Source organism: Gracilibacillus ureilyticus (genome assembly GCF_900111195.1).
GTDB lineage: Bacteria > Bacillota > Bacilli > Bacillales > Amphibacillaceae > Gracilibacillus > Gracilibacillus ureilyticus.
Genome location: NZ_FOGL01000017.1, coordinates 1 through 114,194 on the forward strand (window position 1 = coordinate 1; position 114,194 = coordinate 114,194).

Genomic DNA, 114,194 nt, shown 5'->3' on the forward strand with positions numbered 1-114,194 from the left:
GTTCTAGCATATGAAAAGCACCTCCTTAAATTGATACATTCATCATACCAGGAGGTGCTGCGTGTTTATATGCGTTATTTGATTGGGGGCTTACGGTTTACTAAAGAAAGGCATAAATACAAGGGAAAGAACAGGAAATAATTTTTAAAAAGGGTTAAAAAGAGGCGATGTGAAAGATAGAATAATAGTGTAAGAACATTTTTTATTTACTTTTTATCAAGCAAACAAATTAATAGAAGACCTATTGGGTCCGCATAAATTGATAAAAATCATCGGTGAGATGTGTGGCGATAAAACAATCGTTAACATTTTCTTATCGATGTTTTTTTATATAAAAAATCAGGGAAGGGAAGTGAAACAAAATGAATCAAATAGAAAAATTTCATGTGATAAAAAGAACAGCGGGGAAAGACGAACAATTTACAGTAATTGATGCAATGTCACTAGATGAAGCAGATGCAATTTTTCTTGTCCGACATGAAAGAGAAAAGGATACTGCTGTGAATAAAGGAGAGGAATTCCTTATCTTTGAGTCGTATGGAGAGCTGGAATATGATGAGAACAATCGAGTGGTATTACCGGAAAGTGGAGAAATGATGATTCATCGAAATTCTTTGTGAAAGAAGACCTTTCAGGTTCGACGAGTAAGGTTAATTAAAAAATCAGTATGGAGGGAAGCTGAATGAATCAAATGGAGCAGTACTTCGTTGTAAGAAGAACCGAGGAGAAGGATGAACAATTTGCAGTGATTGATGCAATGTCATTAGCTGAGGCTAAGGCGATTTTCAAAGTCCGATATGATGAATTCGATATCACTAATGAAGAAATTAAGGAAGAAACTTTTTTCATATTTAAATTAGATGGAGACCTGAAATATGACGAAAATAATCGAGTGCTACTTTCAGAAGTTGTAGGGGATATGGCAATTACTTCAAGGTGGCAGCAATAAGGATGTATGACAAAGAGATGGCTCCTATTGGTTTCTAATTGGAGTCATCTTTTTTGTCTCTGTTATTAGTTACTGATAATGTTTAGCTATAGAAATCTTACAATCAATCTATTAAACGTTGGCTGTACTAAACGTCATGTATTAAAGCAATATGTGATTCGTGAAGGTTGATGTCTAGGAAGAAATGTCCTAGACATTCAGCAGATCTGTTATTATTTTAAATCTTCAGCACCGTGTTTTAATATATGGTAACGATTAAAAGTAACTAATACTAGCAATGTAAAAGTGATTTATAAATTATTTTAGAGGTGTTTTTCCCCTCTAAAAGTTGTTCGTAGAATTATGATCCTATGATTAATGAATAAATTAAGACGGGTTACTGTTCGTAGAATTATTTTATTTTTGGATGGGAGAGTATGGAAAAAATATATCGATCAATTTATTCGTTATCTGTATGAAGAAGCTAAAGACGAAAAGACAATTATTGCTTATCGTACATCAGTTGCTCATTTCCTAAAATGGAAAGAAGAAAGGGATGGGGAGTATATTATAGAAGAAACACGTCCTATTGACATCAAAGAATATACAAGTTTTTTAAAACATCAATGTAAACGGAAACCTGCAACCATAAGTAAATATATTGCTGCATTAAAGGTTTTCTTTGGATTTTTATTTGATCAAGGTCTGGTTAAGGACAATCCAATGACTCGTATCAAGATTGAAACATTGGAATATGTCATTAGTGCTAATGAAACAAAATGGTTAACTAAAGAGTAACAAGACCGCATCATCAGTTATGTTCAATTAGAGCCGAATGAATTTAAACTATTTCGGAATCTGGCTAATATTGATCTAATGTTGTATTCAGGACTCAGGGTAAATGAAGTTTCCTCATTAGAGATAGAAGATATTATAACAAAGGAAAGAGATTTCCAAGTGATTATTCGGGAAGGGAAGAGGGATAAGTTTGCAATTGTTATGCTTGTTCAGAAACACGCTAAAAATTTACGAAAATGGTTAAAGTATCGAAAAGGTCTTGAAAAGAAAATACATAAGGAATCCACCCAATTATTTGTATCATAACGTTCCCCGTTTTTATCAGAAAGAGGAATTCAAAAGATGTTGAACAAATATGCAAAGCTGGCAAATAAGGAAAACATCACCCCGCACCGATTCCGCCACAGTTTTTGTAAAAACCTTGCTAATGCTGGAACACCAATTGAGATTATAAGAAAGTTGGCCCGTCACGAGAGCATTCAAACAACCGCTGTTTATGTTGATTCATCACAGGAGGAACAGATTGAAGCGTTGAGGAAGAGGTGAATATATTAATTTGAGCATAGCAAAGCACTATTTTCCCTTAATGATATATTCTATCCAATTTTATGTATTAAAAAAACAGTACACGCCAATAATAGTAAAAATAAAATTATTGGCGGTGGAAATCTTGGCATTAGTAACACATTATGGGGTATTGAATTGGACTAAATCTAATAAAGTATACTACGAGTCACTCGGCTACAAATATACAAATTTAGGTGATTGTTTTGAGGTGGCAGCACAACATCTTTCGGTTGATCAACCAAGATATCCTAAACACTACACTACAAAATGGATTGGTAAAAAACAATATAATGATCATTACAAAGAAAGAGGTTATATATTTACAAAACCCAATGAAAAATTTTTAGTAAGTCCATGTGATTTACTTCCAAATTCAAAAGTTGAGATCCTATGTATCTGTGATTCGTGCAATATAGTATTCGAATGTGGTTATTATTTGCATTATCAACGAAGAACTAGCAATAAATCTGATACTTGTGACAATTGCACACAGAATAAAGAAGTTAATTTCATTAATTATCTAAATAAGTTAAAGAAGGCATATCTAGAAGGAATGTTTGTAATAAAAGATAATACAGTCAGTGTGAAGACAGAATCTGGTTACGTTGTGATGCATTCTAATAGAAAAAATCAAATATATTTACCGCTTTTCAATAAAAGTCGAATTTCAAAGGGTATTTTGTTATTTATTCCTAATCCGGAAAATAATATAGTTTCTGAAGAAAATCTGGCAATCTATTGGTATGAAAATAAATTGCCTAATGTTAAATTGAACGGTTTTTGGACCATAAGTCAGTGTAAAGCCTGTTTACTTTTAGTTAAAAGTAAAGGGGAGTCTTTATCGACATTAAATCTTAGGAAAAAATATAATAATCTCTACACGGCAATAACAAAGCAAATGCCTTATTATGATTTCTTGCTCTACTGTGGAGAGGATCCTATAGAGAGTTATTTTGATGAATTTGAAACGATTGAGGATAGAAGATTATTGGGGATTTATGTTGAGCATAACATAAGGAACTTAATAACGAAGCATAGCAATTATTTTGATTTCCAACAAAAAGACCAGAATAATCGTCTAGACATTATAAATAAAATTGATAAAAGTGTAACAGAGTTTAAATTAAGTATCGATATGAGATTAAATAAGGAGAAAAGGAAATATGTAGAATATAACTTATCTATTGTATTCTTATTAGGAGAAGAATATTTTTTTGACATAACTAAAGAAGGCTTTAAGGTTATGAGCATTTTCCAATGGATTGACCTCAATAAGAAATACTTAAAAAATACGGATTTATTGATCGATAAAATTCGAAGGTTTAAAAATCTACTTCTTGATCCGGTAACTGCTTCTAAAGAAAGTCAAAATTATTATACTAACCTTTGTAAAAAAATCTTTGAATTAAGTAGAAAAGGTGAATCACATGAATCGATTGCTGAAAAGTTAGGACCTAGTAGAAGACAAATAGGAAGAATTTTGAATGGGCAAACCTTAAAGCCTTATATCGACAAGGATTTAAGCTTGGATTATAAAATTATGAAAAGGGAAGAAAAGGATATAAGGTCTGAGCGAAATAGATTAATTGTAGAATTAAGTAATTCAGGAAGAAAAACAGTTGAAATACAGATGCACATATCTAAAATATACGGTTCTATTTCAATAAATAGGATAGAACAAATCATTCATAAAAGTAATATAAAGAAGGTTACAAAAAAGGGTGAAATTGTAGCAACTGATATGGATGGAAATGTATTAGGTGTTTTTTCCACTTCTACTGAGGCAGCTAAAGAACTGGATTTACCGAATTACCGGAATATATGTACGGTTCTTAGAAATGAGAGACCGCATTACAAAAAGATTAAGTTCAGCTATGCCTAGTTTTTAGAATTAATTAGTGTAAAGGTAGTTAAAACTTATTACACATGAGTTAATAAACTACTCGGACAAATGATGCAATCTTATTAAGTACGGAGGACAGGTAGTGTCGTACGATCTACTTAAAGAAAAATGGGACTTGGTTATAAAATTTGCAAATCAATATGGTATTCAAAATATACGTGTCATTGATGTATCAAAGATTCAGGTTCAAGCTACAAGTGACTTAGATTTACTTGTAGATGTCAAAAAAGAACGAAGCTTATTGTTTTAGACATGGAATCGAAGTCTAGCCGCAGATTAGAGCGAAAGATTTAACAGAAAATTTGTTTTATTGAAGTAATAAAGCTATGAAAGACTTTTTAAGGTAACTAGTACGATGTGATTATATTAAAGTAGTGATAGAATCATCTTAATAAGTACTTTTAAAAAGGGGAGGATAGCAATGCAAGATAATACATTTATTACATTAAAGTCAATTTCAGGGGATGTGGTTTTATCACAAGGAGGTTATGGTTTCCAATCTGTTATTGATGATTTTGAAAAGGCAAGTTATATAAATATTGTTACTTACAGCATTAGGCCTTTCGAAGATTCGGAGCTACTAAGTATAATTAAGAAAATTCCATATAGTGTACCAGTAAATATAGTACTAAATATCCCTAAGAAATCTTATAATAGTCCAGATGCCTATAAACAAGTATATTGGTATCTAAGGACCTTAGAGAGACAAAAGTTTAATGACTTAAATGTTTATTTTAATTTTTCTAATCACGCCAAACTTATTATGACAAGTAACAAAGCATATATAGGTTCACAAAACTTTTCAGATGCTAGTTCCGACAAGGTTGAGCTTGGAATAATAGTTAAAGGTGCTAGTGATGTAGAAAGAATTAATAAAGAAATATTTGAAACCATTAGGACTAATTCTATAAGATATGCGACATCCGATTATGTAATAAAAATGGAGGAAATACAAGGGATTATGGCTGGGGTTTTAGAAAACTTACGTTATGATATCTTTACAATTGCAGGTGATCCTCCATATACACCTGAGATAGAAATTTTTGATATAAATCATGCACACTTCCCAAAAGAGGAGTGGTCAAAATTCAAGGATTTAGATGAAAGTTTATTTGATATTATCGATATTATAAGTGTGGAATATGAAGGGGTTTTTAATAATAATAGAGCAGAATTTCTAAAAGTAGAACTACAAACACATTTAAAAACATTTATATCTAAAGTTGATAAATTTGCCGAGTATTTATATTCTTGGGAGAGTAGAGTGTTTGATCGCTTTTATGAAGTCGACGATGGAGATACGGATTCTACTATGAACTATGTACTTGGAAATTTAGAGGAAGAAAAGGCTGGGAAATTTGAACATCTAAATGGGGAGGAACTCCTTAACAATTTTGATCAAATTAAACCAATAATAGAGAGTATACTTGATTTAGTTGAAGAAATTAAATATGAGATGTTAAAGCGAACTGTTTATGAAAATCAAGGCCAAATTGAGGATTAATCAAATCTAATTTTTACCTACGATAATTTCCTATCATTTATAAGAGTTTATAGACAAGTTATGGATTAAGCTTGTCTATAAATTCTTATTTTTTTGTAGTTTACTAAACACGTATCGTCAGTTGTTAGGTGAAAACTATACAAAACATATATATAATAATGTAGCAGATGTTATTTTTAGGAATCTAACCTATTTCACACAAATTTTTCACAAGCATTTAAAAAATCCTTCTATATCAAGGGTAAAGGGAGCATATTGTATCCCGACCATCGGTATCCTATATATGTTAGTATAGTAATTTGGTTGATATAAGGTTTAATTAGTAATTAGCATTGGGGAATATTCCAATGCTGCTTTTGCCATTCTATTGAATTCATATCCTTTATTTAAATAATGATTACGGCCACTGAAATGTACCAACTTTGACATACTTTTTACTACGTAATGACGAGAAGTGTACCAATGAATGACAGACGGATTACCGTTTCATACTTTCTGGATAATTAAAGTTAACAATCCATAGTTTTTGGAAGCGCAAATATTATACCAATTGTACAAATCTATGATTTTCAATTACAGGAGTCCTCCACAAATGGGCCAGTTTGTTAAATAAGAGAATTTAGATAAACTCTAATAAGGAGTATAAAATTTTCTGTATTTACAATAGCTGTCGATAAACAAGCAGTACAAATATATGCCCTCTAACGGTAAATAATAGTAAAATATACATTAAGGGGGAAGGAAAATGAATATTCAAGAGGTTTATGACATATATATCAAAAGTGATTTTATTAGAAATAAATCATCTCTAGGAGTTTATAAAGAGAAAATTAACAAGTATATTAGTGTTATGCATAATACTGATATTCGTGTTGCTTTTGAAGAAGAAAATTTACGAACATTTATATTTGATAATAAACAGTCACCTCAAGGAAAGTATGAAGCATTTAATAATTTTTATATGTTTTACCATGAACGAATTTTACATATTCCAAAACGAGATGTACCTGTATTTCCAATTGATAAACGAAAAGAAATACAGTCGCTAAAAAAAGACAAAGTACGGGAACCCATTTATTTTCCAAAAGAGTTTGATTTAAATATATTATTTGATGATCATTTCTATGAACATCTTGCCCTAATGCAACCTTACTGGTAAAAGCAGCCATTGCTCTTGCCTTATCTGCTGGCTATGATAGTGGCGAAATGTTTCCAACGAATGTTCAAAACAAACCTAATACCATGAAAGTGGACGATTTATTTATTGAAGATAATTATATAAAAGTACGAAACAATTATAGTCAATCCTTTGTTCCATGGATTCTTGTTCGAGGAGAAAACGCGGAACATATTAAAGCATATATGAAAATTAGAAAAAATGCAGAAGTTCATTCCGGACAGGAAGAAAACTTTTTTGCAAATGTATGGAATGCAAAAGAATTGTTATATAAACAGGATTTAGTCAGTTCAAAACCATACACTCCCCATGCTTAGGTTTCTTATATGCTCAAATATATTTTCAATCAATTACAGTTTCCAATTCTAGTTATAAACGATCTACGTTCTAATATGGTTCTTCATGCTTTATATCGTTCAAAAGGAGCAGCATTAAAAGACATTATTGAATTATTTGGTTATCTTCCCTTTGTGCAATATGCTTTTGAAAAGTATTGCGAAGAGCTAAATACTGATGTAGATAGTTACTTTTCTCCGTTGTCTTTGGATGAAGTAGTAACAACAAATGAGGAATTAGAAGATGATGATAAGGAAAAAAACGCTAAAATCAATGGAGAGCATTATTGAACGATTAGTTCGTGATTCTAAAAAGGTAACAATATTAAAAAAGATGTATGAAAATTGCTGTCAGATTTGTGGTGATTCAATAACCTTACTCAAAGAAATACGTTATTCAGAAGTCCACCACATTCAACCTTTTAATAGAACGCACAAAGGTATTGATGATATTCCGAATATGCTTGTGTTATGTCCAAATCATCATCAATTATTTGATTTGGGAATTTTAGCACTAAATCCAGAGGATCACAAAACTCTATTACATCTCGATCCCAAGAATCCTTTGCATAATAAAGAATTAAATCTATCTTTTCATAAATTATCATCTACTTGTGTTCGGTATCATTATGAAAAAGTCTTTTTAAAGCTAAAAAAAGAACTAACAACAACCACCAAAAAGGTTTCAAAATAAAAGTCTAAATACATCATAACAATCGGTAAAAAATCCAATATCAATCTTCCACAGACTGGGTGATTTGTGGAACATCAAAAGCCTAATTTCTAATTAAAAGTTCGTAGAAATTAGGCTATTTTATCTTACAAAACCCATAAAAGTGTACTATCGCACTTCCTTGATGCTATCTCATTGGTAAATTTGATGGCATTAAGTGAGCCATCTTCTTATGGCGGACGCTGGTAAAAGACATGACAGACGTGGTATTCTGATGGCCGTAATCAAATAAAAGGTTAGTATGTTTTATTAATTTCTTTCCATTCCTTCACCCATGCTATTATTTTTTGGCCCCAGTTTGGGCCCAGTTGGCCCCAAATTAGTGCATTATCCTGCTTTATTTTGCAAAATGAATTAAAACGAAAAAACCCCTGAAACGTTGATATAACAACATTTCAAGGGTTTTTATTGCATTAAAATGCATAATGCTAATATTAACGAGAGTAGAACTCAACGATTAACGCTTCATTAATCTCAGCTGGTAACTCAGAACGCTCTGGGAAGCGAGTGTAAGTTCCTTCTAGTTTGTCAGCATCGAATGTAACATATTCTGGTGTGAATGTGTTAGCTTCAACTGCTTCAGTAATGATGTCAAGCTTTTGTGATTTTTCACGAACACCAATCACTTGACCTGGTTTTACTTCGTATGAAGGAATGTCTACACGACTTCCATCAACAGTAATGTGACCATGGTTTACTAATTGACGTGCCTGACGACGAGTTCTTGCAAGACCGAGGCGGTATACAAGGTTATCAAGACGAGATTCAAGAAGAATCATGAAGTTCTCACCATGGATACCTTTTTGTTTACCAGCACGATCAAATAAGTTACGGAATTGACGTTCGTTTACTCCGTACATAAAACGTAGCTTTTGTTTTTCTTGTAATTGTAAACCATATTCAGATAGTTTACGACGTTGATTAGGTCCGTGTTGACCTGGTGCGTAAGGACGTTTGTCTAACTCCTTACCAGTACCTGTTAATGAGATACCAAGACGACGAGACTTTTTCCATACAGATCCTGTATAGCGAGCCATTGTGCATCTTCTCCTTTATATATGAATTTTGCATAAAATAAGACAGTGTGTTCCCAATTCGTCAGCCATTTTGTTTTTCATGCATCCTCGCCCTAGTAGCAGAGAGTTACTCGATGCACCTTAATTTCACAGAATGTGGCGGTAATCAGTTAGTGATCCGCTTTAAGGAACAAAATGGTCAGCCGGTGGTCCACATAGGCTACCTTTTTTACACAAACTCCATTATATGATTATTTAAGAATGAAGTCAATAGATTTATATATATAGTTCCAGTGTCTTAACAAATTGCTCGAGATGGTCTTGGTCTATTTCATCAAAACGGTTAGTAATCGGGCTGTCAATATCCAACACACCAAAAAGTTCGCCATCTCTCATTACAGGCATCACAATTTCTGACTGACTTGCCGCGTCACATGCAATATGGCCAGGAAACTGATGAACATCCGCAACGAGTTGTGTTTTCTGTTCTGCTGCAGCAGTACCGCAGACTCCTTTACCGCTTTTGATCCGGACACATGCTGGCAAGCCCTGAAATGGACCGAGTACTAATTCATTATCTTTCCACAAATAAAAGCCAACCCAATTTACTTTTTCCAAAAACTGATTTAATAATGCCGAAGCATTTGCAAGATTAGCGATTGTATCTGATTCACCATGAAGTAATGCATCCAGCTGTTTAATGACAGTCTGGTAATTTTGCACTCTGTTTTCACTATATGTTAGATTTTTAAACATTTTTAATTTTCCTCCTATCTCCATAAGACAGTAGCAATTGGTGCAACTATCATATACTAAAACAACAGAATTTGACAAATATCATGAATATCTGAAGGATTTTGCATGTATTATTCAATAAATATACAAAATTCATAGCAAAAAAGGCGTGAAACATGATATTATAACTTTACATACAAAAGTCGCATATATTTTCACAAAATGACAGATTTGAATATATATAGTTGTTTTAGTAGGAGGATATGAAATGGAATTTGTGATCGGTGGAATATTAATCATTATCACACTAATGATAGTTGGGCTGATTCTAAGACGAAAAGTCTATGACCAGGTTGATCGTCTGGAAGAATGGAAAATGAACATCATGAGTCGAAATGTGACAGCAGAATTAGGGAAAATAAAGCAGCTGAACTTATTAGGTGAAACGCAGGAGAAATTTGAAAAATGGAAAGAAGAATGGGATAACATTGTTACCAAAACACTTCCCGATATGGAAGAGGATTTGTTAGATGTTGAGGAATTGGCAAATCGATTCAATATTCCTGCGGCTAAAAAAAGACTAATATTAATCGAACAATCATTACAAAGTATTGATGAAAGCATCGATCAAATATTTAAAGATTTGGAACATTTATTAGACTCTGAAAAATATACAAAGGAACAGATTGACATAATTGGTCCGCAATTAAAGGATTTGAAGAAATATCTTTTACATAATCGAACACAATTCGGAAAAGCGGAGTTATTCTTTGAACAGAAATTAACAAAGCTGGAAAAGAAACTGGAATCTCATCATGAACTGGAAGAAGGCGGGAATTACCTTGCGGCACAGCAAATGATTGATGAATTAAAAGAAGAGATGCGTGGGTTAGATGAAGAGCTTAGTGTATTTCCTGAACTTTATCGTAAATGTAAAAAAACACTCCCGGAACAAATGAAAGAACTGCTGCGTGAAATGTCAGAAATGGCGGAAGAAGGACTCCGTGTGGAACAGTTTGGGTTTGAGAAAGAATTAAAACAATATGAAAACATGCTGAAAGAAACGATATTTAACCTGGAGAACGGTGAGATGTCAGATGCTGATGAAACATTGGAGCAAATGGAGATTCGATTAAATGAAATGGTGGTATTGTTAGAAAAAGAAGAAACTTCTAAATCAATTGTAGAAAATGAACTTCCAAAGCTGAAAAATAAAACAGATGAACTAAATAATGCATATTTGCTATTAAAACAGGAGATTAATGAATTACAAAAAACTTATTATATTGAGTCAGCAGATTTAGAAATGTTTTTAAGTATTGAAAAGTGGCTGGATAAACTTGACAGCCAGTTTGATCAGATGGAAAGAGATTATGAAATGAGAACAAGCCATCATTTGGATATAAAGGAAAGATTAGATAACTTCCTGGAGGATGTTAAGAAACTGGAGCAGGCACAGACAGAATTCTACGAAAAAGTCCGTGATTTAAGAAAAGATGAAGTGGAAGCAGTAGAAATGATCACTGATTTAAAACGTGATCTAAGCAATACGAATAAACAGCTAATGAAAAGTAATATTCCAGGTGTACCTTCTTCTTTGTTAAACTTATTGGATGAATCAACCGATAAATGTGAGGTAGTATTAAGCAGCCTGCAAAAACATCCACTGGATATGGCAAAAGTACAGCACAGTTTAGATGAAGCAAGAAAATCTGTCTCCAACTTCGTGAATCAGACAACTATGTTATTAGATCAGGCAAGACTTGTAGAGGTAGCGATTCAGTATGGTAATCGGTACAGAAGAAACCATCCTGTTCTTGCAGCCCAATTAAGAGAAGCAGAGGCCTTATTCCGTAATTATAAATATGAAGCAGCACTTGAAATGGCTGTCAGAGCAATAGAAGAAATTGATGACCAGGCAATGAAAAAAATTGAACAGCTTGATGAACACTATCAAGAGATGTTAAGTTAAAGGAAGGTATTAGACATCATGAAATGGTTGGCAGGAGTATTATGTATAATTACTTTAACTGTGTGGGGCGGAGTTATATGGACAATTGCCGGAATGACAGCAACAGCTTCTGATCCGGCAGCTAATCATGTCTCCATTGATATGGAAATGACGCGAAAAGTAACGGTGAGCAATTACTTTCGACTTCCTCCGGTGCATGAGGAAGAAAGTCAGTTCGCGTCCGATAATAATGAAAATACTAAGCAGGAGCGAACTGCAGGCAATACATTGGAACAGTATATCGGACAAGTAAATCCGGACGAATCTGTTTCGATTGACACACTATTAGAAGAATTAGGGATTGAAACTGTTGCTGTAAAATAATTTGATATGAAAATAACTATAACACCCTGTTTTAATTTTTTTTAAACAGGGTGTTATCTTTTGAAATAATAAAACTGGTTTGCAGTATGATAAAAATATGATACGATATTTCGGATGGTAAAGGAAAAAGAGGGATAGTATGATTTATTTAGACAATAGCGCAACTACGAAACCAGACCCAGATGTCTTGCACAGTTTCCAGCAAGTTGCTACACATTATTTTGGTAATCCGTCATCACTTCATAGTTTAGGGATGGATGCTGAACGATTGTTAAGAAAGGCTCGGGAACAAGCTGGTGGAATATTACATGTAAATCCGACTGAAATTGTTTTTACTTCAGGAGGAACAGAGGGGAATAATTTAGCGATTAAGGGTATTGCACTTGCCCATCAAAATAGAGGGAAACATATTATTACAACATCTGTAGAACATCCATCAGTGATTGAAGCATGTGAAGGATTAAAGCAATTAGGCTTTGAGATCACTTATTTACCTGTTGACAGTGATGGAAGAGTTCATGTGAAAGATGTAAAAAATGCCATCACAGAGAAAACTATTCTGGTCTCTGTTATGCATGTTAATAATGAGATTGGGACAATTCAACCAATTCAGGAAATTGGTCAATTGTTAAGCGATTATCCTAAAATTTTCTTTCACGTTGACCATGTGCAAGGTTTTGCAAAAGTACCATTAAATATGAATGAGGCCAAAATTGATCTATGCACGATTTCGGGCCATAAAATACATGGACTTAAAGGAACAGGATTACTGTATGTGAAGCATGGAATCAAATTGTTCTCTTTAGCACATGGCGGTGGTCAGGAAGCGGATATTCGTTCTGGAACAGAAAATGTTCCGGGAATTGTTGGCTTAGTAAAAGCAATGCGTCTTGCTAATGATAGATATTACAAGGAAATTGATAAATTATTTGATCTGAAACATTATTTAATGAAAGCACTTAGTAAGAACAGGAGAATAGAGATTAATACACCTGAAAGGGAAAGTGCACCACATATTGTGCATTTTTCAGTTCCTGGATTCAAACCGGAAGTTGTCATACATGCATTAGAAGAAAAAGATATCTATATATCGACAAAATCAGCATGCTCTTCTAAAAGTGCTGACGAAAGCCAAGTTCTGGCAGCGTGTGGAAAAAGTTACGATAATGCTGCATCAGGTTTAAGGGTTAGCATGTCTTTTGATACAACAGCCTATGAAATTGACAAATTTATAACAGAACTTACGACAGTATTAGATAAATTAAGTAAAGTAATGGGGTAGATAAATTATGCAGTACGATCATATAGTTATACGCTACGGGGAATTATCCTTAAAAGGAAGAAATCGCAAGCTTTTCACCACACAGCTCCAGCAAAATGTAATTTCAGCAATTAGAGAATTTCCGAATACACGGGTACAAAAGAAGCGAGATCGAATGTATATCGTGCTAAATGGTGAAAATCCTGAGCCAATTATGGAAAGATGCCGGTATATCTTTGGTATACAGAGTTTAAGTCTTGCCATAAAAGTAGAGAATGATGAAGAGAAGATTAAAGAAAATGCATTAGCACTTTTGAAGCAAGCCAATCCAACTACATTTAAGGTGACAACAAGAAGATCTTTTAAAGATTTTCCGATAGGGTCCCAGCAGTTTAATCAAGTACTTGGTGGTTATCTGTTAGTCAACACGGAAAATATTACGGTAGATGTCCACAATCCTGATCTGGAAATTGTCGTCGATATACGTGAGGATGCGACTTATCTAACTTCTGCTAAAATACTTGGAGCAGGAGGGCTGCCTGTTGGTTCATCAGGTAAGTCTCTATTATTATTGTCAGGCGGGATTGACAGTCCCGTAGCTGGATATCAGGCAATGAAGCGCGGTGTGGAATTAGAAGCAATTCATTTCCACTCACCTCCATATACAAGTGAAAGAGCGAAGGAAAAGGTACTGGACCTTGCAGAGAAGCTTACCTATTACGGGAAAAGTATTAAAGTCCATATCATTCCTTTTACTGCATTACAGCAAAAAATTCATCGTGAAGTTCCACATGGTTACTCGATGACAGTGATGAGAAGAATGATGATGAGAATTAGTGAAGCAGTAGCTCAGAAAGAAAATATCTTATCGTTAATTACAGGAGAGAGTCTTGGGCAAGTGGCGAGTCAGACAATGGAGAGTATGCATGCAATTAATGCTGTAACGAACTATCCTGTTATTCGTCCGCTTGTTGCAATGAATAAAGATGAAATTATTGCCATTTCTCAACAAATTAACATGTATTCTATTTCAATTCGGCCATATGAGGATTGCTGTACGGTTTTTGTTCCGCGATCACCTAAAACTAAGCCTAGATTAGAGAAAGTGGAACAATTTGAAAATGCAATAGATTTCAGCCAGGACATTGAAGATATATTAAATAATATAGAAACTGTTACAATATCAGCTGATAATCAATCATCTGATCAGTTAGATGATTTACTGTAAGTAGTTAAACACTTATAACACGATTTTGGTTTTATTAACAAGAACTACCATTGTTTTATATGCATGTTATCACTGACTTTCGAGCAAGATACTATTGTACGAAGAGGAGGTGAATATCATGGCAAATAACAACAGCTCAAACTCAAATCAACTATTAGTTCCTGGAGCAAATCAAGCATTAGATCAAATGAAAGTTGAGATCGCACAAGAATTTGGCGTAAACTTAGGTGCTGATACTACTTCTCGTGCAAATGGTTCAGTTGGTGGAGAGATTACTAAACGTCTAGTACAAGTAGCTCAACAACAACTAAGCGGTACACAAGTAAACCAATAATAATGAAATAAACCAAAAGGGTAGTGTGTAAAAGCACTATCCTTTTCTTTGTGATCTGTTTCTGCTATCTTATTAACAACTTCAATATTATAGTACTAGAAGGGTGAAAACAGATGGGGACATTGTGGTTCGGTGGAAAAATATATACAATGAAACATGCTTCAGATACAGTAGAAGCTGTTTATACTGAAAAAGGAATGATCATTGCTGCAGGGAGCATGTCAGAATTAAAAAGTATTTATCATGATAAGATAGACGAAACTTGTGATTTAAAAGGAAATGTAATGTACCCTGGCTTTGTAGACAGTCATTTACATATCATTGGTCACGGGGAAAAACTTTTACATGTAGATTTATCCGCGATGAAGTCAGCAGATGAAGTACTGGGAGCTATATCATATAAAGTAAATGAACTTGAGAATGGTGAATGGCTGGTTGCAGAGGGATGGAATGAAAATAACTGGACAGATAAACGGATTATAGATAAAAGAGAATTAGATGAATTGTCAAAAGACATTCCAATTATCCTGACGAGAATATGCCGTCATGCTGTGATTGTTAATTCGAAGGCATTGGAAATAGCCAACATTAGCAATTCTTCCAAAGACCCTCAGGGAGGAAGAATTATTCGTGATAAAGAGGGAGCCCCTACTGGATACTTGCTTGACCAGGCACAGGAACTTGTTAAGGACGTGATGCCAACAATATCCCAGAGAATGCTGGAGAAAACAACGGAAACGGCAATAAAGGATCTTCTCAGCAAAGGATTAGTCGGCGGCCATACAGAAGACTTGGCATATTACAATGGATTTGAGCCGACTTTAAAAGCTTATCAAGCAATTTTACCTGACAAATATAAATTCCGTGCCCATTTATTAGTCCATCATTCAGTTTTTGATTGCATGAAGGAAGCAGGCTTAAGTTACGGTGATGGAGGAGAATATACGACATTAGGTGCAATGAAAATATTTTCTGATGGAGCGTTGGGTGGGAGAACTGCATGGTTAAGTGAGCCTTATGAGGACGACCCGGATAATTTCGGAATTCCGATCCATTCCGAAGCTGGATTAGAGGCATTAATCAACCAGGCCAGGGAGTTAAATCATCCAGTAGCTGTTCATGCAATTGGTGATAAAGCAGTCTGGCAAGTTGCTGAATTACTGAAGAAATATCCACTTAACAATAATCTGCGCGACCGGATTATCCATGCACAGATTGTGAATGATAAGGTATTAGATCTATTAAAGGAAATTGATGCTGTCCTTGATATACAACCAACATTTGTTTCTTCAGATTTCCCTTGGGTAATTGATCGGATTGGAGAAAAACGTGCCATCAGATCCTATCCGTGGAAAACTTTTTTACGTGAAAATATTAAGTGTGCAGCCGGATCGGACGCACCGATTGAAGAAGTCAGCCCGTTAAAAGGCATCCACTCCTTTGTTACCAGACAATCATATATAGATGGGGACGTTTACGGTCAGGATGAGCAGCTGACGATGTATGAGGCAATTTCCCTTTACACAAAAGGCAGTGCCTATGTCATAAACCATGAACATGACCGGGGAGTTATTGATAAGGGATATGTGGCAGACTTCACTATACTGGAAGAAGATCTTTTTACAACAGAACATGACAAAATAGATCAGATCAAGGTCACAGGAACCATTGTGGCAGGTGAATGGATGTATGATAACAGATAGAGCCAAAAGACAGCAATTACGATACGAAGTTTCAAATAACAAAAACATAATAAAATTCTCATGAACGGGATGTTCATGAGAATTTTATTTTACTAATTATCAGTTTTTATCTTTCCGGGCTGTAAGGAGGTTCTGGTTACAGTTTATAAGAATGTTCGTTTCACTCTGTCCCAGAACGAGTTATTTTTAAGCTTCACTGTTTTAATCCGTTTATCACTAAGTTGTATAGTAATGGTCTTAATGTTCCTGATGGAATACGCTTCATTATCTAAGCCAATAATCGGGTAATCATTTCCATCCTGAATTACTTCAATTCGAAGTGTCCGATCCTGATTCAGTATAAAAGAAGACCCTAATGTCCGGTAACGGTTATTATTAATGGAAGCAAGCTCAGATACTTGGAAACATGGTATTTTCGGATCAATAACAGCACCGGTAGTTGACTTGTTATAACCTGTACTGCCAGTAGGTGTAGCGACAATTAAGCCATCTCCACGGAACCTTTCAAAATGGTCTCCATCTATGTATACATCCATCACGATCGTTTTAATAATTGCAGAACGGATAGCTGCTTCATTTAAACAATGAAAAGTAGATTCACCGTTAATGGTAACATCAACCATAGGAAAGCGGCGAACTTCAAGTGAGTTGTCTTCCATAGCATTAATCATGTCTACATAGCGGTCCAGTTGGAAGTCACAGTATAATCCTGCTTCATCTTCTTTCGTAATACCTACATACAGACAATCCTGTCTAAACTCTGTATGACGTACCGCTTGTAAGAATTCCCCATCACCACCAACACTTACAATGATGTTAGCATCTTTAAAGTCATCAACAATTCGGAATCCACTTTTCTCAATATCTTCAAATACTGTCGAAAGCTTATCTTCTAGTTCATCACTTTTTGCATAGTAAAAAAACACATTTTTTCGATTACTCATAGACAGTCCCTCCTACATTTTATATTCTCCATCTTATCATGATTGACTGGATTGTCCTATTGGTATGATTCCAATTAAATACTTCCATTGATTAATATACCCAAAATTAGTAAAGAATAAAGATGGTGGTGATCATTATGCTAATCATTGGTTTTATTATTATCATTTTCCTTCTTATCACTTTCGTTCTTTTAGGGGTATTGAGAATATATACATCGATTCAGTGGACATACACTGAGGAGAAACAGCAAGTAATCATAATAATGAGAATTTTAGGATTTACTATTTTTAAAAAAGATCTGTCACAAGTAGGAAATGGGGCACCTTCATTAACTAAGGATATAAAATTGAGTGATCTTAAACATTTAAGGCATTTTGTTATTGACAATGTGCGGCTGGAGTTACTTCGGACAAAAACGGTAGTTGGGACAGGAGAACCAGATATGACGGCGATTTTGTATGGGTTGCTGCAGTCTGCCGTTTCAGTAATAAGTGCACGGTTGCAGGATAAAGGGGTAATAGACTGTCAGTTGTCTGCGAACTTTGAGGAAGCAGTTATTCAAAGTCGCGGTCAATGTATGATTTCATGGAAACTGCGAAAAACTATGCGTGTATGGAAAAATTGGAAAACGAAAGGAGAATAATCATGGAAGAGAATGTGCATCCATTAGAAGGATTTATGTCCTTAACAATGGAGAATTTAAAGCAAATGATTGAAGTAGATACAGCGATAGGAAAACCCATTGATGCACCTGACGGGAGTTTGATTATCCCATTGTCGAAGGTGAAATTCGGCTTTGCTTCAGGAGGCAGTGAATTTCTGGGGAAAGATCAGAAATCACAGGATCAGAATTCAGACATGATCATACCATTTGGCGGGGGAAGCGGCGGAGGTGTTTCTATCACACCAGCAGCATTTCTTGTTGCCAATAAATCCGGGGTTGAATTAATTACATTAAATGAGTCCACACACGTTTATGAAAAAATGTTAGAGAAAGGTCCGCAATTTATAGACCAGATCATGGGGATGATAAAGCAGGATAGTGACAGAAATTCAGATAATGAGAAAGACAGCGATAAGGGTAGAAGTTCCCGATAAAAAACGTGTAAGTAGACTTTGAAATCCACTGCCTTCATAATATAATAGGCAGTGGATTTCATTTACTGATGAAAAAGGCAAGAAAAGGTGGAGGAGAAATTATGGAATTTTCAGTAGAAAAAGCTTTTGAACAATTAGATTCATTAACAATAGATGTCCAGAACTCACATGATCTAACATACTTAGAAGGTTTAGCAATAGTAATGCATCAAATGAACGGCGGGCAAAATGAGGGTATAACAGATAAGCAGAAAAATAAAATAAATGATCTGGCAGAGATGATGGATAAGGAAAAGGGTACAAGTGAACAGATCCGTAAAACGATTCAATTAGCACTTATTAAGGGGATGAAAGGCTCTACACAACCGCAGCACACTATTACACCAGATTCTGTAGCGATGTTTATTGGCTACTTTATCCAGAAATTAATGGAAAATAAAAAACAATTTCGACTGTTTGATCCTGCGAGTGGTTCAGCGAATTTACTTACAGCTGTTATGAATCAGGTGGAAGCAGATGTAGAAGGGTACGGAAGTGAAATTGATTCAACGTTAATTCGGTTAGCGGTAGAAAGTGCTAACCTGCAAGAGCAATCAATTGAATTTTTCCACCAGGATAGTTTAACACCACTTTTATTGGAACCGGTAGATGTAACAATCGGAGATTTACCTGTTGGCTATTATCCGGACGATGTTCAGGCGATGAAATATGAACTGAAAGCGGAAGAAGGTCACTCTTATTCACACCATCTGTTTATTGAGCAAAGTTTAACTTACACAAAGGATGGTGGGTATTTACTGTTTCTGATCCCAAATTTTTTATTTACCAGTGATCAGAGTGAACAACTGCATAATTTTTTACACAAGCATACACATATTGTTAGTTTATTGCAGCTGCCATTATCCATGTTTGCATCAGAAAAACATGCAAAAAGTATTTTTATTCTTCAGAAGAAAGGTCCGGATACAAAAGCGCCGAAGCAGGCATTAATGGCACAATTGCCATCATTTAAAGATGCGGATAAAACTTATCATATGTTAAGAAAGATTGATGCGTGGTTTAAGTCTGAAAGTAAAGAATAATCTGAAAATATAAATTTTTAGGAAGGAAACGGTATCATCATAGATCTCTGTTGCAAACTTGATCTGACGATGTTTAAATGGAATTGGGAATGTTTATTTTCATTAATCATATAAAGGAAAAAGAGGAACGAAAGGATGGAATATATTGCGTAAAATATTAGCAATAAACGCTGGTAGTTCATCATTAAAATTTCAATTGATGGAGATGCCGGAGGAAAAAGTACTGGCGATAGGATTAATAGAGAGAATAGGGATCAACGATTCTATCTTTACAATTGAATTCAATGAAACGAAGGACCAGGTAACAGAGGATATACCAAATCATGAACAGGCAGTAAAACTGCTGTTGGACAAACTTACACAGACTGGAGTAATCAAAAGTCTTGATGAAATTGATGGCGTGGGTCACCGTGTGGTTCATGGTGGAGAAAAATTCAATGACTCTGTAAAAATAGATGAAAAAGTTATTGAAGAAATTGAGGAAGTATCAGAACTAGCACCGTTACACAATCCTGCTAACTTAACAGGGATTCGTGCATTCCTTGATGTATTTCCAGAAGTACCAGCGGTAGCAGTTTTTGATACGGCATTCCACCAGACAATGCCGGAAGAGTCATATCTTTACAGCCTGCCATATGAATATTATGAAAAGTATGGAATCCGGAAATATGGATTTCATGGGACATCACATAAATATGTATCAGAGCGTGCAGCTGAATTAATGGGTGTACCACTTAATCAGTTACGCTTATTATCATGTCACCTTGGTAATGGAGCGAGTATTGCAGCAATTGAAGGTGGAAAGTCGATTGATACATCCATGGGATTCACACCATTAGCTGGTGTAACGATGGGTACCCGATCAGGGAATATCGACCCTGCATTAATTCCATATATTATGGAGAAGACAGGCCAGTCAGCTGGTGAAGTAATGAATGTATTGAATAAGAAGAGCGGGATGCTTGCGCTGTCTGGTTTCTCCAGTGACCTTCGCGATATTCAGGAAAAAGCAGATGCAGGAGATCACCGTGCGGAATTAGCATTAGAAGTATTTGCGGAACGTATTCATAAATATATCGGTTCTTATGCGGCAAGGATGCATGGTGTAGATGCCATTATTTTTACAGCCGGAGTAGGAGAAAACAGTATCACGATAAGAGAACGTGTATTAAAAGGATTAGAATTTATGGGTGTGTATTGGGATCCAAAACTCAATAACATTCGCGGTAAAGAAACTTTTATTAATTACCCGCATTCACCAGTAAAAGTAATTATTATTCCTACAAATGAAGAAGTAATGATTGCAAGAGACGTTATCAGGTTAACATAATAGCTGGAAAAAAAGGCTTTCTCCTAATAAATGGAGAAAGCCTTTTTTTAACTGCGTACTACAAGTACATCACATTTAGCGTAACGGGTAATGCTCTCTGAAACACTTCCTATCAAAAATCGTTCTACTGCATTCATCCCGGTAGCACCGCATATAATTAAATCAGCATCAAATTTTTTTGCTAAATCCTTTGGTATTTTTATTTTAGGGGAACCTATTTCAACATGTGTCTCAATATTCGCTACACCATTTTTACTCGCTTTTGTTTTATATTCCTGCAACAGTGTCTGTGCATAATTTTCTGAACGTGCTGCCAGAGTCTGGTCATACACTTCCGGTGCTACAGTTGTAATCGTTCGTGTATCAATTACATGAACGAGAAACAGTTTAGCGTTGTTCCTTAAGACAATATCCACAGCTTTTTTAAAAGCTAATTCTGATGCATCTGAACCATCGACAGCAACAAGAATACGATGATATTCGAATGCCATGATGATCACTCCTCTCTTATAATTCCATTATAACATGTATCCGTTTACATTACCTTTGTTTTCACAAAAATCTCCCTTGATTTTTATATTCCACAACTTTGATTTTTAAAAACAACATGGAGATGGAAGGATGTTTACAATAATTTTTCATTTTCCCTACTGCTAATTATAGAAAAAAAAGTAACCTTATTGTACGATAGATAGGTAGTTATTTCTTTTAGTCAGGAGGTATAAAGATGGGTCATGCATTTATCACAGCCGGAACAAAAGGACTTGGCAAAAAGGTTACTGAAGCAATGCTGGAAAAAGGTCATTCTGTTACGGTCACATACTTTCGCGATGAACAAAGAGCGAAACAGCTGAAAGATAATTACGAAAGTTACCCGCTGCATATCGTGCAGGCAGATGTCTGTAATAAACATTCACTGGAAAATGCTCTCGACGAGGCTGTTGCTGCATATGGAACGATTGATTATCTTATCAACAATGCGGGGCCATTTATTTTTGACAGGAAAAAATTATTGGACCATACAGAAGAAGAATGGGAAGAAATGGTGCATGGCAACTTGAGCAGTGTCTTTTATTTACTAAAACGTACAATCCCGATGATGCGCAAAAAAAAGTTTGGCAGGATTATTACATATGGATTTCAAGGTGCAGCGAATGCCAGCGGATGGATAAAGCGGTCTGCATTTGCAGCGGCAAAAGTAGGGCTGGTTTCTTTAACCAAATCAATAGCATATGAAGAAGCAGAAAACGGGATAACAGCAAATATGATTTCACCTGGTGATATTACGGGAAAAATGAAAGAAGCAACGATTGATGAAAGCCGTAAAGCAGATGATTCCCAGACACCTATTGGTCGTTCTGGCACAGGGGAGGATATCGCAAGGACTGTAGTATTCTTATGTGAGGATAACTCAGACATGATTACAGGTACTGTGATTGATGTAAATGGCGGGCTGGATGTGATCCATCAAAATCGTTAATATAATTTTTTTAAAAGATTTTGAAACCTTTGTTGAATCATGATCGTACATAATAGTAACAACTCGTTTATATGGAGATTACTTCGATAATTGGAATCAAATGAAAGAAAAGAGGTGCACCAATTGGGGTTTTTTTCAAGACTTTTCTCTAAAAAGAAAGAGAAGCCAACTGTGGCAAAACGTGACCCGCTGTCCATCAAGGTAGGTGATATAATCGAATATGATCTCTCCGATTACGAGGTAGTTGGGAAAATTGTCTATAGACAAGGTAATTATGAATGGATTAGCTACCAATTACTAGGTGAGAGTGATACGCTATGGTTAGCAGTAGAAATGGATGATGAACTTGAGTTAGGTATTTACAAACGAATTCAGTTGCCTGAAGCCAGTTCTTATCCAAAGCGTTTTGAATATGAGGGCATCACCTATTACTTAGATGAGAGCGGGCAGGCGAACATTCGCGGAGAAGGCCGAAGCAGCAACCTGACAGGCCAGGTAATGAAGTATACTGAGTACTGTGATGACAGTGAAGAACATTTTATCAGTTTGGAAGATTGGGGAAGTGAAGTCGAAGCAAGTTACGGCTATCCGATCCAATCATTTGAAATAAAAATTATTGCAGGTACAAATTAAGGAGGAATATAAAAATGTTTCAATTTTTTAAAAGAGTAAAAACAGTTGTGAGTTCAGAGCTTAATTCAATGTTGGACAAAGCGGAAGATCCAGTAAAAATGCTAGATCAGTTTATGCGTGAGATGGAGTCAGATATCCGTGAAGCGGAAACAGCAGTAGCAAAACAAATTGCCAATGAAAAAATGTTAAAGCGTAAAGCAGATGATGCGAAAGCTCTTGTTGATAAACGTCAGGCACAAGCTGAAAAAGCGATCGAAGCAGGAAATGATGAATTGGCAAGACGTGCATTAGAAGATAAGAAAAGCCAGGAACAACAGGCAAATATGTTACTGGAATCATGGGAACGTGCAAAAAATGATGCAGATCAGCTGCGTGAAAAGTTAGATGAGATGAAGAAAGAATACCAGGAAATGCAGTTGAAGAAAGATGCATTAAAAGCACGTGCGGAGTCTGCTAAAACGAGAACCAAAATGAATCGTGCTATGTCCAATATTGGAAATGATGATTCCAAGCGTGGATTTGAGCGTATGGAGGAAAAAGTTCTTCGATTTGAGGCAGAAGCAGAAACGAGTGAAGACTTATCATCTGCAAGCAAAAGTCTTGATGATGAATTTGAAGAATTGGATAAAAGCAGCGGTGTAGATGATGAACTGGCTGCACTGAAAAAGAAAATGGGCAAAGAATAACACACAATGAGTAAAACACTTAGGAAAGAGCCTTCCATTTTATGAGGTTCTTTCTTTTGTTTACATAGCATATGAAATAGAGGAGGTGAGTTAGTGAGACAACATCTACTGATTTTTAGCAGCTTATTTCTTTGCATTTTGTTAGCTGGGTGTGGCCAGGATCAGTTTGACAATTTATCTGCATTTGACGGATCTTCTTCGGTTAGCATAGAAGATGTGCAAACAGAAGAATCGAAAGAAGAAATAATTTCTCAGTTGAAAACTGGTAATACAACAGAAGTTGATAAATTAATTGCAAACAATTTTCCTTTTGTAGACACTGCAAATGGTGAAAATACTACAGCTAATATTTATGCAACGGATAAATTTGAAGTTAAGGAGCTTGCAGGCCTGCTAGAAGAAATAGACAGACCGGATGAGATAAGTGATTATATAGATAATCAGCAAATAATGATTTATCCTGATTACTTTGTGATCTTAAAAGAAAGTGAAGAATTAAATGATGTCGTATTTATTGAGGTTGCGACAGATGAATTTGTCCGCAATAACTATTCTCCTAATTTTCTTTCAACATATTTTGCAATCAGGATATTAGACGATGTGCTGGATGTGGATGATTGGGGGAAAAAGAGACGATCAGCCTGTCAATCAGGCGGTTGTTACGGGGGGTATACTTCAAGTCAGTCTTATAATAAAGGCAAAACAACGAATTCAACAAGCAGGGGTATGTCTTCATTCCGTGGGGGCGGAACAAGTAGTGGTAAGTAATTAAAGGAGGGATTTATTAATAATGGACGCTTTTATATCAACATTTATTTATTTTATTGCAGCAATTATTATTGTTCTGATAGGCTTAGTGATTTTTGAATGGTTAACTACAAAGTATAAAGACTGGGATGAGATTAAGAAAGGGAATCAGGCAATTGCTCTGTCTATTGCAGGTAAGATCATTGGTATCTGTATTATCCTGGCTTTTGCGATCTATAACAGTATAACAGTTTGGGAGACGTTGATCTGGGGGGCATATGGTGTCATTCTGCAAATGATTGCATACCTGATCTTTGAATTAGTCACAAGAAAGTTTTCAGTGGAAGAGCAGCTGAAGGAGAAAAATATCGCTGTGGGGATTATCTCATTCGGTGTTTCCGTAGGGCTTGCTTTTGTGATCGGTGCTTCGATCACATGATACCTCTTGAACCTGGTCAGGCTTATTGACCAGGTTCTTCTTATATTGAAGCCTGATTAATAAAAAATTTGCGAAAGAAACTTGGAGTGGCAAAAATGGACAAACTGAAAGAAAGGCAGAGTTATTTTATCTATTGGGCATCCGGAATTGTTTCCATTTGCGGAATAGTTTTCGAAGTATTATTCGGTGCATTAGGTTCCTACATCTTAGGTGATGGGGTAAAACAGTACACATTAACCATTTCTTTGTTTTTAACAGGGATGGGGATTGGCGCCAGCCTTAGTGAAAAAGTTACGAAAAAATTGATTTTATCATTTATTTACATTGAGTTTTTTGTTGCCTTGATTGGCGGCTTTTCAAGCTTTCTAATGTTTGGGATGACCGCTTTTGGATCACCGGGTGCAGATGCGGTATTTCTTTACTTTATCACACTGGTGGTTGGTGCTCTGACAGGGGTAGAACTTCCTATATTAATCCGTAAAGCGAATGAAATTGGTGTAACTCTCGAGAAGAGTACAGCAAGGGTTTTGTTCTCTGACTATGCAGGCGGGTTGATTGGTGGTCTGTTATTTGTTTTTTTTCTAAGACCTCAGCTTGGCATTGTTAAAAGTGCATTCTTCGTCGGATTGATTAACTTAACTGTCGCATTAATTGTACTCTATTTGTTTAGAAAAGAATTGAAGAATGTGATGCTTCACGGTTTAGCCGGTATTGCTATTGCCTTACTGCTAGTATTTGGATTATTTTTTGGTGAAAGAATGGCAAACGGGTTTGAACAGAAAATATATACAGATCCAATTATCTATTATGAACAAACCCAGTATCAGAAAATGGTTGTAACAAAGCAGGAGGATGATGTGCGCCTTTACCTTGATGGAGGTTTACAATTCAGCTCAGTTGATGAGCACAGGTACCACGAGTTGCTCGTACACATTCCGATGGCACAAGCGGCTGATCCGGAATCTGTATTAGTGTTGGGTGGAGGTGACGGTTTAGGGGCTAGAGAATTACTAAAATATGAGGAAGTCGAGCAGGTCACGCTCGTTGATTTAGACCCTGCTGTCATTGAGTTCGCGAACACAAACCCGCACATACTGGCATTAAATGAAGGCGCATTGAAGGATGAACGGGTACAAGTTATTAACAGAGATGCCTTTGAATATTTGGAAAATAATGATACATGGTATGATGTTATTATTGTTGACCTTCCTGACCCGAATAATGAAAGTTTAAACAAGCTGTATACCAAAGAATTTTATTCTCTAGTCCGCAATCATCTGGAACCTGATGGTGCAGCAATGATTCAAGCAACGAGTCCTGTTTTTGCCCGGGAAGTATATTGGACAATTTCCAATACAGTAGAAGCAACAGGAATGAATGTTGAGAATTTCCATGTGGACATCCCGAGTTTTGGAAATTGGGGATTTGTGTTAGCAAGTCGGGAGGAAATTAATGTGGACGGACTGGAGATCAAAAACGTGGATACAGAATATTTGGAAACAGATATGTTGGGCAGTTTAACATATTTCGGCAAAGATGAGGGTGACAGTGGATTAAACGCTGAGGTTAATACATTGATCGACCCTATTCTCATTCCAATCTATGAGAATTCCTGGAAATATTATTAAACAGATGACGTTTTAACTCCCGTGGATAATGGGTATAAATGAGATAGATCATATTAAAATGTAGGAGTGTTTTTTTATGAAAATTTCTTATCATGGTCAATCTGTCGTTAAAATTGTTACAGAAGAATATACGATTCTAATCGATCCTTTTATTACGGACAACAGTTTGTGTGATTTAAAAGCAGAAGATGAAAATCCTGATGTAATCCTGCTTACTCATGGTCATAATGATCATGTCGGAGATACAATCAGTATTGCAGAACGAAGCAATTGTTTAATAGTTGCACCGAATGAGTTAGCGGTATATATGGAATCAAGGGGACTTAATGCCCATCCGATGCATATCGGCGGAGCACACGAGTTTGATTTCGGCAAAGTAAAGTACACACCGGCGTTTCATGGCTCCGTGTTTACTGATGAAAATGGTGAAAAAATATACGGAGGTATGCCTGGCGGGATATTATTCTATGCCGAGGAGAAAACTGTTTACCATGCAGGAGATACAGCGCTTTTCTCGGATTTAAAGCTGATTGGCGATATGAATGATATTGACCTTGCTTTTCTGCCAATTGGTGATAATTTCACAATGGGCCCTGATGATGCATTATTGGCAGCTGAATGGGTAAAAGCTAAGAAGGTTGTACCGATCCACTATAATACTTTTCCGCTCATTGAACAGGACGGAGATGCTTTCGCACGGAATGTAAAACCAGGAGAAGGAATAGCTCTCCAACCAGGTGAATCCATAACTTTATAGTAATTAATGAGGGTGGGACATATCAATGTGTTCCACCCTAAAATAGAACCAATAAAATACATAATCGATATTATTTTTAATACTGACTTTTATTAGAGGTTGGAGATACATAGTAATTGGCACATAAACATTCGAAGTCAGCAATTCTGTCCCTGTGTCCATAAATTCATATTGATACAGTGCTTTCATTTAATATAAAACAGTATGATTATTAAATGCAATATTCCATATTATTGTAACAATAAATTGAATATTACTGCCTGTAACTGTATAATAACAATATATATATATTTATTAGTACAGATGAAAGAATGGTGAGCTACTATTGGCTACAAAACATGAACAAATATTGTCTTTTATCGAATCTTTAAAAGTAGGCAACAAAATATCTGTTAGACAAATTGCTAAAGAACTGCATGTTAGTGAAGGTACCGCATACAGAGCAATTAAAGAAGCAGAGAATAAAGGTTTGGTTAGTACAATAGAGCGTGTGGGGACAATCAGAATTGAACGAAAACAAAAAGAGAACTTTGAAAATTTAACATTTGCAGAAATTGTCAGTATTGTTGATGGGCAAGTTTTAGGCGGAAGAGAGGGACTCTACAAGACCTTAAATAAGTTCGTAATAGGAGCAATGAAGCTTGATGCCATGATGCGTTATACCGAGAAAGATTCCTTATTAATTGTCGGTAACAGAACAGAAGCCCATGAGTTAGCTTTAAAAGAAGGGGCTGCTGTGTTAATCACAGGTGGTTTCGATACAGATGAGAACGCCAAGAGGTTAGCAGATGAAAAGAAACTGCCGATAATTTCAACCAGTTATGATACTTTTACCGTTGCTGCTATGATTAACAGGGCAATCTATGACCAGTTAATTAAAAAGGAAATCGTCCTTGTTGGGGATATTTATACAAAAGATGAGGAAACTTACTATTTATCAACAAAAGATACCGTATCTAAATGGCACGAATGGGAAGAAAAAACAACACATAGCAGATACCCTGTTGTGGATGATAAGAAAAAAGTGGTAGGTATTGTAACATCGAAAGACGTGATTGGTAAAAAAGAAGAAATGCGGATAGAGAAGGTAATGACAAAAAATCCGCTGACTGTTATGAAGGAAACTTCGCTTGCATATGCCGCACATATGATGGTATGGGAAGGGATCGAAATTATGCCGGTTGTTGACCAGCATCATCATTTAGAAGGATTAATTTCAAGACAGGATGTTTTGAAAGCACTGCAGCATATCCAAAAGCAGCCACAGGTTGGTGAAACGATTGATGATATTGTTTCCAATTACTTCGAACATACAACCAATGATCCTCATAAAACAACATTTGAGGCAGAAATTACACCCCAAATGACGAATCAGTTAGGAACATTGTCAAATGGTGTCTTCGTATCATTTGTAATTGAAGCAGCAAGCAGTTTGCTGCGCCAACAGAAAAAAGGCGACTTAGTCGTAGAAAATATTACTGTCTATTTTATTAAACCAATTCAACTGGAAACAAAAGTTGTTTTTCAGCCAAAGATAATTGATATTGGCAGAAAATCTGCGAAGATAGATGTGGAAGTTTACCATGAACGGAAAATGGTTGGTAAAGCAATGTTGATGGCGCAGTTAATCGACCGTTAAAATAATTTTTGCTGAAAACGAAAAACTGCCAGTAATTATACACTGGCAGTTTCTCTCTTATTAAATTCTGACTTATAATGGTGATATCGTTTCCAGCCGGCATATCCTTGAAGTCCGCCAATAATAAAGAAAAGAATCGCAATAAATAAAGCTAACTGTGTCTCATAAAATAAGTATTGATTCACACCAAAGAAACTAATACAAAAACCAAGTGATAGACGTGCCTTCGCATTGGTAATCTCCTGAATTAACGGATCTGCACTTCGAATAATCATTACTTTATAATACACATATAATATAAAGGAAACGACGATAACTATTGGAAAAATAACCAATCGTTGACCTCCTAACCGTGCTATAATAAGATTGGATAATCTGAAACTCATTGTACCTTTTTGTAAGATGAAATGCTAGTAAAATATTTAGTAAATGATGTTGAAAATGAATACAATTGGAGGATTATGATGAACACGAGAGCAATTATGGAAAAAATTAAAACATATGATAAGATTATCATCCACCGCCATGTTCGCCCGGATCCGGATGCTTACGGTTCACAAAACGGCCTGGCAGAAATCATTAAAGCTTCTTTTCCATCTAAGAAAGTTTATGTGGTAGGGGAAGAAGAAGAATGGTTAACATATTTCGCCGTTATGGATCAGGTTGCTGATTCTGTGTTTGAAGATGCATTAGTAATAGTCTGCGATACAGCCAATCAGGAGCGTGTATCAGATCAACGCTTTCAAAATGGAAAAGAAATCGTTAAAATTGATCATCATCCGAACAACGACGCTTATGGAGATGTTTTATGGGTAGATACTTCTGCAAGCTCAACAAGTGAAATGATCTATACGTTATATCAGGAAGAAAAAGATCAAGGACTGGTATTAACTGACAGGGGTGCATTTTTATTATATGCAGGGATAGTCGGTGATACTGGAAGATTTTTATATCCAAGTGCATCCAACCGCACTTTTCAAATCGCCTCAGAATTAGTTGAATACAATTTTGACCGGACCGCAATGTATCGGCATATGTATAAAACAAACCTGAAGATGGCCAGATTAAAAGGCTATGTGCTGCAAAATGTGGAAGTGACAGAAGCTGGAGTTAGCCATGTAAAGTTATCAAAAGATATCTTGCAGAGATTTGATGTCACTGCGAATGAAACAAGTGCCATTGTTGGTGTGTTAGGAGATATTGAAGGGATGAAGGCATGGGCAATTTTTGTGGAGGAAGATGATGTAATCCGTGTCAGACTTCGTTCTAATGGGCCTGTCATTAATGAAATTGCTGCAAAATATGAGGGCGGAGGACATCCGCTCGCATCAGGAGCCAAAATACATAGCTGGGATACTGTAGAGGATTTACTAAATGATCTTGAGCATGTTTGTGCACAAAAATAATAAAAGAAGCACACCTGAAAAGAGATGGTGTGCTTCCTTCTAATCGCCCTTACTCAGTTCAATTGATAACTGCAATGTTTCCGTAACAATCATTTTTCTTACTTTTGCTCGAAACTTAAAATCATCTATAATAATTGTTTTATTTTCTATTGCGCGTATAAGTAAATCTGTACTGTTGGATATTTGGTCTAAATTTAACCCAATCATCTGATTTGCCTCTTGTTTTACAGCTTCATTCAGCTGCTGGATCATAATCCGGTCATGCTCTATTTTAAATGTTTCTAAATTTGTAAACTGGATAGTGATTTCTTTTATTTCTATTCCTTCTTTCGCCTGTTCATCAAGGAGGCGGTGATTCTCTACCAGTGCATTATGAGTTTCCTTCAATTCGAGAAGCTCTCCACGTAATGCAAGGTTTTCTTCAATCCATTTTTCCTGCATTTCACCATACATAAAAACAAAGATAAAATAGGCAATAAAAGCACCTATTACTGAACCTGCTAAAAACCGCTGCCATCCAGGTCGTTTATATAATGGAGGAATGTGCATTATTCAATTTCCTCCTGGATTAACCATTCTATAATTAAAAGCGCGGTTTGTGCACCACCCATTGCTATGACTATCAATATAATTTGTTTAACCATATCAATTGTCGAGCCGTCCAAGAGCCCTCTTTCCAGATTGGAGATCGCATCAAACGTTCCGCCGATTGCAGCTACGATTGCCCAAATATGCAATCCTCTAGCGATTCTGTTCATTTGTGTGAAAGGCGGTTCTCCTGTTGCAAATGAGCCGACACTGCCTATTAATGAACCGCCAATCATCACTCCAAATGCTATAAAATAACATTGAATCATTGTTGCAAAGAACCGTTCCTCCATGAAAATCCTCCTTATCTCGGCGTGCTTGTACATTGTTATGGAAAAACATTGAGTTTTGGAAACTTATTATTCTATTAAAATATATGGCTGTGTCTTGCTGTATATGTTTCTTAATTTCATAAGAGCACATATTCGGGTATAATATAAAAGAGAAGAAAGATCGGTAGGTGAAGAAACATGCCTTTCACGCAATTGCACATTAAAAGTGGCTACAGTTTGCTTAAAAGTATGGTTCAAATTGATGAATTAGTCCAGCAAGCGAAAAAATTAGGGTACACGCACTTAGCCTTAACAGATGAAGGTGTGTTACATGGTGCTATTTCTTTTTATAATGCATGTAAAAAAGCTGGAATTGTACCAATAATCGGACTGGAAATTCCCATAAGAACAAATAGCGAAGAGCCCCCTGTTATGATGATTATTCTTGCACGTAATGAAGAAGGATATCACCATCTGTTAAGAATAAGTACAGCGGTCCAGCAGGGAGAAGCTCAAACATTTTCAGAACTGGCAATGACAGAGGGGCTTTTTTTTATTGTAAAAACAGAGTCACTTATTAGTGGAAATGAATTTCATATAAATCGATTGACCCCTTTTAAGAGGGTAATGGAGCAACTGCCCATTTTCTTTGGGGTCACTGCAAAACAGCAACATTTATGGCCGGTAGTGAGAGAAAGCTTGCAGCAATTCCCGGCGCGGCCAGTGGCCATTTCAGATGTCAGGTATATCTATCATCAGGATTCACTGGCTTTCAGCTACTTCCAGGCAATGGCTCATGGGGAAAAGCGGAATGACCAACATTCCGATAAGTTTGATGGTTTACATTTGGAAACAGGGGCGGAACATCAGTACGCCTTTAGGGAATGGCCGGAATTGATTGATCAGGCGAATCAAATAGCAATCAAATGCAAACTGAATTTACCGGAGAATCAGCGCTTATTACCTAAATTCCCTCTCCCTGGTAATAAAAATGCAGATGATTATTTAGAAAATCTATGTCAAGAATTACTGAAGGATAAATATGAGAGTATTACAGATAAAGTTTATGACCGGTTAAATTACGAATTAGATGTGATACATTCGATGGGATTCAGCGATTACTTCTTAATTGTTGCAGATTTTATCCAATATGCTAAGAAAGAAAAGATTATGGTTGGACCAGGCCGTGGTTCGGCTGCAGGCTCACTCGTTGCATATATTCTCGGAATTACCAATGTGGACCCACTGGAATATGATTTGTTATTTGAAAGATTTCTTAATCCTGAGCGTGTAACAATGCCCGATATTGATATAGATTTTTCTGATGAAAAACGGGATCAAGTCATTCAATATGTTGCAAATAAATATGGAAGGGAACATGTTGCCCAAATTGTTACATTTGGAACATTTGCAGCAAGGTCTGTTTTAAGAGAACTGGCAAAGTCAATGGATATACCAGATAGTGACTTACAATATATTTTGAAAATTTTACCAAAAGATTCAAATGTTAAACTGGCGACACTAGTCAATCAATCCGGAGAATTGATTGATTATGTCAAGCAGTCCGAAAAACTGAAACAATATTTTAAAATTGCCAACAGGCTGGAAGGTTTGCCGAGACATATCTCTACACACGCTGCTGGTGTAATTATCAGTGATCAGGAACTTGTACAGCACGTACCAATTATGCCTTCACAGAATGAGATTAACTTAACGCAATATGCAATGAAAGAATTGGAACAAGTCGGATTATTGAAAATGGATTTTCTTGGACTTCGGAATTTGACATTAATTGAACGGATTGTTGAACAATTAAGGAAACAGAAAATATCCATTGATATGGGAAAAATCCCGTTAAATGATGAGAATACTTTTACATTACTGAGAAATGGAAGAACAAATGGGGTGTTCCAACTAGAATCACAAGGGATGAAACAAGTGTTAAGGGAAATGCAGCCGAGTCATTTTGAGGATATCGTTGCAGTTAATGCTCTGTACCGCCCGGGACCAATGCAATTTATCTCCACATATAATAATAGGAAAAATGGTTATGAAGAAGTGGAATACATTCATTCTGACCTTAAGCCGATCCTGGAGAAAACATATGGGGTGTTAATCTATCAGGAACAAATTATGCAAATAGCGAATAAGTTAGCTGGATTCTCATATGGAGAAGCAGATTTATTAAGACGAGCTGTAAGCAAGAAAGAAAAGGATGCGATTCTCGCCCAAAAAGAAAAGTTTATAAAAGGGTGTATGGAAAATGGATATGAAGCAACTCTTGCAGATAAAGTTTTTGATTGGATTATCCGGTTTTCCAACTATGGTTTTAACCGCAGCCATGCAGTTGCGTACAGTATGATCGCCTACCAGCTTGCTTATTTAAAAGCAAATCATCCTTTGGTTTTCTTTGCTGAAGTACTCAGCATGCATACAGGAAATGTCGAGAAGTTGCAAATGTATATGAGAGAAGCAAAGAATCAGGGGATTCCCATATTACCCCCATCTATTAACAATAGTATTGGTAAATTCAGAGTAGAAGGTAATGCGATTCGAATCGGTTTTAGTGTGATTAAAGGAATTGGATATACGGTAGCCCGTGACATACTTACTACAAGGAAAAATGCTCCGTTTAAAAATATATTCGATTTTTGCCTGCGTATCCCTGGTCAACTGAAACGAAATGTTATTGAATCCCTTATTCTTGCAGGGGCATTTGACGAAACATACTCCAATCGTGCCACCCTGCTTGCAAGTCTGGATGATGCGATTGAACAGGGAGAATTATTTGGAGATTTCAGTGACCAGTTCTCCTTGTTTGATGATGATTTATCATTGGATGTTTCCTATGTTGAGAAAGAGCCATTTCCTCCAATAAAGCAACTGATGATGGAACAGGAAGTGATTGGTTTCTTTGTCTCCAATCACCCGCTGCAAACCATTCGCCAAAATGTTAGAGAACTTGGATACCTTACGATAGATGAGGCATTCTCAGCAAAATTGAGAAAGATTAAACTCGCTGCAGTTGTTCAGGCAATTCGAGTTATTCGGACAAAAAAAGGAGAATCGATGGCATTCGTGACGATTGCTGATGAAACGAATGAGTTGGATGCCGTTATTTTTCCGAACATTTTCAGGCAAGTTAACCATTGGCTTCAGGAAGAAACTTTTATTTTTGTTGAAGGCCGTCTGGAAGAACGGAACGGGAAACAGCAAATAATCGTAGAAAAGGCTGAACAACTAGACATGGATAAGCAAAAAACAAATAGCAGGAAAATATTTATTAACTGGAAAGATAATCATGATACGAAAATGATGGAGCAGATAAGCATTATCGCGAAGAAATATCCTGGATCAATCCCGATCTATTTATATAAAAAAGAAGAAAAAAAATTGTTTAAACTGGATCATTCTTATCATCTGGATGGAAGCTGGAATGTGATCAAAGAACTGAAAGAACTGTTGGGAGTAGAGAATGTCGTCCTCCGGAAAGAATAATGGCAGGATAACACTCTTCTCACTCTACTTTACATAAAGAAGCCTTCTGATATAATATAGTAGTTAATGTTCAATTGTGTTTTTTTGAAAGATTATTCATATACATAAGTATGACTTTCGATGTTTACATGACTGTCTTAATCGTACAAGCTATGTACTCAAAAAGGAGGAATATTCCTTGCAATTGAAAGATTTGTTTGCGAAAAAGAGAAAATATGCAACAATCCCCAGTGAAAACTCAAAAAAAGATGTACCTGAGGGATTAATGCAAAAATGTAATCATTGCCAGAAAATATATTATCAGAAAGAATGGCAAAAACACTTGTATGTCTGCCCTGATTGCGGGCATCATCATCAAATCACTGCCCATGAAAGAATTAACCACTTATTCGATGAAAATTCTTTTACGGAGTGGGATAAGGAATTAATCTCTGGTAATCCACTGGATTTTCCCCAATATGATGAAAAGTTAGAAAAAGACCGCGTGAAAACAGGTTTAAATGAAGCAGTTGTAACAGGAGAAGGAACAGTGAAAGGGAACAGAGCAGCAATAGCTGTAATGGATTCCCGATTCCGGATGGGAAGTATGGGTTCGGTTGTAGGTGAGAAGATTACTAGAGCAATTGAAAATGCCCGGGAGAAACAGATACCGATTATTGTATTCACTGCTTCAGGTGGTGCCAGAATGCAGGAAGGGATATTAAGCCTTATGCAAATGGCGAAAACATCCATTGCTATTCAGCGTCTGCATCAGGAAAATGGTTTATTTATCTCTGTAATGACCAATCCTACAACTGGAGGTGTGTCGGCAAGCTTTGCATCCATCGGTGACTATAATTTTGCTGAACCTGGTGCACTGATTGGATTTGCTGGTCGAAGAATTATCGAACAAACGATAAGGGAAAAGCTGCCGGATGATTTTCAAACAGCAGAATTTCAATTAGCACATGGACAAATTGATAAAGTTATACCGCGTTCTGAAATGCGTGACACCCTTGCAACGATTTTGGATATCCATCAGTTGGGAGGTGCAATAGATGAAGCAAGTACTGGAATTTGAGAAGCCGGTAGTTGAGTTACGGGAAAAGATAGAAGAATTAAAACGGATTACAAAAGACAGTGAAATTGATTTATCTGAGGAAATTGAGAAGATGGAAGCAAGACTCGCCAAGCTTGAAAATGATATTTACGGAAAATTAAAACCGTGGGACCGTGTGCAGATTGCCCGTCATACCGATAGACCTACATGCCTTGATTATGTTTCGCAATTATTTACTGATTTTATTGAATTCCATGGTGATCGTTATTTCGGCGATGATGAAGCAGTAGTTGCAGGTATTGCGAAGTTCGAAGGCCAACCTGTAACTGTTATTGGTCAACAGCGCGGGAAAAACACGAAAGAAAACATTGACCGTAATTTCGGAATGCCGCACCCTGAAGGATACCGGAAAGCATTGCGTCATATGAAACAAGCCGAGAAGTTTAATAGACCTGTTATTACGTTTATTGATACAAAAGGCGCATATCCAGGTAAAGCGGCAGAAGAGCGGGGTCAAAGTGAAGCGATCGCCCGTAATTTAATGGAGATGGCCGGTCTACAAGTACCGGTTGTCTGTATTGTAATTGGTGAAGGAGGAAGCGGAGGAGCGCTTGGTATAGGTGTAGGTGACCATATTCATATGCTGGAAAATTCTACATACTCTGTTATTTCTCCTGAAGGTGCTGCTGCCTTATTATGGAAGGATGCAAAGCAGGCAGAGCGTGCAGCAAGGTCGCTTAAAATTACCGCACCGGACTTAAAGGACTTAGGAGTAATTGATGAAGTAATTGAAGAACCTTTAGGTGGTGCTCACCGTAACATTGAATTGCAGGCAGAGAACATCCGTAAAGTACTGAGCAATTCTTTAGAGGAATTGGCTGCACTTGATTCAGCCGGTTTACTTGAACAGCGCTGGATAAAATATAAAAAAATCGGCGAAGTTAATGAATCAGTAAAAGCATAAAAGAAAAAGCATCTTCTAATATGCTGGAAGGTGCTTTTTTCTGTGACTAAAAGAATTTGGCGGGTTAAATTGTCCGCATTCAGCGAAATATACAAATTAATAAGGAAAAACGTGAGATTAACTTGCATTTCATGTATAATCATTATTGGATACACTTGTTTAAAATACAAGTAAAATGGGGAGAAATGAATAGGGACATTTTATTTTGAAAAAGAGGTGACATAATGAAAAAAATCGGCGTTTTAACAAGTGGTGGAGATGCACCGGGAATGAATGCAGCAGTTCGTGCAGTTGTTCGTAAGGCTATATATCACAATTTGGAAGTCTTTGGTGTGTACAACGGATATGAAGGTCTTATGGAAGGCAACATTAAAAAAATGGAGCTTGGATCTGTTGGCGATATTATCCAGCGTGGTGGAACAATCCTTTATTCTGCAAGATCTGAAAAGTTCAAAACAGATGAAGGTCAACAGCAGGCGATCGAACAAATGAAGAAGTTTGGAATTGAAGGGCTTATTGTCATTGGTGGCGATGGATCCTTTCGCGGTGCAGCCAAATTGACTGAAAAAGGATTCCCTTGTGTTGGTGTGCCGGGAACCATCGATAATGATATATCAGGAACTGATTATACAATTGGTTTCGATACAGCATTAAACACGATTGTAGATGCTGTAGATAAAATTAGAGATACGGCTACCTCACATGAGCGTACATATGTGATTGAAGTAATGGGAAGAGATGCTGGGGACTTAGCACTGTGGGCAGGTTTAGCAAATGGTGCAGAAAGTGTCATAATTCCAGAAGAGAAAGAAAGCTTCGAAAGTGTTGTAGCGAAATTGAAACGCGGCCAGGAACGTGGCAAGAAGCACAGTATTATCATCTTAGCTGAAGGTGTCGGCAGCGGTTTGGAGTATGGGAAAAGAATTGAAGAGGAAACAAGTATGGAAACGCGTGTTACGGTTCTTGGACATATTCAGCGAGGCGGGTCCCCGTCAGGCTATGACCGTGTATTAGCAAGCCGTCTTGGTGCAAAAGCGGTAGATTTACTTATGGACGGTATTGGCGGCCGTATGGTTGGTATTCAAAATAACCTTGTAGTAAGCCATGACATTGCTGATATTTTGAAGCAGAAACATGCAGTAAATATGAATATGTATAACTTATCTAATCAATTATCAATCTAGCTCTTATGCTAGATTGGTATGCAATACATACATGCAAGAAAACCGAAGGAGGAAGTAGTAATGAGAAGAACAAAAATAGTATGTACAATTGGACCTGCATCTGAAGCAATTGATAAACTGGAACAATTAATAGAAGCAGGTATGAATGTAGCGAGACTAAATTTTTCCCATGGTGATTTTGAAGAACATGGTGCCAGAATTGAAAATATTCGTAAAGCAGCAAAGAAACTAGGTAAGACAGTAGCAATTTTACTAGATACAAAAGGTCCTGAAATTAGAACAGGGGTATTGAAAGACGGAAAAGCAGAAATTATTAAAGGAAACACTGTTTATGTTTCGATGGATGAAACAATTGAAGGAAGTGCGGAAAGAATCAGTGTTACTTATCCTGAATTGATTCATGATGTAGAACCAGGCTCCAAATTGTTATTGGACGATGGCCTGATTGCTCTGGAAGTAGTTGAAGTACTGAAAGATCAAAATGAGTTAAAAACAGTTGCATTAAATTCTGGTCTGTTAAAAAACAAAAAAGGTGTTAATGTACCGAATGTTAGTGTGAAATTACCGGGAATCACTGACAAAGATGCTGCTGATATAAAATTTGGTATCGAGCAAGGGGTAGACTTTATCGCTGCTTCTTTCGTGCGCCGTGCATCAGATGTATTGGAAATACGCGGATTATTAGAAGAAAACAATGCAACACATATTCAGATTATCCCTAAAATTGAAAACCAGGAAGGTGTCGATAATCTTGATGCTATCCTGCAGGTAAGTGATGGATTAATGGTAGCACGTGGTGACTTAGGTGTGGAAATTCCTCCTGAAGATGTGCCATTAGTACAAAAAGAAATGATCCAAAAATGTAACAATGCAGGTAAGCCTGTTATTACAGCGACTCAGATGCTTGATTCTATGCAGCGCAATCCTCGTCCAACAAGAGCGGAAGCATCAGATGTTGCGAATGCCATATTTGATGGAACAGATGCTATCATGCTTTCAGGAGAAACAGCAGCAGGAGACTATCCAATTGAAGCAGTATTGACGATGAGTAATATTGCGAAAAAAGCAGAGACAGCAATTAATCATAAAGCAGTATTGGATGCACGTTCCAAAGCTACCGATATGACAATTACGGATGCGATTAGTCAATCTGTCAATCACTCTGCAATGAACCTGAACGTTGATGCAATTCTGACACCAACTGTCAGCGGATTTACTGCACGTATGATTTCTAAATACCGCCCGGAAGCTTCAATCATTGCAATGACATTTAATGAACAAGTAAGCAGAAGACTTGCTCTTGTATGGGGTGTAGAAACAATCGTCGGCAACTTACTTCATACAACAGATGATGTGTTAGAGGAAGCAATCGAAAGAGGCTTGGAGACTGGACATTTTAAACGTGGAAACCGTGTCATCATAACTGCTGGTGTACCTGTAGGCGAAAGCGGGACAACCAACCTAATGAAAATTCATGTTATTGGGGATGTGCTTGCTAAAGGTCAGGGTGTTGGAAAAGGCAGTGCATATGGACGAGCAGTGATCGTAAAAGATGCAGAAGAAGCGAAATTAAAAGTTCAGCAGGATGATATTATTGTCACATATGGCACTGATAAAGACATGATACCGGCAATCGAAAAAGCTGCCGGGATTATTACAGAAGAAGGCGGCTTAACATCGCATGCAGCGGTTGTTGGTCTAAGTCTTGGTATCCCTGTAATTGTAGGGGTAGAAAAGGCACTTGAACTTATAGAGGATGGTCAGGATATTACAATAGATGCACATAAAGGTGATATCTACTCAGGGCATGCCAGCGTACTTTAATGTTATAATTGAGAAGCAGGAAAATTCATCTCCTGCTTCTCTTTTGCTTATTAGGGATTAAGTTAACATGGTATACTGTTAATCCTCACATAAAGCAATCTTCTCTGTAGCATATACTGCCAGGGTGTAAGTTGGTTATAAAAGGAAGGGAGAGGTGTTACATGTTTCGATGGATCTTTTTAGCAATTTTGATTATGCCTGCATTAGAGATTGGTGTAATGATCTGGGCTGGCGGGCAAATTGGTCCATGGTGGGTTGTCCTGTTAATTATATTTACAGGAATTATAGGTGCGTGGTTAGCTAAGAGACAAGGGCTTGATACTTTTAGAAAAGCACAGCATGCTATGCAAGCCGGCAGGGCTCCTCAAGAGGAGATTTTTGATGGTATTTGCATCCTGATCGGAGGCATAGTTTTGTTGACACCAGGGTTTATAACAGATGCAATTGGCTTTGTTCTGTTAATCCCTAGTACGAGACGGCCGATAAAAGAGCTCATTAAAAAGACTCTTCACCAAATGATGAAAAATGGGCGGTTTATGATTTATCGACGTTAACCTTTCCTGTTTTTAAAAAATGTATTACCGTTAAAAATAGCTTTGCCTGATGGGTTGCATTACCCAGAAAAAGGATAAGTGGTCCAGCCCAGAGCCCATTCATACCAAAAAGCTGATAACCTAAATAGACGGCTAATATTGTTAATAGCGGATGAATTCCAAGTGCATCTGAGATCAGTTTTGGTTCCAGAATTTGCCGCTGAATTATTATAAGTAAATACAATCCAGCCAGGAAAAGTGCTAAGATGTCCTGCCCGCTTAAAAATAAGTAAAAAGCCCAGGGAATGAAAACAACTCCTGTACCAAGTATCGGTAAAAGGTCCAAAGCGGATATAATCACAGAAATCGTAAGGGCATGCTCCATCCTTAACAGCATCAGTCCGATTAATATCGTAATAAAAGAGATACTTACAAGAAGAAACTGAGCTTTAATATATTTTAATAAAGTAATTTTTAATTGATCGTATATTTTCAATGGAAGAAGATATACAGAGGAACCCATCCTGCTTTTGGCCCAAAGGGTAAACTTCGGCCAGTCTTTACAAATGAAAAAGGTGCATAGTAAAGAAAATATGATAATAGTCATTGTGCCAGGCAATGCAGTTAATTGCTCACCAATTGAACTAAGCAATTTTTCCAAAAAGGCAGCAAACTGATCTGCAAAACTAATACTGATCTCATCAAGCTGCTCCTTCATAAGTGCATTCTGTTCAGGGGTTAAACTGTCCATATAACTGTTCATTTTATTTAGTAAAGGCAGCAACCAATCATTTATCTTTCCTGACAGCTCTACCAGAAATGCTTGAAATGGACCAGGCAGCCACTTCGCTAAATAGATGATTCCGTCAATAATTTCAAAGACGATAAAGGCAAATAATAAAACAATCGAACAGATAGTAAATAGAAGAACAGTCACACATGCTGCTGTATGGTTAAAATGAAAAGTGGATTTTACTAATTGTATGAACGGATAAAGCAGAAGGGAAAAAAAGCATGCTAGCAGAAACGGAAATAAAAATTGAACAGAAGTGTAGATAAGTAGGAAAAAAGTAATAAATATAGCTAATAAAACTGTAAACCGAATGATTGTTTCCTTAGAAAAGTTCATCTTATATATCCTCTCATGAAAGTAACTTAGATATTTTTCAAATAGTAATAGATTATGTTAAGATGGTTATGGGGAAAAGCTTTCCTTATGGTGTATACATACTATATGTGTTCCTGTTGCCTTGTTAGTACAAGCTATGCAAATAGAAAGATTATATGCTTAAATTTAATCGTTTTCATTTACTATCTAATTTTCTTTGTTTATAATAAGCATGGGGATGTTCAAGAGCACCTAAGGTGAAAGCTTTTGAGGATAAGAAAATATTGAAAATGGATATGAAAAGGAGAGAGATGTTATGTCAACAACGAAAGGACTTGAAGGGGTAGTTGCAGCAGACACAAAGATAAGTTCGATTATTGATGATCAGCTTACATATGTAGGTTATACGATTGATGACCTTGCTGAGAATGCTAGTTTTGAAGAAGTTGTTTTTTTATTATGGAATAAACGTCTTCCAAATAAAGAAGAATTAGCACAGCTTGAACAAGACTTATATAATAATATGGCTATTCCATCTGGAATTATTGACCATTTTAAGTCATATGAAATACATAAAGTACACCCAATGGGTGCATTACGTACTGCCATTTCGTTACTTGGACTTTACGATGAAGAAGCAGATAACATGAGTGAAGAAGCAAACAAGCGAAAGGCCATCCGGCTGCAAGCGAAAGTTGCTTCAGTCGTTACAGCATTCTCAAGAGTACGTGATGGAAAAGATCCGATTCAACCAAAAGAAGGACTGAGTTATGCAGCAAATTTCCTTTATATGCTGAATGGTGAGGTGCCATCAGAATTGGAAGAAGAGGCAATTAATAAAGCATTGGTACTTCACGCTGACCATGAATTAAATGCATCTACATTTACTTCACGCGTATGTGTCGCAACATTATCTGATATGTACTCAGGAATTACAGCGGCAATCAGTGCATTGAAAGGCCCTCTTCATGGAGGTGCGAATGAGGCAGTTATGAAAATGCTGCTTGAAATTGGTGAAGTTGAAAACGCCATTCCATATGTAAAAGATAAAATGTCTAAAAAAGAAAAGGTTATGGGGATGGGACACCGTGTCTATAAAACAGGCGACCCGCGTGCAAAACACTTAAAGAAAATGTCGAAAGAATTAACCGAACTTCATGGTATGGAAAAATGGTATGAAATGTCGGTACAAATCGAGGAGTATATTAAGGCGGAAAAAGGGTTGCCGGCAAATGTTGATTTTTATTCTGCTTCTGTCTACCATTGTTTAGGAATTAAGCATGATCTATATACACCGATGTTTGCAATGAGCCGTTTCTCCGGCTGGATCGCACACATATTGGAACAATACGAGAACAATCGTTTAATTCGTCCGCGCGCTGAATATGTTGGCCCGCAAAAACAGGAATATGTAGACATTAACGAGCGTTAATCTGGAGTGAAAACGATGACGGATCACTTTGTCTACTTTCTGATTCGTCTAGTTTTGCTATACATGCTATAATGTTATTGAATTTGAAATTAGGAGGAATTGAAGAATGGGAGAAAAAATCACAGTAGAAAATGGTAAGGTGCAGACACCTAATAAACCAATTATTCCATTTATCGAAGGAGACGGAACAGGTCCGGATATTTGGGCAGCTGCAAGCCGCGTGTTAGAAGCAGCGGTTGAAAAAGCGTATAATGGTGAAAAAGGTATTGAATGGAAAGAAGTCCTTGCTGGTGAAAAAGCATATAACCAAACAGGAGAATGGCTTCCGGAAGAGACATTAGACGCTATTCGCGAATATAAAATTGCTATTAAAGGACCTCTTACAACTCCAATCGGTGGCGGTATCCGCTCTTTAAACGTAGCATTACGCCAAAAACTTGATTTATTTACATGTCTTCGTCCAGTGCGCTGGTTTGAAGGTGTTCCTTCTCCGGTTAAACGCCCTGAAGATACTGATATGGTTATCTTCCGTGAAAACACAGAGGATATCTATGCAGGTATCGAATGGCAAAAAGGTTCTGACGAAGTGAAAAAAGTAATTGACTTCTTACAAAACGAAATGGGTGTAACGAATATCCGTTTCCCTGAAACTTCCGGTATCGGTGTGAAACCAGTATCCGAAGAAGGAACAAGTAGACTTGTTCGTGCAGCAATCGATTATGCGATTAAAGAAGGCCGTAAGAGTGTTACTTTAGTACATAAAGGTAATATTATGAAATTTACTGAAGGTGCATTCAAAAACTGGGGTTATGAGCTAGCAGAAAAAGAATACGGTGATAAAGTATTTACTTGGGCTGAATATGACAAGATTGTTGAAGATAAAGGGCGCGAGGCAGCTGACAAGGCGCAATCTGAAGCAGAAGCAGCTGGCAAAATCATCGTGAAAGATGCAATTGCAGATATTTTCCTTCAACAGATTCTTACACGTCCAAAAGAATTTGACGTAGTAGCAACAATGAACTTAAACGGTGATTATGTTTCTGATGCATTAGCAGCACAGGTTGGTGGAATTGGTATTGCGCCAGGTGCGAACATTAACTACGAATCTGGACATGCGATTTTTGAAGCAACTCACGGAACTGCACCTAAATATGCTGGTCTTGATAAGGTAAATCCATCTTCAGTAATCCTTTCTGGTGTATTAATGCTTGAACACCTTGGCTGGAGAGAAGCAGCAGACTTAATCGTTCAATCAATGGACAAAACAATTGGTTCCAAAGTTGTAACATATGACTTTGCTCGTCTCATGGATGGAGCAACAGAAGTAAAAACTTCTCAGTTTGCAGATGAATTAATTAAAAATATGGGTTAATAATATGAAAAACCTCCCTGAGTTTAGGGAGGTTTTTTCATATCTTTCTATATATTTTGTTAAGGGAATATTAAGAAATGTAAATAAAAATTAACAGTAATTTTGCTTTTTTACTTGTATAAGCTATTCACATTCGTTTCTCCTCAATGTATGATAAGAGTAATATAGATAATAGATGGGGTGCTTGAATGGAAGAGAAAGTCTTAATCGTTGATGATGAACAATCAATTGTGACACTTTTACAATATAATATTGAGAAATCAGGATTTCAAACAGATGTAGCTTACGATGGGATGGAAGGCTTAGAGAAAGCATCGACTGGAGAATTCGATTTGATTGTGCTTGATCTGATGCTTCCCGGTATGGAAGGTACAGAGGTTTGCAAAGCATTAAGACAAAAACAAGTGGATACACCAATTCTGATGCTGACAGCAAAAGATGATGAATTTGATAAAGTTCTGGGATTGGAGTTAGGTGCAGATGATTATTTAACAAAACCATTCAGTCCCAAAGAAGTGGTGGCGAGGATAAAAGCAATCTTACGTCGGACAAGACAGAGAAATACACCATCTGATCAGAACTTCATTAAAATATCGGATTTAATTATTTATCCTCAACAATATGAAGCAACAATCAATGGGGATACATTGAGCTTTACAAGAAAAGAGTTTGAATTACTGCACTACCTGGCAAAACATAAAGGAAAAGTATTATCAAGAGATCAGTTGCTTAGTGCTGTATGGAATTATGATTTTGTTGGAGATACGAGAATTGTTGATGTTCATGTCAGTCATTTGCGGGAAAAAATAGAACCAGACACCAAGCATCCCGTATACATAAAAACAATCAGAGGATTAGGTTACAAAATGGAGGAACCGTCTTAATGGGGGATGAGAATAAAGGCAATCTGTTTTTACGATACATAGTAATGATGACTTCTGTCTTTATTTTGATCGGCATTGTCGTCGTACCTTTTACTACAGGCGATGACCGGTTTTTTGTTATTTTCGCACTAGCTATCGGTTATATTATTGTACTTGTTTTAATGTATCATTTGTTTGAAAATTATGTAAAGCCAATACGTGCTTCCATTAATGTAACAAACGAATTAGTTAAAGGAAACTATAATGTTCGTACATATGTAAAACCAGCTGGAGAAGCTCAGCAATTAAGTGAATTAATTAATCAGCTTGCACGTAACTTACAGGAAATGTACATACAGGAAAAAATGCAGGGCAGTCAATGGAAAACAGTAATCAATAACATGGAAAGCGGCTTGATGTTAATTGATGAACGCGGATATGTCCATCTCGTAAATCGTAAGTTCTTGCAAATGTTTGGGGAAAATTCCTTACATTATATCGGTTATCTATATTACGATGTTTTGGCTCAAAAAAGTATCCATAGAGTGGTTCAGGAAACTTTCCTTTACGAAGAAAAAATGACCGGTGCGATTACAAGGTTAATTGATGGGCAGAAACACCATATAGAAGTTGTCGGGGCACCGGTAATTAATGATGTAAAAGAACTAAAAGGCGCTGTGCTTGTATTTCATGATATCACTGATTTGAAAAGAGTCGAACAAATGCGTAAAGACTTTGTTGCAAATGTGTCCCATGAATTGAAGACACCAATTACTTCCATTAGAGGATTTTCGGAAACATTGCTTGATGGAGCGATGGAAGATGAACAACTATCCAGACAATTTATTGATATTATTTTAAAGGAAAGTACGAGATTACAAGCATTAGTGCAAGATTTATTAGAACTTTCCAAGTTAGAAAAAGAAGAGTTGCAACTATCGAAAAAATTAATTGAAGTAGATGAGTGGATCACAAATATTACCACATTAATTGAACAACAGGTAATAAATAAATCGATCATATTTTCAGTAGAGGTCGAAGAGGGAATTACTTTTTATGGTGATCCAGACAGACTCCAGCAGGTTGTCCTTAATCTTCTTTATAATGGGATTAATTATACACCGGAAAAAGGGAAGATCGCTTTATTGATGAGCAGTGAAGAGGAAGTGATAAAAGTGAAGGTTTCTGATACAGGCATCGGCATACCTGAAGATTCGATTCACCGTATTTTTGAACGGTTTTACCGTGTCGATCGTGCCAGAAGCAGAAATACAGGCGGAACAGGGTTAGGATTGGCAATTGTCAAGCACATTGTGGAGGCACATAAGGGAAAAATTGAAGTGGAGAGTGAAGTGAATAAAGGTACTACTTTCACTGTTACACTTCCAAAAGAGTGGTAGGATTATTCCTGCTGCTTTTTTTGTTGGCTTAGGCAAATAGTCGTGACAAGCTGTAACCAATTTTTTTAAATGATGAAACCTTTTTACTAATATATCCGTACATATATTAGAATCATTTTATATTATACAGGGGGAATATGAATGACGTTAAAGCAAATATACAGTTGGATTGGAATTGTGATTGCTGCTGTAGTACTCGCTATTGTTGGATTGACAAGCTGGTATACGGTGGATGAATCAGATCAGGCGGTTGTCATAACATTTGGTAAAGCAGATGAAGGGATAACAGAACCCGGACTTCATTTTAAGCTGCCATGGCCAATACAGACCGTAGAGAAATTATCAAAAGAGACATTTAGTTTGAATTTTGGTTATGATCAGGAGAATGCGGAAAATGCGGATATTGTCCGTATGATTACAGGGGATGAGAATATCTTACAGGCAGACTTAGTTGTTCAGTGGAAAATCATTGATCCTGCTAAATATTTATTTCATGCTGACGATCCCGAACAAGTTTTATACAATGCCACTTCAGCTTCATTACGGAGCATTATTGGATCCTCCACAGTTGATGAAGCATTAACAGATGGAAAAGCTGAAATAGAGAATCAGGTGTTAGACCTGTTAGTTTCCGTGATGGAAGATTATGAAGTTGGGATAGCTATTCAAGATGTGAAATTACAGGAAGTAGACTTGCCAAATGAGGAAGTAAGACAGGCATTTATGAAAGTAACCGATGCGAGAGAAACAATGAATACAAAGAAAAATGAAGCAGATAAATATCGTAATGAGATAATAGAAGAAGCACAAGGGGAGAAAGACGCTATAATTTCCCGTGCAGAAGGTGATAAGGTAGAACGGATTGAAACAGCAAGGGGTAATGTTGCAGGGTTTGATGCGTTATATAATGCATATCAGAGTAACCCTGATATTACGCGTCAGCGGTTAGTGTTGGAAACGTTAGATGAAGTATTACCAGATGCGAATATCTATATTATGAATGATGATGGCAATACGATTAAATATTTGCCACTTGGCCAGAATGGATCGGCAGCAACGATACCGCCGGCAGAGGATGCAGAAGGGAATACAGAGGAAGCTAGTAAGGAGGGGTCTGCTAATGACAACCAATAATGATAATGTTTATGAGATGAAGAAATTGTCTCCAAAAGAAATTAAACGATATGTAAAGATCGGTTTATCGCTCCTGTTACTGCTTATCATTGCTATTGTTGCAGTTAGCAGTATGTTTGTTGTTAAAGAGGGCGAGTATAAGGTTGTACGTCAATTTGGCGAAGTGGTTCGGATTGAGAGTGAACCAGGGCTTAATTTCAGAATTCCGTTGTTCCAGTCGATTACTACTCTGCCAAATAAGAAGCTTGTATATGATGTTAATGAGCGTGAAATTAATACATTGGATAAGAAAAGAATGATTATTGATAATTATGCGATATGGGAAATTACTGATCCTGCATTAATGATTGCGAATGCCCGTACTGAAATTGGAGCAGAAGCGAGGATGGGAGAGTTTATTTTTTCAGTGATCCGTTCAGAATTAGGGGCAATGAATTATGAGGAAATAATTAATGATGAAGGAAGTACGAGAGGTGACTTGAACCAGCGGATTACCGAAAGGGTGAATGAGTTACTTGTTCGTGATAATTATGGTATCCAGGTAGATGATGTAAGAATCAAGCGGACAGATTTACCTGAAGAAAACGAACAGTCTATTTATAACCGGATGATCTCTGAACGTGAATCACAGGCACAGCGTTATTTATCACAGGGAGAGGCAGAGAAAAAGAGAATTATTGCCCAGGCTGATCGTGAAGTGACAGAAATGCTTTCTAAAGCAAATGCAGAAGCGGAGCAGATACGTGCAGAAGGGGAATTGGAAGCAGCTGAAATGTATAACAGCTCCTTCTCCCGTGACCCGGATTTCTACCAATTATATAGAACACTCGAATCTTATAAACAAACAATTGATGGGGAAACAACGATCATTATTCCGCAAGGCTCACCATATGCCGATATATTATTAGGATATACAGAGTAGCTGAAAAGAAGGCTGAAGACGAGCTACATTAGAGAAATTACTCCTCAAGTGACCTTTACTTGAGGAGGTACAGCTTGTGCACTTGGGGGAATACGGCCGGAATACTTGCATAGCCTTCAATATAAAAAGGACCGTTAATTGCACATAATTCATATTATGTGTTTTTTTTATTCCGCTATTCTTCTTTTCTTTTACAGCTCCCTATAACATGATAATGGACAAGATTAATGGTAAAATAAACTCAAGATCAGATTAGGTAAAGGAGACTTTAAAATATGTCCAATAAATTAATCTTAATTGATGGAAATAGTATTGCCTATCGTGCGTTCTTTGCATTGCCGTTACTAAATAATGATAAAGGTGTATATACAAATGCGGTGTACGGTTTTACCACAATGCTTTTGAGAATTTTAGAAGAAGAAAAACCGACTCATTTACTTGTAGCATTTGATGCAGGGAAAACGACATTTCGCCATGAAACCTACAAGGAATATAAAGGAGGCAGGGAAAAGACCCCATCTGAACTGAGTGAACAGTTTTCTTTACTTCGTGAACTGCTGGATGCATTCCAGATTAAGCATTACCAGCTGGAAAACTATGAAGCGGATGATATTATTGGAACGATCTCAAATCAGGCGAAAGCGGAAGACTGGAAAGTAAAGGTGATATCTGGTGATAAAGACTTGCTTCAACTCGTTGCAGATCAGGTCGATGTCAGTCTGACGAAAAAAGGAATTAGTGATGTAATGACATATACACCTGACACGTTAAAAGAGGAAATGGAGATTTCATCAGACCAAATCATTGATTTAAAGGCATTGATGGGAGATAAATCAGACAATATTCCCGGTGTACCAGGTGTCGGACAAAAAACAGCTGTCAAACTGCTAAAGCAATATAAAACATTGGAGAATTTGTATGAACATTTAGATGAAGTTTCAGGTAAAAAGTTAAAAGAGAACTTAACAAATCACAGAGAAGATGCATTTATGAGCAAAGAGCTCGTTACAATCAATCAATCATCTCCCTTGGAGATAGGGTTATCGGATATAGCGTATGAAGGTTATGATCCTTCGCAAGTACGGGCATTATTCAGTGAACTGGGCTTTCAGTCATTAACAGGCAGAATCTCCGGAGATGACAACGAAGAAATAGAAACAAGCAAACCGATGAAAGAAATTACATTTAAAAAAATGGATGAGATCACGGAAGATCTTTTTACAGGGTATGATTCAATTGAGATTGAGATTCTTGATGAAAGTTATCATACTGAAAAAATGATTGGTGCAGCAATAGTGAATGAGAACGGTAATTTTTATATACCAATTGAATTAATAGAAAAATCAGCAGTTTTCAAGAAATGGGCGGAAGATGAATCGAAAATAAAATATGTGTTTGATGCGAAGAAAATAACAGTGCTGCTGAACAGGTTAAATATTGCAATAAGAGGCATTCAATTTGATTTCCTTTTAGCATCTTATTTAATCAATCCATCAGAAAATAATCATGACATTCCATCGATTAGCCACAGATTCGGGAAAACAGATATCAAACTTGATGAAGAAGTTTACGGTAAAGGTGCCAAAAAAGGACTGCCAGATGATGAGGAACAATATCAAGAACATATCGTAAGAAAAACATCTATGATTCACTTGCTGAAAGACGAGATGGAAGAGGCACTGTCTGACAATAAGCAGCTTGATTTATTAATGGAACTGGAACTGCCTTTAGCTTTAGTGTTAGGTGAAATGGAAGCGACTGGCGTGAAAGTAGACAGGCAGCGATTGAAGGATATGGGGAAAGAACTGTCAGAGCGGCTCAGTGTTTTAGAAAAGGACATTCAGGAATTAGCGGGTGAGCCGTTTAATGTGAATTCACCGAAACAGCTAGGGCCAATTTTGTTTGAGAAGCTCGGACTTCCTGTAGTGAAGAAAACGAAAACAGGGTATTCTACTTCTGCGGACGTATTAGAACAGTTAGAGGGCAGACACCCAATTATTGAGAAATTACTTTTATATCGTCAGTTGAAAAAGCTTGACTCCACTTATATTGCAGGATTGCTTCGGGTCATTCATGAGGAGTCAGAAAAAATCCATACACGTTTTAATCAGGCTTTAACACAAACAGGACGACTAAGCTCCATTGATCCTAATTTGCAAAACATTCCGATCAGGATTGAAGAAGGGCGCAAAATTCGCCAGGCATTTATCCCTTCCGAAAAAGGCTGGAAGATTTTCGCTGCTGACTATTCACAAATTGAATTACGGGTGCTTGCACATATTGCTAAGGATGAGAAGCTGCAGTCAGCATTTATTAATGATAAAGATATCCATACACAGACGGCAATGGACGTATTCCATGTGAAGGAAGATGAAGTGACAAGCAATATGCGCCGCCATGCGAAGGCAGTTAACTTCGGTATTGTTTACGGAATTAGTGATTATGGTTTATCTCAGAGCCTTGGTATTACAAGAAAAGAAGCAAAGCAGTTTATTGAACGTTATTTAGAGAGTTATCCTGCTGTCAGAGAGTATATGAAAGACATTGTTCAGGAAGCAAAACAGGATGGCTATGTCACAACCATTATGAACCGCAGACGTTACTTGCCGGATATTTCGAGCAGGAATTTCAATCTTAGAAGCTTTGCTGAACGTACAGCGATGAATACCCCGATTCAGGGTAGTGCTGCTGACATTATTAAATTGGCAATGATTGAACTAGATAAAAGGCTAAAGAAAGAGAGTCTGCAGGCAAGACTTTTATTACAGGTACACGATGAACTGATTCTGGAAGTTCCGGAAGATGAACTGGATACTGTAGAAAAGCTTGTTACAGAAGTCATGGAAAACGCCATCGAGTTAAGTGTTCCGTTAAAGGTGGACGCCTCTTATGGCGAAACATGGTATGATGCAAAATAACAGTTAGGAGAAAGAGAAATGCCAGAGTTACCGGAAGTGGAGACAATTAGACAAACATTAAGACAGCTAGTAATTGGAAAAACCGTGGAGAGTGTTACAGTCCATTGGCCAAAGATTATACAGAAACCTGATGATGTAGAGCACTTTAAGCAGCTGATGAAAAACCAGACGATAACAGAAATCCGCCGCAAAGGCAAATTTCTATTGTTTGATTTGACAGATTATGTAATGGTTTCTCATTTGCGTATGGAAGGGAAATATGGGGTGCATCCGAAAACAGAGGAACATCAGCCGCATACTCATGTCATTTTTTCTTTTACAGACGGTTCTGAAATGCGTTACAGGGATGTTCGCAAATTCGGAACAATGCACCTTTTTAAAAAAGGTGAGGAATTACTGGGTAAGCCGCTGGTCCAGCTTGCTAAAGATCCGCTTGAAACAGACTTTGCTCAGGAAGTGTTCAATGAAAAAGTGAAGAAAAGCAGCCGTGTTATTAAAAATATTTTATTAGATCAGACAGTGATAGCAGGGCTTGGCAATATATATGTTGATGAGACATTATTTCTTGCGGGTATTCACCCGTTAACAAAAGGAACAGAACTGTCTGAAAAAAAACTTGAAGAAATATTACAGGCAGCTATTGTTACATTACAAAAAGCTGTCGCACAGGGTGGGACAACGATCCGCTCCTATGTAAATTCGCAGGGGCAGATCGGGATGTTTCAGCAAGAGTTAAACGTCTATGGTCAGACAGATAAACCTTGTAAAAAATGTGGTACGCCTGTTGAGAAGATAAAGGTAAGCGGCAGGGGAACACATTATTGTCCGAACTGCCAAGTTTAATTGCACCGAAAATCGTTTGTGCCCATATACTACAGATATCTTTCTGTAGAGGAGCGTAAACGGTGATTATACTTATTCTTGTAGCATTTGCCATCAGTATGGACAGTTTCTTTATTGCTTTCACATATGGATTAAAGAAAATGGAGCTGTCCATTTGGCAAATGATGAAGATCGCTGTAATTGTTGGCAGTGTTTTTATTAGTTCGTTATCTGTTGGAAAGCTGATTGTTCAGTATTTATCGGAGAGTCAGGCAGAGATCATCGCTGGAGGTATTCTGATTTTAATCGGGATTGTCTTTCTGTTATCGAATGTGCAGATACCATTCCATCTCCTTCCTAATTGGAAGAAGCTCTTCTTTTTCTTTGATATACTGAAGAAACCGATGAAAGCAGACCTTGACCGTTCAGGGAAAATAAATGGACTGGAGGCACTTGTATTAGGGATCGCTTTATCATTAGATTCCTTTGGTGCTGGTGTGGCGATATCCATGCTGCATCTATCTATTCCTCTTGCAGCAATATTAGTAACGGTGATTACATTTTTATTTCTGAAAGCGGGTATCGAGACAGGGAAATATTTCGCTCAATTAAAGAAGATGGAACGTTTAAATTTTATCCCAGGGTGTATATTAATTGTAATTGGGGTGACGAAAATAATTCTCGCACCCCTGTAGATGGTGGTGATGTAGTGATTATCGGACTTACAGGCAATATTGCAAGTGGTAAAAGTACTGTAAGCAGAATACTGGCAGAAGATTATTATCTGCCTGTCATTGATGCTGATGTCGTCTCACGAAAAGTGGTAGAACCAGGTGAGGCGGCACTTGCCCGGATTTCCGAAGTGTTTGGTTCGGAAGTGTTACAGGAAGATGGGACGTTAGACAGGAAAAAACTTGGACAAATTGTCTTTTCGGATGCTGGGAAGCGGAAACAGCTGGACGCGATTGTTCACCCGGCTGTGAGGGAACAGATGCAATTAGAAAAAGAACGGCTAATTGCAGAAGGATATGAAGTGATTGTGATGGATATTCCTCTGCTGTTTGAAAATAATCTAACATATCTTGTCGACAAAACGATTGTTGTGTACACTAAAGAGTCCATTCAACTGAAACGTTTAATGGACAGGAATGGGCTTTCCGAAACGGAAGCAAGGCAACGGATGGACGCACAAATGGACGCCCGGAAGAAAAAGGAACTGGCTGACGAAGTGGTGGATAACAGCGGCACACTGGAAGCATCGAAACAGCAGATTGAACGGATTATATCTAAATGGGGATTAAAAGCAGAAACAGGGAAAAAATAAATCACGTCAGTTTTTGTGTGTGTGGGGAAAGAAAAAAGATTTATTACAAAATCTCGACAAAATAACTTGTAAAATTGGCCAAAACTAGATATAATTCTTTTGCATATCTTTTATGGGCACAGCATAGTAAATATGTTAAGCTTGTAAAAAGATCTTTTGAATAAATGCATAAAAATGAAGACTTAAAGGGTTAGGACCTCTCTGGACTAACTTTCCCCCGTGGTCGTTCATGCATTAATTTCGAAAGAAACTTATGAATTAAGGGGGAATAACAAAATGGATACAATGGGAAGACATGTTATTGCAGAATTATGGGAATGTAATCTTGACATATTAAACGATATGGAACGGTTAGAAAAAACGTTTGTTAATGCAGCCTTGAAAGCCGGAGCTGAAGTGCGGGAAGTTGCATTTCATAAATTTGCTCCATTCGGCGTGAGTGGCGTTGTTATAATATCAGAATCACATTTGACGATTCACAGTTTTCCAGAGCACGGGTATGCTAGCATTGATGTCTACACATGTGGTGATATTATTGATCCGCACGTTGCTGTACAATTTATCGAAGATGAGTTAGAAGCAAAAACATCAGAGAAAATTGAAGTACCACGAGGTATGGGAGCCGTTCAGATCCAGAATATAAAGGCACAGTAAAATAATGAAACAGATAAGCGCTAATCCATTGCGGATAGCGCTTCGTTTATTTTCAGCATACAACTGTATCTCTGTTTTATTATAGTTCTTCGTCGTTTTCTACATGAAAACGTGTTAAAATAGGAATAACTATAAATACATATTGGGGTGTGATCGAGAAATGTCATTTCGTAATACGTTAAATAAAAATTTTAATAATCACTCGGAAACAAGAGATAAACATTGGGATCCTGCATTGCAGACTCATTACTTTAAGACGACAAAAGATAAAGCGTTTGAAAAATTAGAACCACTTTTCCGTAATATGAAGGAATGTGAAATTGTTGGAGTTTCAAAAGATCATGGTGAGATGAGTTTTAATTATAAAGCTGGTCGTAAGGTATTCGTCATAATGACAATTATTATGGTAAAACCGTACCGTACGGCGATCGATATTTCTGCGACAACTGAGTCAGCCATTCCGTTTGATTTCGGTTACAGCCATAAATTAATTCCCAAGTTATATGATACAATAAAAAAAGAATTAGATTTTGTAGGAACGACAGAATAAAAGTTAGGATGATCTACTGTGCGATGTCCACATTGTCATTACAAAAACACGAAAGTTTTAGATTCGCGGCCGATTGAGGAAGGACGTTCTATTCGCCGCCGCAGAGAATGCGAATCTTGTCAATTTCGTTTTACCACATTTGAACGAATAGAAGAAGTTCCATTAATTGTTGTAAAAAAAGAAGGAACAAGAGAGGAATTCAGCCGTGATAAACTAATGCGCGGCTTAATTAGAGCGTGTGAGAAACGCCCTGTTGCATTAGAACAAATAGAGAATATAGCTATTGATATTGAGAAAGAATTACGAAATCGAGGTACATCAGAGATACAGAGTAATGATATTGGTGAGATGGTAATGGATCGGCTTGTACATATTGATGAAGTCGCCTATGTCCGATTCGCATCAGTATACCGCCAGTTTAAAGATATTAACGTATTTCTCGATGAATTGAAAGATTTGATTCGATCTGACAATGATAAGAAGTAAGGAGCGGACGAAATGAGCTTAGGTGACCTGGGAAAAATATTGCCATCAGATCGTTATATCGTTGAATTGTCACGTGATGTACCAAGTTCGTTTACTAAGGTGTTAACACACTTATACCAGCCGCTAATTGGCATCGATGCATTGTGCTTATATCAGACATTGCATACAGAATGCATGCTATTCTTTTCATCAGATAATTATCAGACACATCACATGTTGATGAACTATATTGGTTTACCGTTAGACAGGATATACCGTGCCAGAAGAAAGCTGGAAGCGATTGGTTTATTAAAGACATATGAATTCAGTCAGCCGGATGACAAGATTTTTCGTTACCTTCTGTACCCGCCATATTCTGCATCGTCCTTTTTTGACAATGATTTTCTCAGTCAGCTGCTGCTCCATGAAATAGGAAAAGAGAAGTTTGATAAGTTACAGGAAGCTTTTGTAAAGAAAAGTAATGTCGATGAATCACATATGGTTGAAACAACTGCTCATTTTAAAGATGTTTTTCAAGTGAAAAATGCAGCAGAGGTAAATCTTGCTGAAGAAGAGCATGAGGAAGAAGAAGAACGAATTTTCACAGGTGCAAAAATTGATTTTGACTGGATTGGTCAGTTACTGGAACAGCGCATGCTGCCGAAAAAAGCAATTTTAACGGCCAGTAATCAGAAGTTAATCGAGCAGATGGCCGGGTTATACAATTTAACCAATCAGGAAATTGAAAAAGCGTTAATATGGGCAATAGCTGAGGATAACCGTTTCAATCGCCAGGAATTTAAGGAAGCTTGTTTTGATTTCGCAAAATCATCTAACCAGAAAGTATCCCTGAAAGTAGTGGATGATCGTGAAAAAATTGCTTCTAAAGATAAGGACAGTGAAAATAAATCAAAAGAAGAGCAATTTATTGAGATGCTGGAACATATTTCTCCTAAGGAACTGTTGCAGGATTTAACTGACGGTGCGACTGCTTCGAATCAGGACTTAAAGGTGATAAGCGAGGTAATGACACAGCAAGGATTGAATCCTGGTGTAATGAATGTGCTGATTCATTATGTTATGCTGAAAACAGATATGAAGCTGACGAAAAGTTACTTAGAAAAAATTGCGAGCCACTGGGCAAGAAAAAATGTAAAAACAGTTAGGCAGGCAATGACATTAGCGAAATCAGAGAATAAAAAGTATCAACAGTGGACTTTTTCCACATCACAGAATCGGACAAGCTATTCATCCAATAAAAAGGATATCGTCCCGGATTGGTATAAGAAGCAAAAAGATGAACAGAAACAGACGAAACTAACAGAGACAGAGGAAGAAAAGGCGAAGAAAGCGAAGGAAGCAGATGCAATGCTTGCAGAATATTTACGCCAACATGCAAATGATGAGTAAGGATGATAGAGATGGAACCAATTCAATCCGCAATGAAACGATGGATGAATTCAAATAAAAAAATAGAACAAACTTATCAGGCAATCAGTGAAGAGGTCCTGAATGATCCCAAAATCCAGGCAATTTTAAGCGAGCATATTGAACTTGATGAGAAAGACATTAACCGTAATTTGATGAAATTATATGAATATCATCAAGCATCTAAAGACTGCGAAAATTGTCCTAATTTAGCGGGTTGTGTGAATATTTTAAAAGGGTATACCCCTCACGTGGAACTAGAAGGGAAGGAAATTTCTTTACGCTATGAAAGGTGTTCCAATAAAGTGCAGGATGACTTGAGAAAAGAGAAAGAGTCCCTCGTTCAAAGCTTGTATATGCCGAAACAAATCAGAATGGCAGAATTAACAGAGTTAAAGACGGACACTTATGAAAGAAAAGCGCTTGTAACAGAAGTGATTGATTTTGTGAAAAATTACAGCAGGGAAAATTTTCATAAAGGTCTATATATTCACGGGCCGTTTGGAACTGGTAAATCCTATATATTAGGTGTTATTGCAAATGAACTGAAAAAACGGAATGTCAGGGCTGCAATGATCTATATGCCTGAATTTGTCCGTGTAATGAAATCATCAATCCAGGATGATTCCTTACAGTCAAAAATGGATCATTTTAAAAATGTTGATGTGCTCATGTTTGATGATATAGGGGCAGAAACTATTTCTCCATGGTTCCGTGACGAAGTATTAGGTGCGATTCTTCAATACCGGATGACAGAGGAATTACCTGTATTTTTTACATCGAATTTTAATCTTGATCAGCTTGAAAAACATCTGGCCACATCGAACCGTGGTGATGTGGAGACAATTAAAGCGGGAAGAATTGTAGAGCGTATCAAACAATTGAGTAAGCCAATAGAGCTTGAAGAAAGATACCGGACGAATTAAGGCGAGACTGAGACAATTCAATATTCAATCAGTTGAAGTTACCAGATTGCAGTAATACAAATACATCTTATCCAATAGGGTGTATTTTTTTGCCTTTCCCTCTAATGTATTTTCTAGGCAGTCTCGTTTTAACATAAGGTTCCTGCTTTATACACAGTTAGCAGCAATCCTCTAATTATTCCTTGTTTTTTAATAACTGGTTAAAAATTTGTTAATCGATTTCTCTGGTTATTTTTTCACTTTTTCACCCATATAATATACCAGTTTGATGCTGATGAGGGTGATGAGAATTGTTAGAAGTGTATTTTGAGAGAGTGCATGAAGCGGAATCATTTTATCAAATACTAAGAGAAAGTTGCTCGGATTGGAAAGCTTTCCGAAGACGTGGTGATATTCATACGATCCATATTGTACCAGAGGATGAGTTGGATTGGGAGAATTGCAAACAGAAGTTATCGCAATTACTAAGTAATATTTATATAAAACATAGAGAAATCCCGGCGATTCAAACCATTCTGGAAAAAACATACCGGTTTACGAATGCGGAAGAGATTGAAAGAATAACGAGCTTGGCAATGTCATTAATTGAAAAAGATGAAGACATTTATGAGCACCGCATCCATCAGCATGAGTTACATGATATTTTACAGACAATCTTTATGCTTCACATGGAAAAAGGTTTAATTCGATTTGATTCGATTGTTCACTTCAGGTTCCATCATTATATAGAACAACTGTCAGAACTTGTAGGATTAGCAATTGATGAATTCAAAAGAGAGGAAGATTATCAGTCATTTATCCATTCTGTCAGAGAATTTATTGCCAGAAAGGAACCGGAAATTGATGTCATCTATGTGTTGGAAGGTGAGCAGTATTATTTTTTTCGGGAGGATGGCAGCCAATATACAGAAACAGATCTCGAAGAGTTGATGAGCAGGTTTCCGCTTTATATTTTTGCCTTACAGGAAGAAGAGTGGAATATTTCCCCGCTGATTATGCTTGCACCTAATCATGTATATTTGTTCGGAGATGATCCAACAGAACCAAGAATGACAACAGTGATTAATATCTTCCAGGAACACTGCACTTTTTTTCCAACGGCAGAATTCCCTTTTCCAGCTGAAGAAGAAAAAGGCTCTTGATTTTTTCGAAAAGTGTGGTTATAATATAGCGCATAGATCAATATTTATTGTTATGAAGAGGACAAGACATTTTGTACGGGTATCTATAAGAGAGGGGAGCCTTGGCTGAAAGCTTTCTGTTACACCGCCATTTTGTTACCACCTCTGAACTCTGCTTATGAAAACTTTTACGTTAATAGTGAGCAGCGATTCATCATCGTTACCGATTAGATTGAGCCATACAGTGTTATGGAAAATTGGGTGGAACCACGGGTATAACAACGCTCGTCCCTTTACTACTGGAGTAGAGGGATGGGCGTTTTTTAGTACAATCGAAAAAGAAGGAGCGTTTTCTACAATGAGTCAAATTCAAATAACTTTTCCGGATGGATCTGTTAAACCTTTTGATCAGGGAACTACTGGTGAACAGATTGCACAATCAATCTCGCCAGGGCTAAAAAAGCAAGCAGTAGCTATAAAGCTTAATGGTGTTTTTTATGATTTACGAACACCACTTGAACAGGATGGTTCAATAGAAATTGTTACATTAAAAAATGAAGAAGGATTGGATGTCCTTCGTCATTCAACTGCACACTTAATGGCACAGGCAATAAAACGTCTGTTTAAAGATGTGAAATTGGGAGTTGGCCCAACAATTGAAAATGGTTTTTATTATGATATTGATATGGAAGAAAGTTTAACACCGGAAGACCTTCCGCGTATTGAAAAAGAAATGAAACGAATCGTCGATGAAAACCTGGAAGTTGTCCGTAAAGAAGTTAGCCGTGAGGAAGCGAAAGCAATGTTTGAAGAAATCGGTGATGAACTGAAGCTTGAATTGCTGGAAGCTATTCCGGAAGATGAGACAGTAACAATATACGAGCAGGGTGAATTTTTTGACCTTTGTCGCGGTGTTCATGTGCCACAAACAAGTAAAATCAAAATTTTTAAACTATTAAGTATTTCAGGGGCATACTGGCGTGGGGACAGCAAAAATAAAATGCTGCAGCGAATTTATGGTACAGCTTTTGAAAAACAAGGTCAGCTTGATGAATATTTACGTCTGCGCGAGGAAGCGAAAGAACGTGACCACCGTAAACTTGGAAAAGAACTAGGTATTTTTACTATTTCCCAAAAAGTCGGTCAAGGTTTGCCGCTATGGCTGCCAAAAGGTGCTACGATAAGAAGAACGATTGAACGATATATTGTCGATTTAGAAGAACGGTTAGGCTACAACCATGTTTATACACCAGTTCTTGGCAGTGTGGAATTGTATAAAACTAGTGGACACTGGGATCACTATCAGGACGATATTTTCCCGCCAATGGAAATGGACAATGAGGATCTTATCTTACGTCCAATGAACTGCCCACACCATATGATGGTATATAAAAATGAACTGCACAGTTATCGTGAATTACCTATCCGTATTGCGGAATTAGGAACAATGCACCGTCATGAAATGTCCGGAGCACTTGCAGGACTGCAGCGTGTCCGCGGAATGACGTTAAATGATGCACATATTTTTGCCCGTCCTGATCAGTTAAAAGATGAATTCAGCCGAGTAGTAGAACTTGTGCAAAACGTATACAAAGATTTCGGTATTGAAGATTATTACTTCCGTTTATCTTATCGTGATCCTCAAGATACGGAGAAGTATATCGACAATGACGAAATGTGGGAAAAAGCCCAGGGAATGCTGAAAGAAACAATGGAAGACTTAAATCTGGAATATGTGGAAGCCGAAGGAGAAGCAGCATTCTATGGTCCGAAATTGGATGTTCAGGTAAAAACGGCACTAGGGAAAGATGAGACATTATCTACTGTTCAACTTGACTTTTTACTACCTGAGCGTTTTGACTTAACATACATTGGTGAAGATGGAAAAGAGCACAGACCTGTCGTTATCCACCGCGGGGTTGTATCAACGATGGAACGATTTGTCGCTTTCTTACTAGAAGAATATAAAGGTGCTTTTCCAACATGGTTAGCACCAGTACAGGCAAGAATTATTCCAGTTTCCAATGAAGTGCATTTAGACTATGCGAAAAAAGTAGAAGAGGCATTGCGTTTTGCTGGTGTTCGTGTGGAACTTGACGAACGTGATGAGAAAATTGGTTACAAAATCAGGGAAGCACAGACTGAAAAAATCCCGTTTGCACTAGTTGTCGGTGACAAGGAAGTCGAAGCGGAAGCTGTCAATGTCCGCCGCTATGGAGAAAAAGATTCAGAAACCATTAATTTCAGTGATTTCAAACAGCTAATTCAAACTGAAATTCAGGAAAGATCTCTTAGAAATTAATAAAAAGTAGTAATAACTCCCTATACTTTACATGGATAGGGAGTTATTATTTTGTTACTATAAAGTTATAGGGTAATTTTTTGAAGATTTTTATCATTTCTTGTTTACATTTGATTATTTTTTGTGTAAGTTTGATTAAGTGTTATTCGTAGAGAGAGGGAAAAACATGGCTGAAGGCAAAAGAGTAATAATCAAAAGAAAACGAAAAAAGAAGCGTAAGCGAAAGTTGTTTCTTTTTGTCATCCTGTTATTATTTGCGGTAGCAGTTGCATACTCGGTTTTTCAATACTGGGAGGGGAAAAAAGCCGCAGAGGACAAGATAAATAATCCTGAACGAGATCAGGAAATGGAAGAATATGCAAACGACTTTGAGGCTTCCGAACCAGTTGACGGTAAAGTAAACGTACTATTGCTTGGTGAAGATTCAGATGAATATGGAATATCACGTACCGATACTATTATGATCGCGCAATACGATGCCGACAACGACAGGGCGAAGTTAGTTTCTATTATGCGGGACACTTATGTCAATATCCCGGACTATGGGTATAATAAAATAAATGTTGCTTATGCAAACGGTGGACCAGAACTTTTAAGAAAAACCATCAAAGAGAACTTTGATATAGATATTCACAACTATGCGATTGTAAATTTTGAAGGATTTGCACATATTGTTGATACGATTGCGCCAGACGGAATAGAAATCGATGTGGAAAAACAGATGAATTATACTGACAATGCTGGCGGTTTACGGATTGACCTCGAGCCAGGTGTTCAAAACCTGACTGGAGAAGAATTACTCGGTTATGCACGCTTCCGCCATGACGGAGAAAGTGATTTTGGCCGGGTAAGGCGACAGCAGCAAGTAATGAGTGTGTTGAAGGATGAACTACTTTCATTCTCAAGTATTATTAAAATACCTAAAGTTGTCGGAACGTTAATTCCGTATGTAAACACAAATATGTCAGAAACTGATATTGGCAGATATGCGGTATCCTTCTTAACCGATACACCTAAAGAAATTGAAACATTGCGAATACCAGTTGAATTACCGAATTCCTACTGGCCTGTCACCCATAGCCATGCTGGTGAGGTATTGGAGATAGATGAAGCAATGAATAGACAGGCACTTGAAGATTTTCTTGAAAGAGGGATCAATCCATTAGAAGAACAAAGTGGTGAAACGGAATCCGGAGAACAGCAATGATTGAAATAAGGCTCCAGCCAAAATTGGTGAGGAGTCTTTTTCTATTAATCGGTCAAATTAAGTGAAAAACTTGTTGAAAGCGTTTATGATGAGTATAAGGTTAAGGAGGGAGAAATAATGGAATATCGATATCTTGGTAACAGTGGATTAAAAGTAAGTGAGATCGCACTTGGCAGCTGGTTAACATACGGGAAAGCAGTAGAGGACCAGACAGCAGAAGCATGTATACATAAAGCATATGAGCTTGGCATTAACTTTTTTGATACGGCAAACGCCTATGAAGGCGGGCAGGCGGAAAAAGTTCTCGGCAAAGCTTTAAAATCGTATGACAGAAGCAGCCTTGTAGTTGCTACGAAAGTGTTTTTCCCGATGGGAGCAGGTCCTAATGACAGCGGCCTTTCCAGAAAGCACATTATTGAACAATGTGATGCGAGTCTGAAACGGTTAGGAATGGATTACATTGATCTGTACCAATGTCACCGGTTTGATGAAAATGTCCCTGTGGAAGAAACTCTGTTAGCATTAGATGATTTAGTTAAACAAGGCAAAATTCTTTATGCTGGTGTCAGTGAGTGGACAGGGGCGCAAATCGAAAAAGCGGCAGGATTTGCGAAGGAATGGCGCCTTCATCCACTAATCTCCAATCAGCCAATTTACAATATGATTGAGCGTTATATTGAAGAAGAAGTAATTGCTGTATCCGAACAAAATGGGCTTGGCCAAATTGTTTTCTCACCACTTGCTCAAGGTGTATTAACAGGGAAATATAAACCGAATACAGACATCCCAGCTAACAGCAGAGCTGCCAATGACTGCACGAATATGGTGATTAACAGTTATTTTGATGAGCGGGTGTTAATGACTGTATCTCGCTTAAATGATTTTGCCCTTGACCATGGCATGAAGTTATCCCAATTAGCTCTCGCATGGATCCTAAGACAGCCAAATGTAAGTTCAGCAATAATTGGTGCGAGTCGTCCTGATCAAATTGAAGAGAATGTGAAAGCAGTTGAAATAGAACTGACAGAGAATATGCTTAATGAAATAGAATCAATATTGGAGCCGATCAAAGACTTTCATCCTGCTCGGTAGATATTAAGGTTGACAATATAACGGGTGCGTGTTAAGATACTAAGAGTGAATTAAATATGATCTCAAAGACAAGTAGAAGCACCCGCTTCTCACCTGATTGACACATCAGTAGTAGTTAACAGGTATTTATCCGATGTTATTTGTAATGAAATCAAGGATGTGTGGGTGCCGTATGCGTACCGACACTTTTTTTATGGAGCAAAAAATGTGAATAGACATTTTTTAGTTGATAGACTTGTCTCATATAATGATCATGTTTCATTACGCTTTTATTAAATTTCGGAGGTGGCTGATTATTAGCAAAGATATGAATGTCAATGAGAGTATTCGAGCACGTGAGGTTCGTCTCATTGATTCTAATGGGGATCAATTAGGAGTTAAATCTCGTCAAGAAGCTTTAGAAATTGCTCAAACCAGAAACCTTGATCTTGTATTGGTGGCACCAAATGCAAAACCGCCAGTATGCCGTATTATGGATTATGGTAAATTCCGTTTTGAGCAGCAGAAGAAAGATAAGGAAGCACGGAAGAAACAGAAAATAATTAACGTGAAAGAAGTAAGATTGAGTCCTGGGATTGAAGAACATGATTTCAATACAAAACTTCGGAATGCACGTAAATTCCTCGAAAAGGGAGACAAGGTGAAGGTCTCTATTCGCTTCCGCGGACGTGCGATTACCCATAAAGAATTAGGTCAGAAAGTATTAGAACGTATGGCAGAAGAATGCAAAGATCTTTCCACAGTTGAACAAAAGCCTAAAATGGAAGGACGCAGCATGTTCTTAATGCTTGCACCGGCTACAGAGAAGAAATAATGCTAACAATTTAGTTTTACAAGGAGGAACTATTATGCCAAAGATGAAAACACACAGCGGTACTGCAAAACGATTCAAAAAGACAGGTTCTGGGAAGGTAAAACGTTCCCATGCATATACAAGTCACTTGTTTGCTAACAAGTCTCAAAAGCAAAAACGTAAATTACGTAAAGCTGCAATCGTTTCTGCAGGGGATTACAAACGTATCAAACAAATGTTACCTAAATAAGTAAGAAAAGCGAAAGTGGCCACTTCGAGCTAGACAAGAAAAGCGAAAGTGGCCGCTATGAGCGGGATCAACTTAAAAATTACAATCTTAGAATCGTTGATATATATAGGAGGGAATTATTATGCCACGTGTTAAAGGTGGAACAGTTACGCGTAAACGTCGTAAACGTATATTAAAGCTAGCTAAAGGTTATTATGGTGCGAAGCACTCGCTATTTAAAACAGCAAAACAACAAGTTATTAAATCAGGTCAATATGCTTATCGTGACCGTCGTCAGAAAAAACGTGATTTCCGTAAATTGTGGATCGCACGTATTAATGCGGCAGCTCGTTTGAATGACCTATCTTACAGCCGTTTCATGCACGGTTTAAAATTAGCTGGTATTGAAGTAAACCGTAAAATGCTAGCTGACTTAGCTGTAAATGATGAAAAAGCATTTGCAAGCTTAGCTGACCAGGCGAAAGCAGCTTTAAAATAAGTGACTTTTGACCAGTGAAGATTTTTAACCTTCATTGATCAGCGGTTACATTTATCGGGATGCTTAGTTTCGGTACTAAATATAGAATTAGACAGTTAAAAGGATTGTGTCATCAGTATTGATGGGGCAATCCTTTTCTTTACATGAAGAGAGTATGGAATGGCACAGGAATGCCAGGAACAGGAGAGTATGGGTATGATGCTGTTAACTATTTATTTAATTATTATAAATATCATTGGGTTTTTGCTGATGGGCATTGATAAAAGAAAAGCGAGGAAACAAAAATGGCGGATAGCTGAAAGCAGAATCTGGCTTGTTGCAATCATTGGCGGTGCCTTTGGTGCTACAGCAGGAATGAACTATTTCCGGCATAAAACAAAACATACGAGTTTTCGTATATTACTGCCGCTTCTAACACTTGTTGATATTGGACTGCTAATCTGGTATTTCTACTTTCTGTCATAACAGCTCGTCTCTTGTCATAAGCTAACTGCAGAAGGAGTTGATCCATAATGCATCTAGACTGGCTAACAGAGATAAAAGTAATCGAAGGGTACCTCTACATTGCGCCATTTATATTTATTTTAATCCATTTATTGCGGCCTCTGATTTTCATACCAGTATTATTGTTGTGTATCAGTGGCGGCATATTGTTCGGCGTACTGGCAGGCACCATTTATTCTGTCATTGGTCTGATGTTATCAAGTGCCGTCTTTTATGTACTGATGCGCTCCGTACCTAAGCTGTATGATAAATGCCGTTCTCTTGAACAAAAATGGCTTGGCCAGACAACGGAATTGACGATCTGGCAAATTTGTTTATTAAGATTATTACCATTTATGCATTTTCATCTCTTGTCATTTTGTATTCTTGAGATATCGGAAAGTTTTTCCGCATATATGCGTACAACTTTTGTCACTATCACACCGTTAACGGTTGTCTATACGACATTCGGTCAGACATTGCAAAATCTCTCTGCAATATATATGATTCTGTTTTGTGTGGCAATACTTATCCTTACATATATATTCCGCCGGCGCCAGACCATTATTAAATGGCAGACATTTTTCTCGCCTACTTCTCATTAGCTAAGATGTAGGCGATTTACCGGATGTTTCCACTCTATTTCAGCATGAGGGTAACGCATAAGAATTTCCTCTTCTAAAAAATAAAGGTCTTTACGTTCAAAACCCTTTAATTTTTCAGGGTTATGTGTATGCATGACAATATGTGTTACCTCAAATGAATCTTCGGTTGTTCCTAAATATTTTTCCCCTTCAAACAGAAATCCATGGTATGTTACAAAGAAATTTTTCTTAATATTGTCATTTGTATCAAGGAAGAAAAACTCCTTTTTTTCCTGTGCCACTTCCAATTTCCGCTTAGGATTAACTAAATATTTAAAGGCGGTATAAATTAACACAATAATAGCGATAAGTACAAGCAATCGAAATAACAGCACGATCATATCCGGTTCACTCCTTTATTGTAAGCACGGCAAGTGTCTTTATATCATTTTTATACGAATGAGCAAAGGCAAAGGTTTCAAAAAAAATAAAAAAACATGCTATAATATGGTTAGTTCGTCAGAAAAGGGGTGCAAAATGAACTGGCAAACATTATTTCATATGCAACAGGACTTAGACCATTATATCCTAGAACAGCATCATTTGAAAAACGAAGAGCTTTTTGAACAGAAGATTCTCGCACTTTTAGTAGAGGTTGGGGAACTTGCAAATGAAACACGGTGCTTCAAATATTGGAGTCTTAAACCAGCAAGCCAAAAAGAAGTCATCCTGGAGGAATATGTTGATGGAATTCACTTTATTTTGTCGATTGGCCTGGTTTTAGGGATGGAGGATTATGACGGAGAAGCTGCAGTACCAACTGCTGATACCACAGACCTTTTCCTTTATGTGTATGAAGCTGTCACCGTTTTAAAAAATGAACGTACGAAGGCAGCATTTGATAAACTGTTTTATACATATCTGCAATTAGGTGATAATTTAGGATTTACAGCAGAAGATATAAAAGATGCCTATTTGGAGAAAAATAAGATTAACTTTGAAAGACAAAACTCTGGATACTAAAACAGGAGGTTTTCACATGGATGAAATGTTAACAATGCTAAAGGAGTTAACAGATGCAAGAGCGATTCCCGGAAATGAAAAAGAAGCACGGGAAGTTATGGAAAAATGGATTACTCCATATGCTGACAGAGTATATACTGACAATCTAGGGAGTTTGATCGCAGAAAAAACGGGAGAAGAAAATGGTCCGAAAATTATGATTGCAGGTCATTTAGATGAAGTCGGATTTATGGTAACAAGGATCGATGAGAAAGGCTTTGTATATTTTCAGACAGTCGGCGGCTGGTGGAGCCAGGTTATGCTGGCACAACGGGTAACCATTATGACAAGAAAAGGTGATATTACAGGAATCATCGGTTCGAAACCACCACATATTTTATCAGCTGAAGCTCGCAAGAAGCCTGTTGAAATTAAAGATATGTTTATTGACATTGGAGCGACAAGCAGAGAGGAAGCAGAAGAATTTGGTGTACTGCCAGGTGATTCAATCGTTCCTTATTTTGAATTTACTCAAATGAAGAATGAGAAGCTGCTCTTGGCAAAAGCCTGGGATAACCGGATTGGCTGTGCCATTGCCATAGAAGTTTTGAAAAGGCTAAAAGGGGAAAACCATCCCAATATTGTCTACGGTGTGGCGACCGCGCAGGAAGAAGTCGGACTTCGTGGTGCGAAAACAGCAACCCATACAATTCAACCGGATATCGGATTTGCTGTTGATGTCGGAATTGCAGGAGATACACCTGGAATTTCTGCAAAAGAAGCTGACAGCAAAATTGGGGAAGGACCGCAAATCATCCTGTATGACGCATCAATGGTATCACATAAAGGGCTGCGTGATTTTGTAGTGAAAACAGCTGATACACATAGCATTCCATATCAATATGCGACAATGGCTGGTGGTGGGACTGACTCTGGTTCTATTCATGTGACAGCAAATGGAGTTCCTGCATTATCGATTACAGTTGCAACAAGATATATTCATACACATGCAGCAATATTACACCGTGATGATTTTGAGAATGCGGTTCGCTTGCTTGTTGAGGTCATAAAAGATTTGGATAATGATACAGTAACAGACATTACATTTAATTAATATAAATGTTAAGCTTGCAACGAGGTTTACCGTTGCAGGCTTTCTTTATTTTATTACAGTATTAATCATTTTAAATGAAAAGCTTTAATAATTCCTATTAACTATAAGAAAATTAGTAAAAAAGTAACTTGTGATTACGAGTATTCTATTGTAAAGTATAGTTAACTTATACGTATATTTAGTTTTCATTTATAAAGTTATGATAACTATAATGTTAGTTATCGTTAGCTTTCGACAGCTTCACTTAACTGCCATGAACAACTTCTTTCGCTTTAGTTGTAATGAAAACGCTTAAATGTATACGTATAAGAATAGTAGTGTGGAGGTAGTTGTATGAAGAAGTTTTTAGTTTTTCTCGCTTTTCTAATGGTTTTTGCTGGAGGTGTAAATGTAAGCGCAGCAACTGAAGAGCAACCTGTGTTTTCCAATGTTTCCGTACATGATCCATCAGTGATTCGAGCGGAAGATACGTACTATATATTTGGATCGCATTTAGCTGCAGCGAAAACAGAGGACCTGCTTAATTGGACGCAAATCGAAGGAGATGGTGTTACACCGGAAAACTCTCTGTTTAATGATGTAACGGTGGAGCTGGAAGAGGCTTTAACATGGGCACAAACAGAGACGTTATGGGCGCCTGATGTGATCCAGCTTAAAGAGGATGGCAAGTATTATATGTATTATAATGCCTGTGAAGGAAGCTCGCCACGATCAGCAATGGGTATCGCGGTAAGTGATCATCCGGAGGGACCTTATGAAGATTTAGGCTTAATCTTACGTTCAGGTATGACATTGGAGGAATCAGCAGTAATTGACGGTACTCCATATGATGAGGCTCACTACCCGGATGTATATGACGCAACCGTTCATCCAAATGTGGTGGATCCGGATGTATTTTATGATGAGGATGGCAAGTTATGGATGGTTTACGGCTCTTATTCCGGGGGGATTTTCATTTTGGAATTAGATCCTGAAACAGGCTTTCCTGTAGAAGGTCAAGGTTATGGGACAAAACTGCTAGGTGGTAATCACAGCAGAATTGAAGCACCATATATGGTTTATAATGAAGAGACAGATTATTATTACTTATATTTATCTTACGGTGGATTGGATGCGGTTGGCGGATATAATGTACGTGTAGCACGTTCAAAAAATCCGGATGGTCCATATGTAGACATTCAAGGAAACCAGATGATCGATACAAAAGGTGCTGAAGGGACAGTTTTTGACGATGAATCTATTGCTCCTACAGGGACCAAATTAATAGGAAATCATTTATTTGACACTTTCTTTGGTGAAGAAGGGGAAGCAGCAGGGTATGTTTCACCTGGACATAATTCCGTATATTATGATGACGAAACTGGTGAACAGTTCCTTATTTTCCATACACGTTTTCCAGAGCGCGGTGAACAGCATGAAGTACGGGTTCATTCTATTTTTATGAATAAAGATGGCTGGCCTGTTGTTGCTCCTTTCCGTTATACAGGGGAAACATTGACAAGCATTAATGAAGAAGAGGTTGCAGGTAATTATAAATTTATCAATTTCCGATCAGAGATTACGGCGGAATTAGATCATTCAGTTCAAATAGAATTGCGCGAGGATGGAACGATTACAGGAGACGTGACTGGATCATGGCAGCTGAGTGATGATAATTATGTAACAGTGCAGATCGGTGACAATACTTATGAAGGCGTGGCAGTTCAGCAATGGGATCCAATGTCTTCTAGTTATACGATCACTTTTACAGCTGTTGGTGATAATGGACTGTCAATATGGGGAAGTCAGTTTGAAGACATCGATTATACAGATCAGGAAATAGTGGATATTGTCACAGAAAACTTAACCTTAGGTGATACTTCCAATATTACCAGAAATCTTTTCTTACCGGAAAATGGCGAAGAAGGGACAATCATAAGCTGGGAATCTTCTGATCAAGATGCAGTAACAAACAGTGGGATAATTAGCCGCCCAAAATATGGTGAGGAAGCAAAAGTTATTACCTTGACTGCAACCGTCACAAAAGGAGATGCTACAAATTCCAAGACATTTGAAGTAACCATACTTCCTGAAACATTCCGTGGACTAACTGCCCATTACCAATTTGAACAGGACTTAACAGATACAAGCAAACGTGCAGATGCAGGAGAAGTAACAGGTAATATTATCGGTGCAGAAGGCGGAACGATCACATATGAACAAGGGAAGTCCGGCTTTGCTGCTAAGTTTGACGGTGAATCAGGAATAAGGCTTGATGATGGTTTAATTACAAGTGACAGCTATACCGTTTCCTTCTGGCTGAAACCAGAAGTACTAACAGATTATACGACGACATTCTTTGGTGCGAAAAACAGTGAAAGCTGGATAAGTTTTGTTCCAAATGGTACAGACAGTGATGACAATGCTTTATTATGGTCTGGAACCAATTGGTTCGACGGAGTAACGAATACCCCACTTGCAGTGAATGAATGGAGTCATGTCGCTTTTTCAGCAGAAAAAGGAGATTTAGCGATTTATATTAATGGTGAATTGCAAAATAGTCTGACTGGTTTTCCAGATGTGTTTACTACATTGGATGGTGTCTTCAGTCTTGGTGTGAATTACTGGGATACTCCGTATAAAGGGTTGATCGATGAAGTGCTAGTCTATAATAATATGACATTGTCAGATGAAGAAATCCAGACATATTACGAAACATTGCGCTTACCTGTTGATCAGTCAACATTATTAGCAGTTTTGAAAGAAGCAAAAGATAAAGTAACGGACCACAGGTATGCTTATGGTCTCCGTAAAAAATTGGACAGAGTTGTTCAAAAGGTTGAACGGAATATCGATGAAATGTCACAGTCTGAAGTAGATCAGGCAGTGGAAACTGTTCAAAATGCAATCGACAATCTAAAGTTACTAGGAAAATATAAATAATTAGAAAAAGCGACAGAATCTATTCTGTCGCTTTTTATGCTAAGTAACTGCCTAATACTTTTTGTACATAGTTTTGTGTTTCCTTGAATGGTGGGATGCCATCATATTTATCGACATTTCCCGGTCCTGCATTATATGCGGCCAGAGCTAATGTTTTATTACCATTATACTTTTCCAGCATTTGCGCTAAATATTTTGTACCGCCAAAAATATTTTGTTTTGCATCAAAGGCATTGTCTACACCAAGGCCGGCAGCAGTTGCAGGCATCAGCTGCATTAATCCCTGTGCACCAGCATGACTGACAGCCTGCTGATTATAACCTGACTCTGTCTGGATAACCGCATCTATCAATTTTTCATCAACCTTAAACCGTTGTGCAGCCTCTTTAATAATTGAGGCTATATCACTGCCAGCAGTACTCTTTGCTGCGGAAGATATGCCGGATTTATTAGTAATGTTCATGACAGGTGCAGTACCTGGTGACTGTAAAAAGTATGAAGCTGGAATAGCCTGGTTAGATGCATAACTGGTGGATTGGCCCATAGACATCATCAGTTCCTGGAAAATGGACCCGAACCCGGTGGATGTGCTTATTGCCTGGCTATTTGTTAAGTTGGACATTGCCTGCATTTGCAGTGCTTGTTGGATATATTGTATATTCAAGGTGAAGTTCCTCCTGTTTATCGGTTCGATCAAATATAGGAAGTATTACCTACTATAAAAAATCATTATTCTTATAGTATTAATATACAATGTTCCCCTCAAACATGCAATGCTTTTATGACTTATTGAACAGCTTTTTCCAGCGCATCCAGGACTTCCTGCTTATCTTGCTCTGTTGCATTTTCCCAGTAGATTTCAAATAATACTCCCAGTCCTGGAAGCATCTTCTCTTCTCCGCTTTGAATGGCGTCAACGATCGTTGCTTCCAGGTCATTTGCTGAATTTCCGTTAATATTTGATTTGATTGCTTTACGTAAGTTTAAATCCATCCCTTTTCACCTCGTAACATATTTTTTTCATTATAGTTTGACCAGTTTATGCAAAAATATGTATGATAAAACTAACTAATGAATGAGGATGAAGAGTATGATTACATCAGTAAAGAATGAAAAAGTGAAAGAATGGCGAAAACTTAAGCAGAAAAAGGAACGCGATATAAAAGGTGAATTTCTAATTGAGGGGTATCATCTAATAGAAGAAGCACACAAAAGTGATTGGGAGATTGCAGAGATTATTTATGAAGATGAAAAGGTGGATGTTCGGGAACTGTCTTCATATGATCCTGTCGCAGTTTCAGACAATGTGATGGCAGCAATAACTGATACGAGAACACCTCAGGGGATTGCTGCTGTTGTGAAAAAGAAGCAATTTTCCAGGTTGCCTGTAAAGAAAGCACTGTTAATCGACAATGTTCAGGATCCTGGTAACGTTGGTACAATGATCCGTACAGCGGATGCAGCCGGTTTTGACACAGTAATGCTGGGTAAAGGAACTGTTGATTTATATAACGAAAAAGTAATCAGGGCAACTCAGGGATCATTATTTCATCTAAATATACTAGAAGCAGATCTTGAGACGGAGATGGACCGTTTAATGGCAGATGGTGTAACAGTATGGTCAACAGGATTAGAAAAAGCGAGTCCTTATCATGAAATGCAGGTCCCGGAGAAAGTTGCAATCATTGTCGGTAATGAAGGTTCAGGAGTTTCTGCGGAACTGATGGAAAAAGCAGAACAAAATGTATTAATTCCGATCTTTGGAAAAGCAGAGTCACTTAATGTAAGTATTGCTGCAGCTATTTTAATGTATTACGTCACAGGGAATGGAGTATAATAATTTTAATAGGACTTGCAACATTTTGTTCCTTTCATTATACTATATGAAGTAAACCATAATATAAAGCTGAGAAAGAGCTAGTAGATAGGGAAAAATCGTTTTCCAGGGAAGGAGCACCACTGACTGAAAGTGCTTCTGGCGATCACCTGTTGAATTTCACTCTGGAGCTGGCACTTGGACCTCTTTTTCCTAAAGAGTAAAGGTGTTCCGGATTTTTTCCGTTATCAAAAACCGAGTGGGTACAGCAAAAAGCTGTATCAACAAGGGTGGTACCGCGATACATACAAGTCTCGTCCCTTTTATTGGGATGAGGCTTTTTTAGTTATTTAAAAGGAGGGTAATAACTGATGAAAGAACAGTTACAAGCATTAGAATCAGAAGCATTAGCAAAAGTTGAAACAGCTTCCAGCTTACAGGAACTCCAGGGTGTGAGAGTTGCTTACTTAGGAAAAAAAGGTCCGATCACAGAAGTTTTACGTGGTATGGGAAAATTATCGGCAGAGGAACGTCCGGTAATAGGTGAACTTGCCAACAAGGTGAGAGGGAATATTGCTGCAGCGATTGATGAGAAGAAAGCAGGAATAGAAGCAGAACAGCTAGAGAAACAGCTTGAAGAAGAACAGATTGATGTAACATTGCCTGGCAGGCCTGTTGCAGTAGGAGGACCACACTTACTGACAAGTATTGTGGAGGAGATTGAAGATCTATTTATCGGGTTAGGATTTGAGATAAGGGAAGGTCCGGAAGTAGAAACAGATTATTTCAACTTCGAGGCATTAAATCTGCCAAAAGGCCACCCGGCACGTGATATGCAGGACTCTTTTTATATCACAGAAGACCTGTTACTGCGTACTCACACCTCACCTGTTCAGGCACGGACAATGAATGCAATGGAAAATAAACAGCCTGTTAAAATGATCTGCCCTGGAAAGGTATACCGTCGTGATACAGATGATGCAACACACTCGCATCAGTTTACTCAAATAGAAGGGCTTTACGTTGACAAAAATGTTCGCATGAGTGATTTAAAAGGAGTACTCGACCGATTTGCGAAGCATATGTTTGGTGAAGATCGGGAAATTCGTTTGCGTCCAAGCTTCTTCCCGTTTACAGAGCCATCTGTAGAGATGGATATCTCTTGTAAAATGTGTAACGGAAAAGGCTGCAGTGTATGTAAACGAACCGGCTGGATCGAAATTCTAGGTGCAGGAATGGTTCACCCGAGAGTGTTGGAAATGGCGGGTTACGATCCAAAAGTTTACAGTGGTTTTGCCTTCGGTATGGGCCCTGAGCGAATTGCAATGTTGAAATATGGTGTTGATGATATCCGTCATTTCTATACGAATGATTTAAGATTTTTAAAACAATACCATAAAGCATAAGGAGGAGTGTAAGAATGTTTGTTTCATTAAATTGGTTAAAAAATTATGTGGATATTGACCAGCTATCACCGGAAGAATTGGCTGAGCGTATTACGAAGTCCGGGATAGAGGTAGAAGGAATAGAACGTTTTGCCCAGGCGAGCACGAATGTGGTTGTTGGTTATGTGGAAAGCTGCGAAAAACACCCGAATGCGGACAAATTAAATTTATGCCAAGTTAACGTTGGGGAAGAAACGCTGCAAATTATATGTGGTGCACCAAATATTGCGCAGGGACAAAAAGTTGCTGTAGCAAAGCCGGGTGCAGTTTTACCGGGGAATTTTAAAATTAAACGTGCAAAACTGCGTGGTGTGGAATCGAACGGTATGATTTGTTCATTACAGGAATTGGGTGTAGAAGAAAAGTATGTTCCAAAAGAGTATGCGAGTGGAATTTTTGTTTTCCCTGAGGATACAGAAGCTGGTGCGGATGTAACAGAATTATTGAATCTGGATGATATTATCATTGAGCTTGGTTTAACACCAAACCGTTCTGATGCATTAAGTATGTTAGGTGTTGCTTATGAAGTTGCTGCAATATTAGATGTGCCGATCCGGTTGCCTCAAACCTCTTTAAGATCTGCAGATGACGTGGCAGAAGATCATGTCACTGTTCGTGTGGAGGCGCAGGACGTGAACCCATATTATGGGGCGTTTATTGTGAAAGATGTCAAGATCGGCCCATCCCCATTATGGATGCGAAATTATCTAATGGCTGCAGGGATTCGCCCGATTAACAATGTTGTCGATATTACCAACTATGTATTGCTGGAATATGGTCAGCCATTGCATGCATTTGATTATGACAAGTTCGGCTCGAATGAAGTGGTTGTCCGGATGGCGGATGAAGGAGAGAAAATCGTTACATTAGATGACGTTGAACGTACTTTAACTGCAGAGCATTTAGTCATTACGAATGGTAAAGAGCCTGTCGCACTTGCCGGTGTAATGGGTGGGGCAGACTCAGAAGTTTCTGATACAACGACAAATGTTCTTCTAGAAGCAGCTTATTTTGATGGACAGACAGTGCGAAAAGCATCGAAAGCTTTCGATTTGAGAAGTGAAGCATCCAACCGCTTTGAAAAAGGTGTCGACCCGAATCGTGTCCGTGAAGCAGGGGTTCGTGCTTGCCAATTATTAAGTGAATATGCGGGGGCCACTGTGTTATCAGGTGTTGTGGAACATGACCAGCTTGATTATTCAGAAAAAGAAGTAACGATTTGGACATCAACGATTAACGATCGTTTAGGTACATCGATTTCGGATGAAGAGATTGCCGATATTTTAAGAAAATTACATTTCAACTTCAAACAGGATGGAGAGACCTTTATTGTTTCAGCGCCAACCAGACGCCAGGATATCGTCATCTTTGAAGATATGGTGGAAGAAGTTGCCCGTATTCACGGTTATGACAATTTACCATTTACCCTTCCACAAGGGGGTTCACAGGCAGGCGGATTAACGAAAAATCAGGCGTTAAAGCGACATGTCAAGCGTTTCCTGGAAGGTGCAGGGCTGTCTGAGACTGTCACTTACTCTTTGACTAGCAAAGAGCGATCTGGCCAGCTGGTTAGTCCAGAAGTGAAAGATACCATTGTATCAACCGTCTCTTTAGCTATGCCAATGAGTGAAGAACACAGCACTTTACGTGTCAGCATTTTACCGGAAATGTTGAATTCTGCTGCTTACAATCTTGCGCGGAAACAAGCAGATGTGGCATATTATGAAATAGGCAGTATCTTCGTTTCTGGTGAAGAGGAGGTTTCAAAGCAGCCTGATGAAAAACTGCGCCTGGCTGGTGTATTAACTGGTCAGTGGCTGACACACCCTTGGCAGCAGGAGAAGAAACCGGTCGATTTCTTTGTAGCAAAAGGAATTTTAGAAGCATTATTTGCATCACTTAAAGTTGACGTAACTTATAAGCAGGCAAAAATTGACGGATTGCATCCAGGTCGTACAGCGCAGCTATTTGCCGGTGACCGTGCCATCGGTTTTGTCGGTCAGGTACACCCGGCAATGCAAAAAGCATATGATTTAAAAGAAACGTATGTTTTTGATGTTGATTTTGACTACCTATTGGAGATTCATCACAATGAACCTAGCTTTGCCGTGATTCCGCGTTTCCCTAGCGTTAGCCGTGATATCGCGCTCGTTGTTGATGAAACAGTGCCGGCAGGAGCGGTTCTGGCAGTGATTGCAGAAGCTGGCGGTTCTCTTGTAAAAGATATACAGGTATTCGATGTATACCAAGGAGAGCACTTAGAGGAAGGGAAAAAATCCATTGCTTTCAGCCTGTTCTATCAGGATCCGGAAAGAACACTGACAGATGAAGAAGTTGAAGCATCTTATCAAGCGATTTTAGCAGAAGTAGCGAAGCAATTCGGTGCAGAATTAAGAGGATAATGAAGAAGAAGAAGAGCTGTATCCAGAAAGGATGCAGTTCTTTTTTGTTTTGAGGTGTTTTGAAGAGCATGGAACTGAAAAAGGAAGAATAGATGCCATGTAAAAAAAGAACCCGCCACATGGAGAGCCCTTCTATTTCACGTATTTCATTGCTTTATCAGTATTGGCAAAATGCATTTTCGCCGCGTCTTGCAGTGCTTCTATACCGTTTTTCTTAATTAAATATGCAGCTGTTTCATCTACTTTCGCTGAAGCGCCTTTCGGTATGGTTATTCCAAATCGGGCGGACAGCACATCCATTTCCTTAACAAATTTTGCCCGCGCAATGATGGATGCTGCGGCAACTGATATGGAGTGACTTTCCGCTTTTGTCATGAAGTAAGTGTCAGAATGCAGTTTCTTTCTCTCTGTTCCAATGTACTTCATATAAACTGCAGGCTGACAAAACTGGTCAATCAAAACAGGCTGTTCCGCTCCGATTTTTGCCGTGATCTTCTCAATAGCATGGTGATGCATCATTGCTTTCATTTTACCCTGGTTCCAGCCTTTATTCTGTAATCGATTATACTTTGCATTATCCATCGTTAATAATGTGTATGGTATTTTTGCTTTAACTAACTCTTGAGCTAATGAACGGATCCGTTCGTCAGTTAGTGCTTTAGAGTCTGTAATGCCCATTTTTTTCAAAATATCAATTTTCTCCTCTGGAACAAAGACAGCACTTACAGTAATCGGACCAAAATAATCACCGGTTCCTGCTTCATCAGTACCGATGTGAGAACTTGTGAAAAGATTTCCGGGAGGTGAAAATTGGTGATCATTCACTGACGGTTTCTTCTTGGCAACAGGAGTCGCAGCTTGCTCCATCCATTTGTTTGCTTCCATTTGTGCATTTTGTCCCTGAAACATTACCTTACCTGATGCATATGCTGTAATAGTCGTACCATTTACTTTTGCCAGAAATACGGCATTCTTTGGTTTATTTACAATCGAAGCTGCATAGTGGTCTTTCACGGCAGATAAATCGTTTTTTTTCAATTGAATCACTACATTAGACAAAAAAATCTCTCCTTCAAAGTCTCTTTCTACAGTATAGCAGAGTTCCACCTATCAGAATAGTTTTCTATTTGGCTTGTTCATGTTAATATAAAATTTAAGGTTTTACTAGGTTATGCCACATATTAGTAGTATAATCAGAGAAGTGAAAAGAATTTGTAGGGGGTATCAAGGTGACCCAACCGGATAAATTACGGACTACCGTTAATATATATGGAAGATCTTATAAAATTGTAGGCGAAGAGACCGAAGATCATGTTAAGTTAATTGCAGATTTAGTTGATGAGAAAATGCAGGAAATACATAAAATTAATAAATCATTGGATACAACTAGCTTGGCCGTTTTAACAGCGATTAATACAATGAATGATTATATAAAATTAAAAGAAGATTTTGAAGCTTTACAAAGTCTTCTGGAGGAGAAAGAGGAATAATATTGTCATGGTTACTTTAGCTATTTTGTTTTTTTTAGTAATTGGTTTTTTTGTTGGTTTGAAAAGAGGGTTTATTTTACAGATTCTCCATTTAACAAGTTTCATTATCGCATTTGTCATTGCGGCCCTTTATTATGATGAAATTGCTTCTAAATTGGAAATGTGGATTCCATATCCCCAGCTGTCCGAAGACACTCCGTGGGCAATTTTTCTAGATACGTTACCACTTGAAGCAGCGTATTATAATGCGATTGCATTTGGAGCACTATTCTTTGTTACAAAAATTATTTTGCAAATCGTTGCAACAATGCTCGATTTCGTAGCGAACCTGCCACTGCTTGGAATTGTGAACAGCTGGCTTGGTGCAATTTTTGGCTTGATTGAGGTCTATTTAATTATTTTTGTTATATTGTATATCATTGCCCTGGCTCCGGTTCCACAAATTCAGGAATGGCTTGATCATTCTTCTCTGGCAACCTTTATCGTTGATCAGACCCCGGTTTTATCAGAGAAACTGAAAGATATCTGGTTTACGAATGACCCGACTGTTTAAAACAGATAATAAACGAAGATATACCCTTGCCTTTTGGAATTTGCAAGGGTATTTGCGCGAGGAAGGAGATTTAATATGACAGTAAATAAGAAAGATGTTATTAAATTACTTGAGAAAATTGCTACCTACTTAGAATTAAAAGGAGAGAACCCTTTTAAAATATCTGCCTACAGAAAGGCAGCTCAGGCTTTGGAAAGAGATGAGCGCTCACTGTCAGCGATTACGGATTTCACTAAATTACAAGGTGTCGGAAAAGGAACAGCAGCCGTCATTACCGATTACATTGAAAATGGTGAGTCAGAGACACTCGTTCAATTGGAGAAAGAAGTACCAGCAGGACTCATTCCACTGCTGCACGTACAAGGACTTGGCGGTAAAAAATTGGCGAAATTATATCAGGAATTAAACATTACCGATGCACAGACTTTGAGAAAAGCATGTGAAAACGGTCAACTGCAGGATTTAAAAGGCTTTGGAAAGAAAACAGAAGAAAAAATTCTGGATGCATTAAATAAAGTAAATGAGAGACCGGAACGTCTCCCTGCAGCGGTTGTTCTTCCGGTTGTAGACAAAGTGGAAGCTTACTTACAATCCATTGATGAAATCATCCGCTACTCGATTGCTGGAAGTATGCGCAGATTTCGCGAAACCGTCAAGGATTTAGATTTTATCGTATCAACGGACAAGCCTGAAGCTGTGCAGAAAAAGCTGCTTGAAATGGATGGTATTGTAGAGACAATAGCAGCAGGCGATACAAAAGTTTCTGTTACAGTTAATTATCGCTATGATATCAGTATCGATTTTCGTATCATTACAGATCAGGAGTTTCCCACAACGCTTCACCATTTTACAGGTTCCAAAGACCATAATGTACTAATGCGCCAATTGGCCAAAGCGCAGGGGAAAAAGATCAGTGAATATGGTGTGGAAGATGTGGAAACAGGAGAGGTACAAACATTTGAAACTGAAGAACAATTTTTCCAAAGTTTCGGTCTTGCCTATATCCCGCCAGAATTACGTCAGGGTAAAGATGAATTGAAGCTTGCCGAAAACGATATACAAGTGATACAGGATGAGGATATTAAAGGCGATCTTCATATGCATACAACCTGGAGTGACGGCGCACAATCTGTTGAGGAAATGGTGGAACGTGCGATCGAAAAAGGGTATGACTATATTGCAATTACCGATCACTCGAAATATTTGCGTGTTGCCAATGGATTAAATGAAGAAAGATTGCGCAAACAAGCAAAAGAAATTGAACAAGCAAGAGAAAAATATCCGGATATTCATATTTTCCGGGGGGTAGAAATGGATATTTTACCAGATGGATCATTAGATTTTGAGGATGAATTTCTGCAGGAACTCGATTTTGTAATTGGTTCTATCCACTCAAGTTTTAGTCAAAGTGAGAAACTCATTCATCAACGATTATTAACTGCATTAGAGAATCCGTATGTAAACATGATTGCACATCCGACTGGCAGGCTGATAGGAAAAAGGGATGGCTACCGCGTTAATGTCAAATGGCTAATCGATCAGGCGAAACGGACTGGTACCATTCTCGAATTAAATGCGAATCCTAATCGATTGGATCTTGCCGCTGAATGGGTTGCCATTGCTCAGGAACATGGTGTGAAAATAGCCATTAATACAGATGCCCACAGCTATAGCATGCTGGAACATATGCCTATTGGCTGCGGAACAGCACGGAGAGGCGGCTTGACGACAGATACCGTTGTGAACAGCTGGCCGAAAGATAAGCTGATTGAATTTTTAAAAAGCCAAAAGAAATAAAGAAGACAGAAATAATTAGGAGGAGTGCGAAATGAATGCGCGAATTTTTAACGTATTGGAATTTAGCAAAATAAAAGAGCAATTAATCGCACAAGCAGCATCATCACTTGGTGCAGAGAAAGCCCGGTCACTTGCTCCTTCTACTGATTTAGAAGAAGTTACCAGGTGGCAGGATGAAACAGATGAAGCTTATCATGTCATTCGGTTAAAAGGTAACGTGCCACTTGGTGGAATTACGGATATTAAACCACATGTAAAGAGAGCTGCGATTGGAGGAGTGCTGAGCACACATGAATGCCTCGAGATTGCCAGCACAATTTATGGCGGGAAACAATTAAAGCTGTTTATTGATAAGCTCGAAGATCTGGAGCTGCCGATTGTTCGCGAAATCAGTGAAGAAATAGTGCCTTTGAATGAACTGGAACGGGAAATTAAAAGCTGTATTGATGACAATGGCCATATGATGGACGGTGCGTCTGATAAATTACGAAGCTTGCGTTCCAAAATACGCACAAATGAAAACAAAGTTCGTGATAGATTAGAAAATGTAACAAGAACTAAAGCGAAGATGCTCTCAGATTCGATTGTAACGATTCGAAACGACCGTTATGTGTTACCTGTAAAGCAGGAATACAAGTCTGCAATTGGCGGTATTGTTCACGATCAGTCCGCTTCAGGCCAGACATTGTTTATGGAGCCCCAATCTGTGGTGGATCTGAATAATGCTTTATCTGCTGCAAAAGTTGATGAGAAACGTGAAATTGAACGTATTTTAAAAGAACTTTCTGTAAGGGTAGCAGAAGATGAGGCATTATTACTGCAAAATGCTGAAGCACTTGCAGCTCTTGATTTTATTTTTGCCAGGGCGAAGTTAAGCCATGCAATGAAAGCTAGTCGGCCAAAAATGAATGATCGTGGTGTAATAAAAATGAAACAGGCACGACACCCATTAATCGATTCAGACGAAGTTGTCGCAAATGATGTGGAACTTGGTGAGGATTTTACGGCAATTGTTATCACGGGTCCCAACACCGGAGGAAAGACAGTCACATTAAAGATGGTCGGACTTTGTACATTAATGGCACAATCCGGTTTGCAAGTCCCGGCACTTGATGGCTGTGAACTTGCTGTATTCTCCAATGTTTTCGCAGATATCGGTGATGAGCAGTCGATTGAACAGAGTCTCAGTACTTTTTCATCCCATATGACAAACATTGTTGATATTCTCGAGACATTTGATTATCAGTCACTATTATTATTTGATGAGTTAGGGGCAGGGACAGACCCGCAGGAAGGGGCAGCCCTTGCCATGTCGATTCTGGATTATGTGATTCAAAGAGGGGCACGGGTCATTGCCACAACCCATTATCCGGAACTAAAAGCATATGGATATAACCGGGAAGGGGTAATTAATGCTTCTGTTGAATTCAATGTAGAAACATTAAAACCGACATACCGGCTGTTGATAGGGGTTCCGGGCCGAAGTAATGCATTTGAAATATCGAAACGGCTTGGACTGGATGAAGCGGTTATTCAGGAGGCAAAAACCCATATCGGTGCAGATTCCAAAAGTGTGGAAAACATGATCGCATCATTGGAAACATCAAGAAGACAAGCAGAATATGATTATGAAAAGGCAGAGGAAATTTTACAGAATGCAGAGCAATTAAAAAAGGATATTGAAAAACAATGGCAGCAATTCGAACAACAAAGAGAAGCGCTTTATAAAAAAGCCGAAGAAAAAGCAGAAAAAGCAGTCGCGAAAGCACGGGAAGAAGCTGAGCTGATTGTAGAAGAATTACGTAATATGCAAACAGAGACAGAATGGAAAGAGCATGAATGGATTGAAGCGAAGAAACTGTTGCAGGATGCTCAACCCGAGTTATCAAAGAAAGAGAAAAAACAGCAGGCAAGTTTTGATGAAGAAAAAGCTAAGGAATTAAGACCGGGTGATGAAGTGCGTTTACTTACTCTTGATCAAAAAGGAACGATTATTGAACAATCCGGTAAAAACGAATTCCAGGTCCAAGTCGGAATTATGAAAATGAAAGCAAAAAGGAAAGACCTGTTATTTATCCGTCGGGAAGAGCCGACAGTTGAAAAACCGTTAGCAACGGTTAGAGGATCAAATTATCATGTCAAACCAGAGCTGGATCTTCGAGGGGAACGTTTTGAAGAAGCATTGCAGCGTTTAGAGAAATACATGGATGATGCCTTGCTTGCTGGGTATAATCATGTTTCGATCATTCACGGAAAAGGAACCGGGGCTCTACGTAAAGGTGTACGGGATTATGCAAGAAACCATTCCCGAATTACACATGCGCGTGATGGGGAAATGTCTGAAGGTGGCTCTGGTGTAACTGTACTGGAATTGAAATAATTCAGGGGGTGGAAGAATGGATGAATTCTGGTCAAACACGTTTGTTGATACAGCGGCACGGTATAGTGTCGCGGTCTTATGCTTAGTTGTATTTCTCGTTATTTTTGAGTTGGTTACATCATATAAAAACTGGGATGAGATTAAACGGGGTAATATGAGTGTAGCAATGGCGACAGGGGGGAAGATATTCGGAATCGCGAATATTTTCCGTTATTCTATTGAGCATAATGATACTATTATTGAAAGTATCACTTGGGGCGGATTTGGATTTATTTTACTACTTCTTGGTTATTTTATCTTTGAGTTTTTAACACCAACTTATAAAATTGATAAGGAAATTGCCAGTGATAACAGGGCAGTTGGATTTATATCCATGGTCATTTCTGTTGGGCTGTCGTTCGTCATTGGTTCGAGTATTGGTTAGAGGAGTGACATAATTTGAAAACATTGGCATATGTATTGATTACAGTTGCGATTATTTTTCTCGTCGTTGGTGTATATTATGTGATGTCAGTCTAAAAATGGATGTTTGGTTATTATAAGCAAAGTATTAGCAACTTTTTCATATGTAATGATATACTTGACTAGAAATTTGTTATACAAGGAGGAATTATAATGGCAATTGTAAAAGCGACAGATTCTAATTTTAATACAGAAACTAGCGAAGGTTTAGTATTAGCTGACTTTTGGGCAACATGGTGTGGCCCTTGTAAAATGATCGCGCCAGTGCTTGAAGAAATAGATGCAGATATGAGTGAAACGGTAAAGATCGTCAAATTAGATGTTGATGAAAACCAGGAAACTGCTGGGAAATTCGGTGTAATGAGTATTCCTACACTACTGTTATTCAAAGACGGTGAAGTAGTTGATCAGGTTGTTGGATATCAGCCAAAAGAAGCACTTGTTGAATTAATCAACAAACATGCTTAATTAGTAATCAAATCCCTTATTATAGTGCTATACTATAATAAGGGATTGTTTTTTGTTTTCATACATTTTTATAAAAAGCAGACCTAAGTATCAATAAATAGATAAGGAATTAAAAGAGTAAGGTGGAGGTGATCCCAATTGAATGAGCACATTCAGGAAAAGCTTGCGGTTTTGCCAGTACAGCCTGGCTGTTACTTAATGAAGGACAAACATGGTACAGTCATCTATGTCGGCAAATCCAAAAAGCTGCGCAACAGGGTCAGATCTTATTTTATTGGGGCAAATGACCAGAAAACACAACGGCTTGTTCGTGAGATCCGTGATTTTGAATATATTGTAACAAGTTCGGAAATAGAGGCACTTATTCTCGAAATGAACTTGATTAAAAAATATGATCCAAAGTATAACGTATTGCTGAAAGATGATAAATCCTATCCTTTCCTGAAAATAACCAATGAACGCCATCCGCGTCTTTTGATCACAAGAAAGGTGAAAAAGGATAAAGGTAAATACTTCGGTCCATATCCGAACGTGATCGCGGCACGTGAGACGAAGAAATTACTTGACCGTCTTTATCCGCTCAGAAAATGTAATAACCAGAAAGGTCGCCACTGCTTGTATTATCATATGCATCAATGTTATGCATGCGCAGAAAATCCGCCATCAAAAGCAGAGTATGATGCCATTGTGCAGGAAGTTGCTAGTTTTCTAAATGGCGGCCACCGGAAGATTAAAGAACAGTTAACAGAAAAAATGCTCAAGGCATCTGATGAATTAAACTTCGAACGTGCGAAGGAACTAAGAGATCAGATACAGCATATAGAAGCAGTTATGGAAAAACAGAAGATGACAATGAATGATCAAGTAGACCGTGATGTATTTGGGTACAGCTATGACAAAGGCTGGATGTGTGTCCAGGTATTTTTTATCAGACAAGGGAAACTGATTGAACGTGATGTATCCTTGTTCCCGTTTTTTGATGATGCGGAAGAAGCATTCTTAAGCTTTATCGGAAGCTTTTATCTTCATCACCATCATCCGAAGCCAAAGCAGATTCTTGTTCCAGCACCGACTGATGTGGAGATTTTAAAGGAACTGCTGGAAGTGGATGTGCATATTCCAATGCGTGGCCAGAAAAAGGAGCTTGCAAATCTAGCGAAAAAGAACGCCGAAATAGCACTGAAGGAAAAATTCTCGCTAATTGAGCGGAATGAAGAACGGACGGTAAAAGCGATTGAAAGCTTGGGAGAGAAACTCCATATTGAAACACCGTACAGAATTGAAGCTTTTGACAACTCGAACATTCAGGGGACGGACCCGGTATCTGCAATGGTTGTCTTCATTGATGGTAAGCCTGCCAAGAAAGAATACCGGAAATATAAGATCAGACAGGTCGAAGGGCCTGATGATTATGAAACAATGCGTGAGGTGATTCGCCGCCGTTACAAGCGGGTATTAAAGGAAGGTGCTCCATTACCTGATTTGATAGTTGTTGATGGTGCAAAAGGACAGATGTCTGCTGCAATTGATGTCCTCGAGAATGAACTGGGTCTGGATATTCCGCTCTGCGGTTTAGCAAAAGATGATAAACACAGAACGAGTGAATTACTATATGGGGATCCGGCAGAAATTATTCAACTCGACCGCCGCTCCCAGGAATTTTACTTTATCCAGCGAATTCAGGATGAAGTTCACAGATTTGCGATTACTTTTCACAGGCAATTACGTGGCAAGAGTGCATTCAGATCCCAGCTGGATGATATCCCGGGTGTGGGAGAACAGCGGAAGAAAATGCTTCTTACACATTATAAATCTTTAAACGAAATAAAAAATGCAAGTTTAGAAGAGTTAGTGAAATTAGGAATACCAGAGCCTGTTGCGATAAGTATTCATGAAAAATTAAAGAAAGATGATCTTTCAGAATAGAAAGGATCATCTTTCTTTTTTTAATCACTGAAAATAACGTGAAACTCTACTAAGTTTTTCTTGATTTCTGCAATACATTCACACGGTTTTCCGGTAATTTGTTCCATTGCCTTTGCCAGAAAACCAGCTTCCAGACGGAATTCCACATTTTCTATTGTTTCCAGCCTGGCATCGATCACTTCGCCGCTTAGGTGAAACACATAGCCCCGTCGCTTCTCCTGTGCAAGAACCAAATCGCCCCAGCCTACATGGAGAAAGAATTCGAGCACCTCTTCTGTTGTCACCCAATCACTTTTTTCTGCTAGGTTCTTTCCCATTACATATAAGATTAAATCGGATTCCTTACCAAGCATGTCAGGTAATCCGATATAGCGTAATAGATCATAGCCACTACCCGTAATATGAAGATTGGCAATAATTGTTGCGATATTTGTCTTTTTTTCTGTCAAAATTGGACCCCTCTCTAACCAAACAATACGTATAATTTTATTATCTACTTTTTTGTCAAATGGTGCAATAAGTAATATGATTTATTCTTTTTTTGTGTGATAGAGAATAGTAGTTTTATACCCTTATAAATCGACAATTAATCATTAGAAAAAGTATTCGTTTTCTTGACGCTTTCCCGCGTTAGAAGTACAATAGTTGTGTTGACAATATACGAATTTCTTTGGATGGGTTGTCTTGTTCATAAAGGAGGAAACGAAAGAGAAATCTTTTATGACGGGATGTAAAGCGCTTTAAAGTAGTTTGATAGGAAATCGTATGTTGAAATTTTTACATTTATCTAGATTAGAGGGGGGTACAAGAGATGGAGAATAGGGACTTTTTATATCGTAGGTTACACTCATTATTAGGGGTAGTGCCAATTGGTATCTTTTTGATCCAGCACTTGGTTGTCAATCACTTCGCAGTGTATGGGCCAGAGAGTTTCAACAAAGCGGCACATTTTATGGAATCATTACCATTCCGTTATGCACTGGAAACACTTATTATCTTTTTACCAATACTGTTTCATGCGGTATTAGGGGTGTATATTGTCTTTGTTGCGAGAAATAATGTAAGACGTTACGGCTTCTTCCGTAACTGGATGTTCTTCCTGCAGCGAATTACAGGGATTATTACACTTATTTTTATCGTTTGGCATGTATGGCAGACGCGTGTGCAAATCGGACTTGGAAACGTTGAACTGGATTACAGCTTAATGGAAGACATTCTGGCTAGTCCGGCAATGTTCTGGTTCTATGTGATTGGTGTTGTTTCTACAACATTCCACTTCGCAAATGGGTTATGGAGCTTTTTAGTGACATGGGGGATTACGGTAACGCCTCGCTCACAGAAAATTGCTACATATGCTACTTTAATCGTTTTCCTTGCGGTAACATATATAGGTATTCGCGCATTGTTCGCATTTGTTTAATAGATTAGTAATGTTAGAAAAAGAAGGAGTGAGTATGAATGAGTGATCGCAATATTGTTATTGTCGGTGGTGGTCTTGCGGGACTGATGGCCACAATCAAAGCAGCAGAAGCAGGAGTACATGTAGACTTATTATCGATTGTTCCTGTAAAAAGGTCTCACTCTGTTTGTGCACAAGGTGGAATTAATGGTGCGGTAGATACAAAAGGAGAAGGGGATTCTCCGATGATCCACTTTGATGATACAGTGTACGGCGGGGACTTTTTAGCCAATCAGCCGCCAGTAAAAGCGATGTGTGATGCAGCGCCAGGTATTATTCATATGTTCGATCGGATGGGTGTTATGTTCAACCGGACGAACGAAGGTTTACTTGATTTCCGCCGTTTCGGTGGTACACAGCATCACCGTACTGCATTCGCTGGTGCTACAACAGGACAGCAGTTATTATACGCGTTAGATGAGCAGGTACGCCGTTATGAAGTACAAGGTCTTGTAACAAAGTATGAGGGCTGGGAATTTGTTTCAGCAATCATTGATGAAGAGGGTGTTGGCCGCGGAGTTATCGGTCAAAATATTAAATCCCATGAATTTAAAATATTCAAAGGGGATGCCACAATATTTGCGTCAGGCGGTCCTGGTATCATCTTTGGTAAATCAACCAACTCTGTAATTAACACAGGGTCTGCAGCCGCTTCTTTATACTTACAAGGTGCGATTTATGCAAATGGTGAGTTTATTCAGATTCACCCGACAGCTATCCCTGGTGATGACAAGCTCCGGTTAATGAGTGAGTCTGCACGGGGAGAAGGTGGTCGTATCTGGACATACAAAGATGGAGAGCCATGGTATTTCTTAGAGGAAAAATATCCTGCATACGGAAACCTTGTACCACGTGATATTGCAACACGTGAAATTTTTGATGTCTGTGTTAATCAGAAACTGGGAATTAACGGGGAAAACATGGTATACCTTGATTTATCCCATAAAGATCCAAAAGAGCTTGATGTTAAACTTGGCGGAATTATTGAAATCTATGAAAAATTTGTTGGTGAAGATCCGCGAAAAGTACCGATGAAAATCTTCCCTGCAGTACACTACTCTATGGGTGGACTTTGGGTAGATTACGACCAGATGACAAACATTCCTGGTATTTTTGCAGCAGGTGAGTGTGATTACTCACAGCACGGTGCAAACCGTCTTGGTGCAAACTCATTGTTATCCTCTATCTTCGGAGGTATGGTTGCAGGACCGAATGCAATTAAATATATCGAGGGATTAGAGAAAACAATTGATGATATACCGTCAACAGTATTTGATCAGCAGCTGAAGAAAGAAGAAGACCAGTTCGAGCAGTTAATTAACATGCGTGGTGAAGAAAATGCATACCAGATCCACAAAGAACTTGGTGAATGGATGACAGATAACGTAACCGTTGTTCGTGAAAATGAAAAACTGTTAAAAACAGATGAAAAAATTCAGGAATTACTAGAGCGATGGGAAAACATTAATATGGATGACACTTCCCGCTGGAATAACCAGGGAGTTATGTTTACCCGCCAATTGAAAAATATGTTACACCTTGCCCGTGTTATTACACAAGGTGCATATAACCGAAACGAAAGCCGCGGAGCACATTACAAACCGGAATTCCCTGAACGTAATGATGAGGAATGGCTCAAAACAACAATGGCATCATTTGATGCTGCAGCAAATGCTCCGAAGTTTTCTTATGAAGATGTTGATGTTTCATTAATCAAACCGAGAAAACGTGATTACAGTAAGAAAAAATAACAGAGGGGGTAGCAAGAGATGGCAGAAGAGAAAATAACGCTCATTATCACTCGTCAGGACAGTCCGGATTCTCCTTCTTATCAGGAGACATTCAAAGTTAACTACCGTAAAAATATGAACATCATTTCGGCATTAATGGAGATCCAGAAAAATCCGGTTAATGCGAATGGAGAAAAACGCCCGCCAGTTTCCTGGGAATCTAACTGTTTAGAGGAAGTGTGCGGTGCTTGTTCAATGGTTATCAATGATGAACCGCGCCAGGCTTGTTCCACACTTGTTGATAAACTGGAACAGCCAATAACCATTGCGCCAATGTCTACATTCCCTGTTGTCCGTGACTTAGTCATTGACCGCAGCCGGATGTTTGATTCATTGAAGAAAGTTAAAGCATGGATTCCAATTGACGGTACGTACGATTTAGGGCCGGGACCAAGAATGCCTGAGAAAAAACGCCAGTGGGCTTATGAATTATCGAAATGTATGACTTGCGGTGTCTGCTTGGAAGCATGTCCGAACGTGAACAGCAAATCTGATTTTATCGGACCTGCACCACTTTCACAGGTTCGCCTATTTAACGCACATCCTACAGGTGAAATGCACAAAGCAGAACGCCTGGATGCCTTAATGGAAGATGGCGGAATTACTGGATGCGGTAACTCACAAAACTGTGTTCAAGTGTGTCCGAAAGGAATTCCATTAACAACATCGATCGCTGCATTAAATCGTGATACGAACATCCAGTCATTCAAAAACTTCTTTGGAAGTGACAGTAATTATTAAAAGAAATGCCTGTTCCTCTGGGAGCAGGCATTTTTTTTATAGTGATAAAGAATTAGAAACACGCAGAATGAAATAGTGAATTCTACATATATCTCTTCATCTATCTCCGACTATCCAACTATTATTTTTTTCAAATAAAGATAAATATTTACAATTTTATTGTCCATATATTATAATGATGAATGTTTACTTGAGGAGGTTTATCAATGGAAAATGAAAAGGAAAGTCGCTGGTTATCTTTTTTGTCACAGCCATCCCATACTTTTGAGATTTGGCGTGAGAAACAGATAACAGTACTGCAATTATTATCTCTGTCAATGGGATTAGGGTTCATCAACTTACTAAACCGTTTTTATATCGCTGAGATGGGCGAACACTTTTCTGTCAGTGCACTCATTATTTTGGCTATGATCTTCAGTCCATTAGTTGGTTTTATCGCAATAAAAGTCGGAGCTTTTTTTGCAGAGAAAATCGGTCGTCTTTTTAAAGGAAAAGCAACCTACCGGCAAATGGAAATAGCGGTTGGCTGGTCTTTATTACCGTTGATGTTATTAATCCCGTTTTGGATAGTAGAGATAATTTTATTCCCGGATATTTTTACTTCAGAGTTGTTTGTTTCTATGACAGAAAAGGAAGCATTACTATTTAATATAGTTTTATTTTTTGAAGTAATTCTTTTTGGTTGGAGCTTGCTGATTTTTGTAATTGGTTTTTGTAAATATCATGAGTTTTATAAAATGAAGCCTGTTGTCTATGTTGTTCACACAATGGCTTTCATCTTTCTCTTATACAACTGGGGAAATGGTGCTGTGCAGATATATGACACTGTTCAATACAATAAAGCAATTGAAGAAGAGGACTATGAAACAATTCTGACAAATGCAGAAACAGATTTAGAGGAAGAACCAGCAGACCTAACAGCATTAAATAATAAAGCATATGCATTAATCAATGAAGGAAACTATGAAGAAGGCCTGGAGGTCGTCAATGAAGTTTTAGAAATTGAACCGGACAATGATACTGCTTTAAATAATAAAGGCTGGGCATTAAACATGCTGGGAAGAAATGAGGAAGCATTGACAGTAATTATGCAGGCTATCGCTATTGAACCTAACGAAGCATATGAATATATTAATCTGGGAAACATTTATTACGGATTGGGAAATTACCAGTCGGGTATCGATGCATATGAAACAGCTATTGATTATGATATTTCCGAAGATACCGCTTCTGCTTATTACGGGTTAGGGATAACCTATTATGATTTAGCAGAGTATGAAAAAACGATTGATTATATGGAAAGGTACCTGACATATTTACCTGAAGATATTGATGCATACTGGGTGATGGCAAATGCTTACGATTTTCTTAATAACCAGACACAAGCGTTGGAAATGCTTGATCACATACTAGCGATTGATCCGGAAAACGTTGCTGTTCATACATATAAAGCAGATCTCCACCTCTACTATGAACAGATTCAGGAGGCTGAGATAATGTATCAGAAAATTATCACAGACTATCCGGAATATCCGGATGGCTATTACGGAATGGCTGCAATTGCAGCATATAACCAGAATACAATAGACGCCATAACAAATTTAGAGATCGTGTTAGAATATGATCCGTATTACTTTGAAAACGCACTATATGATGTGTTTTTTGATAATATTCGTGAAACAAGCGAATTTCAGGCATTGGAAGCAAAATACTATGAAACTGATGGATTGTATGAAGATAGCGGGCTTGGTGATGAATCGGTTCGATATGATTAAGATAGTGTCCGGGCAAATCGCCCGGACACTTTTTTGATAGATTCCTTGGTTAGATAGTCTGATTTAAGGAATAATGTGTTAATATGGAAGATATTAGAGGTGAGGAGGGTTCGAAAATGGTTAAAGCAATTATCTTTGATTTTGATGGATTAATTTTTGATACAGAGACGTTTGAACTGGAGTCTTTTCAACAATTATATCAGAAATATAATATCGAATTTCCAATCGAATCATGGCTTAAAGGAATCGGCAGTTCATTGGCTTTTGATCCGTACGAGCAATTGCTTCATTGTATACCGAATATAGACCGGGATACAGTCAGACAGGAGAGAAGAAAAGTATACAAGGAATTAATTGCAGATCAATTACCCCGTGATGGAGTAGTGGATTATTTAAAACGTGCAAAACAGCTTGGTATAATGACTGCAATTGCTTCCAGTTCCAGGAGAAGCTGGGTTGATGAGCATTTAGATAAACTAAATCTGACCGACTATTTTGATGTAATTTTTACTGCTGATGATGCGGAAGAAGTGAAGCCGGCACCAGATCTTTACCTCAAAGTGCTGAACCATTTTCATATTACACCTGAAGACGCAATTGTTTTCGAAGATTCTCCAAACGGTTCTCTGGCTGCAATAAACGCAGGTATTTCTTGTGTAATTGTACCGAATAAAACAACGGCAGAACTAGCATTTGATAAGAGAGTAGCCCTAAGGATGAAATCGAAAAATGAGAAGTCACTTGATGAAGTTTTGCATGAGATCGGGATTTTTCATGGGGAAACATAATCCATCTGTATAACAGAAGGGATTGATATTGCCCGGGAAATGAACGGCTGTTAAAAGAATTTAATCGTGATCAGAGATTCTTATGGATGTGTGTGTTACACTGAATGAAAAGGAGGGATAATTGTGACGGATAACATATCAGCGATAGATTATCGTGAAGTGATGGAATATTCGCTTGATCCACTTATCATTCATTCAGATCACAAAATTATATATATTAACAAGGCTGCGGAACAATTATTTATGACAGTGAAAGAAGCTGTTATCGGAGGCAGCCCACTGGACATTTTCAAGGAAACATCGAAATCTTCCATTAGAAAGAGAATAGCAGGTGCCTACTCGCATCCAGCAGATGTTATTGAAGAAACAGTATACAGGATGGACGGAACCGCCGTAGATGTAGAGTTATATTGTCACCCGCTTATAATGGGAGAGACGAAGGCAATACAGACATACATAAAAGATATCACTGACCGCAAAAAGCGGGAAGCCCTGCAAAAGGAAATGGAAACAGAAATCAATGAATTGTCAGCAACAATTGTTCCGGTTGTAGAGGAAATCGGTGTGCTGCCATTAGGAGGGAAAATCGATCAGGAAAAAGCTGCACAGCTTTTAGATTTGGTACCAGTTAAAGTGCATGAACAGAACATCACCTATTTAATTATTGATTTTTCAGGAGTTTACACATTAGATAATGTTGTCATAGATTCTCTTTTCAGGATAAGCAGTGTGTTAGCAATGCTTGGTGTGAAGTCCATTATTACCGGATTAAGAGCCGAACTAGCCGTAGAAGCAACGAGCCAGGGTATCGATTTATCCCCATTTACAACAATGGCGACAGTTAAAGAAGCACTTTCTTACCTTGGCCTTAATGTAAAAGCATAAGACAGGGAGAATGACTCTCTGTCCCCTCCTTTTTGAATTCCCCGTATTTTCCCCATTCGCCTCCCTTTAAAAAGTGAAACCATTTCCAAATTCATTCGTATACGTTATATAAAAAAAGAGATGGAGTGACTTAATGGAAGATTTAAAGAAAAAATTACAGCCATTTATCCCTGGTAACCCAGAGATTGAAATGGTAGATGAAGAATACTCATGTCAAATAGTAAATATACTCACAAAAGAAGTTTACGGAACTATTGAGCTGAGCGAGGATGGGAAATTTGAAGGATATCACGCAGAAATTGATTATGAGGAGGAAGAATCTGTTGTAGATATCTCTGTTCCTGCGCAAGTAAAAGAAATGCTGAGATTGGCACAGTTATTTGTGGAAACATTTGTAGATAGAGAAGTACATTTTAGTGTATTGTGTGAATTTGCGGAAAATAATTATATGATTTCTTACGAGGAACGCGATCCAAAACTTGGTCTGTTTATCCCAAATACAGGATGTTCCTTATATTTTACAAGAGATGCAGCCCTTAGGTCAGCTTCTATTGGACAAACTGACATTGTGTTAGAATATCCATCTCTACAGATCACAAAGGATGAGGCGAAAGAAATCTTGCAAGCTTCTGGTTATCTCCAGCTTTCTATCAATCTGCCTGGTCATGGAGAGGACCGCTTTGGTGAGGCAGAACTGATATATCGTGCAAAGGATGAAATAGTGGGAGTCACTGTTGATGGCAAATTAGATTCGATTTTGGAGTTTATGGGAACTAAAGAGCCTCCCGTACATGATTTAACTGAGGTCCATCCGTCAGAGACAATGGAGGAGATGCTGAATGTACAAAATCACTTAGTGAGAAAGGCGGGAGAAGATCAATCCGTAATCTGGGTAGATCCGGCTGTTTCCATAAATGAGGAGGAAGAAGAAGCTGTTATCTCCATTTACAACGGGGAAACAGGCCATTTTAGCTATTCCAACCTTCCATTTGAACAGAATGAGGAACTTTCTGAGTTATCTAGAGAAAACATGCAAGAAAGAGCGGTTGAGTATCTTGAATTGGTCGTTGGAAATGTCCATGAGAAATATGTTCTGGAGGACCCAGATGATTTTAGTTCGGAACAGGACTTTTTAAAAAATATTGAAGAAACATCAGATGGAGAAGAAATCGAAGTAGTCGTACACGATCAGGGGGAAGAATGGGAAGATTACCCGGAAGCAGAACCAACCGTAATGTTCAGATTTTACAGAGTGCATCAAGAAATGAGATTATTAGGATATGACGCACATGTCCATATAGGCGTTTATTCGGGAATCATACGTGAATGTTCAATTACTTTCCTGACGAATAAGCAAATAGAAAGCCTTAAACAGCTAAGCACTGTTCCATCTTTCTCGATGAAAGTAGCAGAACAGCGTTTTTTTAATGAACTGGAAATGACCTTAGTTCGTGCCGTTAAAAGTTTGGATGATCCAAAAACATATACACTCTCATATCTCGTCGAGTTTCCGGAAACAGGTGGGCATATTGAGAAAATGAATGCACATACCGGTGTAGTCTCTTACGTCGATACCGGCATTATAAAGGAAAGTGAGTAAACCTTGGCGGGGGGATTTTCTCTTCCGCTAAATTTTACTGATACAGCTTCTGATTTTGGATATAATATACAAAAAAGGAGCTGATTATATGTATGTAAAAGATATGACAATAAACAGGGCGCTAGGACCAAAAGGGATGTCCGATCTGACGAATTTAGCGCAAAACTTTGAGAGTGATGTGAAATTACAATTCAATAACTATCATATTGATGTGAAAAGTATTTTAGGTTTGCTCTCCCTTAATCTTGTACAGGGTTCAAATGTAACACTCACAACGAGGGGCTATGATGATAAAGATGCACTGAATGCCATCAGTGAATACTTACAAGTCACAGTGCCGCGATAGGGATAATGTCTTTACAAACGTTTTTTTTAAAAACAGAACATATATTCCTTTTTGTATGGTATAATCATCCAAAAGAGAAGGATGATTGGATGAAGAATTTCATTGATAAGATGGAGAAGCTTTCAGAAGTTTATACTGTTAATGGATTGAGTCTAGCCGTAGTTCGTTATAATGAGGTGACAGAGGTAAAGAATTACGGAGTTCTGGAAAAAGGGACTGAAAGATATGTGAACAGTCATTCACTTTTTCACGCCTGTTCGATTAGTAAATTTGTAACTGCATTGTTGGCAGTAAAATTAACTGATCAGGGATTTTTTGATTTGGATGAAGATGTAAACAGAAGACTTAGCAGCTGGAAGATCCCTGATAACAAATTTATGAAGGATAAGAAAGTAACATTACGAAACTTGCTGTCACATCAATCTGGTGTGACAGACCCTGAAGGTAGTTTTATGGAAATGAAGGCGGGTGACCTGACTCCATCTATTACTGATATCTTAGTAGGGAAGACAGGATATCATAGAGATTCGGTTACTGTAAAATACAGACCGGAAGCTGAATTTCATTATTCTGATGCTGGATATTGTGTCATTCAGCAAATGCTGGAAGATGTAATGGGCCGTTCATTTAATATGTTAATTGATGAATATATCTTTCAGCCATTATCCCTGAACAATTGTACATATAATACGCGACCTGCTGAGAGGAATTTTGCTTATGGCTATAATAAAGAAGGGGAAATGGTGATGGGCGGTTACCCGAGATATCCATATCCTGCAGCTTGCGGTCTTTGGACAACAGCATCAGATCTAGCTCAATTAATGGCAGAATTAATGAATGCGCTTAAAGGAAGAAGTAAAATAGGGATATCTGAAAAAAGTGCACGGGAAATGATCAGCCCGCAATTTGAAAGAAACTGGACCGGTTTAGGTGTTTTTCTTGACCATTCTAAAAAAGAATTGGAGATCACATCCCTTGGCTGGGGTTCTGGTTTTCAATCAATAATGGTCTCTTTTCCGGAAAAAGAGACTGGATTCGCTATTATGACAAACACTGATACAGGGGTTCATCAATTGGAAGGTATAATTGGAGAAATTTATCGTGATTTTTGTTTGGCATATCTATGAAAATGGAGGAGGAAGACCTGTGAAACATAAACTGGAGCGAGTCGGAACGAATTATATACCTGTTCGTAATGTGGAGGTGTCGGCAGCATGGTATGTGGAGAAACTGGGAGGGGAGCTTAGTTATAAGGATGAAGACAAAGCTATTATTAATCTAGCAGACCAAAGTTTCTTCCTTGTTCGAGCAAAGGATCACCAGACTGCTAATTTTATAGATAAACATGGGGAAGAGCAATTCAGCCTAACATTTGAAGTGGATGGAATGGAAGCATTAGTAGAAATTCATCAGGACTTTATGGAGGCTGGAATTATAGTGGGGGAAATAGAAAATAGAGGGCATGCTGGAAGGAACTTTGTTTTTCAAGATCTGGACGGTAATAAATTTGATGTATGGAGTGAACTTGCCCGTAAATAGGCTAAGAAATGGGGGAACTAAATGATTCATCTAGTGTTTGGCGGGGCTGCAACAGGCAGTTTAACATACGCCTATCGTAATCATGATGATAAGGTAATAGGGTTTCCGATTGATTTTTCTTTGGGACCGATTAAAGATATTCATAAAAAGAGCGGAATCAATCATTATTTTAACTGGCTGCATACGACTTATCATCCAATGTGGAATAGTTTTCAAAATGATCAATCCATTTATACAGAATCCCTGCAGGAACTATTGGAGATAGACAATGGAGAACATGTCACCATCTGGACTTGTGAAAATGCTTCGGAACAAACTGGGCTGCGAATCTGCTGCAGTATATTGAAGGGGAAGAACCTAAATCTGAGCTATATTAATACATATCAGGCAATGCATGATTTTACCAAAAACAAAGATATTAAAATAGATATTCGCCAAACCGGGGAATGTAACTCAGAGCAGCTCAAATACTTTTATGATCATTATAAAAAACCACTAACTGATAAGTTAAAAGGAGAATACGCGGAAGAAGGGGAAAAATTACTTAATAGTCAAGGGATTGTCCGTTCATGGCAAAAGGGTAAGATTATTGACGACAAGCAAACAAGGGATGATCCTTTTATATTGGAGTGTGTAAGGAGATTGCAAAGAGAGGATGAGTTTATTCAAGCGGTAAAAGTTATTGGGGAAGTGATAGGTCATACAGAACAGCCACTATTTGATGCCTGGATTGAATATAGAATACGGTCTCTCATCCATTCGGGTCAATTAGATTATGAAGGAAGCCTTCAATCAATGCGAATGTATCATATAAAAGTGAGTTGAGGAGCTGTCATAAGAACGCACAGAATGACAGGAAAATGATTGGCTGAAGGGTTAAGATTGTATTGGGAAGGGAGGTTGCGGGCTTGGAAGGACTAAAAAGAATGAATAATACGATTCAATATATTGAGGAGCATCTTGATCAAAAAATAGATATGAACACACTGGCGGGGGTTGCTTATTTATCAAAATTTCACTTCCAGCGGTTATTTCATATGATTACAGGTGTTACGGTCGCTGAATATATTCGGAAAAGGAGATTAACACTGGCCGCACAGGAGCTGATTGCATCAGAATCAAAGATTATCGATCTTTCGTTAAAGTATGGTTATGAGACACCAGAATCCTTTTCGAGAGCTTTTCGTATCGTACATGGTATGAGTCCTGCCCAGGCACGGAAAACACCTCATCAGTTAAAAGCATACCCGAAGCTTTCCTTTCACATTCAATTAAGAGGAGAAGAAGATATGAATTACAGGATTGTAAAAAAAGAAGGCTTTAAAGTGGTTGGAAAAGAGATTAGAACATCAACAAAGAATGAAGTAAACTTTAAAAGAATCCCAGAGTTTTGGGAAGAGTTAAATGGAGATGGAACGGTAAAAAAACTGATCGAACATTCAGGAGAATTAGGAGTATTGGGTATTTGCATGGAATTTGCTCCTCAAATGGATGAACTTACTTATGTTATTGGAATTGAAAAACCAGAGGAAGAACCAGTGGAAGGGCTGGTAGAAAAAGAAATTCCTGCAGCAGCCTGGGCAGTATTTAAAGCAGTTGGTCCGATGCCTGGGGCAATTCAAAAAGTGTGGAAACGTATTTTTTCAGAATGGTTTCCCTCAACAGGATATGAGCATGCAGATGCTCCAGAACTTGAGGTATATCTGCCAGGAAATCCGAACGACGAAGACTATGGCAGTGAAGTATGGATTCCAATTATTGAAAAGAAATAAAAAATGTGGGGCAGGAAAACTGTCCCACGTTTTTTTTAGGAAGATGATACATTTGGTTTAGTTTCTAACATCAGGACGAAATCTCAATCGCTGGGAGCAAAGATTTGGTGGTGATCTGTGGATCAGGACGAAATCTCAATTGTTGATAGAGGAGATTTGGTAGTGATTGTGTGATCAGGACGAAATCTCAGCCGTTGAGAGCAAAGATTTGGTTGTGAACGTGTGATCAGGACGAAATCTCAGCCGTTGAGAGCAAAGATTTGGTTGTGAACGTGTGATCAGGACGAAATCTCAATTGTTGAGAACAAAGATTTGGTTGTGATCTTCACATCATGCTGAAATTTTCACAAGTGGTGTAGGCAATTTATGAAAATTCCTGTTTTATTAAGCGCCATCTACTGTTGAATACAAATGCTAATTAGTCCACTGTACCATCTTGTCTGCTGATTCGGTAATCAGATTTCCTGCTAAGTATCCAGTTAGGAGATGGAGAGTTCTCGGTATTTTCCATTCGTTTTTAACAGTTCGCTGTGTGTGCCACTTTCAGCAATCTTTCCTTTATCAATCACAAAGATGATATCTGCATTTCTGATTGTTGACAAGCGGTGGGCGATGATGATCGTTGTTTTCCCTTTTCGCAGTGTGTCGATATTTTTCTGGACAAGATGTTCTGTTTTCATGTCCAATGCAGATGTGGCCTCATCAAGGATTAGTATTTCTGAATCTGCTAGAAGTGCCCGCACTAAAGCAAGGCGCTGTTTTTGCCCGCCTGATAATTTTATCCCGCGTTCCCCCACATTGGTATTATAGCCTTTAGGTAAAGTAAGAATAAAATCATGGATCTGCATTTTTTTACATAAATCAATTACTTTATCTTTAGGGATAGCTCTGCCCATCAGCAGGTTGTTTATTATTGTATCAGGGAACAAATAAGGTTCCTGGAATACAATTGACACTTTCTTTTGCCAGCTATCTCTCGAGATGTTGGAAAGTGGTTGCTGATTGATCATTATTTCTCCATCTGTCGGTTCGTAAAATCGGGTTAGGAGCTGGGAGACAGTTGATTTACCGCTGCCGCTTTCTCCCACAAAGGCAACTTTTTTACCAATTGGAATATCGATATTTAATTTGTTCAGAATTGTTCTTTCATTGGCATCGTATTTGAACTGAATCTTATTCATCTCAATCGTTGAAATGCTTCCATCTAATTTTTGCATGCCATCTTTTTCGTCTTCTATATTCATTACATCTCTGAATCTGTCAACAAAAGCAAAGCTCCGCGACATATTTATGAGGAAATTAAAGACTCTTTGATACGAGACTAGTAACTGGGAAGAGAATTGATAGATAACGACAAAGGTCCCGATAGATAAAGTGTTTTGCATTACACAATACCCCCCGTAACCAAGAACAAGTAAATTAACTGCCCATTTTAATGGCTCTGCTGATAGCATTTGTTTATTCAGGAGCCGGTTTTCTTTCATGATTTGTTTGAAGTAATTTTGGAAAGCTTGGTTGTATTCCTTCTTTTCATAGGATTCTCTGTTGAAAGCAATAACTTCCCTTGATGAAGAAATTCCTTCTTCCATAAAAACGATCAGATCAGACTTCATATTCGCACTTTCCCGTTGTTCCATTTTCAGCTTTGGTCCGTAATATTTGCCAAGGACAATATAAAATGTACTAATTACCATAATTCCGATTAATATTGGCAAATTGTTAAATCCAATAATGATACTGATAACAAGGGCGCCGAACAGATCCATTATTCCCATAGGAAATGCACTGGCAAATGATGAAGAGATCTGATTCACATCATTAGTTAAATTTTGGACATACTTCCCAGTGCCGTACTGATGAAAGGTATGAACATTGCTGTGATGCAGTTTTCTCATTATTGTATTCAGCATGATGGTGTGAAGCTTTTGCTGACCTTTGATCCTTACTTTGGCTGCATATAAGTGCAGTATGTTATAAAATACCGCAATAAATGCTAAACCAATTAATAAATAAGGCAGGAGGTTGAAGTCTCCATTAATAAATACATCATCAATAATGAATTTCTGCAGACCAGTTAATGATAACTCAGCAGCTTTTTCAATCATTAATAAAATAATCGTATATGTAAGTATTCCTTTTATCCGTCCTGTATAACGAGAGATCCATTTTAGGTTACTCAATTAATACACCTGCTTTCTGTGCAAAAGGGCTGCTGTGTTTCATTAATTCCTGATAGCTCTCGATTTCAACGTTCTTCCCGTCTTCCATCATGATAATCCTGTCATAATTCTCAATTGTTGATAACCGGTGTGCTACCGCTATGATTGTTTTTCCTTCCAATAATGTGTCAAATGCAGACTTCACTTCTTTTTCACTAAGATTATCTAAGGAAGATGTAGCTTCATCTAGTACAATGATTTTCGGGTCTTTCAATATCATTCTTGCAATTGCCATTCTTTGTTTCTGTCCGCCGGAAAGTCTGATACCACGGTTGCCAACTACTGTTTCATAACCGTCTTGCAATTCTGATATAAACTTGTGGGCATTTGCCTGCTTGCATGCCTCGACTATTTCTTCATCCGTTGCATCAGGATTACCGAATTTGACATTTTCTTTAATGCTTTTATTAAATAAGTAGGTATCCTGAAAAACAAAACCAATGGAATCTCTAATTTGGCTTAGAGAAAGCTTAGAAAGCGGAACTCCTTCCAGAAATACAGTCCCTTGCTGCGGATCATAAAAGCGCCCAATTAATTTGAGCAAAGTAGATTTTCCATTACCTGATTTTCCAACAATCGCAATTTTTTCGCCGGCATGTATAGTAAGGTTAAATCCTTTTAAAATGTTTGGCATTGATGGATAGCCAAAATGTATATCGCGAAATTCCATGTTGCCGCACACTTTTTCCAGTATAACTGGGGATTTGCTTTCTTCTATTTCTGGTTTTTCATGGACAAAGGTAAATAACTGTTCCGCTTGGTTCATTAAAATTGTCTGCTCAGAAATATTTGTCACGATTACGGTCATGTACCTGATTACTAGAAAATAATAGAATGTCAGGGCTACAAATTCTCCGATAGTTAGCTGATTGTTCTGGATTAATACAGCACTGTAAGCAAATATTGCGACAGCACCGAAGTAGATGGTGACACGTCTTACTAATCCTCTGGCATAGTTCATCACTAATTGTTTCATAAAGTCTTTGTGAAAAAGGGAGAGTTTTTCTTCTGTAAGAGCCAAATCCCAATTCTCCCGGTTATTAGCTTTTAACTCCAGCAATCCGGAAACGCTGTCATAAATTTTCTTGTTTAACTGATTGCGGGACTGTTGCGTCTCCTTTGCGTATACCGCTGCTTTTTTTTCAAAATATGGTCCAATTAAATAATAGGATAAGAAAAATGGAATGATTAATAAGCAAAGTTTCCAATTAATCGAAATCATAAAAGCTGCGGTTATTATTAACACAATCGAATTAATAATGATTGCAGGGAAATATCTCGAGTATATCTGCTGAACAGCAATTACTTCACTGCTGAATAATGAGAGGGTTTTGCCGATTGGTTTTCTTTCATAATAAGCGAAGCCCAATTTTCTAAGGTGGGTAAACAAAGAGGTTTGCAGATCCTGTGCTGCTTTTTCCTGAATAATTCGTTGGAGAGAGTTTCGTAACATCATCGCAAGAAACATAATAACAAGAAAAATACTAAAAATTGCGAGAATATTAACCAACTGACTGGTTTGCTCGTTTGGGATAATATGGTCAATTAAATACTGGACACCCTTTGGGATGGACATTTCGACACCGACAGCTATCAGACTGCAAACGATAAATAAGAAAACCTGCCAGCGATATGGTCTCAAATATGAAATGATCCACCAATATGTTTTTAGTGGTGGAATACTATTCTTCTTTCTTCTGTTTTTATTGGTCATAAGCAACCCCTGCCATTCTCTTTTTATGCCAAACTATATACTGATTATAGGAAGATATTGCCTTCGAATCAATCATACTTTTTTGCAATCATAGTTCAGTAGGAGATCTTCGACGGGGAATTCGCAGTCTGAAACATACAGCGGGAAAACGGAGAAGGCAAAAATTTATTAATTTTTTTTAGCAGAATAGAGATAATTTTAGGTAATATCATTGGAATATTATGTTAGTATTAATGGTGATATCAATTGCAGGCTTAAACTGGAGGGAAAGAGATGAAGCCAATAATAAAGGAAATGAAAACAGATGAGGAGATACTATCCACTTTTCCAACAGTAAAACAGCTTCGACCACATTTAACAGAATATGAGTATATTGAAAAAATTAATAGATTACAAGCTAGCTATGGTTACCATATTGTTGCTGTTATCGACGATAAAGAAGTAAAGGCGGCCGCTGGATACCGAATTACTGAATCGTTGGCATGGGGGAAATACTTTTATTTAGATGACTTTATTACACATGAGGCGAGCAGACGCAACGGTTACGCAGGTATCTTATGGGATTGGCTAATTGATCAGGCAAATGTAAATAACTGTGAGCAGTTCCACTTAGATTCAGGAGTTCATCGACATGATGCGCACCGTTTTTATTTGAAAGGCGGGTTAGACATTACCTGTCATCACTTTCAGATGAAACTAGATTGAGAAGGAGTGAATAGATTGGAACAGGAGTTATTAAAAATATTTGACGATAATAAAAAGGAAGTCGGGGTTGCTTCCCGTAATGAAGTACATCAAATCGGATACTGGCATGAAGTGTTTCATTGCTGGTTTGTCGGGAGAGAGAATGACATCAGTTATATTTACCTTCAGCTAAGAAGTCCGGTAAAGAAAGATTACCCTGGCCTTTATGACATAACAGCAGCAGGGCACTTACTGGCAGATGAAAATGTGGAAGATGGTGTTAGAGAAATTGAAGAAGAGTTAGGGGTTAAAGTGAATTTCCGTGAATTAGTTTCATTAGGTGTTATTGATTATATTGTGACAAGAGAAAGTTTTATTGATAAAGAAATTGCGAACGTATTTTTATTCAAAACGAATAATAGATTGGAAGATTTTCATTTACAGAAAGAAGAAGTAGCAGGAATGGTAAAAGCAAAATTTTCTGACTTTGAAGCATTGTGGAAAGGAAAGATCAACCAGATTAAACTAAGCGGATTTTTTGTAAATGAAATGGGTGAAAAGCACTTGATGGAGGAAACTGTTGGGAAAAACAGATTCGTTCCACATCAGGAAATTTTTTATCAAACAGTTATTGAAAAGATAAAGGATCAGCTGTAAAACAAGCTTATAATTCGGGTTACTTTTTTAAAAAATTAGTAAATGTTTTAGAGAAGAGTTAGGAGAGAATATCATGGATCGAATTTATTTTGTAGACAATCCCTGGCCAAATGGTCATCGAATTACCAGTTTTCATTGGGAAGCCCATTTTAAATATGAAGCAGCAGACGAGAAAAGGAATGGACTGTATTTTGATTTACATATAGAAACTGCTGACTACTATGAAGAGGACATTGATGATGAAGATGATGAAGACGAGGATGATGATGGGGGAGACTGGCAGGCAAAGATTGTCTGGAACAATTATCATAGATGTACTTTGTCGTCACAAGAGTGGGATAATAAAGGTTTTCTTGTTGAAAGTGAGCATTCTCCATTTGATCTGACAGCACTTGACGGAAAAGAATATGCTGTGGATTTTTTAACACAGAAAGAGCTGGAAAATCCTGATCTCAACAAGACCGCCTTTGATGTATATTTACTTGGTCATGATGCTTCTGCTTTTCATTCAATTCATTTTACTAAGATAGAGGGGGAGTGCTATCGGATTGACTGGAAAGGTAAATTGGCACAGGCGTATGTAGGCGATTATGAGTTTAAATATGATTTCCATACAACTATTTCTTCTGCGGTCTTTAACGGGATATATATCCCTAAGGAAATATCGGATAAACAGGCGTATGAGTTTCTCGAGCGTTTCGTCCAGATGCCGGAGTTGTTTGAAATGAACTGGCGAAATAGGGAACGGAGATTTATGATCAAGTAAGGGAGGGGCATTTTTTATGGAATCTGCTATTTCACAATCTATCCACATTGAAGAAAGACTCTTTATCCTGTCAAAAGCTTATGAATCCGTATCCAAATATTTTGCACATTGGGAGGACTCTAAGATTGCATTGGAAGATTTAGATACCTATTTTCCGCAGTTCATTAAACGAGTTCTCGAGACAGAGAACAGACTGTCCTTTACCCAGCTGATGCTTGAATTCCTTGCCAAGTTAAATAACAGACACACCATATATTTTGATTTATCAGCAACTGCCCTGATCGATTGGGATGATACGGAAAATATTCTGCCAATTGGATTTTCGTTTGAAAACATAAAAGGGGAATGGATCGTTACTGAAAGCTTACTGAACGGCCTGACACCAGGTGACCAGATTCTTACGATAAACGGTCAGCCATTCAAACAGCTGGTGGGTGACTTTTCCAAATATCTGCATGAGTTGCATGATCTTTATAGGACAGGAAGATTAAATTTATTGTTCCCTCTTTTCATGCCGGCAGAAAAATATAGTGTAGAATTCTTTGATAAGGACAATGTGAAAAATCAGATCGAAGTTAATCCATATAATATCGGTAGAAAAGATGTGATGACAGAAGGACGATGGCTGGTACATGAGAAAACTGCCTATATAAAGATTCCTTCTTTTCAAAAACCAAAATATGAAGCAGATGCTGTTGATTTTGTTGGTCGATTTTTTTCAGCCAAGTCTATTATTCTTGATTTGAGAGGCAATAAGGGAGGGAGTACACCTGCATCATTAATTAAACTCTTAATGAATCAGCGATGGCGATCTTATGGGTTAAAAACAGCAACAAAGGAATATCAGCCTGTATATATTGAACCGGACAAGAAGGCGTATGGTGGGGAGCTGATTCTTTTAGTTGATCGAGATACAGGCTCAGCTGCAGAAGATCTAGTCGTTCCTTTTAAGGACAATGGCAGAGCGAAAATAATTGGTGAGAGAACATGGGGCTCAACTGGACAGCCTTATATCTTTGAAAAGGGTGAACAGAGGTTATGTATTGGTGCGGTGCGGGCAAGTATGCCGGATGGCGGATTGTTTGAAGGGATAGGGATAGAGCCGGATATACGTGTAAATAAGAGAAGGGAAGATTTTTATGAGCGAATAGATCGTTACATAGAAGAAGCTCTTCGATTGAGTCTAATACAAGGATAAATTGCTGTACTATTCTAATAAAACAGAGGGGGAGATTTTTTTAGCTTTTCCTAAATAAAAAAGAGGAGCCGTTTCCGGTCTCCTCGTCGATCTCCTAAAAATGACTAATCATACTATCTGTAATATTTTCTCAGCATTCCGTACTCTCTCTGCTGTTGGCGGTTCGATTCCTTCTAGTGGATAAGGTATGCCTAATTGTTCCCATTTATAAATGCCGAGCTTGTGATATGGTAATACTTCGACTTTTTCCACATTGGGAAGGGTGTCAATAAATGCTGCTAAATCTGTTAATGCCTGATCTTCATCACTAATTGAAGGGACTAGTACATGTCTTATCCAGACAGGTACTTTTCTTGAGTCAAGATATTTTGCGAAACGTAAAATATGCTGATTGGTCATTCCTGTTAGTGCTTTATGTTCTGTCTTATCTATATGTTTTAAATCGAGCAGGACAAGGTCTGTTACTTGCATTAGCCGATCTAATTTTTCTACATAGTACGGGGAGGATGTAAAGCAGCCCCCGCAGCTGTCTAATGTTGTATGAATTCCGTTCTTTTTCAGTGTTGTAAATAATTCAATGAGAAAGTCTATTTGCAATAAGGGCTCACCCCCGCTTACAGTAACTCCTCCACCAGACGATTGGAAAAAAGGCAAGTATGAGTTAATGTCTTCGAATAATTCTTCCACTGTTATTTCTTTGCCCTCACTCCTGTTCCAAGTATCAGGATTATGGCAGTATTTGCATCTTAATAAACACCCTTGCATAAATATTACATATCGTAAACCAGGTCCATCAACGGTACCACACGTTTCAACAGAATGTATCCGGCCATTCATCATACTCACCTCTTCTTTATTTTTGCCTAATTATTCTCTGCGTACGTCTGTTTAAATCTTCAATTATATATTACATAGATTCATGGAATGTACGATTAATAACATCAATTTGCTGTTCTCTAGTTAACTTGATAAAGTTCACTGCATAACCTGAAACGCGAATGGTAAGCTGTGGATACTTTTCAGGATGATCCATGGCATCCATCAGTGTTTCCCTTTCAAATACATTGATATTTAGATGATGACCCCTTTTTATGGCATATCCATCTAGTAAACCGACTAAGTTACTGACTCGAACTTCCTCTTCTTTTCCTAATGCTTTCGGTACAATGGAGAAGGTATTCGAAATTCCATCTAATGCATATTCATATGGCAGCTTTGCAACAGAACTTAATGATGCAAGTGATCCTTTTGTATCCCGGCCATGAAGTGGATTTGCTCCTGGTGCAAAAGGCTCTCCGGCTTTTCTTCCGTCAGGAGTGTTTCCGGTTTTCTTTCCGTATACTACATTTGAAGTAATGGTTAAAATAGACTGTGTTGGTGTAGCATTCCGGTAAGTTTTATGTTTGGCAATTTTATTCATAAATGTTTTTACAAGGTCTTTTGCAAGCATATCAACTCTGTCATCGTTGTTACCGTATTTCGGATAATCACCTTCGATTTCATAATCGACTGCTAGGCCATCTTTGTCACGGATTACTTTAACTTTGCTGTGTTTAATGGCACTTAATGAATCAGCTACAACGGATAATCCCGCAATACCGCAAGCCATTGTTCGGAAAACTTCTCTGTCATGTAAAGCCATTTCAATGCGTTCATAGCTATATTTATCATGCATATAGTGAATGACATTTAATGTATTGACATAAAGTCCTGCCAGCCAATCCATCATTTTGTCGTACTTTTCCATTACTTCCTCAAAATCTAAATATTCTGATGTTACCGGTTTATTAGAGGGACCTACTTGTATTTTCAGTTTCTCATCAATTCCCCCGTTGATGGCGTATAATAAAGCTTTTGCTAGGTTGGCTCTTGCACCAAAAAACTGCATCTGTTTTCCGATTCTCATTGCCGATACACAACAGGCGATACCATAATCATCACCATATTCTTCCCGCATTAAATCATCATTCTCATACTGAATCGAACTGCTTAAAATAGACATTTTTGCACAGAATTTTTTGAATGCCGTTGGTAATTTTGTTGACCATAATACAGTTAAATTCGGTTCAGGTGCTGGTCCTAAATTCACTAATGTGTGCAGAAAACGGAAAGAGTTCTTTGTTACTAAAGGTTTACCTTCCAACGATATACCGCCAATGGACTCAGTTACCCATGTAGGATCACCACTGAATAATTCATTGTAATCAGGTGTTCTCGCGAATTTAACTAATCGTAATTTCATGACAAAATGGTCAATTAGTTCCTGTGCTTCCACTTCGGTTAAAACGCCTTCATTCAGGTCTCTTTGGATATAAATATCCAGGAAAGTCGATACTCTTCCTAAACTCATTGCCGCTCCATTTTGCTCTTTAATTGCTGCAAGGTAAGCAAGATAAAGCCATTGTACCGCTTCCTGTGCATTAACGGCAGGTCTGGATAAATCAAATCCATAGATATTTCCTAATTGTTTTAACTCTCCTAATGCTCTGATTTGCTCAGCCAATTCTTCCCGGTCGCGGATGACTTCTTCTGACATGATACCATTGCCGCCGATAAGGCTTGCTTGCTCTTTTTTATCCTCGATTAAGCGGTCCACACCATAGAGAGCAACACGTCTGTAATCTCCAATAATCCGGCCTCTCCCATATGCATCTGGCAACCCTGTTACAATACCTGCTTTTCTGGCTAACAGCATTTCTTTTGAATATGCATCGAACACGCCTTGATTATGTGTCTTCCGGTAATCTGTGAAAATTTTCACAAGATTGTCGTCAACTTTATATCCGTAAGACTCTGCAGCTGCTACCGCCATTCTTATTCCACCAAAAGGCTGCAAGGAACGTTTAAAAGGTTCATCTGTTTGTACACCGACTATTTTTTCCTTTGTCTTGTCTAAATACCCGGCATCATGAGAGGTAATTGTAGAGACAATCGCTGTATCCAGATCATAAACACCGCCATTTTCCTGCTCTTCCTTCGTTAAGTTCATCACTTGTTTCCACAATTCCAGTGTAGCATCTGTAGCATCTGCTAAAAATTGCTCATCTCCTTCATATAAAGTGTAGTTTCTTAGAATAAAGTCCCTGACATTTACTTCTTCTTGCCATCTTCCAGTTAAAAACCCTTTCCAGCCTGATTTGATCTCTTCTGCAATTTTCATGAAAATTGCCTCCTTTTAAGTTTGCTCAGTAATGATCAATATCTCTACTTAAGTATAGTTCAAAGTTAAGATGTTGTCATGTGAAATATTGAACAAATACAATTATTTTATTTCTGTATTCATAGAATGGACACATTTTATTATTCGGTATTTATATGATGAGGAGTGATATATTTATAATGAAGAGAATGATAATTCTAATCATCAATTGTGAAATAGTTCACAAATTTGACAAGGACTTTTTCACTTTTATCTGCTATGCTATATGTGTAGAGGAATTAAAGGAAAAGGAGGTAATACGGATGATCTTTTATGAGTGGATTGATTTTAAAACAGATACCAATTTTTATACAAAGGAGACTTTTGAAGAAACGGTTAATGATACGTTTGAAGCGCTGCTGTTTGAAAATGGGAAGGACTATCCAGCTATTGTCTGGACAAGAAACTATGTTATTTTACTGAAACCTTCCACACGTATGTATCAGGACATCACCTTCCATAAAATAGCACGTCATCCAGCCGCAGAGGAAGAGAGGATGCATTTTGTTAGTTAAGTATGCTCAATATTTCACAAACTTAGGAGGTCTTAAAGATGAGTACACCTACAATGAAAAAGCAGGTAAATGTGCAAGCTCAAATTGATCAGAAGGTTGAACAAGGCAAACAGGCTTTAGCTCATATGAAGGAATTGGACCAGGAAGCAATTAATGAGATTATTAAGCAGATGGCACTTGCAGGATTAGATGCGCATATGCCTTTAGCTAAAATGGCAGTTGAGGAAACAAAACGGGGAGTATATGAAGACAAAATCATCAAAAATATTTTTTCAACAGAATATATTTATCATAATATCAAGTATGATAAAACAGTTGGGATTATTAATGAGGATCCGCATTCTGGAGTGATAGAAGTCGCTGAACCAATTGGTGTCATTGCTGGAGTAACACCTGTAACAAATCCAACATCTACCACAATGTTTAAAAGCTTAATTGCAATCAAAACCGGTAATCCAATCATATTTGCTTTTCACCCATCTGCACAAAAATCCAGTGCAGAGGCTGCGAGAATATTATATGAAGCGGCTGTTAAAGCTGGGGCTCCGAATCACTGTATTCAATGGATCGAACAACCAAGTTTAGAAGCAACTCAGGCCCTGATGACTCATAAGGATATTGCACTTATTTTAGCAACAGGCGGAGCAGGCATGGTGAAGGCTGCTTACAGTTCTGGAAAACCAGCCTTAGGTGTTGGCCCAGGAAATGTACCTTGTTATATTGAAAAAACGGCTGAGATTAAACGATCAGTTAATGATCTGATTTTATCTAAAACGTTTGATAATGGAATGATCTGTGCGTCTGAACAGGCAGTAATTATTGACAAAGATATTTATCAGGCAGTGAAAAAGGAAATGCTTGATAATTCTTGTTACTTTTTGACAGAAGAAGAGAAAAAGAAATTAGAAAAAATCGCAATCAATGAACAAGCTTGTGCAGTTAATGCTGATATTGTTGGAAAGAGTCCTGTGATGATTGCGAAAATGGCCGGAATCCAAGTGCCTGAAAATACAAAAATACTTGTAGCAGAATTAAAAGAGGTTGGACCGCAAGAACCGCTTTCCCGTGAGAAGTTAAGCCCCATCCTTGCTTGCTATAAGGTAACGGATTATAAAGATGGTATGAAACGATGTGAAGAAATGCTCGAATTTGGCGGTCTTGGACATTCTGCCGTAATTCATTCTAATGACCAGGAGATTATTAAAGCGTTCGGCAGACAATTAAAGGCAGGCCGGATTATTGTAAATACTCCATCTTCCCAGGGGGCTATTGGTGACATCTATAATGCGTATCTACCGTCATTAACATTAGGCTGCGGTTCTTATGGAGGGAACTCTGTATCAACCAATGTTGGTGCCATCCATTTAATCAATACAAAGAAAATTGCCAAAAGGAATGTTAATATGCAATGGTTCAAAGTTCCGCCAAAAGTATATTTCGAAAAAAATTCCGTTCAATATTTAGCAAAAATGCCAAATATCACAAAAGCTTTTATTGTGACAGACCAAATGATGAAAGACTTAGGATATGTTGACAAAATTCTCTACTATTTAAGAAAAAGACCGGATTATGTACATTGTGAAATTTTTACAGAGGTAGAGCCTGATCCGTCTAAAGAAACAGTAATGCGCGGTGCGGAAAAAATGAAGAAATTTAAACCAGATGTTATTATTGCTCTTGGTGGAGGTTCTGCGATGGATGCTGCTAAGGGAATGTGGTTATTTTATGAGCATCCGGAAACAGACTTTGACGGATTAAAACAGAAATTTTTGGATATCCGCAAAAGAATTTATAAATATCCGAAACTTGGTAAAGATGCTCAGTTTGTTGCGATACCGACAACATCCGGTACAGGATCAGAGGTTACTTCTTTCTCTGTTATTACAGACAAAGAGAACAATATTAAGTATCCTTTAGCAGATTATGAACTAACACCAGATGTGGCTATTATTGATCCGCAGTTTGTGATGACAGTACCTCCAGCAGTTACTGCAGATACCGGTATGGATGTATTAACACATGCAATTGAAGCATATGTTTCAAATATGGCTAATGATTATACAGACGGATTGGCGATCAAAGCAATCCAATTAGTTTTCGAATATTTACCAATTGCTTATAAAGATGGTAAGAATGAAAAGGCGAGAGAGAAAATGCATAATGCATCTACGATCGCTGGTATGGCTTTTGCCAATGCGTTCCTTGGTATTAACCACAGTTTAGCACATAAACTGGGAGCTGCATTTAATATTGCACATGGTCGTTCTAATGCCATTCTTTTGCCGCATGTTATCAGATATAATGCGAAAAAACCAACAAAATTTGTTTCATTTCCTAAGTATGAATACTTTGTCGCTGATGAGCGCTATGCAGAAATAGCGAAAGTACTGGGGTTGCCAGCACGTACAACTGCCGAAGGTGTGGAAAGCTTAGCTAAGGCTGTAGCAGATCTAGCGAAGCAGCTGAATATCCCAATGAGTATTGAAGCAAATGGGATAAATAAAGAAATGTTTATGAAACAGGTGGATCAATTAGCTGATAAGGCATTCGAAGATCAATGTACAACTGCTAATCCTAAACTGCCGTTAGTAACCGAATTAAAACAGATCTATCTTGACGCATTTAAAGGAATATAAAACTTGCACAAAACCTGTTTCCGGTATAGAGACAGGTTTTTTTATTGAATGAGGTTATATATTCAGTTTTCGTTTAGAAAAAAAGAAAAGAATGGGTTTATATGTTAGAATTGAGATGAAATGGATTATTTTATTAATTACTATGGAACGCGCTCAAATAATATTTTCTATTAAAGGAGGAGATGATGAAACTTCCAATCTGCCCGAAATGCAACAGACAATTTACATGGAGAGAAGTTAATAAAGATACTTCCTTTTTATTATGGCGCCCGAAGTTAGAATGCCGAAACTGTGAGGGAGTGTTTAAGTTAACGATCCGATCATATGTGTTAGCATCAGTAGTAAGGATTCTTCCTGTGCTGGTTCTCGCTGTCCTGATGAATTATGAACAATTATCCAAATTCCCAGCATTGTTGATTTTTCTTCTGTTATTAGGCTTTATTATTTATATGGAACCGTATTTAGCAAAAATAAAGACTTAATATTATTGCTTACTCTATTGCAATTTTTAAAAGAATGGATATAATAAGAAACAATATAATTTTAACATCGATGACAAAGAGAGTAGTTATTTGTTCGGAAAACAGCGAGTCAGGAATGGTGGGAGCTTGACCAAGTGACAAATAATGAAACGCACTTTGTAGATGTTTAAACCTGAACAGAAGTAGGGTAAGCCGGGGGCAGCCCCGTTATCAATGATAGTGGTTTTTTTAAACAAGTAGAGTGGTACCGCGGGCTAATGTTACCCCCGTCTCTTTTCATATGGAAAGAGACGGGGGTTATTTTATATATAAAGGAGAATGGAAATGGATTATAAAAGTATTTTTGCTGAAATTTGCATGAACACCTAAATGGTATGTTGGAAAAAATTGAGCTGGAAGAAATGATTGAAAAACCAAAATACGAAAATATGGGGGATTTAGCTTTTCCTTGTTTCACATTGGCAAAGATATACCGCAATTCCCCTCAGGATATTGCTCTCGAATTGAAACAAAAAATAAAAATACCTGAGTTATTTGAACATGTGGAAGCAGTAAATGGCTACGTTAATGCCTTTCTTAGTAAATCAACAGTTTCAACAACTATAGTTAATGAAATTATCAATAAAAAAGAGAGTTATGGGGATCTGAATATTGGTAATAATCAAGTCATGACGTTCGATTTTTCATCTCCGAATATTGCAAAACCTTTTTCTATGGGCCATTTGCGTTCAACCGTAATTGGCAATGCTTTAGCACTTATTGCAGAAAAATGTGGTTATAAAGCAGTAAGAATTAATCATCTCGGTGACTGGGGAACACAATTTGGTAAGTTAATCACTGCCTATAAGAAATGGGGCGATGAGAGAAATGTTAAGGATAATCCAATAAAAGAATTACTAAAATTATATATTCTGTTTCATGAAAAAGCAGAACAGAATGAATTATTAAATGATCAGGGAAGAGAGTGGTTTAAACGATTAGAAGACGGCGATCCGGAAGCATTACACCTTTGGTCATGGTTTAGAGAGGAATCCTTGAAAGAATTTTCTAAAGTATATGATCTGCTTGGCGTAAAATTTGATTCATTTGATGGAGAAGCTTTTTATAATGATAAAATGGACAAAGTTGTGGAATTACTTGAGGAGAAACATTTATTAAAAGAATCAGAAGGGGCCAAAATAGTTGAGACAGATGGTAACTTACCTCCATGTCTGATTCAGAAAAAAGATGGAACAACTTTATATGCAACCAGAGATCTGGCTGCAGCAATTTATCGTCGTGAAAAGTACCATTTCGCTAAGTCAATCTATGTGGTTGGACATGAACAGTCACTCCATTTTAACGAACTTCCGACAGAAGTCTCCCTCTTCAAGCGTGTGAAGTCCGTAGTCCAACGGTAAGGGGGAGATGAATGTCGGTTGGGAGATATCCCAAAGGAGTTGTTTTTATCGAACTTATGTTCTATAATGAGGGTGAGAAAGGGAGGTGATTGGATGTGACGAAACTTAACAAGGCATATAAGTTTCGATTGTATCCAACGGAGGAACAGGCTTTGTTGATGCATAAAACCTTTGGTTGTGTTCGCTTTGTCTATAACAAAATGTTAGCGGAACGGAAAGCAATGTATGACAACCTAAAAGATGATAAAGAAGCTTTAAAGAAAGTGAAGCATCCTACTCCTGCCAAATACAAACA

109 protein-coding genes, 2 pseudogenes and 3 other annotated features are annotated in these 114,194 nt (G+C 37.8%); of the genes and pseudogenes, 94 read left to right on the forward strand and 17 right to left on the reverse strand.

Annotation, left to right across the window (positions count from 1 at the left end; translation table 11 throughout):
* Nucleotides 1–362 precede the first annotated feature (362 nt).
* The 11 genes and pseudogenes from BMW36_RS15135 to BMW36_RS15175 all read left to right on the forward strand — a co-directional run bounded on the left by BMW36_RS15135 (nt 363) and on the right by BMW36_RS15175 (nt 7,906).
* Nucleotides 363–620, forward strand: a complete 258-nt coding sequence (locus tag BMW36_RS15135) for a hypothetical protein (RefSeq protein ID WP_089742627.1) — start codon at nt 363–365, stop codon at nt 618–620.
* A 62-nt stretch (nt 621–682) separates the two neighbouring features.
* Nucleotides 683–949 (forward strand): hypothetical protein, encoded by a 267-nt coding sequence (locus tag BMW36_RS15140; protein WP_245711708.1) that lies wholly within the window; start codon nt 683–685, stop codon nt 947–949.
* A 357-nt stretch (nt 950–1,306) separates the two neighbouring features.
* Nucleotides 1,307–1,726: a site-specific integrase gene (locus tag BMW36_RS20640; protein WP_245711709.1), complete on the forward strand. Its 420-nt coding sequence runs from the start codon at nt 1,307–1,309 to the stop codon at nt 1,724–1,726.
* A 60-nt stretch (nt 1,727–1,786) separates the two neighbouring features.
* Nucleotides 1,787–2,272, forward strand: a pseudogene (locus tag BMW36_RS20645) (tyrosine-type recombinase/integrase).
* 124 nt (nt 2,273–2,396) lie between these two features.
* Complete coding sequence (locus BMW36_RS15150) at nt 2,397–4,175, forward strand: hypothetical protein (protein ID WP_139180329.1); 1,779 nt, start codon at nt 2,397–2,399, stop codon at nt 4,173–4,175.
* Between the two features lie 103 nt (nt 4,176–4,278).
* Entirely contained in the window at nt 4,279–4,446 is a 168-nt protein-coding gene (locus BMW36_RS20435) for a hypothetical protein (protein WP_175480487.1), read from the forward strand.
* A gap of 171 nt (nt 4,447–4,617) precedes the next feature.
* Nucleotides 4,618–5,700 carry a phospholipase D-like domain-containing protein gene (locus tag BMW36_RS15155; RefSeq protein WP_089742633.1) on the forward strand — a complete coding sequence of 361 codons (1,083 nt, stop codon included), beginning with the start codon at nt 4,618–4,620 and terminating at the stop codon, nt 5,698–5,700.
* Nucleotides 5,701–6,445: 745 nt separating this feature from the next.
* Nucleotides 6,446–6,859, forward strand: coding sequence for a hypothetical protein (locus tag BMW36_RS15160; protein ID WP_089742634.1), 414 nt, complete (start codon nt 6,446–6,448; stop codon nt 6,857–6,859).
* Between the two features lie 47 nt (nt 6,860–6,906).
* On the forward strand, nt 6,907–7,194 hold the full coding sequence (locus BMW36_RS15165) for a hypothetical protein (RefSeq protein ID WP_089742636.1): 288 nt from the start codon (nt 6,907–6,909) through the stop codon (nt 7,192–7,194).
* 9 nt (nt 7,195–7,203) lie between these two features.
* A complete protein-coding gene (locus BMW36_RS15170; RefSeq protein WP_089742639.1) occupies nt 7,204–7,503 on the forward strand; it encodes a hypothetical protein in 300 nt (99 codons plus the stop codon).
* Nucleotides 7,457–7,906 carry an HNH endonuclease gene (locus BMW36_RS15175; RefSeq protein ID WP_089742642.1) on the forward strand — a complete coding sequence of 150 codons (450 nt, stop codon included), beginning with the start codon at nt 7,457–7,459 and terminating at the stop codon, nt 7,904–7,906. Before BMW36_RS15170 ends, BMW36_RS15175 begins: the two co-directional genes overlap by 47 nt.
* 473 nt (nt 7,907–8,379) lie before the next feature.
* On the opposite strand, the gene rpsD is transcribed toward BMW36_RS15175, so the two are convergent.
* Nucleotides 8,380–8,982 (reverse strand): 30S ribosomal protein S4, encoded by a 603-nt coding sequence (rpsD, locus tag BMW36_RS15180; protein ID WP_089742645.1) that lies wholly within the window; start codon nt 8,980–8,982, stop codon nt 8,380–8,382.
* A 255-nt stretch (nt 8,983–9,237) separates the two neighbouring features.
* On the reverse strand, nt 9,238–9,717 hold the full coding sequence (locus tag BMW36_RS15185; RefSeq protein WP_089742646.1) for a GAF domain-containing protein: 480 nt from the start codon (nt 9,715–9,717) through the stop codon (nt 9,238–9,240).
* Between the two features lie 247 nt (nt 9,718–9,964).
* On the opposite strand from BMW36_RS15185, the gene BMW36_RS15190 reads away from it, so the two are divergent.
* The 6 genes from BMW36_RS15190 (at nt 9,965) to BMW36_RS15215 (ending at nt 16,557) form a co-directional block, all read left to right on the forward strand.
* Nucleotides 9,965–11,668: a septation ring formation regulator EzrA gene (locus tag BMW36_RS15190; RefSeq protein ID WP_089742648.1), complete on the forward strand. Its 1,704-nt coding sequence runs from the start codon at nt 9,965–9,967 to the stop codon at nt 11,666–11,668.
* Between the two features lie 18 nt (nt 11,669–11,686).
* Complete coding sequence (locus tag BMW36_RS15195; protein WP_089742649.1) at nt 11,687–12,031, forward strand: hypothetical protein; 345 nt, start codon at nt 11,687–11,689, stop codon at nt 12,029–12,031.
* Nucleotides 12,032–12,170: 139 nt separating this feature from the next.
* Complete coding sequence (locus tag BMW36_RS15200; RefSeq protein WP_089742651.1) at nt 12,171–13,313, forward strand: cysteine desulfurase family protein; 1,143 nt, start codon at nt 12,171–12,173, stop codon at nt 13,311–13,313.
* 7 nt (nt 13,314–13,320) lie between these two features.
* Complete coding sequence (gene thiI, locus BMW36_RS15205; protein ID WP_089742653.1) at nt 13,321–14,520, forward strand: tRNA uracil 4-sulfurtransferase ThiI; 1,200 nt, start codon at nt 13,321–13,323, stop codon at nt 14,518–14,520.
* 118 nt (nt 14,521–14,638) lie between these two features.
* Nucleotides 14,639–14,854, forward strand: a complete 216-nt coding sequence (locus BMW36_RS15210) for an alpha/beta-type small acid-soluble spore protein (protein WP_089742655.1) — start codon at nt 14,639–14,641, stop codon at nt 14,852–14,854.
* Between the two features lie 113 nt (nt 14,855–14,967).
* Nucleotides 14,968–16,557 carry an amidohydrolase gene (locus tag BMW36_RS15215; protein WP_089742657.1) on the forward strand — a complete coding sequence of 530 codons (1,590 nt, stop codon included), beginning with the start codon at nt 14,968–14,970 and terminating at the stop codon, nt 16,555–16,557.
* A gap of 143 nt (nt 16,558–16,700) precedes the next feature.
* Here BMW36_RS15215 and BMW36_RS15220 read toward each other — a convergent pair whose 3' ends face one another.
* Nucleotides 16,701–17,501, reverse strand: coding sequence for an NAD kinase (locus BMW36_RS15220; RefSeq protein WP_089742658.1), 801 nt, complete (start codon nt 17,499–17,501; stop codon nt 16,701–16,703).
* A 137-nt stretch (nt 17,502–17,638) separates the two neighbouring features.
* On the opposite strand from BMW36_RS15220, the gene BMW36_RS15225 reads away from it, so the two are divergent.
* From BMW36_RS15225 to BMW36_RS15240, 4 genes are all read left to right on the forward strand, one after another.
* Nucleotides 17,639–18,145 (forward strand): DUF2953 domain-containing protein, encoded by a 507-nt coding sequence (locus tag BMW36_RS15225; protein ID WP_089742660.1) that lies wholly within the window; start codon nt 17,639–17,641, stop codon nt 18,143–18,145.
* A gap of 2 nt (nt 18,146–18,147) precedes the next feature.
* Entirely contained in the window at nt 18,148–18,600 is a 453-nt protein-coding gene (gene ytfJ, locus BMW36_RS15230) for a GerW family sporulation protein (protein WP_089742661.1), read from the forward strand.
* A gap of 101 nt (nt 18,601–18,701) precedes the next feature.
* Entirely contained in the window at nt 18,702–19,682 is a 981-nt protein-coding gene (locus BMW36_RS15235; RefSeq protein WP_175480488.1) for a class I SAM-dependent methyltransferase, read from the forward strand.
* Nucleotides 19,683–19,827: 145 nt separating this feature from the next.
* On the forward strand, nt 19,828–21,012 hold the full coding sequence (locus BMW36_RS15240; RefSeq protein WP_089742663.1) for an acetate kinase: 1,185 nt from the start codon (nt 19,828–19,830) through the stop codon (nt 21,010–21,012).
* A 47-nt stretch (nt 21,013–21,059) separates the two neighbouring features.
* Here BMW36_RS15240 and BMW36_RS15245 read toward each other — a convergent pair whose 3' ends face one another.
* A complete protein-coding gene (locus tag BMW36_RS15245; protein ID WP_089742664.1) occupies nt 21,060–21,503 on the reverse strand; it encodes a universal stress protein in 444 nt (147 codons plus the stop codon).
* A 236-nt stretch (nt 21,504–21,739) separates the two neighbouring features.
* Between BMW36_RS15245 and BMW36_RS15250 the strand changes: the two genes are divergently transcribed.
* From BMW36_RS15250 to BMW36_RS15285, 8 genes are all read left to right on the forward strand, one after another.
* Complete coding sequence (locus tag BMW36_RS15250; protein WP_089742667.1) at nt 21,740–22,492, forward strand: SDR family oxidoreductase; 753 nt, start codon at nt 21,740–21,742, stop codon at nt 22,490–22,492.
* Between the two features lie 123 nt (nt 22,493–22,615).
* Nucleotides 22,616–23,125: a DUF4178 domain-containing protein gene (locus tag BMW36_RS15255; RefSeq protein ID WP_089742819.1), complete on the forward strand. Its 510-nt coding sequence runs from the start codon at nt 22,616–22,618 to the stop codon at nt 23,123–23,125.
* Between the two features lie 14 nt (nt 23,126–23,139).
* Complete coding sequence (locus BMW36_RS15260) at nt 23,140–23,811, forward strand: PspA/IM30 family protein (RefSeq protein ID WP_089742669.1); 672 nt, start codon at nt 23,140–23,142, stop codon at nt 23,809–23,811.
* 93 nt (nt 23,812–23,904) lie between these two features.
* On the forward strand, nt 23,905–24,579 hold the full coding sequence (locus BMW36_RS15265; RefSeq protein WP_245711710.1) for a DUF4247 domain-containing protein: 675 nt from the start codon (nt 23,905–23,907) through the stop codon (nt 24,577–24,579).
* Nucleotides 24,580–24,601: 22 nt separating this feature from the next.
* Entirely contained in the window at nt 24,602–24,997 is a 396-nt protein-coding gene (locus BMW36_RS15270) for a DUF350 domain-containing protein (protein ID WP_089742671.1), read from the forward strand.
* A gap of 95 nt (nt 24,998–25,092) precedes the next feature.
* Entirely contained in the window at nt 25,093–26,625 is a 1,533-nt protein-coding gene (locus BMW36_RS15275) for a polyamine aminopropyltransferase (protein WP_089742673.1), read from the forward strand.
* A 76-nt stretch (nt 26,626–26,701) separates the two neighbouring features.
* Entirely contained in the window at nt 26,702–27,382 is a 681-nt protein-coding gene (locus BMW36_RS15280) for a metal-dependent hydrolase (protein WP_089742675.1), read from the forward strand.
* 325 nt (nt 27,383–27,707) lie between these two features.
* Entirely contained in the window at nt 27,708–29,021 is a 1,314-nt protein-coding gene (locus BMW36_RS15285; RefSeq protein ID WP_089742677.1) for a DRTGG domain-containing protein, read from the forward strand.
* Nucleotides 29,022–29,056: 35 nt separating this feature from the next.
* Here the strand turns inward: BMW36_RS15285 and BMW36_RS15290 are convergent, their stop codons facing one another.
* Nucleotides 29,057–29,356: a YtpI family protein gene (locus BMW36_RS15290; RefSeq protein WP_089742679.1), complete on the reverse strand. Its 300-nt coding sequence runs from the start codon at nt 29,354–29,356 to the stop codon at nt 29,057–29,059.
* A 126-nt stretch (nt 29,357–29,482) separates the two neighbouring features.
* Here BMW36_RS15290 and BMW36_RS15295 point away from each other — a divergent pair, with 126 nt between their 5' ends.
* Nucleotides 29,483–30,427 (forward strand): DHH family phosphoesterase, encoded by a 945-nt coding sequence (locus BMW36_RS15295; protein WP_425431953.1) that lies wholly within the window; start codon nt 29,483–29,485, stop codon nt 30,425–30,427.
* Nucleotides 30,428–30,466: 39 nt separating this feature from the next.
* On the opposite strand, the gene ytrI is transcribed toward BMW36_RS15295, so the two are convergent.
* Together ytrI and ytrH are read right to left on the reverse strand one after the other, a co-directional pair.
* The gene (ytrI, locus tag BMW36_RS15300) at nt 30,467–30,976 is read right to left on the reverse strand and encodes a sporulation membrane protein YtrI (protein ID WP_089742683.1); all 510 of its coding nucleotides are present in this window, start codon (nt 30,974–30,976) and stop codon (nt 30,467–30,469) included.
* Nucleotides 30,976–31,308 carry a sporulation membrane protein YtrH gene (gene ytrH / locus BMW36_RS15305; protein WP_089742685.1) on the reverse strand — a complete coding sequence of 111 codons (333 nt, stop codon included), beginning with the start codon at nt 31,306–31,308 and terminating at the stop codon, nt 30,976–30,978. The genes ytrI and ytrH overlap by 1 nt, the downstream gene beginning before the upstream one ends.
* A 177-nt stretch (nt 31,309–31,485) precedes the next feature.
* Here ytrH and dnaE point away from each other — a divergent pair, with 177 nt between their 5' ends.
* The 6 genes from dnaE to BMW36_RS15335 all read left to right on the forward strand — a co-directional run bounded on the left by dnaE (nt 31,486) and on the right by BMW36_RS15335 (nt 40,350).
* Entirely contained in the window at nt 31,486–34,785 is a 3,300-nt protein-coding gene (gene dnaE, locus BMW36_RS15310; RefSeq protein ID WP_089742687.1) for a DNA polymerase III subunit alpha, read from the forward strand.
* Between the two features lie 178 nt (nt 34,786–34,963).
* Nucleotides 34,964–35,845 (forward strand): acetyl-CoA carboxylase, carboxyltransferase subunit beta, encoded by an 882-nt coding sequence (gene accD / locus BMW36_RS15315; protein ID WP_089742688.1) that lies wholly within the window; start codon nt 34,964–34,966, stop codon nt 35,843–35,845.
* Complete coding sequence (locus BMW36_RS15320; RefSeq protein ID WP_089742690.1) at nt 35,823–36,788, forward strand: acetyl-CoA carboxylase carboxyltransferase subunit alpha; 966 nt, start codon at nt 35,823–35,825, stop codon at nt 36,786–36,788. Before accD ends, BMW36_RS15320 begins: the two co-directional genes overlap by 23 nt.
* A 224-nt stretch (nt 36,789–37,012) precedes the next feature.
* A complete protein-coding gene (pfkA, locus tag BMW36_RS15325) occupies nt 37,013–37,972 on the forward strand; it encodes a 6-phosphofructokinase (protein ID WP_089742692.1) in 960 nt (319 codons plus the stop codon).
* A gap of 60 nt (nt 37,973–38,032) precedes the next feature.
* Nucleotides 38,033–39,796, forward strand: a complete 1,764-nt coding sequence (pyk, locus tag BMW36_RS15330; protein ID WP_089742694.1) for a pyruvate kinase — start codon at nt 38,033–38,035, stop codon at nt 39,794–39,796.
* Between the two features lie 161 nt (nt 39,797–39,957).
* Complete coding sequence (locus BMW36_RS15335) at nt 39,958–40,350, forward strand: FxsA family protein (RefSeq protein ID WP_089742696.1); 393 nt, start codon at nt 39,958–39,960, stop codon at nt 40,348–40,350.
* On the opposite strand, the gene ytvI is transcribed toward BMW36_RS15335, so the two are convergent.
* The gene (ytvI, locus tag BMW36_RS15340) at nt 40,331–41,458 is read right to left on the reverse strand and encodes a sporulation integral membrane protein YtvI (RefSeq protein WP_089742698.1); all 1,128 of its coding nucleotides are present in this window, start codon (nt 41,456–41,458) and stop codon (nt 40,331–40,333) included. The genes BMW36_RS15335 and ytvI overlap by 20 nt on opposite strands.
* A gap of 295 nt (nt 41,459–41,753) precedes the next feature.
* On the opposite strand from ytvI, the gene citZ reads away from it, so the two are divergent.
* The 24 genes from citZ to BMW36_RS15460 all read left to right on the forward strand — a co-directional run bounded on the left by citZ (nt 41,754) and on the right by BMW36_RS15460 (nt 65,978).
* Nucleotides 41,754–42,869: a citrate synthase gene (gene citZ / locus BMW36_RS15345; RefSeq protein WP_089742700.1), complete on the forward strand. Its 1,116-nt coding sequence runs from the start codon at nt 41,754–41,756 to the stop codon at nt 42,867–42,869.
* Nucleotides 42,870–42,975: 106 nt separating this feature from the next.
* On the forward strand, nt 42,976–44,241 hold the full coding sequence (gene icd, locus BMW36_RS15350; protein WP_089742702.1) for an NADP-dependent isocitrate dehydrogenase: 1,266 nt from the start codon (nt 42,976–42,978) through the stop codon (nt 44,239–44,241).
* A gap of 188 nt (nt 44,242–44,429) precedes the next feature.
* On the forward strand, nt 44,430–45,125 hold the full coding sequence (locus tag BMW36_RS15355) for a response regulator transcription factor (protein WP_089742704.1): 696 nt from the start codon (nt 44,430–44,432) through the stop codon (nt 45,123–45,125).
* Complete coding sequence (gene pnpS / locus BMW36_RS15360) at nt 45,125–46,504, forward strand: two-component system histidine kinase PnpS (protein ID WP_089742706.1); 1,380 nt, start codon at nt 45,125–45,127, stop codon at nt 46,502–46,504. Before BMW36_RS15355 ends, pnpS begins: the two co-directional genes overlap by 1 nt.
* 141 nt (nt 46,505–46,645) lie before the next feature.
* Complete coding sequence (gene hflK, locus BMW36_RS15365) at nt 46,646–47,638, forward strand: FtsH protease activity modulator HflK (RefSeq protein ID WP_089742707.1); 993 nt, start codon at nt 46,646–46,648, stop codon at nt 47,636–47,638.
* Nucleotides 47,625–48,560, forward strand: coding sequence for a protease modulator HflC (hflC, locus tag BMW36_RS15370; protein ID WP_175480489.1), 936 nt, complete (start codon nt 47,625–47,627; stop codon nt 48,558–48,560). Before hflK ends, hflC begins: the two co-directional genes overlap by 14 nt.
* 275 nt (nt 48,561–48,835) lie before the next feature.
* On the forward strand, nt 48,836–51,478 hold the full coding sequence (gene polA / locus BMW36_RS15375; protein WP_089742709.1) for a DNA polymerase I: 2,643 nt from the start codon (nt 48,836–48,838) through the stop codon (nt 51,476–51,478).
* A gap of 18 nt (nt 51,479–51,496) precedes the next feature.
* A complete protein-coding gene (mutM, locus tag BMW36_RS15380) occupies nt 51,497–52,321 on the forward strand; it encodes a DNA-formamidopyrimidine glycosylase (protein ID WP_089742711.1) in 825 nt (274 codons plus the stop codon).
* A 62-nt stretch (nt 52,322–52,383) separates the two neighbouring features.
* The gene (ytaF, locus tag BMW36_RS15385; RefSeq protein ID WP_089742713.1) at nt 52,384–52,995 is read left to right on the forward strand and encodes a sporulation membrane protein YtaF; all 612 of its coding nucleotides are present in this window, start codon (nt 52,384–52,386) and stop codon (nt 52,993–52,995) included.
* Nucleotides 52,996–53,009: 14 nt separating this feature from the next.
* Nucleotides 53,010–53,624 (forward strand): dephospho-CoA kinase, encoded by a 615-nt coding sequence (coaE, locus tag BMW36_RS15390; RefSeq protein ID WP_089742715.1) that lies wholly within the window; start codon nt 53,010–53,012, stop codon nt 53,622–53,624.
* A 276-nt stretch (nt 53,625–53,900) separates the two neighbouring features.
* A complete protein-coding gene (gene speD / locus BMW36_RS15395; RefSeq protein WP_089742716.1) occupies nt 53,901–54,278 on the forward strand; it encodes an adenosylmethionine decarboxylase in 378 nt (125 codons plus the stop codon).
* A 160-nt stretch (nt 54,279–54,438) separates the two neighbouring features.
* Entirely contained in the window at nt 54,439–54,828 is a 390-nt protein-coding gene (locus BMW36_RS15400) for a cytosolic protein (protein ID WP_089742718.1), read from the forward strand.
* Between the two features lie 18 nt (nt 54,829–54,846).
* Nucleotides 54,847–55,314, forward strand: a complete 468-nt coding sequence (gene nrdR / locus BMW36_RS15405; RefSeq protein WP_089742720.1) for a transcriptional regulator NrdR — start codon at nt 54,847–54,849, stop codon at nt 55,312–55,314.
* A 12-nt stretch (nt 55,315–55,326) separates the two neighbouring features.
* Nucleotides 55,327–56,703: a replication initiation and membrane attachment family protein gene (locus BMW36_RS15410; RefSeq protein WP_089742722.1), complete on the forward strand. Its 1,377-nt coding sequence runs from the start codon at nt 55,327–55,329 to the stop codon at nt 56,701–56,703.
* An 11-nt stretch (nt 56,704–56,714) separates the two neighbouring features.
* Nucleotides 56,715–57,647, forward strand: a complete 933-nt coding sequence (gene dnaI, locus BMW36_RS15415; protein WP_089742724.1) for a primosomal protein DnaI — start codon at nt 56,715–56,717, stop codon at nt 57,645–57,647.
* A 299-nt stretch (nt 57,648–57,946) separates the two neighbouring features.
* Nucleotides 57,947–58,789, forward strand: a complete 843-nt coding sequence (ytxC, locus tag BMW36_RS15420) for a putative sporulation protein YtxC (protein WP_245711714.1) — start codon at nt 57,947–57,949, stop codon at nt 58,787–58,789.
* 337 nt (nt 58,790–59,126) lie between these two features.
* The gene (thrS, locus tag BMW36_RS15425) at nt 59,127–61,070 is read left to right on the forward strand and encodes a threonine--tRNA ligase (RefSeq protein ID WP_089742728.1); all 1,944 of its coding nucleotides are present in this window, start codon (nt 59,127–59,129) and stop codon (nt 61,068–61,070) included.
* Between the two features lie 166 nt (nt 61,071–61,236).
* A complete protein-coding gene (locus tag BMW36_RS15430) occupies nt 61,237–62,277 on the forward strand; it encodes an LCP family protein (protein ID WP_089742730.1) in 1,041 nt (346 codons plus the stop codon).
* A 117-nt stretch (nt 62,278–62,394) separates the two neighbouring features.
* Nucleotides 62,395–63,369, forward strand: coding sequence for an aldo/keto reductase family protein (locus BMW36_RS15435; RefSeq protein ID WP_089742732.1), 975 nt, complete (start codon nt 62,395–62,397; stop codon nt 63,367–63,369).
* A gap of 64 nt (nt 63,370–63,433) precedes the next feature.
* Nucleotides 63,434–63,567 (forward strand) — a sequence feature (ribosomal protein L20 leader region).
* Nucleotides 63,568–63,676: 109 nt separating this feature from the next.
* A complete protein-coding gene (gene infC / locus BMW36_RS15440; RefSeq protein WP_139180330.1) occupies nt 63,677–64,183 on the forward strand; it encodes a translation initiation factor IF-3 in 507 nt (168 codons plus the stop codon).
* A gap of 34 nt (nt 64,184–64,217) precedes the next feature.
* Complete coding sequence (rpmI, locus tag BMW36_RS15445; protein WP_089742733.1) at nt 64,218–64,412, forward strand: 50S ribosomal protein L35; 195 nt, start codon at nt 64,218–64,220, stop codon at nt 64,410–64,412.
* Nucleotides 64,413–64,533: 121 nt separating this feature from the next.
* The gene (gene rplT, locus BMW36_RS15450) at nt 64,534–64,890 is read left to right on the forward strand and encodes a 50S ribosomal protein L20 (protein WP_089742735.1); all 357 of its coding nucleotides are present in this window, start codon (nt 64,534–64,536) and stop codon (nt 64,888–64,890) included.
* A 159-nt stretch (nt 64,891–65,049) separates the two neighbouring features.
* The gene (locus BMW36_RS15455; RefSeq protein WP_425431954.1) at nt 65,050–65,355 is read left to right on the forward strand and encodes a DUF1294 domain-containing protein; all 306 of its coding nucleotides are present in this window, start codon (nt 65,050–65,052) and stop codon (nt 65,353–65,355) included.
* Nucleotides 65,356–65,402: 47 nt separating this feature from the next.
* Complete coding sequence (locus BMW36_RS15460) at nt 65,403–65,978, forward strand: TVP38/TMEM64 family protein (RefSeq protein WP_245711712.1); 576 nt, start codon at nt 65,403–65,405, stop codon at nt 65,976–65,978.
* On the opposite strand, the gene BMW36_RS15465 is transcribed toward BMW36_RS15460, so the two are convergent.
* Nucleotides 65,975–66,358, reverse strand: coding sequence for a sigma-w pathway protein ysdB (locus BMW36_RS15465; RefSeq protein ID WP_089742739.1), 384 nt, complete (start codon nt 66,356–66,358; stop codon nt 65,975–65,977). The two genes, BMW36_RS15460 and BMW36_RS15465, sit on opposite strands and share 4 nt — an antisense overlap.
* Nucleotides 66,359–66,494: 136 nt before the next feature.
* Between BMW36_RS15465 and BMW36_RS15470 the strand changes: the two genes are divergently transcribed.
* The 3 genes from BMW36_RS15470 to BMW36_RS15480 all read left to right on the forward strand — a co-directional run bounded on the left by BMW36_RS15470 (nt 66,495) and on the right by BMW36_RS15480 (nt 70,995).
* On the forward strand, nt 66,495–66,980 hold the full coding sequence (locus BMW36_RS15470; RefSeq protein WP_089742741.1) for a dUTP diphosphatase: 486 nt from the start codon (nt 66,495–66,497) through the stop codon (nt 66,978–66,980).
* Nucleotides 66,981–66,996: 16 nt separating this feature from the next.
* Nucleotides 66,997–68,073 (forward strand): M42 family metallopeptidase, encoded by a 1,077-nt coding sequence (locus tag BMW36_RS15475; protein ID WP_089742743.1) that lies wholly within the window; start codon nt 66,997–66,999, stop codon nt 68,071–68,073.
* 333 nt (nt 68,074–68,406) lie between these two features.
* Complete coding sequence (locus BMW36_RS15480; protein ID WP_089742745.1) at nt 68,407–70,995, forward strand: family 43 glycosylhydrolase; 2,589 nt, start codon at nt 68,407–68,409, stop codon at nt 70,993–70,995.
* Between the two features lie 34 nt (nt 70,996–71,029).
* On the opposite strand, the gene BMW36_RS15485 is transcribed toward BMW36_RS15480, so the two are convergent.
* Nucleotides 71,030–71,659, reverse strand: a complete 630-nt coding sequence (locus BMW36_RS15485) for a lytic transglycosylase domain-containing protein (RefSeq protein WP_245711713.1) — start codon at nt 71,657–71,659, stop codon at nt 71,030–71,032.
* Nucleotides 71,660–71,781: 122 nt separating this feature from the next.
* The gene (gene sspI, locus BMW36_RS15490; RefSeq protein WP_089742747.1) at nt 71,782–71,988 is read right to left on the reverse strand and encodes a small acid-soluble spore protein SspI; all 207 of its coding nucleotides are present in this window, start codon (nt 71,986–71,988) and stop codon (nt 71,782–71,784) included.
* Between the two features lie 97 nt (nt 71,989–72,085).
* Here sspI and BMW36_RS15495 point away from each other — a divergent pair, with 97 nt between their 5' ends.
* The 3 genes from BMW36_RS15495 to pheT all read left to right on the forward strand — a co-directional run bounded on the left by BMW36_RS15495 (nt 72,086) and on the right by pheT (nt 76,658).
* Nucleotides 72,086–72,832, forward strand: coding sequence for a TrmH family RNA methyltransferase (locus BMW36_RS15495; RefSeq protein WP_089742749.1), 747 nt, complete (start codon nt 72,086–72,088; stop codon nt 72,830–72,832).
* 62 nt (nt 72,833–72,894) lie between these two features.
* Nucleotides 72,895–73,136 (forward strand) — a binding site (T-box leader).
* A gap of 46 nt (nt 73,137–73,182) precedes the next feature.
* Nucleotides 73,183–74,217, forward strand: coding sequence for a phenylalanine--tRNA ligase subunit alpha (gene pheS / locus BMW36_RS15500; RefSeq protein WP_089742751.1), 1,035 nt, complete (start codon nt 73,183–73,185; stop codon nt 74,215–74,217).
* Nucleotides 74,218–74,231: 14 nt separating this feature from the next.
* Complete coding sequence (pheT, locus tag BMW36_RS15505) at nt 74,232–76,658, forward strand: phenylalanine--tRNA ligase subunit beta (RefSeq protein ID WP_089742752.1); 2,427 nt, start codon at nt 74,232–74,234, stop codon at nt 76,656–76,658.
* A 132-nt stretch (nt 76,659–76,790) separates the two neighbouring features.
* On the opposite strand, the gene rnhC is transcribed toward pheT, so the two are convergent.
* A complete protein-coding gene (gene rnhC / locus BMW36_RS15510; protein ID WP_089742754.1) occupies nt 76,791–77,717 on the reverse strand; it encodes a ribonuclease HIII in 927 nt (308 codons plus the stop codon).
* A gap of 170 nt (nt 77,718–77,887) precedes the next feature.
* Between rnhC and zapA the strand changes: the two genes are divergently transcribed.
* From zapA to uvrC, 7 genes are all read left to right on the forward strand, one after another.
* A complete protein-coding gene (zapA, locus tag BMW36_RS15515; protein ID WP_089742756.1) occupies nt 77,888–78,148 on the forward strand; it encodes a cell division protein ZapA in 261 nt (86 codons plus the stop codon).
* 7 nt (nt 78,149–78,155) lie between these two features.
* Nucleotides 78,156–78,701 (forward strand): CvpA family protein, encoded by a 546-nt coding sequence (locus BMW36_RS15520; protein WP_089742758.1) that lies wholly within the window; start codon nt 78,156–78,158, stop codon nt 78,699–78,701.
* Nucleotides 78,702–78,776: 75 nt separating this feature from the next.
* Nucleotides 78,777–80,498: a DNA polymerase/3'-5' exonuclease PolX gene (gene polX / locus BMW36_RS15525; protein ID WP_089742760.1), complete on the forward strand. Its 1,722-nt coding sequence runs from the start codon at nt 78,777–78,779 to the stop codon at nt 80,496–80,498.
* Between the two features lie 31 nt (nt 80,499–80,529).
* On the forward strand, nt 80,530–82,878 hold the full coding sequence (locus BMW36_RS15530; RefSeq protein ID WP_089742762.1) for an endonuclease MutS2: 2,349 nt from the start codon (nt 80,530–80,532) through the stop codon (nt 82,876–82,878).
* 16 nt (nt 82,879–82,894) lie between these two features.
* Complete coding sequence (locus tag BMW36_RS15535) at nt 82,895–83,302, forward strand: DUF350 domain-containing protein (RefSeq protein WP_089742764.1); 408 nt, start codon at nt 82,895–82,897, stop codon at nt 83,300–83,302.
* A 191-nt stretch (nt 83,303–83,493) separates the two neighbouring features.
* A complete protein-coding gene (gene trxA / locus BMW36_RS15540; RefSeq protein ID WP_089742766.1) occupies nt 83,494–83,808 on the forward strand; it encodes a thioredoxin in 315 nt (104 codons plus the stop codon).
* Between the two features lie 138 nt (nt 83,809–83,946).
* Complete coding sequence (uvrC, locus tag BMW36_RS15545) at nt 83,947–85,734, forward strand: excinuclease ABC subunit UvrC (protein WP_089742769.1); 1,788 nt, start codon at nt 83,947–83,949, stop codon at nt 85,732–85,734.
* A 20-nt stretch (nt 85,735–85,754) separates the two neighbouring features.
* On the opposite strand, the gene BMW36_RS15550 is transcribed toward uvrC, so the two are convergent.
* Nucleotides 85,755–86,183, reverse strand: a complete 429-nt coding sequence (locus BMW36_RS15550; protein WP_089742771.1) for a DUF2507 domain-containing protein — start codon at nt 86,181–86,183, stop codon at nt 85,755–85,757.
* A 362-nt stretch (nt 86,184–86,545) separates the two neighbouring features.
* Here BMW36_RS15550 and BMW36_RS15555 point away from each other — a divergent pair, with 362 nt between their 5' ends.
* The 12 genes from BMW36_RS15555 to BMW36_RS15610 all read left to right on the forward strand — a co-directional run bounded on the left by BMW36_RS15555 (nt 86,546) and on the right by BMW36_RS15610 (nt 98,429).
* Complete coding sequence (locus BMW36_RS15555) at nt 86,546–87,154, forward strand: succinate dehydrogenase cytochrome b558 subunit (RefSeq protein WP_089742773.1); 609 nt, start codon at nt 86,546–86,548, stop codon at nt 87,152–87,154.
* 38 nt (nt 87,155–87,192) lie between these two features.
* Nucleotides 87,193–88,944: a succinate dehydrogenase flavoprotein subunit gene (gene sdhA, locus BMW36_RS15560; protein ID WP_089742775.1), complete on the forward strand. Its 1,752-nt coding sequence runs from the start codon at nt 87,193–87,195 to the stop codon at nt 88,942–88,944.
* Nucleotides 88,945–88,962: 18 nt separating this feature from the next.
* Nucleotides 88,963–89,724: a succinate dehydrogenase iron-sulfur subunit gene (gene sdhB, locus BMW36_RS15565; RefSeq protein WP_089742777.1), complete on the forward strand. Its 762-nt coding sequence runs from the start codon at nt 88,963–88,965 to the stop codon at nt 89,722–89,724.
* Between the two features lie 206 nt (nt 89,725–89,930).
* The gene (locus tag BMW36_RS15570; protein WP_089742779.1) at nt 89,931–91,499 is read left to right on the forward strand and encodes a tetratricopeptide repeat protein; all 1,569 of its coding nucleotides are present in this window, start codon (nt 89,931–89,933) and stop codon (nt 91,497–91,499) included.
* 116 nt (nt 91,500–91,615) lie between these two features.
* Nucleotides 91,616–92,287 carry an HAD family hydrolase gene (locus BMW36_RS15575; protein ID WP_175480490.1) on the forward strand — a complete coding sequence of 224 codons (672 nt, stop codon included), beginning with the start codon at nt 91,616–91,618 and terminating at the stop codon, nt 92,285–92,287.
* Between the two features lie 123 nt (nt 92,288–92,410).
* The gene (locus tag BMW36_RS15580) at nt 92,411–93,172 is read left to right on the forward strand and encodes a PAS domain S-box protein (RefSeq protein ID WP_089742783.1); all 762 of its coding nucleotides are present in this window, start codon (nt 92,411–92,413) and stop codon (nt 93,170–93,172) included.
* A gap of 133 nt (nt 93,173–93,305) precedes the next feature.
* Nucleotides 93,306–94,772: an alkaline phosphatase family protein gene (locus tag BMW36_RS15585; RefSeq protein WP_089742785.1), complete on the forward strand. Its 1,467-nt coding sequence runs from the start codon at nt 93,306–93,308 to the stop codon at nt 94,770–94,772.
* A gap of 88 nt (nt 94,773–94,860) precedes the next feature.
* Nucleotides 94,861–95,118, forward strand: coding sequence for an HPr family phosphocarrier protein (locus BMW36_RS15590; RefSeq protein WP_089742787.1), 258 nt, complete (start codon nt 94,861–94,863; stop codon nt 95,116–95,118).
* Between the two features lie 89 nt (nt 95,119–95,207).
* Nucleotides 95,208–96,245, forward strand: coding sequence for a serine hydrolase domain-containing protein (locus BMW36_RS15595; protein WP_089742788.1), 1,038 nt, complete (start codon nt 95,208–95,210; stop codon nt 96,243–96,245).
* 19 nt (nt 96,246–96,264) lie between these two features.
* A complete protein-coding gene (locus BMW36_RS15600) occupies nt 96,265–96,657 on the forward strand; it encodes a VOC family protein (RefSeq protein WP_089742831.1) in 393 nt (130 codons plus the stop codon).
* A gap of 21 nt (nt 96,658–96,678) precedes the next feature.
* The gene (locus BMW36_RS15605; RefSeq protein WP_089742790.1) at nt 96,679–97,482 is read left to right on the forward strand and encodes a DUF1835 domain-containing protein; all 804 of its coding nucleotides are present in this window, start codon (nt 96,679–96,681) and stop codon (nt 97,480–97,482) included.
* 83 nt (nt 97,483–97,565) lie between these two features.
* Nucleotides 97,566–98,429, forward strand: a complete 864-nt coding sequence (locus tag BMW36_RS15610; RefSeq protein WP_089742792.1) for an AraC family transcriptional regulator — start codon at nt 97,566–97,568, stop codon at nt 98,427–98,429.
* 479 nt (nt 98,430–98,908) lie between these two features.
* Here BMW36_RS15610 and BMW36_RS15615 read toward each other — a convergent pair whose 3' ends face one another.
* Entirely contained in the window at nt 98,909–100,609 is a 1,701-nt protein-coding gene (locus BMW36_RS15615; RefSeq protein WP_089742795.1) for an ABC transporter ATP-binding protein, read from the reverse strand.
* On the reverse strand, nt 100,602–102,362 hold the full coding sequence (locus tag BMW36_RS15620) for an ABC transporter ATP-binding protein (protein WP_089742797.1): 1,761 nt from the start codon (nt 102,360–102,362) through the stop codon (nt 100,602–100,604). The genes BMW36_RS15615 and BMW36_RS15620 overlap by 8 nt, the downstream gene beginning before the upstream one ends.
* A gap of 273 nt (nt 102,363–102,635) precedes the next feature.
* Between BMW36_RS15620 and BMW36_RS15625 the strand changes: the two genes are divergently transcribed.
* The 4 genes from BMW36_RS15625 to BMW36_RS15640 all read left to right on the forward strand — a co-directional run bounded on the left by BMW36_RS15625 (nt 102,636) and on the right by BMW36_RS15640 (nt 105,667).
* The gene (locus tag BMW36_RS15625) at nt 102,636–103,067 is read left to right on the forward strand and encodes a GNAT family N-acetyltransferase (RefSeq protein ID WP_089742799.1); all 432 of its coding nucleotides are present in this window, start codon (nt 102,636–102,638) and stop codon (nt 103,065–103,067) included.
* A 15-nt stretch (nt 103,068–103,082) separates the two neighbouring features.
* Nucleotides 103,083–103,703 carry an NUDIX hydrolase gene (locus BMW36_RS15630; protein ID WP_089742801.1) on the forward strand — a complete coding sequence of 207 codons (621 nt, stop codon included), beginning with the start codon at nt 103,083–103,085 and terminating at the stop codon, nt 103,701–103,703.
* Between the two features lie 73 nt (nt 103,704–103,776).
* Entirely contained in the window at nt 103,777–104,469 is a 693-nt protein-coding gene (locus BMW36_RS15635; RefSeq protein WP_089742802.1) for a hypothetical protein, read from the forward strand.
* Between the two features lie 16 nt (nt 104,470–104,485).
* Nucleotides 104,486–105,667: a S41 family peptidase gene (locus tag BMW36_RS15640; protein WP_089742804.1), complete on the forward strand. Its 1,182-nt coding sequence runs from the start codon at nt 104,486–104,488 to the stop codon at nt 105,665–105,667.
* 108 nt (nt 105,668–105,775) lie between these two features.
* On the opposite strand, the gene pflA is transcribed toward BMW36_RS15640, so the two are convergent.
* Nucleotides 105,776–106,507 (reverse strand): pyruvate formate-lyase-activating protein, encoded by a 732-nt coding sequence (gene pflA, locus BMW36_RS15645; protein WP_089742805.1) that lies wholly within the window; start codon nt 106,505–106,507, stop codon nt 105,776–105,778.
* 67 nt (nt 106,508–106,574) lie between these two features.
* Nucleotides 106,575–108,827, reverse strand: coding sequence for a formate C-acetyltransferase (pflB, locus tag BMW36_RS15650; protein WP_089742807.1), 2,253 nt, complete (start codon nt 108,825–108,827; stop codon nt 106,575–106,577).
* A 302-nt stretch (nt 108,828–109,129) separates the two neighbouring features.
* Here pflB and BMW36_RS15655 point away from each other — a divergent pair, with 302 nt between their 5' ends.
* The 5 genes and pseudogenes from BMW36_RS15655 to BMW36_RS15675 form a co-directional block, all read left to right on the forward strand.
* The gene (locus BMW36_RS15655; protein WP_089742809.1) at nt 109,130–109,381 is read left to right on the forward strand and encodes a hypothetical protein; all 252 of its coding nucleotides are present in this window, start codon (nt 109,130–109,132) and stop codon (nt 109,379–109,381) included.
* A 38-nt stretch (nt 109,382–109,419) separates the two neighbouring features.
* Complete coding sequence (gene adhE, locus BMW36_RS15660) at nt 109,420–112,017, forward strand: bifunctional acetaldehyde-CoA/alcohol dehydrogenase (RefSeq protein ID WP_089742811.1); 2,598 nt, start codon at nt 109,420–109,422, stop codon at nt 112,015–112,017.
* A 182-nt stretch (nt 112,018–112,199) separates the two neighbouring features.
* The gene (locus BMW36_RS15665) at nt 112,200–112,499 is read left to right on the forward strand and encodes a TIGR04104 family putative zinc finger protein (protein ID WP_089742813.1); all 300 of its coding nucleotides are present in this window, start codon (nt 112,200–112,202) and stop codon (nt 112,497–112,499) included.
* 61 nt (nt 112,500–112,560) lie between these two features.
* Nucleotides 112,561–112,776: a binding site (T-box leader), on the forward strand.
* Between the two features lie 47 nt (nt 112,777–112,823).
* Nucleotides 112,824–113,848: pseudogene (gene argS / locus BMW36_RS15670) on the forward strand (arginine--tRNA ligase); the annotation flags it as partial.
* A 146-nt stretch (nt 113,849–113,994) separates the two neighbouring features.
* Nucleotides 113,995–114,194 (forward strand): helix-turn-helix domain-containing protein (locus tag BMW36_RS15675; protein ID WP_175480491.1); only part of this gene is annotated, 200 nt, incomplete at its 3' end.

Bases quoted from the DNA above. Each gene is read 5' to 3' on its own strand.
- adhE (WP_089742811.1), top strand. From the start codon at position 109,420: ATGAGTACACCTACAATGAAAAAGCAGGTAAATGTGCAAGCTCAAATT.
- BMW36_RS15535 (WP_089742764.1), top strand. From the start codon at position 82,895: ATGGATGAATTCTGGTCAAACACGTTTGTTGATACAGCGGCACGGTAT.
- BMW36_RS15155 (WP_089742633.1), top strand. From the start codon at position 4,618: ATGCAAGATAATACATTTATTACATTAAAGTCAATTTCAGGGGATGTG.
- BMW36_RS15280 (WP_089742675.1), top strand. From the start codon at position 26,702: ATGAAAATTTCTTATCATGGTCAATCTGTCGTTAAAATTGTTACAGAA.
- sspI (WP_089742747.1), bottom strand. From the start codon at position 71,988: ATGGATTTAAACTTACGTAAAGCAATCAAATCAAATATTAACGGAAAT.
- BMW36_RS15520 (WP_089742758.1), top strand. From the start codon at position 78,156: ATGGTTACTTTAGCTATTTTGTTTTTTTTAGTAATTGGTTTTTTTGTT.
- BMW36_RS15175 (WP_089742642.1), top strand. From the start codon at position 7,457: ATGATGATAAGGAAAAAAACGCTAAAATCAATGGAGAGCATTATTGAA.
- BMW36_RS15455 (WP_425431954.1), top strand. From the start codon at position 65,050: ATGGCACAGGAATGCCAGGAACAGGAGAGTATGGGTATGATGCTGTTA.
- mutM (WP_089742711.1), top strand. From the start codon at position 51,497: ATGCCAGAGTTACCGGAAGTGGAGACAATTAGACAAACATTAAGACAG.
- BMW36_RS15555 (WP_089742773.1), top strand. From the start codon at position 86,546: ATGGAGAATAGGGACTTTTTATATCGTAGGTTACACTCATTATTAGGG.
- BMW36_RS15160 (WP_089742634.1), top strand. From the start codon at position 6,446: ATGAATATTCAAGAGGTTTATGACATATATATCAAAAGTGATTTTATT.
- BMW36_RS15210 (WP_089742655.1), top strand. From the start codon at position 14,639: ATGGCAAATAACAACAGCTCAAACTCAAATCAACTATTAGTTCCTGGA.
- thiI (WP_089742653.1), top strand. From the start codon at position 13,321: ATGCAGTACGATCATATAGTTATACGCTACGGGGAATTATCCTTAAAA.
- hflC (WP_175480489.1), top strand. From the start codon at position 47,625: ATGACAACCAATAATGATAATGTTTATGAGATGAAGAAATTGTCTCCA.
- BMW36_RS15135 (WP_089742627.1), top strand. From the start codon at position 363: ATGAATCAAATAGAAAAATTTCATGTGATAAAAAGAACAGCGGGGAAA.
- hflK (WP_089742707.1), top strand. From the start codon at position 46,646: ATGACGTTAAAGCAAATATACAGTTGGATTGGAATTGTGATTGCTGCT.
- BMW36_RS15620 (WP_089742797.1), bottom strand. From the start codon at position 102,362: ATGACCAATAAAAACAGAAGAAAGAAGAATAGTATTCCACCACTAAAA.
- BMW36_RS15465 (WP_089742739.1), bottom strand. From the start codon at position 66,358: ATGATCGTGCTGTTATTTCGATTGCTTGTACTTATCGCTATTATTGTG.
- rpsD (WP_089742645.1), bottom strand. From the start codon at position 8,982: ATGGCTCGCTATACAGGATCTGTATGGAAAAAGTCTCGTCGTCTTGGT.
- polX (WP_089742760.1), top strand. From the start codon at position 78,777: ATGACAGTAAATAAGAAAGATGTTATTAAATTACTTGAGAAAATTGCT.
- BMW36_RS15575 (WP_175480490.1), top strand. From the start codon at position 91,616: ATGGTTAAAGCAATTATCTTTGATTTTGATGGATTAATTTTTGATACA.
- rpmI (WP_089742733.1), top strand. From the start codon at position 64,218: ATGCCAAAGATGAAAACACACAGCGGTACTGCAAAACGATTCAAAAAG.
- dnaE (WP_089742687.1), top strand. From the start codon at position 31,486: ATGCCTTTCACGCAATTGCACATTAAAAGTGGCTACAGTTTGCTTAAA.
- ytvI (WP_089742698.1), bottom strand. From the start codon at position 41,458: ATGAACTTTTCTAAGGAAACAATCATTCGGTTTACAGTTTTATTAGCT.
- BMW36_RS15430 (WP_089742730.1), top strand. From the start codon at position 61,237: ATGGCTGAAGGCAAAAGAGTAATAATCAAAAGAAAACGAAAAAAGAAG.
- BMW36_RS15625 (WP_089742799.1), top strand. From the start codon at position 102,636: ATGAAGCCAATAATAAAGGAAATGAAAACAGATGAGGAGATACTATCC.
- BMW36_RS15595 (WP_089742788.1), top strand. From the start codon at position 95,208: ATGAAGAATTTCATTGATAAGATGGAGAAGCTTTCAGAAGTTTATACT.
- BMW36_RS15495 (WP_089742749.1), top strand. From the start codon at position 72,086: ATGATTACATCAGTAAAGAATGAAAAAGTGAAAGAATGGCGAAAACTT.
- citZ (WP_089742700.1), top strand. From the start codon at position 41,754: ATGTCAACAACGAAAGGACTTGAAGGGGTAGTTGCAGCAGACACAAAG.
- BMW36_RS15585 (WP_089742785.1), top strand. From the start codon at position 93,306: ATGGAAGATTTAAAGAAAAAATTACAGCCATTTATCCCTGGTAACCCA.
- BMW36_RS15245 (WP_089742664.1), bottom strand. From the start codon at position 21,503: ATGGCATTCGAATATCATCGTATTCTTGTTGCTGTCGATGGTTCAGAT.
- BMW36_RS15635 (WP_089742802.1), top strand. From the start codon at position 103,777: ATGGATCGAATTTATTTTGTAGACAATCCCTGGCCAAATGGTCATCGA.
- BMW36_RS15590 (WP_089742787.1), top strand. From the start codon at position 94,861: ATGTATGTAAAAGATATGACAATAAACAGGGCGCTAGGACCAAAAGGG.
- ytfJ (WP_089742661.1), top strand. From the start codon at position 18,148: ATGGAAGAGAATGTGCATCCATTAGAAGGATTTATGTCCTTAACAATG.
- BMW36_RS15460 (WP_245711712.1), top strand. From the start codon at position 65,403: ATGCATCTAGACTGGCTAACAGAGATAAAAGTAATCGAAGGGTACCTC.
- pnpS (WP_089742706.1), top strand. From the start codon at position 45,125: ATGGGGGATGAGAATAAAGGCAATCTGTTTTTACGATACATAGTAATG.
- BMW36_RS15215 (WP_089742657.1), top strand. From the start codon at position 14,968: ATGGGGACATTGTGGTTCGGTGGAAAAATATATACAATGAAACATGCT.
- BMW36_RS15335 (WP_089742696.1), top strand. From the start codon at position 39,958: ATGTTTCGATGGATCTTTTTAGCAATTTTGATTATGCCTGCATTAGAG.
- BMW36_RS15185 (WP_089742646.1), bottom strand. From the start codon at position 9,717: ATGTTTAAAAATCTAACATATAGTGAAAACAGAGTGCAAAATTACCAG.
- BMW36_RS15480 (WP_089742745.1), top strand. From the start codon at position 68,407: ATGAAGAAGTTTTTAGTTTTTCTCGCTTTTCTAATGGTTTTTGCTGGA.
- BMW36_RS15665 (WP_089742813.1), top strand. From the start codon at position 112,200: ATGATGAAACTTCCAATCTGCCCGAAATGCAACAGACAATTTACATGG.
- BMW36_RS15275 (WP_089742673.1), top strand. From the start codon at position 25,093: ATGGACAAACTGAAAGAAAGGCAGAGTTATTTTATCTATTGGGCATCC.
- infC (WP_139180330.1), top strand. From the start codon at position 63,677: ATGAATGTCAATGAGAGTATTCGAGCACGTGAGGTTCGTCTCATTGAT.
- BMW36_RS15140 (WP_245711708.1), top strand. From the start codon at position 683: ATGAATCAAATGGAGCAGTACTTCGTTGTAAGAAGAACCGAGGAGAAG.
- BMW36_RS15270 (WP_089742671.1), top strand. From the start codon at position 24,602: ATGGACGCTTTTATATCAACATTTATTTATTTTATTGCAGCAATTATT.
- speD (WP_089742716.1), top strand. From the start codon at position 53,901: ATGGATACAATGGGAAGACATGTTATTGCAGAATTATGGGAATGTAAT.
- BMW36_RS15195 (WP_089742649.1), top strand. From the start codon at position 11,687: ATGAAATGGTTGGCAGGAGTATTATGTATAATTACTTTAACTGTGTGG.
- BMW36_RS15435 (WP_089742732.1), top strand. From the start codon at position 62,395: ATGGAATATCGATATCTTGGTAACAGTGGATTAAAAGTAAGTGAGATC.
- trxA (WP_089742766.1), top strand. From the start codon at position 83,494: ATGGCAATTGTAAAAGCGACAGATTCTAATTTTAATACAGAAACTAGC.
- thrS (WP_089742728.1), top strand. From the start codon at position 59,127: ATGAGTCAAATTCAAATAACTTTTCCGGATGGATCTGTTAAACCTTTT.
- icd (WP_089742702.1), top strand. From the start codon at position 42,976: ATGGGAGAAAAAATCACAGTAGAAAATGGTAAGGTGCAGACACCTAAT.
- BMW36_RS15260 (WP_089742669.1), top strand. From the start codon at position 23,140: ATGTTTCAATTTTTTAAAAGAGTAAAAACAGTTGTGAGTTCAGAGCTT.
- pheS (WP_089742751.1), top strand. From the start codon at position 73,183: ATGAAAGAACAGTTACAAGCATTAGAATCAGAAGCATTAGCAAAAGTT.
- BMW36_RS15655 (WP_089742809.1), top strand. From the start codon at position 109,130: ATGATCTTTTATGAGTGGATTGATTTTAAAACAGATACCAATTTTTAT.
- pflA (WP_089742805.1), bottom strand. From the start codon at position 106,507: ATGATGAATGGCCGGATACATTCTGTTGAAACGTGTGGTACCGTTGAT.
- BMW36_RS15530 (WP_089742762.1), top strand. From the start codon at position 80,530: ATGAATGCGCGAATTTTTAACGTATTGGAATTTAGCAAAATAAAAGAG.
- BMW36_RS15605 (WP_089742790.1), top strand. From the start codon at position 96,679: ATGATTCATCTAGTGTTTGGCGGGGCTGCAACAGGCAGTTTAACATAC.
- BMW36_RS15320 (WP_089742690.1), top strand. From the start codon at position 35,823: ATGAAGCAAGTACTGGAATTTGAGAAGCCGGTAGTTGAGTTACGGGAA.
- BMW36_RS15170 (WP_089742639.1), top strand. From the start codon at position 7,204: ATGCTCAAATATATTTTCAATCAATTACAGTTTCCAATTCTAGTTATA.
- pyk (WP_089742694.1), top strand. From the start codon at position 38,033: ATGAGAAGAACAAAAATAGTATGTACAATTGGACCTGCATCTGAAGCA.
- BMW36_RS20640 (WP_245711709.1), top strand. From the start codon at position 1,307: ATGAATAAATTAAGACGGGTTACTGTTCGTAGAATTATTTTATTTTTG.
- BMW36_RS15470 (WP_089742741.1), top strand. From the start codon at position 66,495: ATGAACTGGCAAACATTATTTCATATGCAACAGGACTTAGACCATTAT.
- pfkA (WP_089742692.1), top strand. From the start codon at position 37,013: ATGAAAAAAATCGGCGTTTTAACAAGTGGTGGAGATGCACCGGGAATG.
- BMW36_RS15165 (WP_089742636.1), top strand. From the start codon at position 6,907: ATGTTTCCAACGAATGTTCAAAACAAACCTAATACCATGAAAGTGGAC.
- BMW36_RS15225 (WP_089742660.1), top strand. From the start codon at position 17,639: ATGCTAATCATTGGTTTTATTATTATCATTTTCCTTCTTATCACTTTC.
- BMW36_RS15475 (WP_089742743.1), top strand. From the start codon at position 66,997: ATGGATGAAATGTTAACAATGCTAAAGGAGTTAACAGATGCAAGAGCG.
- polA (WP_089742709.1), top strand. From the start codon at position 48,836: ATGTCCAATAAATTAATCTTAATTGATGGAAATAGTATTGCCTATCGT.
- pheT (WP_089742752.1), top strand. From the start codon at position 74,232: ATGTTTGTTTCATTAAATTGGTTAAAAAATTATGTGGATATTGACCAG.
- BMW36_RS15295 (WP_425431953.1), top strand. From the start codon at position 29,483: ATGATGAACACGAGAGCAATTATGGAAAAAATTAAAACATATGATAAG.
- BMW36_RS15235 (WP_175480488.1), top strand. From the start codon at position 18,702: ATGGAATTTTCAGTAGAAAAAGCTTTTGAACAATTAGATTCATTAACA.
- BMW36_RS15640 (WP_089742804.1), top strand. From the start codon at position 104,486: ATGGAATCTGCTATTTCACAATCTATCCACATTGAAGAAAGACTCTTT.
- pflB (WP_089742807.1), bottom strand. From the start codon at position 108,827: ATGAAAATTGCAGAAGAGATCAAATCAGGCTGGAAAGGGTTTTTAACT.
- sdhB (WP_089742777.1), top strand. From the start codon at position 88,963: ATGGCAGAAGAGAAAATAACGCTCATTATCACTCGTCAGGACAGTCCG.
- BMW36_RS15570 (WP_089742779.1), top strand. From the start codon at position 89,931: ATGGAAAATGAAAAGGAAAGTCGCTGGTTATCTTTTTTGTCACAGCCA.
- rplT (WP_089742735.1), top strand. From the start codon at position 64,534: ATGCCACGTGTTAAAGGTGGAACAGTTACGCGTAAACGTCGTAAACGT.
- BMW36_RS15220 (WP_089742658.1), bottom strand. From the start codon at position 17,501: ATGAGTAATCGAAAAAATGTGTTTTTTTACTATGCAAAAAGTGATGAA.
- sdhA (WP_089742775.1), top strand. From the start codon at position 87,193: ATGAGTGATCGCAATATTGTTATTGTCGGTGGTGGTCTTGCGGGACTG.
- BMW36_RS15200 (WP_089742651.1), top strand. From the start codon at position 12,171: ATGATTTATTTAGACAATAGCGCAACTACGAAACCAGACCCAGATGTC.
- BMW36_RS15250 (WP_089742667.1), top strand. From the start codon at position 21,740: ATGGGTCATGCATTTATCACAGCCGGAACAAAAGGACTTGGCAAAAAG.
- ytrI (WP_089742683.1), bottom strand. From the start codon at position 30,976: ATGCACATTCCTCCATTATATAAACGACCTGGATGGCAGCGGTTTTTA.
- BMW36_RS15355 (WP_089742704.1), top strand. From the start codon at position 44,430: ATGGAAGAGAAAGTCTTAATCGTTGATGATGAACAATCAATTGTGACA.
- BMW36_RS15190 (WP_089742648.1), top strand. From the start codon at position 9,965: ATGGAATTTGTGATCGGTGGAATATTAATCATTATCACACTAATGATA.
- ytrH (WP_089742685.1), bottom strand. From the start codon at position 31,308: ATGGAGGAACGGTTCTTTGCAACAATGATTCAATGTTATTTTATAGCA.
- BMW36_RS15400 (WP_089742718.1), top strand. From the start codon at position 54,439: ATGTCATTTCGTAATACGTTAAATAAAAATTTTAATAATCACTCGGAA.
- dnaI (WP_089742724.1), top strand. From the start codon at position 56,715: ATGGAACCAATTCAATCCGCAATGAAACGATGGATGAATTCAAATAAA.
- BMW36_RS15410 (WP_089742722.1), top strand. From the start codon at position 55,327: ATGAGCTTAGGTGACCTGGGAAAAATATTGCCATCAGATCGTTATATC.